Source organism: Spirochaetae bacterium HGW-Spirochaetae-1 (genome assembly GCA_002839375.1).
GTDB lineage: Bacteria > Spirochaetota > UBA4802 > UBA4802 > UBA5550 > PGXY01.
In genome coordinates this window covers 114,834-230,176 of sequence record PGXY01000009.1, presented here as the reverse complement: position 1 = coordinate 230,176, position 115,343 = coordinate 114,834, and the positions used below count along the sequence as shown (strand labels likewise).

Below are 115,343 nucleotides of genomic sequence, written 5' to 3'. Positions count from 1 at the left end.
TTCACCCAACACTGAAAAAAAAATAGAAAACATATTTTACCGCGGAGACTTTCCACGTAAAGAGGCATTTGAAACGGGTCAGGTCATTTATCCCGCGCACCACATCGAATCGTATATCAAAAATGTGAAGAATTATGTTGATGCTGCAGTTCTCAGAAAGAAACGATGGAAAATCATCCTGGACTGTTTTCACGGTACGGCATCACACGTATTCCCCGATTTGCTCGATGACTTCGGATTCGAAACAACATTGATGCGCGGACAGATGAAGAGATTCGCCGGTGAAGAAGATACAAAAACCGCAACCAGGAAAGCGGTAAACAATATTGTCAGAATGGCAAAAATCAACCGGGATATAGGCGTTATGATCGGCCCCCATGGAATAAACGTCAGCATCATCGACGAGCTGGGGAACATCCTCACCGATGACGATGTCAGTCTCATTCTATCACTTTATTATCTTAAATACAAAGACACAGAGACAATCAACGTCCCCGTAACTACATCAAGGACCATAGAGAAAATGATTATTGCCAATAACGGCACAGTCAACCGAATCAGTTCAAAGACAAAGGCACCGCAGAATGTGACTGACATATTCTACGGAGATGAGGACGGCGGCCGGTATCCCTACCTTGAACAGGCTTATGATCCCATGATTACATTTCTCCGGGTTATGAAATTCCTGGCACTCGAGGATAAATCCCTCCATGAAATTAAGGATTCACTTCCAAAAAGCAATCTGGTGAACATAACTATTCCGTGCACCTCCGAGGAAAAAGCCGCGGTCATGAGAATGCTCACGGCCGATACGGATCCATCAAAGATCGAATTGATCGATGGAATAAAAATTTCAGAAGAAGACTCCTGGATACTGGTCCTTCCCGACGCAACACAGCCCATCCTGCATCTCTATGCCGAGGGTGACACCATGGAAAAACGCGATCATCTTATCGACGAGTATTCGGTCAGAATTAAAAAATTCAAGACAAGCCTGTCCTGATACAATAAGGTCATTAATATTTATAAAGGAGATTTTATGCATCCAATTAATAAAGAAAGGCTCATTTCGACATTCATGGAACTGGCTTCCATATCCTCTCCGTCATGGAAGGAGCATGAAGTACTGGATTATATTACGGATCGATTTACCGCCCTGGGAATACCCTATAAAAAGCATGCCTGCAGCGACTCCTTTAATCTGCTGGCTACGGCCCGCGGCACATCCGAAAAGAAACCAATTCTCCTTTCGGCGCACACTGACACAGTGGTTCCCTGTGATTCAATCAAACCAGTCATAAACGGAAATAGAATCATGTCTGATGGAAATTCCATCCTCGGCAGCGATGACAAAGCGGCCATAGCCATGTTCATCGAGGCCCTTGAAATTGCCAGGGAAACCAAACTTCCCCACGGACCGGTGGAAATACTGCTTTCATGCGCTGAAGAGCTGGGCCTCCTCGGCATAAAAAATTTTGATATGAGCCTGATCAAATCAAAACGGGCCTTTGTCTTCGATAGCGGCGGTCGAGTGGGTAAAATTGTGATTAAAGCCCCCTATCATTCGTCAATGGAAATCACCATAGAAGGAAAGGCCGCCCACGCAGGGATGGAGCCGGAAAAAGGTATCAGCGCCATTTCTGTTCTCGCGGCAATTATTGCCGCACTCCCCAATGGAAGAATCGACGATGTCACCACTATGAATGTGGGAATTATTTCCGGCGGAAGAGCAACCAATATCGTGGCAGAGGAAGCATACTGCAAACTTGAAGTCCGCTCCATCGACAAGAAGAAAATGCTCATGGTGGAAAAAACGATACGCGAAACCATCAGCGATTTAACAAAAAAAGCAGGTGCCAGAGCCGTTATTCACCGCGAACTGGAATACCCCGGCTTCTCGATCAGCGAAGAATCAGACATAGCAAAATATACCTGCAAAGCCCTTACGAATATCGGCATCAAGCCGGAATTTGAGATTTCCGGCGGAGGAAGTGACACCAATATACTCAACAGGGCCGGTATAAAGGCCATCAACCTGTCCTGCGGCATGCAGAAGGTCCATACGACAGGAGAATACATTGACATAAAAGATCTGGTAAACGGGACAAGACTGGTCTTATCACTTATAGAAATGGCCTGAACGGGTCTATTCACCGGGCCATTTTTACGATAAAATAGGCTCCGCAAAGAAGCGTAAAGGGCATGCTGAGAAAGTAAAAGGCCATTTCTTTTTTTTCCACAACGGCCTGTTCGTATATCCTTTTACCGAAATAGTTTATATGGTAGTTGGCGGGATTCTTTGCTCTACGGTAAATGTTTATTCCAATCCGCACTTTTACCGCAACCAGGAAAAGAAAAATAAATCCCGACTCCAGGATCAGGATAAAATCCACATTCAGCTGCTTTAATATTCCCGGACTTGAAAGCACGATGACAGCCAGTATCATTGCCGTAAAAATATTAGTAAAGGTCGTAACAATGAAACCCCGGAAGTCATTGTTCGATTTGCTGGAGATGTAACCGATCATATATTTGATATGAACAAGAATGGAGAACTGCGTCAAAAATATGAGGGAAAGCACAAGAAGGACTTTCATACTATTTACTGCTATATCCATTTCTTGGAAAGGACAAAAGCATAGAACCGGAATAATATATCTTTCTATTTCTAAACAACATCAGTTACCCGCAGGTCATAAATAATTGTAGGATTCATATTCCTTCACAACAGGGGGCACAACACCACGAAAGTCCGATATACACTGATTTTATGCCGCCCCGTCGCTGCAGACAATACACATTCAACTTCCTGTTCCGGCTACCGGAGTTGTTCCGGTCTTAATCACTTACCGGAACAAAATTCGCCGCATCCTTGATGAGCTGTTTGGTGACTTCAAGAATAATCGGATCCTTACTGTCCTTACAGTATACCGACTGATTTATAATAGGACTCATCCGCGTCACACCCTGGTTCCTGTAATTAAGCTCAAACACAAGATCAGCACCGCTATTGCTTAATGAAAAGAAAAAATTCATCTGCTCCGAGGTTTCATCGTCGGGATCTAAAAGAAAAACACGGAAACCGTTTTTCCACCTTCTCACCCGGTCAGAGTTCTGCTGGAGGACTTTGATATATTCAATCGCCTCCTTATTGGGATTGACCTCGTCCTGCTTGCCGTTTAAAATATCTTCCTTCATTTTTTTAAATTTTTCTTCGGTAAATTCATTTCGGGGTCTGGCTGAATATTTAAAACTATCCCGATCTACGAAATAACGCACAACAAGGTCAACTTTCCCATCGGAATTACGATCCTGTATGAGTGTTATTTCACGCTGACCTGCCTTGAATTTCCCTATGACAACATTTGTTTCAACATCAATGCTTTGAACAAAGGCATAATCTTCATTGGTTTTAGGAACAGGAAGCTTTTTCAGATCACTTATTTTTAATGGAATTTTTGCTATGTATACGCCCCGTTCTACATTAGCCTGGATAGACCCTCTCCCGCCGGCGGACCAAAGGGCGACACCACCGATTATAACTATGAATCCCGTTATCAGACTAATAATTGATCTTTTCAAAATAATTCCTCCCTTATTGTGAATAATTTCCATACAATTTATAGGTACCTTTGTAAAATCAGGCTTTTCCGCTGATAGCACCTGTACAGGAACATCCATAATTCAGTGAACCGTTCCCTTTCAATTTACACACAAAGCTGCTGCGTGTTTGGCATTAAATTACAGGTGTGTGGGATATTAATCAAGTCAGATTTCACTGTAAATTAAAAAAATAATATTGCAAATGTTGTCACACAAAAAGACCGCCCGGTAAAACCCTGTAATATACTGAAGGCGTCACCCATGCGGTCTCTTGTATATAGACAATTTTACAGAAATATATTGGATTAGAGCTGCTCCCCCGTATCCAGATCAAGATTTTTCGTTCCCTTGGATGTAAAAACTGCCAGCTTATCCTCTTTTAATTCCAGTTTGCCTTCATTTTCAATGTTTTTACGCCACAGGACCGGTCCTTCCGTTGATGCACAGTATACATAATCACCCGAGGCAATGTAAATTTTATCATCTTTCTTTATGGGATTCTCCACAACCTTTCCTTCCCATAAGACCTTGCCGTTTTTGATAAAATATATTTCATAGCGGGTAACCAGAAGCCTTCCATCGGGTTTCGGCATCTCCTTTTCCTGCTTTATGACCGTAGCAATCTCCCTTATGACCTCCACGGGTTTTACTTTCACCTCAATCATCTCTTTATTATCTTTCTGGAAATCCTCGACGGCGAATTTTTCTATCTTTTTATCTGAAATCACCACCTCATTCCTGGCCTGCAGAATAACAGCTGTGATGGCTTCTTCGGGGGCCTTTGCCGTTTCAGCGGCGAGAATTTTTTCAACAGCCGCCTCCGCCTTTGTCACTTCTTTTTCCGTAATGACAATCTTCCTTTCCTTTTCAATGGCAGGCGCCGCTTCTAAAACCCTGTCCATGCTTTCCTCGAGCTGTTTGATACGTCTCGCCACTTTTACTTTGCCATTGAAAACCTTAATTCTCGTTGTCTTCATTGCATCGGCTTCAATAGTGAATGTTGTCCCCCGCACCGCAGCAACGGCCGTGGGTGTTTTTACAATAAATTTTTCAGACTTAAGAAGTTTCTTGGGCTTGCACAACATCTTCCCCACTCCCAGTCCCACGGTCGTATCCTCCATATCTCCTTTTCTCATTAAATTGGAAATAGTTGCATTTGATTTTTCTTTGATCCGGATAATGGAACCGCCGATGCGTACATCACAGAATGAATCTGCTCCGGTTACTATTATATCCTTTTCCTTTATCAAAGAACCTATTTCCACGGCGATATTATTTTTCAAGACATCACCGAGCATGAAGGTAATCATGGCGTATTCATCTACCTGCTCTTTGGAGCAGCTGAAAAAACCGGTCAACAGGGCTATTGAGATGAGAGCAATTGTTCTTTTCAAAGAGAGCCTCCTTAAAGTGGATCACCATGAGTGATGGTTGGTGCACCTGAATAAGTGATTGGCGCACAAACCTTATATCGCATATGTTTGTCTATGATACCATAATAAATTCAAGATAATGACAATTAAATAGTAAAAAAATGTTTTTTTGCATTTATTTTTCTTTACGGCGCCCGGAAAGAGGGTAATTATACACAAAGGAACTACAATTGTCAAGCTGCAGATCGGCGCAGCTAATGGTGAAAAAAAGTAACCCACAGAATTGACAATATTCGCTGCAAACATGAATGAAAAAATTAAGAATGTATTAACCTGGTCAATTATCGGCGATGCCCTGGGAACGACTCTTGACGGGATGGGAAAAGCCCATATACGTGCAGTCTTTGGCGATATTTCCGGCTACATCGATCCATCCCCGGCCCTGAAAGGGAAGATGCAGAAATGGAGAAAGCCGGGCCTTTATTCATCCATCTCACAAATGCAGATACTTATGGCGGCAATCACAAAGGGAAACGCCGTCGATCATAAGGCTTTCATGGAACTGATACGGCAGGCTCCGGAAAATGCTGAAACCGGAACCCGTATTTTTCGCTATCCCGACCCGGCGGAAAGCGGCCTTATCCTCTCTGGCATGGAAACCGGTGACAGGACCGGCAACTCCTTAACCAGTGCAAGGATCATTCCCCTGGTGATCCCTTCCGCATTAAAGACAAAAGACCCCCATACCGCTGCTCTGAACGCAGCCCGTATTATAAAACCGGCAACTGATGATGCCATGACCGTCTCGGGAGGCATGATCATGGCGCTCCTTACGGCAAGCATGGGCAGTAACAGGGCATCATCTCCCGACAATATCCTCCATGACAGTATCACAGTTATAAACGAATGGCTTGCCGCAGTGGAACCATCCCCTCATATTTTCTTTGAGATGGGATTTAATCCCGATTCCCTTTTAACGGCGGCACATCACTACAGGAATGCCATTGATGCCGTTAAAGAAAAAAAGGACACGGGTGATGCGGAAAAGGTTATCGTTGCCGCCGTGAATACCACACTGAAAACCCCTTCCACCAGGGCAACTATCAATCATCCCCTGGCCATCCTTCCCTTCGCTCTTTTCCTGCTGCATAATTTGCACCGGGACCCCGAATCGCTCCTGTTTCGCGTCGTACAGGAAGGAGGGAATTCCGCAGCCCTGGCCGCCATTACCGGTGCGCTGGCAGGCTGTTATTTCGACAGCAGTATCATTCCCGGTATTTTACAGCAGGACATGGTGAATCGAAAAAGAATTCATCTACTTATTGAAGACATATCATCGGGAAAACTGCCGAACGAATTACTCCTGGATTTTCTACAATCCGAGGCGTCACTCACGGCCAAAATGCATCAGGAATTGAAGGCAAAACTGAAACACCAGAAGGAGCCGGTGGAGAAGAAGAAAAAAGCGCCTCACACACGGGAACAGGAACTGGCTAAACATGTAGTGGAAAGCTGGACAAAAATTGACCGTGCCCGTTATAAAAAGGAGCTTCGTAAAAAGCCATAAATTTGTATATTCCGTTGTTTATATGAATAAAACATTTGACAAATTGCCAATAAAATAGTAAATATAGCATAGTAATGCCCGTTGATACAAAAGGATTATTGTGTCTTTTGAACACGCTCAGGGAGGAATTTAATGATACGTAAAATCACCAGATCGCTGGCCGTTTTGTGTACTCTGATTATAATACTACAATTTACCGAAGCACATTCCGGCGATATCCCCTTCAAAATAGTTGAAATTGAAAATATTTCACGGTACAATGAAGACAGAGTTGCCTACCAGCACGTTGAAAAAGACATCTCCATGACTATTGACAATTCCATCACCTGCCTGCTTATAGTTAAAGATAGCAAGATATATCTGTTTCGTGACGGCTATGACAGTCCCGACGATGTGGAGACGCAGCGCCTTATCCTTGAAATGGAAAACCGCCTCATCCCGGATCTCTGGAAAAATAAAATCGATAGCAAACCCGACTATGTACGGATAACGGAACGCCGCGTGGAGATGATGAAAAACGTCACGCAGGAATTTGTTACAAACAATTTTGGTGAATTTTACACCAGTGTACGGTCTAACTTTCTGCAGAAGCATGTTAACATTTTCAGGGCCATGATGATCAACAGAAGGGAGTCGGGCCTGTATGTTGAAAGACATCCATTACCCAAAAAAGTATATGATGACGGCCCCACTAAATATTTCACATCAGTTACGGGAAAGACCATTGATGAAAAAATTTATTATGCCGAAGATGGCGACGGTGATAATATAACCGAAACCTTCACGGTTCATATACCCGATGGATTTAACTGGGGCTTCAAATCAGGGCCTAATATCATATTCATCAACAGCAATAAACAGGAAGATGTTAAAAACATCATAGGAAAACTGGCTTATGAAGCATATTATGGCAGCCCCGAGGAGGGTGAACTGATTAAAAAAGAATTCCCCAATCAGAATCAGGTTAATGACATGATCGACGATATTTACAAAACTGTCGACCCCTATGTGGAACAGATTGAGAAGGGTCAGCACAAATAGCATTCTGTATATTGCCATTATATGAAATAAAAAAGGGCCATCAGGCCCTTTTTTATTTCATATATTATTCACTATTTATACTATCTTATATGCCTGAACATATGAGCCTGGGGGATATCCTCGCGTGGCGGAAGAAAATCCAATGGATTGAGGGGAATATCATTATACCGGATTTCAAAATGAAGATGGTTTCCCGTTGAGTTCCCTGTACTTCCCACAAAACCGATTATCTGCCCTTTCCTGACATAGTCTCCATTTTTAATGAGAATGACCGAATTATGGGAATAGCGGGTAAAAAAATTATTCCTGTGTTCCACATATATTGTCTTGCCATGACCTTCGGCATAGCCGGTATATACGATTTTACCATCCATTGCTGCAACAATTATTGATCCCTTGGTAGCGGGCATATCAGCTCCTGTATGCAGTTGCCCCCAGCGTATACCGAACGGTGAGCTTATTCTCTCCGCTTTTGCCAGCGGCCATATAAATTCATCCTGCTTGCTCGACGACTCTTCTCTGGTTATACCCTTCGCACCGAGCTCCTGAAGATACGTCTCTGAAAAGGGGATGAAGATATAATCGCTGCTCCGATACTTCGCTCCATTCAACTCATCCACATCCTGAATGGATATGCCGTATTTTTCCGTAACTGCCTGCAATTTCTTTCTGGACTCAAACATCACCCAGCATCCCAGCTTTCCCCTGTATTGCTGTATATATTCATTATCAATATATATTTTCTCTCCGGCAAAGACTCCGGAATAAATGTTTATCACAATTAATAATACCAAAAGTATTCGTTGCCTCATTATAAAAAATAGACCCCCATTTTTAAAATAAATAGTATAGTGAGGTGATAAAGAGACTTTATAAATCACCTTGAAGATATATTCTTGCGAGTACAAACAATGTAGAATTCAGATTTCCCATTATTGGAACCGGATATTAAACATCCCCGCAAAGTATAACTGACAAGCACATCAATAATCATTATTCAGATTGAACAAATTGGCAGAGGCGCGTAAAAGAGTTTTTTTATGGCACTACATTCCTCTGTATTTGTCAAGAATATTTATTTTAAATATGCTTACAACTAACGCACTCCTAAAATAATAGATTCCATGTAATCAATAGAATAATCTCTTTTCACATGCTGCCTGTTCAGGCAGTAATTATCCCTGGTGATCACGTTGGATCCGTAATCAGTAGAAAAGACTCTGTCATACCCTGAATTGATGGTCATTTCAACAATCCCGGCATCATACCTTCCATACGGGAAAGCATAATAATCTATCTTTTTATCCAGGTAGAGCTCCATAATTCTTCCTGCCAGATGTATTTCCTCAAAGAGCCTCATTCTTGAATCCAGATCCCCCGCTTCTGAAAATTCCGTCAGATCCTCATGGCTCTGTGAATGACATTGAATGTCTACAAGGGATCTGTCCATTTCCATTAATTTTTTCCAGGAGATCATTTTCTTTGATCGGAAATGAACAAAATCCGTATAAACAAAGAGAGTAACGGGGTAGTTGAATTCCAGGACGAGTGGCCATAATTTTTCATACATGGACAGAAAACCATCATCAAAAGTTAATACTATAACTTTATCATCAAAGGGAACAGGGTTCTCCAGTCGTTCAATCAGTTCACGAAGCGGGATTACCCTGATATTTTTTTCCCTGATAAGCTGAAAATGGGACCGCAAAACATCACTATTCACTGAGAATGGGCCTTTACCGTCTATATTATGGTACAGTAATATAGGTACGGCCAGGAGTCGTGAGCGGATTTCTCGCTCTTTGTGCTTCCATTGTACCGTCTTTTCATCGGTAGTGGACAATATACCGCTGTAAATATACAGGGCCGACGCGAGGGATATAAAAAGAAATATGAATAACACTATATACTTTTTCATGAGGCTCCTTTCAGCCTGTTTGTCTATTGCAGGTACTTTTAAAAACCGGTATTTACAACAACCAAATAATGCCAACTACCTGTTTTATCCGATGTTGCGCTCGGAAAGGGACCACATTTTCATCGTTTCTAGGAGTCCCCTTTTATGTATCGATACATTGTGCTGATAAGTTTACAGGATATTTCCTTTGTTACCTTTGCGTTGAATTATGTTCCGGATCTTATAAACGGTATAGAAAAAATGTAAATGACCACCTGTTCCCCGTAATTCTCTTTACAAAAATAATTGACGCGGATATAGTATCACCGACAATCAACATAAAGAAAGAGGAACCTGCCATGATCACCTTTACGAAAATGCACGGCACCGGCAATGATTATATCTATATAGACAACAGGGACAACCGGATTAAAAAACCGAATGAACTGGCACAGGAAATGAGCGACAGGCATTACGGAATCGGCAGTGATGGGCTCATACTCATTATGAAATCGGCAACGTCTGATTTCAGAATGAGAATGTTCAACGCCGATGGAAGTGAAGCGGAGATGTGCGGCAACGGCATCCGCTGTTTCGCCAAATATGTTTTTGATCATGGACTGACGGACAAGAAAAGCCTGGATATTGAGACCCTGGCCGGCATTAAACATCTGGAGCTTACAATCCACAATAAAAAAGTTACATCGGCCATGGTCGATATGGGAGAACCCATACTGCGTCGTGACAGGATACCCATGTTGGGAAAACCGGGCATGGTGGTCAGCGAAATCCTGCAGCTACCCGACGGTGCCAGTTTTGAAATAACGGCCCTCTCCATGGGAAATCCCCATTCGGTTATATTCGTAGAGGATGTAGAGCGTTTTCCCGTAGAAAAATACGGCCCCATTATCGAGAGCCACGATTTTTTTCCCCAGCGGACCAATGTTGAATTCGTTCAGATAGTCACCAGGGATGAAGTGATTCAGAGAACCTGGGAAAGGGGATCGGGGGAAACCCTCGCCTGTGGTACAGGGGCCTCGGCTGTCACCGTTGCCTCGATTATTACAAAGCAGACGGACCGGCAGCTTACCATACACCTGCGGGGAGGCGATCTCAAGACCGAGTGGCGGGAGGAAACAAACCGCGTATACATGACCGGTCCTGCCGTGGAGGTATTTCAGGGGCAATGGCCGGCCTGATTTTTCCCTCATTTATTATTCAAAATTCTCCACGACGATAACTTCATTAAACCCTTCAGTTTTTGAAGGAAGTTCCTTTTTCAGATTGAGACCGGTGAGGACGTGAGCTGGAACCTGGATGGCATTGTTTTTATTCTTTTCGATACATACCTCCAGGGACGTGTTGAGAAAAACTATACCGATCGATTTTTTCAGTTCTTTCGCAAGGGAAATAAAACGCTTCCTTGATTTTTCATTGGTAAAGGTATTGATAATAACAACCTTTTTCTTGTCATGAAGAAACTGTTCTACAAGCCGGCGCTCCACATGCTTTACCATAAAATCGGTTTCTTCGGAAAAATGCTGAGATTCCCAGGGCATTCCAAAATTCGTCATTTCAAATATCAGCTTCCGCAGTTCCGAACGGCTTACCCTGTACCGGTCCTTGCCCATAAAGTATTTCTTCGTAAATTCTGTTTTTCCTGAACCGTACAGACCGCCCACCAGTACGATATCAAGAGAATGGAAGGGGGTTATATTCATTATTCGATCTCACCTTTTTGCCGGATTCCAGGTCAATAGTACCTGGAAATCAGGACTAAATTTTTGATCACCATACATCTCAGGGAAAGAGTATATATCCTTTTTTAAATATCAATTACATTTTTCCCATAATTCTCCCGATATTTTTAAATCATTACATCAATAAAATGTTGCATTGCCAAAAAAATAATTATATCATGGTCTTGAGTATAAAATTATTTATTCTACCGTAAAGTTACTAATGAGAGTACTTTTATAAGGGAACCTCTAAAAATTGGATTTTGGAAGTTCCCCTGTGGGCACAAACATTGGAAAAATCATCTTTACAAGCTGCCCATAAATAAACAATCCCAGGAAAACGATGGCAAGCCGGGTTAACATCGAGAAGGTCCACCTTATTCCTCATTTCCATTTTGATTTCGAATGGTGGAAAGAGGAGCCCTACCATGAGGATGACGCCGTGCTCATCATGGAAAAAGCTTTTAGCCTGATGCGGGAATTCCCTTCTTTTACCTATGTCATCGACACCATTCTTCCCCTGAAACGATATCTTGAAAAATATCCCCATGGGCTTGAAGAGATACAATCATTCATACGTGAAGGTCGGCTGGAACTGGTAGGAGGCACCATCGTGTCACCCGATGAACACCTTCCCACAACGGAAGGACTCATCCGCCAGTTTTATGAGGGAGAAAAATGGTATCATGAACTTATGGGGATACATGTCTCAACGGCCTGGGAGATAGACGAGTTTTCCCATCCTGCCCAGCTGCCCCAGATACTGGCGCTCAATAATATCCGCGCCGTAGTCTTTTCCAGGGGAGTGAAGCCCTACTACGCACGACACCCTGTTCTTTTCCGATGGAGCGATCCTGCCGGGATCCGTACTATCCTGGCCTACTGGTGGGCAGGTCACTACAGTACATGCCTTCCCACCAAGAAGACTACACTGCTCAATATCATAAAGTTCACCAGGGACATGCGGGCTCGTATTGAATATGAAGGCAGACGCTCTCCCGTCTCAACAATCATGATCCCCCTGGGCGGGGATTTTACCTTCCCCCACGAAGACTGGATAGCCTTCGTCGAGCACTGGAACAAACACGAAAAGGTCAAACTTGAATTCTCCATTCCCTCGCGATACTTTGATATCGTTGAGAGAGAAGAGTTACCGATTCACAGGGGAGGATATGGCCCCGTTTTCAACGGCGTATTCTCTTCACGGGAATTGCTAAAACAACGCTCGCGCTACATGGAAAACCGCATTGTTGCAGAAGAAAAAAAGACTTCGATCTGTTCACTGCAGGGAATGGATTTCCCCGATGAATCATTCCGGGATGCCTGGCGTCTTATCCTGAAAAGCGATTTTCACGATACCCTCTGCGGCACCGGCACAGACCGGGTCTACCGGAAATCCCTGGAACGCTATCGCAATGCCGAATATATACTGAACGCTATCAGGGACAAACGGCGAGGCTTCCTGTCGGGAATCATCGGACAGAAAGGGTGGTATGCCTTTAATCCCCTGAGCTGGTCCAGGGAAGAATCCATCATCATCGACGGCCATCGCAGTCTTGTGAGGATACCGGCTCTGGGCCTCCACCGTCTCGACGAGATCAACCGAGAGGATACACTGCATATAACGCAGAATTCCCTGGAAAACGAATTTGTAAAGGTCCATGTCGATCCCGCAACGGGGTCCATCAATATTTTCGACAAAACACAAAAAATTTTCATCTTCAACCGTCAGGAAAACAACCTGAAGGTCGAGGATGATGTGGGGAACCTATGGGTCACCATACCCACGGGCAGGGAGTACGGTCTTGATCTCAAGGAACTGGAAGTCCAGCGCCTTAAAAAATTCGAGGCCGAAATCTCTATCACCCTCAAGAACGAATTTGTCACTATTGACAAAAAAATACTGCTCCAGGCCGGAAGAAAACGCATCGATGTAATGACGGGTATCACCTTCTCCGGAAAGGACAAGCGAATTGATGAGACCTTCCCCTTTTCCTTTCCCGGAACATGGTATATCGAGGAGCCGGCCTGGGTAACGGAAAAAAGCTCTGGTATATTCCCCGTCCAGAACTTCGTCCTCTACAGCGAAGGTGACTATAACGTTGGCATTATCAATTGCGGCATCCCCGGACATTCTCTCGAGGATAATACCTGCCGCATGATTCTCCTCAGGAGCGTATCCATTTTTTCCTGGGCCTTCTTCAAGTGGCTGGGAAAAAATTTCCGACTCATATTCAAAGTAGCACAGAAATCGCTTACGGCCATGTTCGAAGGACTTAAAACATTTGAATATCCCCTGTATCCCATTCACGGCGTCATACTGCGCGACTGGGCTTCAGAAGGAACCAACACGGGATTCGGCACCCTGGATTTTAAAAGCCATCTGAAGGCTCACCTGACTTTTTACCGAGAGGCTCAGAGCTGGGAGCGCGGTGAACACTTTTTCCGCTACGCCATAGTTCCCGGCGTGAAGGATGTGGAGGAAATAATACGCCTGAGCCTTGAACTGAACAATCCCCTCACCCCCTTCCCCTTACCGGGAGGCGGCAGCGGGGAGAGCCTCTCCCTGATAAAGGGAGATCTTGACGGAATAATGATTGCGGCATTTCATCCGCACAGCGGAGGCTACCTTCTCCGCTGCCGCGATATTACCGGAACAACCCATGAGGCCTCTATCATTCTTAATTTTCCCTGCATGAGCATAAAGCGCCTAGACCATCTTTTCAGCGATGCGGGGGAAGAGATAGGAGCCGGGAGCAATACCATCACGTATACATTCCGCCCCTATGAGCTGGCGCTGTTTCATATCGTCTTTACTCCCGGAGGGAAAAAGGCCTGACCGGTTTACTCAACATGCGTTGCCACATCTCAATAAAAATGCAGGGTGTTTCCCGTTTCACATCACTTAAAAACATTGACAGGGATTCCCCGTGCACATACAAACATAAATATCCGTACACCACAAATACCGGAGACGCGTTATGATATATCCGTGGAAATTTCCAATGTTTTCAGGATTCAAAAAACACAAGCTCACATTCCCGAAAAAGAAAGTACTCATCCTGGAGGGAGGCGGTATGCGGGGGATATTCCCGACCGGTGTACTGCAATGTTTTACTGACAGAAATTACTTCCCCTGGAAGCTCGTCATCGGCTCATCGGCCGGGGCCCTGGCAGGCACTGCCTATATAGCCCGGCAGATATTTATGGCCCGCGACGCATTTTTTTCCAAGCTCCTGAAGGGCAAATTTATTTACCTGGCCAATATCCTCAGCAGTGAAAAACATATACTGGATCTGGACTGGATGATAGACACCATCGTTCGCGGCAGGGAACCCCTTGACGAATGGAGACTTAAGAAAGAATGTCCCGTTCTTATAACGGCAACCCACATCCGGTATGACGGCCCGCCGGAAACAATCTACCTGCACTCAAAAAAAGACGATATCTTCACCGCCCTTAAAGCCACAGCGGCCATCCCCTATCTCTACAAGGGATTTGTCGAATATGGCGGCCACCGCTTCCTGGACGGCGGGCTCCTGGATCCCATTCCTTACATGAAGGCCCTGGAAATGGGCTTCCGTGAAAAAGATATTCTTGTCGTGGTTACCAGGCCACGGGGATACCGGAAGAGATCCGAATCCTTCTGGATACGGACGTTGTATGAAAACTATTATCGCGACCCGAAATACCGGAACCTGGTGAGTTCCATGGAGAACCGGTTTGAAAAATATAACAAGATCCTGGACGACCTGGAAAACCGCTATACCGGCATCGATGTCATCTATCCTCCCCCAAAATTTGACGTGGACCGGCTTACCAAGGATGAAAAGAAAATTCTCATGGGTTTCGAACAGGGAGTACACGAGGCAAACCGATTTCTGCTGCCCCATATATATCCCTAGAACCAGCCCGCTGCACTGCATATCCCGGCAAAGGGAATATGCAGTGCTTCAGCATGTCAGTAATTCCAGCCCAGAAATCCAAAGGCGAGAATGTTCATCGACACGGGGACTGCATAGATGATCCCCACGGTGATCAGTTTATTCCGCATTTCCCTGAGACTGATGACCAGGATAGCAGCACAGAAAAAATGAAAATAGCCGATAAGAAATACGAGCCATATTCCTGCGAAGGAGCGGTACCAGAAGGGATATTCCCATACCAGGTGTCCTCCCTTGTTCAGCAGGGCCTCGACGAAGACACAGAAGGCTGAATAGATCACGGCCCAGAACCACTTTTCAGGAACGCCCAGGATTTTTTCCGTGGTACTTTCCGAGAGTGTATGATAATAAATAATACCGATGATGAGAAACATGAACATAATCTCGATGTTCCATCCCACCATGGTCCTCAAGGCAGTGTCTCCCGGTGTCGTCCAGAAAGCAGACCTGCCGCTGAGATGCATGACCCAGCCATTCCAGGTCTCGTTAAAAAAATCCACTCCGAAGATGGTCAGACCGGCAAGGACAGCGTTCCAGTTCCCTGTTCCACGGGCCAGTTTAATCTCCTTGGTGTACACATAAAAGACCAGCGCAAGAAGGGGAATAACATACCACTTCAGCATGGAAAGATCTCTCAGGCCGTTCAGGGCCTGCAGCGTAGCTTCTGTCATGGGATACCTCCTGTTTTTGACGCCAGGGGTCAGAGCCCCTGTACATTATTAAATGAACATATGAACATTATATTTATTTATTTATTATAGTATAATTATGTCAATTACATTTCAGGACAACAAGTCCTCCCTTAGAACAAAGGTGATCATGCATGCTCATAGGAAGGTTTATAATTTGATAGTTTTCAATTCGCGTTAAAGAAGGTAAAATGGTGAGGGATGTAAGTATTATTGAGAAACGACATCCCAGAGCTTTTTATCGGGGATACCCCTTTCCAGTATTGTTATTTCAGTAATAGAGGGTATGTTGGCCTTTACTGTTTGCCTGAAGGCCTCTTTAAAAAGAAGCTCTGACCCCTGCAGGGGAGTTATATCCTTCTCAATAACGGGAACTTCCACATCCACAACGCAGAGCTTTTCATTCTTCGAAATGTTATCCACGTCCGTAATCCAGATATTACGTATTTGAAGCTCTACGGGCACCATGATCGAGGTATTATCGAATTGCGATCCCTTGCGCACCGTGTTGAAGAGATAGCGGACAAATCTCTCATCACTGGGGAATCCCATGATTTGCCTTTTTTCTTTAAAGATGGTCTCTCCGTCAAGACCGGGCAGATATACCTCAATCTCCCGCTTGTCTTCCATGATAGGAATGGTAGGGAATATACTGAATATATTCTTATCGGTATGATAGCAGAACATAAGATAATCCAGCAGAAGAAGGGACCCGATGCCAATGAGGAGAAAACGATTCCGGTCCTTCACATTGGTCCTGGACCTTTCCATGATCGAATCCCTGAAGGCGATGACCCTTTTCAGTTCCGGGTTTTCCGGCAATGCCCGGAGAATCTGCTTAATTCGATTAAATGATTCGATTATCCTGTTTTTAATGGTTAAAATCATAGTTATTCCCATTTCCCATGAATATCATGCATGTACCAAATCTCACGACAATATGTCAATCCATAAAATCAAACAGCATTATTTTATCATGGCATTATACTGTTGTATAAACTGCACGACACCAAGAGCGATACCCTGGGCAATATCCTGCTGATAGTCATTTTTCAGGAGATACTGCGCTTCTCTGGTATTGGTTATAAATCCCACCTCAACAAGTACTGCCGGCATGAGAGATCCCCGCAGGACATAAAAATCGGCCTTTCGCACACCACGCGATTTAAACAGTTTAATCTTTCCGTCAAGGCCCTTCTGCACCGATGCAGCCAGCATGGAACTCTCCTTTTGTATCTGGGTAGTGATCATCCTTGCCTCTATATATTCGATATCACCGTATTTTTTCTTCCGGAGCGCCTCATCTTCCAGGACAATGACATTATTCTCCAGGGCTGCCGTATTCCGCGCCTCTTCGTTCGTTGGGTTCTGTGAGAGAAAATAGGTTTCAAATCCCGAAATACGGGTAGAAAGGGAAGCATTGACATGAACGCTTATGAAAATGCCGTTAGTGTTTTTTTTCAGCTTGTTATTCCCTATATCGGCACGCTGGGAAAGTTCGATAAAACGGTCATTGTTCCTGCTGAGATGGATTGATATCCCCTTCAGTCTTTTTTTCAGGGATGCCGCCAGGTATCGGGAAATGGACAGGGTGATGTGTTTTTCCTTTATGCCTCCCCTGCCGATTGCGCCTGGATCTTTTCCTCCATGGCCGGGATCAATAATGATAAAGGTTATGCGATCACGTTTCTCCGGTATTTTATCACTGTCGCGTTTAATAGCTGAGCCGCGCAACTCCTGTAATATAAGCGTATTCCCGCGGACTATGGCTTCCCTGTCCTCCAGAAAGGAATCTATTGTGGATTGCGCCAGAGAAAGGGGGAGCAGAACGTCTCCGTCCCTGCGCAAAACGGGGATTGTGTCTTTTTGAAGCCTCCCGTCAATGAGCATGCAGGAATATCCCGTGGTATATACGGCAACATGATTACGATAATAGAGCGTCCCCCTGCCAAGATATATATCGTAGGAATGTTCCGCACCCAACCTGCCGGTAAGATCATAAAGGGAAACATACCTGTCTCCCCCGATTGTTATTATATCCATGTCCCGGCTCCCCGTTGTACCGTGAACAAAAACGACAAGCACCAGGGGAAGCAGGAATTTCATATAAGTCTTATTGATTCTCAAAACATATATCCTTGCACACTGCCTTGCTCTTTCAGTACTCAATAGATTCGGTTACAATGACAATAGCGTCAAGATAAATTCCGGCCGATGAGTAGCTACCCCTAAAATAGCTTGAAAATAACACCACTTTCTATTAATGTTATCGTTACATTCATCCATTTTTGAATTGAACAAAACAGGTAAAAAGCATGGTTCAACCCTCGGGATGAATAGATCTCCCGATTTATTTGCCTGTAGCAGGGATAAGTCTTGACTGAAAAAGCCGTATCTGAAATCTGCTTATACAGGGCGTAAAACGTTGTACCCCTTATAAGCAGGCTGGTATAGAACAATATAAATATCAGAGTATACTGGAAAAGAGCATGAAAAAACATCACAGTAAAAAATTAACGGCAACAACAGTGGGGAGATCCATTCCCTTCATAATACTCATCATTGCATCATTCATTCTGACCCTATGCAGTAAAGATACCGAAGTCAATATAAACGAATCCAGGGACAGCATGACGGCTATCATCACCTCCCACAACACATCGGTAAGAATTGAACCGTATGTTTTTTCCGCACGGGTTACTCTGCTGAGCAAGGGAGATACGGCCGATCTCCTGGATAAATCGGCAGAAAAAACCTGGATCGGCAAGGACTGCAACTACTGGTACCGGGTCCGCCTTAAAGACGGCATGACGGGTTGGGTATTCGGGTCGACACTGAAAATTCTCAAAACCACCGATACAAAAGAAATCAATGATGTGGTAAGCGAATTCTGGGATCAGGAAACGGAAGAACTGACCGGGGAACTGTCGGGCAAGTGGTGGAGCGTAAACCGCTTCGGTGATTTCACCAATCACGGCCTCGATATGGACTCCAATGGGAAATATCGTTCCTATACAAAGGGAAACGAAACGAATGCTATTGAAGGAGAGTTCAACTTCGATCTGGCCAAAAGTGAAGTAATCTTTCTCGGCGGCACATCCTTTAAAACTAACCTTAAATATGTAAAGCGTGGCCAATCATACATCCTCTTTGAAAATGACAACACGGAAAATGAAATCCGCTTCAAGAGAATCCAGGAAGGTGAAAAGATATCGGAAAAGCAGGGCGCCAATGAAAATAAGGATAAATAAATATCTCGCCCAGAGCGGATTCGGTTCCCGGCGAAAGGTGGAAGATCTGATATCGGCAGGACGTATCAGGCTCAACGGTCTTGTCGTTGAAGATTTCGCTACGCAGGTTGATCCCGAAACTGATATGGTTTCCCTTGACGGTAAACAAGTTGCACACAACGAAGAAAAATACTATCTTATAATGAACAAACCCAAGGGCTACATCACTACATTGAGCGATGAAAAGGGAAGACCCATTGTAATGAATCTTGTCCCGGAAAAATATAAACGAGCCGGCGTTTTCCCCATAGGGCGGCTCGATAAGGACACGGAGGGCCTTCTTCTGCTTACTAATGACGGAGACCTGGCCAACAGACTTACCAGCCCCCGCTCCCATATAACAAAGGTATATATGCTTGAACTTGACAAACCTCTGGTGGATCGCGATCAGGGAAAAATTGAAAAGGGAATTTTTCTCCACCAGCTCAGCATAAAGACAAGGCCATCACTCATTGAGAAAATTGAACCAACGGGAAAACGAATTACAATCACCATCATCGAAGGTAAAAAAAGGCAGATACGATACACTTTTAAAAATTTCGGTTACAAGGTATTAAAATTGAGACGCGTAGCCTACGGTCCCCTTACTCTTGAAGGCATTAATAAAGGGGATGTAAGAGCCCTCAAAGCGAAAGAAATAAGGGAACTTAAAAATTTTATCCCAGAGAGTGCTGAACGCATCAGGAAACGTTGAATTAAAAAAGCGGGCTTTTTATCACCCGCTTTCAGTTTATCACTGTGTTTTTATCCAGTATTGACTCCGCCCTATGAGCGAAAATCCGATATATCCACGAACCTCCAGTTTCTTTCCGCCATCCTTAAGCCGGATCAGGCATTTATAGGTCTCTCCGTTATCGGGATCCATTATAAATCCGCCGCTGTATTCATCATCGTCTTTTTTGAGGCCCCACATGATGGTCATTCCCAGCACCGGTTTATTCTTGAATTTCCCCTGACACTTGTCACATAAAGGATTCGGATCTTCACCGGGTTTCAGAATCAGCTTTTCAATTTTACCATAAACGACACCGTTCTCTTCCCATACCTTCATTATGGATTTTGCTTCACCGGTTTTATCATCGATGGTTTTCCACATCCCCGCAGGCGAACCGTTGCCGGCGAGAAGATTCATGGAAACCGCCAAAACCAGCACAAAAAATGAGCCTAGCAATACACATTTTTTCATTAACTGCCCCCTATACTTTAGAATATACCCGTATTTTGTACCGGCCATCAGGCGAAGTCAAGATAAAAACAGAAATTGTTTTCATCCATCATTTATCGAGAAGATGCACCACCAGACCGCTTCTCAATTTAGGTTCAAACCAGGTTGATTTAGGCGGCATTATGCCATCGGTATCGGACACATTCATCAGCTGAATAAGAGTCGTGGGATACAAGGAAAAGGCGACTTTATATTTTCCGCTGTCCACAAGCTTTTCCAGTTCTTCCGTTCCCCGGATGCCCCCTATAAAGCTGATACGATTGTCGGTTCGGGGGTCCCCTATTCCGAGAACAGGCTCCAGGAGATGATCTTGCAGTATTTTCACATCCAGGCCTTCGATAGGATCTCCGGAGACGGTAAAGCGAGGCTTCAGCGTGGACCATGTTCCATCGAGATACATGGAAAACTCACAGGTCCCCAGAGGAACCTTGCGGCTGCTCTTTTCCACCGTGAATTCTTTCATCACTTGCTGCAAAAATGAATCGTTTTCCATGCCATTGAGATCTTTCACTGCCCTATTATAGGCCAGGATGCGGAGCTGGTCATGGGGAAATATGACCGCCAGAAAATGATTGAACTCCTCTTCGCCCGTATAAGCGGGGTTTTCTTTTCTCCTGTTCTGTCCCACGCGCACAGCGGATGCCGCCCGATGATGGCCGTCGGCAATATAGAGATTATCGCGACTGAAGGCCTTTTCAAAACCCGAAATCAGTTCAGGATTTTCAATAACCCGGACTATATGGGTTATGCCGTCTTCTGCGGTAAAATCATAGATCGGCTTTATGGATATAGCCTGGTCGAAAAGTTTCTTCTTGGCTCCATCCTCACGGTATAGAAGAAACACGGGGCCGCAATTGGCATTGAGAATATCCAGATGCCTTGTTCTGTCCTGCTCCTTATCTTCCCGCGTGAGCTCGTGTTTTTTTACCCTGTTTTCAATGTAATCATCAATGCTGACACAGGCGACAAGTCCCGTCTGGGACCGCCCATTCATTATCTGAGTGTAGAGGTACAGCCGGGGTTCCCTGTCCTGGATGAGGATGCCTTCGTGTATGAAGGAATCAAGGTTCCTCTTTCCCGCTGCATATACACTCTCATCATAGATATTGATATCCAGCGACATATCTATTTCAGGCTTTGTCACATGAAAAAAACTGTATTGGTTCCCCTCCGCCACCTGGCGCGCTTCATCGGAACTGAGTACATCGTAGGGAAGTTCGGCGACTTTTTCCGCCAGATCCGGTCTCGGGCGCAGGCCCCTGAATGCTTTAATTGCTGCCATAGTACCTCAATTAAATTAATTGGAAATGATGGTAACCGTTTAATAAATATTCATTTTTTTTGCAAGTATATTACCTTTCATCAAAATTTCAAAATACAACAAAAATCTTATATAGAAAAAGATAAATATATATTTTTTCATTGATTAATAATACACGATGGGTATTGTTTATCCATGAATTATCTTTCTTAATCGCGATATGGGGCATTTATCCTAATCCCTTATATCTTGATAATTATCATGCACTGTACAAATGCTTGGTCTTCTTATAGGAATTAACTACAACTTTATAAAATGCAGCAAGGAGTAAATCTATGTCACGAGTTTACAATTTTTCCGCCGGGCCGGCAATACTACCTGAATCCGTTCTCAAAAAAGCTGCCGTAGAAATGCTTGATTATAATAACACCGGCATGTCCGTCATGGAAATGAGTCATCGGTCAAAACCCTTCGAAGACATCATTAACGGGGCAGAGAATCTACTCCGCGACCTGATGAACATTCCTAAAAACTATCATGTCCTTTTTCTTCAGGGCGGCGCTTCAACACAATTCGCCATGATCCCCTTGAACCTTTTTAAAGGCAGCAAAAAATGCGACCTGATTCATACCGGGGCCTGGACGAAAAGAGCGATTGCCGAGGCAAAAAAATACGGAACGGTTAACATACTTGCCTCGTCAGAGGATAAAAATTTTTCATATATCCCCAAAGTTGATAAAAGCAAATTCAGCGCCGATGCCGATTATTTTTACATCTGCACCAATAATACAATTGAAGGAACAAAGTACTCCGAGTTTCCTGATACGGGGAAAGTACCCCTGATTGCCGACATGTCTTCCAATATCCTCTCGTCTGCAGTTGACGTTTCCCGTTTCGGTATCATCTTCGCCGGTGCCCAGAAAAACATTGGGCCGGCAGGCGTAACCGTTGTCATAATCAGGGAAGACCTGGTGGGAACCCCCATGGACATTACCCCCACGATGCTGAACTATGAAACGCATGCTAAAGAAAAATCTCTGTATAACACACCGCCAACGTATGGCATCTATATCGCCAAACTCGTATTTGAGTGGGTAAAAGAACTGGGCGGAATCACTTCCATGGAGAAGATAAACAGGGATAAGGCGGCAATTCTTTATGATTACCTGGACAATTCCAAGTTATTCAAGGCAACGGTGGCACCGGAAGACAGGTCCATTATGAACGTCCCCTTCATAACGGGATCTGAAGATATTGACAAGCAATTTATAGCCGAGGCCAGGAAAGAAGGCTTAACGGAACTCAAAGGTCACCGTTCCGTGGGAGGAATGAGGGCAAGTATATACAATGCAATGCCCACAGAAGGAGTGAAAAAACTTGTCGAATTTATGAAAAAGTTTGAATTAAAACAGGCGTAAGGAGTTCTCTATGTTTAAGATCCTCACCCTTAACAAAATTTCTCCCCTGGGACTGACATTGCTCCCGCCCGATAGTTATGAACACGCATCGGAAATTCCCCATCCCGACGGCATACTCGTCCGCAGCCAGGACATGCTCAAGATGGATATCCCCAGCACGGTCCAGGCAATCGCCAGAGCCGGTGCCGGTGTAAACAATATCCCTGTTGAACGCTGCTCGGAACAGGGCATCGTCGTTTTTAATACACCGGGTGCCAATGCAAACGCCGTAAAAGAACTGGTTATCCTGGGCCTCCTTCTGGGCTCGCGGAAAGTATATCAGGGAATTGCATGGACTAGAAGTCTGGCAGGAAAAGGATTAGAGGTTAAAAAACTCATTGAAAAAGAAAAGTCAAACTTTACGGGTCCTGAAATAAAAGGGAAGACCCTGGGCATACTTGGCCTGGGAGCCATCGGTGTACTCGTTGCCAATGATGCAGCGGCCCTGGGCATGAAGGTCATTGGCAGGGACCCTTATATTTCCGTAGAATCGGCCTGGGGCCTGTCCCGGGATGTTCAATGCGCTACAAGCCTGGAAAATCTTATCTCGGAGTGCGACTATATAAGCATACATATGCCTCTTACTGATGAAACCAGGGGTTTTCTCAACAGAAATCGTTTCAAGTTCATGAAAAAAGGTGTTGTACTCCTTAACTTTTCCCGGGAAGAGCTTGTCGATGAAGAATCCCTCTTAGAGGCATTACAGGACGGCACCGTGAGCACTTATGTCACTGATTTCCCCGGCGATGTACTCCTTAAACTCGACAATGTCATTCCCATACCGCATCTTGGCGCATCCACCCCTGAAGCCGAAGACAACTGTGCAATAATGGCAGTCAAGCAGATGAAGGAATTTCTTGAAAACGGGAATATAACCAACTCGGTCAACTTTCCCGGATGTTTCATGGAACGCAGCGGAAAAAAAAGAGTGGTTATTGGCAATAAAAATATTCCCAATATGATAGGACAGATAACCCCTATTCTTGCCGCCAACAATACTAATATTTCCGACTTTCTCAATAAAAGCAAGGGCGATTACGCGTATAATATTATTGATATTGACTCTGATATTGATGAAACTACGATCAATGCATTAAAGAAAATAAACGGTGTTGTCATGGTGCGGGTGATTTAATTCACCCCACCTTCTTATTTTCTTCCTATACCTCAGGCGCATCCTCACTTTTTCCTCATGATTAATGTCACTTCCGTCGAAAAATAAAGAGAATATTGTTTTTCATTTTTATTTTCACAAATTGCTAATCAGCATTTATTGAACAGGGGCCATTTTATGCAAAATATCGACTTTTATACTGGTCAGAATTCAAGGCAATTCTCTCACCAGTTTGATTCATCCGATCCTGAATATTTTACCAGAATTTCCGGCTCCCAGAATCACGACCAGGAACATATAAAGAAAAAGACGAGCAGGATGATATTTCTTATATCTGCCCTATGCATCATATCGTTCACCACTGGCCTTGCCATTGGGATTAAATTTGCCGGCGGCGAAGAACGCAAGATTGTCGATGATACTACCTTCAGGGCAGTGACAGACCTGAGGTCTAAAGTTTCCGGCATGATGACCCCTCAGAATGCCAATGCCGAAACAAAAAATAATTTTCCTGTTCAGGATTTCCCCTTTGTGATAAGCATCGGCCGTAGCACCTATTCCCCGGATCAATCACAGGAAATAGCGGCCTACCTCAGTTCGCAGGGACACCGCGTTATTCTTTCAAAAAAACAGAAGGGATACAGGATATATACCGGCCCGTATCAAAATAAACCCGAAGCGGAATCGGGCCTGAAAAAGCTTGACACCTGCACGAAATTTTCTATAGGTACTAACTGCAGAATCATAAAACGCCAGTAAGGATAGACCTATATTAATCGTGGGAAAACACCCGCCATTCATTATCATAAGAAGACCGAATACTGATGAGGCCGAATCGATCAGCGAACTGGTGTCGTCCTATGCCCAAAAGGAAATTGTTCTGCCCAGAACTGTGGATGAGATCCGCAACACCCTGGAAACATGGCTTGTTGCAGAATATGACAATAAACTCGTCGGCGCCGTTTCACGCTATGACTACGGACAGAAACTCCTGGAAATCCGTTCTCTTGTCGTAGACAATGCCTACGCAAAACTTGGGATCGGCTCCATCCTGGTAAAACAGATGATCAGGGAATTGCATCGGGAGGGAAAAGAAAAACTTTTTGTCCTGACCTATTCTCCTGAGTTTTTCAAGAAAAATGGCTTTCTCGAAGTACCCAAAGGTTCGCTGCCGGAAAAAATATGGAAAGACTGCATTAATTGTGCCAACAAGGATTCATGCGGAGAAACAGCCCTGATTTTTGCTCATAGCAGAATTTTGACGCGTCACTGACGAACTTTTACTATACTGCCATCCAGACTCACTACAACAGGCATACTTCCCATCCGTCACAAACCATCAGATGCGGGATATTTGTAATTCAAAGACAGGCTTTTTCAGCAGTTCCGGCAGATCCCTGCGCTCACCGACAGGAGCAATAGTCCTTATGATATAACCCAGTTTATTATTGACATAGATCCCCTCAAAACCAAAATATTTTTGGGGTCCGGTACTTTCATAACTGCTGATAATTCTGTGATCATTCCGCTCAATCGTCTGCCTGATTATTGATTCAAATCCTGTTTTATTGTGCAAGGATTCTTCCATGTCTTCAATTTTTTTAATCGGAACGGCAAATTCTTCCGCATCGACTGCTATCAGCATATCGAATTTTTCACCACCTGCCGCTTCTTTTCCCGTGATGGTCCTGACACCAAAGAGAATACCATTGTATCGGTAGGATACACTTTTCCTCCACCTGTTGTTCAATATAGTGACCTGCCCCGGCACACCAATTGAATAAAACATAATGTCATTTACAACCGAGGTCACTTCTCCCTGTCGATAAAGCAGGGGAGATGCCTTCTCATTGTATGCATCGAAACGCGATCCCTCGAGACGTTTCATCGTATTTAAAAGTGATGAAGCACGCGATTGGGAATCGATTATTCTCTGATCAGAACGTGGCATAGCCAGAATGGTTTTTATTAGAATGAGTCCCTCCACGGGATAGTGACTCTTAAAAAGTTCTTCCGTCTGACGTATATAATAGTCCATACCGCTTACAGTGATTGTCTTATACTGGAATTCCGGTTTCCCCGAAGTCCATATTTTCCCATTTTTATCAAAATAATAGACATTCCCGTCACCATCCCTGAAAAAACTCCAGTCAGGCATCTGGGCAGGAAGAAAATCGTACATCACGAGGAGCAGAAAGAGGATTATATGGAATACTTTATTCCCCATAATTTATAAAAATATGAAAAGAAGAAAACCTGCTATAATTACCAGGAACATAAGAGCAGCCAACACGTACATCAATTTACTATCAGCGATAGACTCACCGTTTTCAGTTTCAGTGCTTTCCATTCTGATCTTAACATTCTCTTCTTCAATCAGTTTTGCCAGGACACCCTTTGCTACGAGGGCATAGACGATGTAACCGCTTTTTTCCATAGGGATCTTGTCTTTAACCCTTCCCTTTATGGGTGAAATTCTTCCATCACCATCAACGGCATTCATGACGGATAATATCTTTTGTGATACGGCATCCTTGTTGGGGAGTAATACCATAATTTTTTCCCCAACAGCTATATCATTGATATATTTCCCTTTCACCGGAGCAACGATAGAGGTGCCTTCTACAACATATCGGGCCTCCGATTCAACAGCTTTCATTCTCTTTTCAAGTTCCGTTTCTTCGACAGGCAATGCCTGTTTCGATTCATCAGCGGGCTCTGACCCCGATGGCGTTGCAAGAAGCACACCACCCAGATCCATGGCCAGCGAACTGGTTGGTTCCAGTTCAATCTGACATTGGACCTGGTCATCAGGAAAAATTCCACGGACAATAAGCTGCATGGATTTAGTCAGGTTATCAAGATTTCCATCCTGGACTTCGGGGAAAATATCCTTTTCGACCATTCCATCGATAAGCCTGTCATTTAAGCCCGGCACCTCGGCCGCATCACCGCCCTGCCTGTAGGCATTAATGTCCTTATATAAAACCTTCCAGTCATCAAAAACGCGTACTTTATCATAGATGGTTGAATTGTTGACAAAAACCGATTCAATGCACGAAATGTATTCATCAATAATATTAAAAAATGCCAAAAATAATCCTGATTTTCTCGATTTTTGAAGAAAAAACTTTGTTTTTACAGCCACATTATCAAGGTATTGCCCTGAAGCCATGGCTTTAGCCTTATCCATACTACCGTTGGTATACTTCAAGGCCAGCTCAATGAGCCTTGTTTTTTCATTTAATGAATCATATTGTCCTGACATATTAATCTTCCTGGTTATCGACGATGCATTTTTCTATTATTTCGTACTTCTTCTGAGGGCTTAGATTTATAATTTTATCAATCCCCTGAAAAATTTTTTTACGGTATTTCGACGGTGTATCAATAATAAAAAATCCTTCATCTCCCAGATGGTTGTCAATTACTACATTCTCCGGGGGAAGCTTGATATTAAGAAGCGGTCCGTAAAACTTCACTATATAATCGGGTTTCATGAATTTGATTGAAAGTTTATCGCTTCCGATTTCAAGCCTTCGCATCACCCGGTACTTTTTATATTTATCCTTCGGAACTTTAGTCCAGTTTGCCGGGTTTTCTGTTATCTGTACAGATATTTTTTTTTCCTCTTCAGAAATGAGTACACGAATATACGTATTAAATGACTTATATAATGATAAAAGACCAAACAGGCTGTCATTACTAATAGGTCTTGTTTTTTTCATAATCTCCTTCATCGGCAGTTGTATGTATTTTTATCAGACAACTGCATAACTGTCAGAATCATTTCCCCGTATGATCCGAAGATTATTAAGTCGCTTCAGAATATTTTCTGTCTCCACCTCGGTAAGTCCGATCAATGACCTGATATCCTGAATGCTGGCGATCCTGTTTACACGGTAATAATTGATGATAACCATCTCGAGGTCAGTAAGTTCGCCTATAAAGAAATTATTATTTAGGCAGATGTCTTCAGTCATGACAACCATTTTTTTGTCATTATAATCCGAATAGGATCTGAGTACCGATGATATATTTATCTCTCCAATTCCTGAAATATTCCGTAGTTTTATATAAAACTTTTCATTTTTACTACCGGCGTCATTCAAAAGCTTTATTATGAACTCATCAATAAATGATGAATCAATTACCCTGATATCCAGAAAGTCAAGAATAACGACCTCTTCATCCTTTATAACAGATAAATCCTTCTTAATCTCCTCATACATGGCCCGTCCAACAGGACGAGTGAGCAGATCAGGAGATTTTATCTTTATTCTCTGTGCTACCTTTTTTATCTGAACTACCATATTTATTTACCCTATAATGATGAAAGCGAAATTGAAATTTGTGTACCGTTGAACTGCCCCAGGTCATTTTTCAAAAACATAAATGGCGAACCCGACTTTTTCTTATTATACAGTGCTGTTACCGATCCCGTATCAGATCGGATATAAATGGCCCCCTTGAGCTTTTCCACTATTGTATTAACCTGACACAGCCCAAATCCAAAATCCCTCTTGCTGGAAATAGGCTTTGTAAGAGCCATTTCAATCAGATCAGCGGTTGAATTGAATGTTATATTCTTTTTATTCTCAAAACTTTCCCGGATTCCAATTCCTGAATCTGATATTACCAATCTGAAAACATTTTCTTTTCCGATGGTATATGTCTGCATAGATATAAAGCCCGAATCCAGACTATGTTCAAAAATATTCTGACAGAGTTCCGAAATTACGGTAACAAAATAATCAATCACTGAATCTGACATCCAGAATTTTAATATGTGTTCCGCCCTTTTTCTGAAAATATCAATAACAGCGGTTATTACCTTAATACTCATCCGTTCCTTATTGGGTATCTCAATTATCTCGATCACCCGTGAACTTAAATTACTTCTCTTAAGAAGATATTTGTCACTCAATGGCTCCGGATCCTCAAATATGCCTGATTTAAAAAAATCCATCCTCACAAGATATTGATGTATATGGACTGGTAAATTTACCAACCTGAGTTTGTTTCCCGTTGCCCGTAAATAATTCCTTCCCATGAGGAGAACGGATATCATTGAATATGGTTCTATAAATGTTATCGCCGACATATCCAAGCCATTGATATCTCCCGTTAAATCTCTCTGAATATGAATAACGTCTTCGAATAAAAATGGATCCCGTAATTTGTTGGGTATCTTTATGGTTTTGCCGTTTTGATTCTCTTTCATATCTAATTGTTTTAATTCGAATATAGGCACGCTTAACTATATCATCGGTACAAGACAAAAGAAATTAACAATAAATATGGTAAAGATCGGGATTGAAGGGCCATAAAAAAAGCTGCCCATGACATGGGCAGCTTTCATTAAATTCTAATTGATAATGGTATGTGTTACATCATACCTGGCATTCCGCCACCCATACCGGGCATTCCCATAGGAGCATTCTCTTCCGGTTTATCCGTAATCAGAACCTCTGTCGTACACATCATACCTGATACTGAAGCCGCATTCTGCAGAGCTGTTCTCACAACCTTGGCAGGATCTATGATGCCGGCCTTGATCATGTCAACCCACTCAAATGTAGATGCGTTAAAGCCGATTCCGGGCTTTTCATTTTTCGCTTTTTCCACGATAACCGATCCTTCAAGACCGGCATTAAAAGCAATCTGTTTCATGGGAGCTTCAATGGACTTAAGGATAATTTCAGCGCCGATTTTCTCGTCGCCAGTCAATTTAGCCATGGCCTCTCTAACAGCCTTCTGAGCCGCGATAAGCGTCAATCCACCGCCGGAAACAATTCCCTCCTCAACGGCCGACCTGGTTGCTGAAAGTGCATCTTCAACACGCGCTTTCTTCTCTTTCAATTCGATTTCAGTAGCTGCGCCGACATTTATTACAGCAACCCCACCGGCAAGCTTGGCTTTCCTTTCCTGCAGCTTTTCGATATCATAATCAGAGGTCGATTCTTCTATCTGCTTCTGTATCTGGGCGATTCTCCCCTGCACTTCCTTCTGGGATCCAGCGCCTTCGATAATCGTGGTGTTTTCCTTGTCGATTATTATCTTTTTGGCTCTTCCGAGCATTTCAACCGTTGTGTTGTCGAGCCTCATGCCCAGATCTTCAGAGATCACCTGGCCACGGGTGAGAACGGCTAAATCTTCCAGCATCGCTTTCCTTCTGTCTCCAAAACCTGGAGCTTTGACAGCGACACAGGAAATCGTTTTGCGAAGAGTGTTAACAACTATCGTTGCCAGCGCCTCGCCTTCCACATCTTCGGCAATAATGAGCAACGGCCGGCCTGCCTGGGCAACCTTTTCCAGAACGGGCAGAAGATCTTTCATGGAAGAAACCTTTTTATCATGGATAAGGATGTAGGCATCTTCGATAATGGCGGACATGGTATCAGGATCAGTAGCCATGTAAGGAGAAATATAACCGCGGTCAAACTGCATCCCCTCGACAACTTCCAGATGGGTCTCGATGGATTTTGCTTCTTCCACGGTGATAACTCCATCCTTACCGACTTTATCCATGGCATCTGCAATCAGTTCGCCGATTTCATCATCATTGTTTGCAGAAATGGAAGCAACCTGGGCAATCTCTTTTTTATCTTTAATCTCGCGTGCAGTGGTTGCTATAAAACTAACTGCCGCCTCAACAGCCTTGTCAATACCCCTCTTCAGGCTCATGGGATTAGCACCGGCTGTTACATTTTTCAGGCTTTCCCTGTAAATCGCCTCGGCAAGAATAGTAGCCGTAGTGGTACCATCACCAGCTATATCGTTGGTTTTGGTTGCCACCTCTTTAACCATCTGGGCGCCCATATTTTCAAAATGATCTTCCAGCTCGATTTCCTTGGCGACAGTAACGCCATCCTTTGTCACCGTCGGTGAGCCGAACTTCTTATCGATCACGACATTTCTTCCTCTGGGTCCCAGAGTTACCTTTACAGCATCGGCGAGTTTAACCACACCCTGTAAAATCGATCGTCGAGCTTCTTCATTATACTGTAAAACTTTTGCCATTTTTCGTCCTCTTATCTTTTTGATTTTTTCTTGTGAAATTTCTCACATCAGTCTACGATTGCCAGCACATCAGTTTCTGAGAGAATCAAATATTCCTTTTCATTATACTTGATCTCTGTGCCTGAATACTTTCCGTAAAGAATAGTATCGCCAACCTTAACTGTCAGTGGTATCAGCTTATCACCATCACGTCGACCTTCGCCAACGGCAACTACCTTTCCTTGCTGGGGTTTTTCCTTAGCTGTATCCGGTACAAAAAGTGATCCCACCTTGGCAATTTCTTCTTCCACGGCTTCAATGAGAATTCTGTCTCCAATTGGTTTAATAGCCACGTACGTCCTCCTTAATTATTTAATATTACTGAATAGTTTATTTACTAACCTGTATAAAAGCAGTAGCGTGAATACATTTAGTTCTTAGTTTCCGAATGAGTATCGAATTGTATTTTTATTACTGTTTCAGTCAGTTCAGAAGATATTTGTTAGCACTCAATAAAATGAGTGCTAACAAGTTATTAATACACAATATTTCTATAGTTCATCAAGTCTAATATAAGGCAAATAAAGGCAATTGTAGCTATTTATTGCAAAATAAATCAATTTTTCTCAAATTTTCAAACATTTCTAATTAATTCAGCGTTTTAACACTTAAACTATGTATATCTCTAATTCTAAAAATCATTATACTCGCTTTTCCCCGGCACTGATGTCTGACTTTCCACCTTTCTTCTCTACTACTTGAATTTCACCAATTACCATACATTTGTCCACTGCCTTGCACATATCATAAATAGTCAAAGCGGCCACAGATACGGCAGTCAATGCCTCCATCTCAGCACCGGTTTTACCATGGAGTCTTATTTCGGAAGTCACTTCAATACCGCCTTTTTCCTTCTTTATTTCAATGCCCAGATCCACATATGATAATGACAGTGGGTGACACATGGGAATAAGCTCAGCAGTTCTTTTTGCTGCCAGAATACCGGCAATACGTGCTACTTCAAACAGATCACCCTTAGGAAGCAGCCTTCTTTCAATCAGTTCCAGTGTTTCAGGTGACATGCTGACAAACCCACAGGCACGGGCTGTTCTCCTGGTTATGTCTTTCTCGGAGACATCCACCATTTTAGATGTCCCGTCACTGGAATAATGAGAAAATTCTTCCATTTCAACTCCGGAAAATAAAATTCTAAACACATAAAAACACTTGAATTCAGGCAAATATTCGTATTAATACAATTAGAAAAGGATTACCAGAAGACATCCGCAACGGTGATAAAAGGGGGGAAGGATGTCAAGCAACAATATCGCTTATAATATTAATAACTCAATTAGCTTTCTTCGGAACATTCCTTTTTCCAGATACAGCGGTATATATAAAATACGATACCTGCCATGATATATAGACTGGTGAAGGCAAAAACAGACCACATATTAAAGTAATAAAGCAGCAGTATATTTATAACCGTGGTTATCATAATGGCTGCTTTCCCCTTGCTGGCTATATCAGAAAAAAGTTTCATATAATCAACTTCTGAAACCATCAATAGTGCTACAATGGCAAAGATCGGAACAAATAATTCAATGGGAAATTGAAAATTAATTTTCCCAATGAAGGGAATTCTTGAAAAAGGCAGAGCCGGTATTGATGCTATAAAAATACCCGCAGCCGGTGAAGGTAGTCCGGTAAACCCCTTCTTGCCTGAGCCTTCAATATTAAACTTTGCCAGCCTGTACGTTGCGCAAATGGGGAAAATCGGTGCAATTATCATACCCCAGTTCAGCCCAAGAAATCCAGCGTCGGGCATCTTTGAAAGATAGGCCTGATAAGCGATAAAACCAGGAGCGATACCGTAAGCAATTTCGTCCGCAAGAGAATCGAGCTGGATGCCAATCGGGCTGGTAACCTTCAAGGCCCTGGCTGTGGCACCATCGATAAAATCAAAAAAAGAAGCGACAAAAACAAGAACACCAGCAATGGCAATAGACTCGGGATTTCCCCTGCTGGCCATTATAATGGCAATAAAACCCAACACCATGTTTGTCATAGTGAATGTGTTTGGTATGATAGCCCTTTTCTCTGTCATGCCGGCTCCTGATACATTAATTTTTACCTAAGATAGTTACAGTAACAGTATCATGTCAATAAAAAAACAATCCCTATAAATACATCAAAAAATGCCGCTGCAAAGCGCGATGATCAGAAAAAATAACATCGGCCTCGCTCAAATATTCCTTCGGCAGGGTCGTTTCCACGGCATAGCATAAAAGACCTGCATTTTTAGCGGCCCTGATCCCCATGGGGGCATTCTCAATTACCAGTGTTGAATCAACTTTCGCCCCAATCTTTTTTAGCGCCTTTATGTATGATTCCGGATGGGGCTTGCCGTGCAAAACATCATCGGAAGTGACGATCACCGACATTGACTGAATTATTCCCGGAGGTACTGTCTCATCCACGGTAGCCCGGTGCGATCCCGTCACCAGTCCCATGCGAATTTTCCTGCTCTTTAAAATATTGATGATATCATCAATTTCTGCAAATAGCCTGATTTCATTTTTTTGAAAGAAAGTATGTTTGCTTTCAATTATTCCAATAAGACTTTCTTCGTCAGGTAGGGGCATTTTTTTTTCAAGGAAAATGTCACGAATAGAAGCGGGGCCTGACATTCCCTCACGCCTGTAAATGTCGATATCTTCAAGGACAATACCCAGTGCGCTGAATGTCTTCTTCCAGGCCCTGGCATGAACCGGCATGGAATTTATCAGTACACCATCGAGATCAAAAAGGATATTAGTAATTTCTTTCATATGACGGGGAGCAATTTTCAATCACAGCGTTCTTCCATTTCGGCCATAGATTTTTCTCCATCCTGAATCTTGGACTGGAGTTTTTTCTCAAGATCCTCATGGGCTTTCCCTATGCTTCTGGAATAATTCAGCAGCGTAACGGCATGCTTGAGATTATGAAGATATTTCTGCTGAGTAATCAAATCCTTGCAATCGCTGTCTCCCGCAACAGTGAACTGGTCTACGTAGCGTGATGATATATCGAAGTATTCATCCTGAATATCCTTTTTTAACTTTTCAAAGAATACCAGATCGAGTATCTGTGATTCATCGATCTTTTCGAGGTATTCCGGCCCATATTGGATAATTATCTTGTAGGCTTTTTTCGACTCCTCATAATTCCGGCTATTTATCCTATCCATGAATACTTTAATGGGATCCTGTTTCACCGTGGCTACGGACATGAGACCAAGCAAAAAGGTTGATATAATTATGCCCACGGCAAATCCCGTCGTGATGGTCTTTTTATAACGATAATATATTACTGCCAGGGGGATAGCGCCCCAGAATAAAATTTTTAGAACTATCTGAAGTATTTTTAACCAATCAAACATGTGCGAGCTCCGTTGATATTCTTTTTCGTTCCGCGTGCCGTTGACGGGCCAGGTCTATCAGCTTATCAAGAAGTCTGGCATAGGAAAGACCCGTGTATTCCCACAGCTTGGGATACATGCTGATGCTTGTAAACCCGGGTAGTGTATTTATCTCATTCAGGTAATAGTTACTGCTGCCTCGCTCAAGGAAAAAATCAACACGCGCCATACCGCTACAATTAAGAATACGGAATGCCTGGACAGCCGCCTCCCTGATATCGGCTGAAAGAAATTCATCAATGTTGGCGGGGATAACCAGCTCAGCGCCCTGGCTGTCTATATATTTCGCCTCGTAAGAATAGAATTCATGCTTCGGAATAATCTCTCCCAGGTATGAGGCTTCGGGATCATCATTGCCCAGAACCGCGCATTCGATCTCCCGCGCTGCAATGCCATCCTCAATCATAATTTTATTGTCAAAACGCAATGCAAAATCAACGGACTCTTCCAGTAAAGCCGGCTCATTCACCTTCTTTACTCCTACTGATGAACCGGCGCTGCATGGTTTAACAAACAGTGGGTAGGCGAAAGCATCATTAATATCAGCCGCTATCTTCTTTCGGTTGCTTGACCAGTCACGGTGAGTTATTATTTTCCAGGGAACAACGGGAATCCCTCCGTCCCTGAGGAGACGTTTGGAAACATCCTTATCCATACCGATCGCCGAACCTGCAACATCAGCCCCCACATAGGGAACCATGGCCAGCTCAAGAAGCCCCTGCAGGGTCCCATCCTCACAAAAGGTCCCGTGTATCACGGGAAAGACCACATCGACAGCAACCTCTTTATCCGAATCGCTGTCACGCAGTACGAGGGCGTTTCCTTTCTCGTAATGATTGACAGTCCAGTTTCCCTTGCGTTCCAGGTTCATTTTTCTGCCGAAATCTTTATCATCTACAATTACCGGCTCATCCTGAACATACCATCGCCCGTCCCGGTCGATGCCTATGGCAACCACTTCATATTTTGAACGGTCCAGGGATGCAACTACCGATGCCGCAGAACAGAGAGACACATCATGTTCCCCTGACCTCCCGCCGTACAGGACTCCAACAGTAATCATCGACTATTGCTCCTCTTCAAGAAATTCTTTATGTATAATTGTCAGAGCCAGTTCCGTATACTTGCTGTCAATAACGCAGGAGATGCCGATTTCCGACGTGGAGATCATATCAATATTGATTCCCTCATCGGCCAGAACTCTGAACATCCTGGCCGCAACACCATAGGAAGAAAGCATGCCCACTCCCACGGCCGATACTATGGCAATATCTTCCTTATAGTCGATTGACGATGCCCCAAGCTTTCCTTTCAGGTCCTCACAGATTTCCCGGGCCCTTTTCAGGTCGCTTTTCAACACCGTAAATGAGATTGAAGCCCGGTTATTGAATCCAGTGGACTGAACAATCATATTGACATATAATTTTTCATCACCCATGGATTTAAAAAGCTCGGCTGCTATGCCCGGCTTATCGTCAAGATCACGTATGCTGATCTTGGCCTCGTTCTTTTTCGATGTGACGCCGCTTATAATAAATTTCTCCATCATCTCCTCCCGGGGCATAACAATGGTTCCTTCCTCAAAGTTATAGCTGGACCTCACGTGGAGGCGCACATTAAATTTTTTTGCGAACTCCACTGACCTGGAATGGAGCACTCCTGCGCCAAGACGGGAGAGCTCCAGCATTTCTTCATAGCTGATTTCCTTCAGTTTCCTGGTCTTTTCAATAATCCGGGGATCGGCCGTATACACGCCGTTCACGTCGGTGTATATCTCGCAGTCCCGCACGCCCAGCACGGCAGCAAGGGCCACTGCCGAGGTGTCGGAACCGCCGCGGCCCAGTGTGGTGATATTCTCCTCGTTGTCGATGCCCTGGAATCCGGCCACGATGACAACATCGTTTTTCTCCAGGGAGCTCTTCATCCGGTCCGCTGAAATGCTTTCAATTTTTGCATCGGTGAAATTGCCGTCGGTCAGCACCTTCACCTGGGCTCCCGTATGGGATACGGCCTGTACGCCCAGTTCATGCATGGCCATGGCAAGGAGTGATATGGATACCTGTTCGCCCGTAGAGAGAAGCATATCCAGCTCGCGCCGGCTCGGGTTCGCCGTAATCTGCGATGCCAGGTCCAGCAGCTCGTCCGTGGTCTGTCCCATGGCCGAGACCACCACCACGACCCGGTAGCCTCGTTCCACATATCCCCTGATGCGGGCAGCTACGGCCTTAATGCGCTCGGCATTCTTTACCGAGGTGCCGCCGTATTTCTGAACGATGATTCTGTCAGTCATTTTTATTAAATCATTCGATTATTCTGAACATCATAAATTTAGTTCAATCGCTGAACCCGCAGCCACATCAACATCCTGAGGGCCTGCCGTGAAATTTGAAAACAGTTCACCGAACGCAGGTGGGGATGCATAATACAAATCATATCTTCCAGGGGAAACATTTTCGATGGCATAGTTACCTCCACTGGCAACTGTTGCAAGAAGAGGCAGCTTGAATGCATCAGCGGCTGTGCTATAAGCGGACCATTCAGTTTCAAAGGTATCTTGATCAACACATGAAATAATAAAAGCATTCATGTCCGCTTTATATTTCTCATATTTCAAATAATAATCCAGCAGGGCCGATATTGATCCTGCTCCCGATGGAGCTTTTGGCGCATCACAATTCCCAACATTAGTACTCCTTAAATCAGCAGCTACAACATAGTCGCTTATCAATTCTCCATCAGGTACCGCTACAATGTAGTCTCCATTGGCAGGAATGCCATCGACAGTTCCATAAATTGAACCAGTCCTACCCGGAACATAAGCCCGTGCCACAGCCAGAATATTCCCCCCTATCGCGGCGCTTCCCGACTGGAGATCCCCGGGCTGCACGTCGCGCAGCCAGTCACTGAGACCGAAGAAATGAGCCACAAAGGGGTTGTCGGCCGTATAATCAAAACGGTCATATTCATATTTCTTAATAAAGTTCTTAACCACAAAGCGCACTTCGAGAACGGTTTTATCCGTGTCATTATCGAAAGTAAGGCCTCCCTCAATAGGGATCGTCACGGGAAAAATTCTGTTCGTTGAATCACTCTCGAGCCGCCAGGTATCGTAGAGATAATTGGTCTGAAGCTGGTTGAAGTCAAAACCCTCGGTTGTATGTTCCCTGAAAATAACCTCGGTCGGTTCACCGGCCGACCAGCCGTCTGCCGACAGTTCATATTTCATCGCCTTGTCGAAAATCATCTTGCGGAAGTATATCTTTATATGCGTATAGGTCCTGTCCGGCTCGGGATCGTCGTTATCAAGGATTATCCCGTCATTAAAAAAAACATCGGTATCATCAATCCCCACAGTGTAGGTCTGCCGGTATATGCTGAACTTCATATCTTTAGAACCGCCACCGGAAAGACGCATCTCGGCGATATCGAACTTAAAAGAATCTGGCAAATCAGCAATAGTAGTAACGTCAGTCGGTGGATAATCATCAATCGAACCATCATTGACATTTACGGGTGCCTGCCATGCTCTTTCATCATTAGATGCATAGGTACCTTTAAGCCGCACCTCGAGCCTGTTAGTGGCCAGCTCAGTAAAGAGCGGCCTGTCCCAGCAACCCGGAACTGCAGCCCCAAGAGCTACGAGTAATAATGTATTTTTTATTATCCTGGTCATCATATTAAACTTTCCGCCATATTGAAATTATTCACTGGAGATCAATCAATTAAAAATATCAAAAATTAACATTGAAAAAAAGTGCTATTCCCGTATTAAGAAAGTGTCCTCCCATTTTCGCCCCGTTGAGATATCCTTCATACACATAAATATAATCTATGCGTGCCCCGATGTTGATGACCCTTCCAGCGGGAAAGGACATCTCTATACCAGTCATGAACAAGGGGTCCCAGCGGCCCCGATCATCGGGAAAAATATGAATATATGCCCCGCCGAAACCGCCCTTGACCTGCAGTTTCACCGGAAGGTTGATCGGTAGAAGATAAATCGCGCTGGCATACAGAGGGATAAAATGCATCCTGTTTACCCCCTTTGAAGGGAAAAACTGGTATGATGAATCAACACCGACCTTTATCGGTCTATAAGGAGTATTGTAACGGAAAAACAATCCGCCGCCGATACTTGCATCCACAAGATCTGCGGTTTTATATATGGGGGTGATAGGTCCGAACCATCCGCCTATTTGCGGTCTCAGAAAATAATCCTTTCTGCTTTCAAAGGCAAAAACCTGTGAGGACATGAACAGCAGACAAAGACCTGCAAAAACAGACAATATTCTATTATAGTTCATAACATTTCTCTTGATTTGTAAATTCATCTCACATCCTGACATTACAGCCATATTTGATTTGCAGTATTTTAAATATCCGGAGCTCAAAGCAGCAACATGCGCATGTGACTCGACAGCATACATTTGGTTTGAGACCCGCATAAGCACTTTGTTACATAATTAAGCGCTAATGATCGGCAACTCACGATATATGTCAAATACATTAATTAACATGACAGGGCACATATTACGGCTGAGAATGACGCATTGTTTTACATCACTTAGAAGATTCCTGAAAATCACCAAATGAAGCTTTTATCGAAGATAGATCCGGATCATACATGACTCTATTCAGATACAATCCATAAGCAGGTGCCGTTACTCCCCCGAGATCCCGATCCTTCTGCGCCAGAATCTTCTTCATTAACGATGGGTTCTTACCTTGCCTGAACATTTCAAGAGAGGTACCGATAATTATCCGTATCATATTATGCAGAAAGGCGTTACCGTTGATGATGATATTAACATAATCCCCATCCCGGTGCACTGATATGCCATTTATCTTTCTTACGGTATTTTCCATGCGTGACTTTTTCTTACAGAAGGAGGCAAAATCATGTTCACCCACAAGATAGGATAACGTTTCAGAAAGATAATCGGTATCAAGGGGATGGTTGACCCACATAGCTCTGTACTGCATGAAAGGACTTCTCTGCGGGTGATTATATATTTTATACATATACTCCCTCTCCCGCGCTGAATATCGTGCATGAAAATTGTGATCTACCTCATATATTTTCCGCACCGACACATCTCTGTCAAGAATTCCATTGAGACCAATACACAGCCTTTCAATCTTCAAATCGCTTTCACAGTCAAAATGGACAACCTGTCCCAGGGCGTGAACACCCGCATCCGTTCTTCCCGATGCATAGATTCGAACATTTTCCTTAGTTAGAATATGCAGAGCATTTTCCAGTTCTCCCTGCACCGTCCTGCCGTTGTTCTGCACCTGTAGTCCGTTGAAGGCGGTTCCATCATACTGAATGACAAGCGCTAGACGTCGCTTTTCCCTATTTCCTGATTCCATTCTTCCAGCATCTCATTAATCTTGTCATAAAGAAGTCTTGTTTTATCCAGCAACTCTCCTGGTTTTGTCTTGGATTGTTTTCCAATGCCAAAGAGCCTGCTTAAATATCTCTTGCTTTTCTCAAAATTTTCAATTCTTTTGGCTATTTCCTTTTCCCTGGCACCGATTTTAACGGTCAGAACCGCGGAAACATAAAGAATACCGTCATATCCCCAGTTTTTATCCGTATCAGGACCCATATTTCCAGCCGCATCCGTAGGCTCTTCACCGGTTTGTATCAGGTCAAGAATGCGCATATAGTACTGATAGGCCTTTTTGTAAAAAAAGAGGGATATCTTTTTAAAATCTTTTTCCGGATTTTCTAGCGCTAAATCATTGAAAAGCCATGCTGCGCGGATTGCTGAAACAGCATTTTTGAACGTCGGGGCCACCTTTTTGTTTCTTACATTATAACAATCCATTGACAACATATACGAGGAAGCTCCAAGGACAAGGTTTCTATCCTGATTGAAGTTTATATTGCCAAAAAATTTAGCCACTGCACTTTTCCTTGCGGGAATCAACTCACGAAGTTTATCAACTTCCTGGATCTCGAGAGTGTTAAAATCCCTGGGGTATGCGGCGTATAAGCAACTCGGACAAACTGTAACCTGGTAAACCATCGGAATGATATTGCCAAATTTTTTATTATCCTCATAGAGTCGTCGAAGCTCATCGGTTAGTTTCCCCGCGATAAGACGCCCTCCCCCCGAAAAAAGCTCTTCACGGTAAAATTCATAGGAACATACAGGGCACATTGTCGAGTTCTTTTGCCTGAAAGATATTTTCTTTTGTGCTTCCATCAGAAATCTCCATTTATTCCCGGGACCCATTAAATCCATGGATCAATTTTAAATACTAAACTTGGATTACTGCCATTCAATTTATCACGAGGGAACAATACATTGTGCAAATTACTTGTTTTTAATATGAATCTCAACTATCAGCATCATTTATATCAAGTATACATTTCACGGAAATATTACAAACAATAAGTTAGTACATTACGATGAATAACCATAAAAAATCAATTATCTTTTTGATATAATCATTTTCAAAGACGCTTTAATATCAAGATATTAAAAACAAATTCCGATAAAATATTGTACACCTGTTTCCACGGTATAAGCATAATAAAGGGAAACATTTTGCATGATTGAGCCATGACCTGTAAGGAGACATCATGAAATTTAAAATAATTTTAATTTCAATTCTTATACCTACCATCTGCTTTATACATCATGATACGCAGGCTATTTCAGCCTCTGTAAAGGCTGCAAAAGATTATAAATTTACTATTGATATTTTACGTAAATTAAGAACCATCGTTGAGAATTTCCCAACCGAGGAAAAAACAAAATCGTATGAAAAAATCAAGGCTCAATTCCAGGCGGCGGGAGAAGATTATTACGGTCAGGACTTCACTTCCTCAGTTCTTAAGTTCAAGGCACTTAAAGCCGATCTGATGGTTTTCATGGAACAGATTGCAAAGGACTATCTTGAAAGAACAAAAAGTATACTCGATTCAACCTCCAAGGAATCATTCGATATTATAATTGATTTCAGCAAGGACAGCAGTTTTGCTAAATATTTTCATAAACCTTTTGATCCTCTCAATGGAGTCCAGCCATATACTGACAAATACACTCATCTTGATTACCACTTCTTCAGAGACCGTGAAACTATTGAGCGATATATAAAAAGCGGATACCAGAATTATCATTATTCAAAACGATTATATGAAGATCCTGAAATTGTCATACTAAAAAATAAGAAAAAAATAACATCTCAAAATATGGATTATATAATAGACCGATATATGGATGTGGTTATCTTCTGCCGCCAGGCAAAGCAGTATGGCATTGAGATACATAAAATTAGAAAGATTAATGAGTTGGGGGACATCGTCAGAAAATATAACCTGACACAGGGACAGCTTACCCCGATTTTTGATGATAGAATACCTAAGGAATTCAAGGTTGATGCTATTGACAATCTCAATCTGCTATACACGGTAGAGCAAAGAAGACTGTCAGAGCACAAATAACAATATATACCAAGGCACAAAAAAAGGTGACCGTTATAGTCACCTTTTTTATTTTATAGTATCAATTTCTATTTGTCTTCTTTGCTCTTCTTTTTCTTTTTCTCTTTCTCTTTCTCTTTCTCTTTCTCTTTCTCTTTCTCTTTCTCTTTCTCTTTTCCTTCGGTTTTTGCTTCTTTTTTCTCGGACTTATGTACTCTCTCAACCAGTTCTACAATGGCCATTTCAGCCGCATCGCCAGGTCTTCTTCCCAGGAGATACATTCTAGTGTATCCTCCGTTGCGAGTTTTAAACCGAGGTGCAATATCTTCAAAGAGTTTTTTAACAATGTCCCTGTTTTTAATGTGCTTCATTATTTCACGCTTGTTATGAAGCTTTTTTTCAGCTTCAGAATCGGTAAGATCAAGATTTCTTTTTGCTTTTGTAATCATTTTTTCAGAAATCTTTTTTAATTCCTTTCCTTTCTGCTTAGTTGTTATAATTCTTTCATGGTTAAACAAAGATGTTACCATATTATTAAACATTGCCTTTCTATGGGAATATGTTTTTCCTAATTGTTTAACACTGTTTCTATTTCTCATTACAAACCTCGTATTAGTCCTTTAATCCAAGACTGAGATGAAGAACCTCAAGTTTTGATTTGATTTCTTTCAAGACTATATCACTATAGTGTTTTGATTTTCTTAATTCATCTTCAGTTTTTCTCACCAGTTGTTCAAGAGTTGAAATATCAAGGCTCTTGAGTGTATTGTACGCCCTGACTGAAAGTTCAACTTCATCAATAGATTTTGCCAGAAGAGATTTCATTTTTTCGATATTTTCATCGATTACTTCAATCTCCTCCTCAACCTCTTCTTCAAAATTTATAAAGATCGTCATGTGATCTTTTATAATCTTTGCCGCATGAGCCAGTGCATCTTCAGGAGAAATTGAGCCGTCGGTCCATATTTCGAGAATCAGTTTATCATAGTCGGTTCTCTGCCCAACCCTGGTATCTTCAACTCGTACATTAACTTTCTTGATGGGCGAAAATATTGAGTCAATTGGGATTACACCAACAGCCTCAGTATTAGACTTATTCATTTCCGCGGGTATATAACCTCTGCCTCGTTCGACCTGTACTTCCATATCGATCTTTGCAGCTTCATTCATCTTGGCTATAACCAGATCCTTATTCATAACCTGTATATCAGGATCAACATCAAAATCAGCTCCCGTTAAATCGCCGGGACCGTCTTTGATTATATGGATAACTTTAGGCATTTCGCTTTCATATTTGAAGCAAAGCTTTTTCAGATTGAGAATTATTCTGGTAACATCTTCGTATACACCCTCAATGGCAAAAAACTCATGAGGAACACCTTCAACTTTTATGGCGGTTATTGCCGCTCCTTCAATAGACGAGAGAAGCACTCTTCTCAGTGAATTACCAATTGTAAGACCGTATCCTTTTTCGAATGGTTCTGCAACAAAACGGCCATAATTAGGCTGTAATTCAGCATGTTCAAACACAATCTTATTAGGTCTTTTAAAGCCCTTTAATAAATTTCTTGGGGCCATCTCTACCTCCGTACTTCATTTAGAACAACAAAAAGCAGAACTGAAATCGTAAAATTAATTTCATTCACAATGATCATTATATAAAAACTGCTTATTACTTGGAATATAATTCAACAACAAGCTGCTCATTAAAATCTGCAACTACATCTGAACGAACAGGAAGTCTGACGATTTTACCAGACTTGACATCAAAATCAACATCAACCCATTCAGGTATTGAATCTACAGCTTTGGCCAGTTTGATTGAATCTTCCAGCAAGACATTGGTTTTGAATTTTTCACGAATCTCAATAACAGAACTTTCTTTAACTGTAAATGATGGTATATTTACAACCCTACCATTAACTGTCACATGATTATGCTGGATAAGTTGTCTGCCCTGGGTTCTTGATGATGCAAAACCCATTCTGAAAACAACATTATCAAGACGTCTTTCCAATAACGACAACATGTTATCGCCGGTTACGCCTTTCATCCTGTTCGCTCTTTCAAAAAGAATACGGAATTGTTTTTCCAACAATCCATAGCTCCTTTTTATTTTTTGTTTTTCCCTGAGCTGAACAGCATAGTCAGTCATTTTTGTTCTGCGTTTTTTGGGTGGTCCTGGAGGATATTTTTTCTTTCCTTTTATAGGACATTTATCCGTAAGACATCGTTGACCTTTAAGCATCAACTGCTGCATTTCTCTTCGACACAATTTACAAACTGGGCCCGTATACTTCGCCATAGTTCATTCTCTCCGTTACACTCTTCTGCGTTTTTTGGGTCGGCATCCATTATGTGGTACCGGTGTTACATCCTTTATCTTGGTTACATTTAATCCGGTCTGATGTAATGATCGTATTGCCGCCTCTCGCCCGATTCCGGGACCTTTAACATATACTTCTACACTTTTCAGGCCTGCTATATCCATAGCCTTCATAGCGGCAGATTTGGCGGCCATCTGTGCGGCGAACGGGGTTGATTTTCGTGAGCCTTTAAATCCCTCTCCACCCGATGTTGCCCAGGCTATTACATTCCCCTGCATATCAGTCAGTGATATTATAGTATTATTATAAGTTGCACGAATAAATGCTTTACCGACTGGTATATTTTTCTTTTCTTTTTTCCTAGTCTTTTTCTGTTTCACAGCTCACTCCTTATTTCTTTTTCTTACCCATGGGCTGTCGTCTATTTCCTTTTCTTGTCTTGGCATTATTTTTAGTATTTTGACCTCTGACAGGTAAGCCTCGTCGATGACGAATCCCTCTATAACATCCAATGTCCATCAGCCTCTTAATATTCATTGCCTGTTCCGTTCTAAGATCACCTTCAACCTTAGTGGTAGTATCAATGGCTTTTCTTAACTGGTTAATCTCTTCATCAGTTAAATCTTTTACTCTACTAGTGGGGTCAACACTGGTTTGTGCTAAAATTTTCTGAGACATTGACACACCAATACCATAAATATAGGTCAATGCCGTTTCAATTTTCTTGTTATTAGGTAAATCAACACCCGAAATCCTAGCCATATGCCCTCTTTATCTTAATGTTTTTTTAAGGTTCTTATTTTCTGACGCTGCTTATGTCGCGGGTTTGTGCATATCACCCTGACAACACCGTGCCGCTTAATAACCTTACAATCACTGCAAATCTTTTTAACCGATACTCTGACCTTCATATATTGCCTCTATCCGTATATTGAAAGTATGGTGATAATGTCAATCCTAATAAAAATGATATATAAATCTGAATTTACTATTTTGACCTGTATGTAATCCTTCCACGACTTAAATCGTAGGGTGAAAGTTCAATGGTAACCCTGTCTCCTGACAGTATTCTGATATAATGCATTCTCATTTTTCCAGAAATATGCGCCAACACCATATGCCCATTGTCAAGTTTTACCCGGAACATTGCGTTTGGAAGTGGTTCTAGTACTGTGCCTTCAACTTCAATGGGTTCTTCTTTCGCCATTTTTTAGTAATCCTTTAAATTTCTATCGTCTGCCCTTGATCTGTTTGTTCTTTATAAATCCACCGTAATGTCTCATCAGTAATTGTGACTCAATCTGCTTCAATGTATCAAGTGCTACACCAACGATAATCAAAAGAGAAGTTCCGCCAAAAAGATATGCCATTTCCGGTGCAACCTGTTCTGGCCATATTCTTATGATAAAATCGGGAACAATAGCGATTAAAGCCAGGAATATTGATCCCGATAGTGTTATCCGGTTCAGTATTCCCATCAGATATTCAGCAGTATTTTGTCCGGGCCTTATCCCGGGAATAAAACCACCATATTTTTTTAAATTATCTGCTATATCAGTCGGATTAAACCTGATTGCTGTATAAAAAAAGCAAAAGAAAATAATAAACCCCGCATACACAAGCATATAAGGAATCTGTCCTGGAGAAAGCCAATATTGTATTTGGTTCAATATTGCGAATTTGCTCCCACCCAGCATATTTATGATCTGAGAAGGAAACATCAATATCGCTGATGCAAAAATAATTGGAATTACACCTGCTGCATTGACCCTCAATGGAATGAACTGGGTCGTTTGCTGGGTCATAGTCCTTCCCACCATTTTCTTCCCATACTGTACGGGTATTCTGCGAGCTCCCAGTGTCAACAAAATTGATGCCGCTACAACCAGTAGAAAAATACCTATGAGTATGATTAAGACTATAGGTTCACCTGTATCATTTATCTTTTTCACGGTCTGCATCATTGCCTGAGGCGCCCTAACTATAATACCAGCCATAATTATAAGAGAGATACCATTTCCGATCCCTCTTTCTGTTATTATCTCACCAAGCCACATAAGTACCATGGTACCGGTCGTAATTGCAATCACTGAAACAATTATAAAGGCTATTCCTGCATCATCGGGAACAACCGATCCTCCCGCTCTGGTTTTCATGGATTTCATCCAGAATGTGAGGCTAAAAGATTGTATTGTACAAAGTAAGACTGTTCCGTATTTTATATATTGACTTAATTTCTTATGTCCCTCTGCTCCTTCCTTCGATAAATTATCGAGATAAGGAAATACAACTTTCAACAAGTCGATGATAATTGAAGCTGATATGTAAGGCATGATCCCAAGAGCAAAAATCGTAAATCTCTTCAATGCTCCGCCTGAAAACAAATCGAAAAAATCTAAAAATCCCGCACTCTGTGCCTCTTCAAAATACGTTTTAAGGGCATCAACATTTATTCCAGGAATCGGTATATGTGCCCCTATCCGGTATATAATTAATACCGTTATTGTAAACAGTATTCTCTTTCTGAGTTCCGGTATCTTAAAAATATTAACAACGACGTTTGACATTCTATTCCCTTTTTAGCCGATTAATGACCAGACGAAACTAATTGAGTTCAACTGTCCTGATCACCGCTTCTCCACCAGCCTTTACAATTTTTTCCTGGGCTGACTTGGAAAACACATCGGCAATAACCTTTACTGACTTAGTTAACTCGCCGTTGCCAAGAATCTTGATCTGAGTCTCACTTTTTTTAATCAATCCTGCTTTCAATAGAGTTTCAGCATCAATTACATTTTCGTTCAGCTTATTAAGCTGTGACACATTGATCAGCTGAAATTCTGCTTTGAAAATATTATTGAATCCTCTTTTAGGAATCCTTCTTTGCAGAGGCATCTGACCGCCCTCAAACCAGGCCCTATGCTTACTGCCGGATCGGCTCATCTGTCCTTTTTGACCACGACAACTGGTTTTACCATGACCGCTTCCAGTACCGCATCCAATTCTTTTTCTTTTTTTGAAGGATTCAGGTCTTTTTATTTCATATTGTTCCATAGAAATTCTCTCTATTCGTTGATTTCTTTGACTTCAACAAGGTGTTTTACTTTTTCAATCATTCCGCGTATTACAGAATTATCATCATGAATTCTTTCTGCGTTCATCTTTCTAAGGCCGAGTGCTCTGACCGTTGCCCTTTGGTTGGGCTTTTCTGTTATGATACTTCGGACTTGTTTTATTAAAAGCTTCTTTGCCATTTCCCTCTCCTGTTATTCCCAGAGTTTTGATATGGAAATATCTCTTGCACGAGCAGCTTCTTCCAGACTTCTTAATTGCAGCAATCCATCAAGAGTTGCTTTAACAAGATTAACAGGATTCCTTGAGCCCTGTGCTTTCGTAAGTATATCTGATATGCCTACCCGTTCGATTACTGCCCTTACCGAGGCGCCGGCAATGATCCCTGTTCCAGGTGCTGCAGGTTTCAAAATAACTTTTGCTGATTTATATTTTCCTACAACTTCATGAGGGATCGTATGTTTTCGAACGTTAACTTTATACACATTCTTTTTTGCATCTTCCTTGCTTTTGTCGATGGCATCGGGAACTTCGTTAGCTTTTCCAAAACCAACGCCAACATGTCCATGCCCGTCACCTATAACTGCCAAAGCATTAAATGAAAATCGTCTACCACCCTTTACTACTTTTGCAACCCTATTTATTGTGACGATTTTTTCACTTAATTCAAGGCCTTCAGTGTTCATTTTCTTTCTTTTTATTTTCATACTAAAACGCTCCTAAAATTCCAATCCATTTTCACGGGCAGCATCAGCAAATGCTTTGATTTTACCATGATAGAGATTTCCATTTCTATCGAACACAACATTTTTAATTCCCAGGGCAACCGCTTTTTCGGCTATTGCCTTTCCAAGTGCCTTTGCTGCTTCCTTATTTCCCGTGTTTTTTTGGCTTTTGAATTCAGGCGCCAGTGTTGAAAGACCTAATAATGTTTTACTCTGTTCATCATCTATTATTTGGGCATAAAAGTTCTTGTTGCTCCTGGAAATACATAGTCTCAGTTTTCCCTTATGAGCTCGAATTTTTTTCTTTATCCTGAATTTTCTTCGAATAACGGTTTTTTTATTTGCAGTAAGCTTATCCATGTTTATTTACCTGCTTTCCCGGCTTTTTTCCTAATTTGTTCATTCTTGTATCGTATTCCTTTGCCTTTATATGGTTCAGGTGGTCTTAATTTTCTGATATTCGCAGCAACTTGTCCGACTCGCTGTTTATTAATACCTTTGATTTTTATTTTTGTGGGATCAACCACTTCCAGCTTTATTCCGTCAGGCGCTTCAAAAATTATGTGATGTGAATATCCAAGCTGGAATTGAATATTAGCTCCTTGCTGAGTTGCCCGATAACCTACACCAACTATTTCCAGGTCCTTTTCAAAACCTTGAGAGGTACCCACAACCATGTTACTAATCAGAGATCTATATAGTCCTTGAAACGCAACTTGCTGTTTTTCTTCTTTCTCAAGCTGTATCAGGACAACATTATTTTCCTGTTTGATAATTATCCCTTCAAGAACTTCCAGGTTATCTTCCCCGAGCGGGCCTTTGACATTTACGACCCGGTCCTTAACATCAACGGTGACGTTGCTGGGTAATTGAATTGGTTTTTTTCCTATCCTTGACATGATTACTCACTTCATCCACTATATTCTGCTATGAAATTTCGCAAATTACTTCACCGCCTACATTCAGCTTTTTGGCGGCTTTATTTGTTATAACTCCCTTGGAAGTCGATAATATCCAGATCCCAATATTATTATATACAGGTTTTAGATCTTCTGCACTTACATATACCCTTCGTCCGGGTTTGCTTATCCGGGTAAGACTTACGATAGACGATTCATTTACTGAAGGATATTTTAAATAAATACGCAAAATCTTCTGTTTATTAGGGGAATCCAGAAGTTTATAATTCTTTATAAATCCTTCATCTTTTAAAATTCTAGTAATTGCAACTTTAAGTTTCGATGAAGGGACATCTACTTTCAAGTGACCTGCCTTAAGGGCATTTCTTATTCTTGTCAGCATGTCAGCAATTGGATCTGTAATGCCACTCATTGTATTTTTCCTGCTCCAGTATATTTATGCAAAATTACCAAGAAGATTTAGTTACACCAGGGATTTGCCCTTCGCTAGCAAGCTTCCTGAAACATATTCTGCACATTTCAAATCTTCTCAAATACCCTCTGGGTCTGCCACATATTTTACACCGATTGTGTTGTCTAACGTGAAACTTCCTCGGTATGATTTGTTTAGCAATAATACTCTTTTTAGCCACAATGATACCTCTACTATTCTCTAAAAGGCATATTAAAGTTTTTCAATAAAGCATAAGCTTCATCTTTGTTGTCCGTTGTTGTTACTATGGTAATATTGATACCATGTATTTTATCTACTTTATCAAAATCAATCTCTGGGAATATTATCTGTTCTTTAACAGAAAAATTATAATTGCCGAAATTGTCGAATGATTTTGGAGATAACCCACGGAAGTCACGAACCCTCGGTAATGCAATATTAATAAGTCTGTCGAGAAATTCGTACATCCTTTCACCACGAAGAGTAACACGGCATCCTACATCATATCCATCTCGTATTTTGAAGTTAGCAATTGATTTCCTAGCAGTTGTTTTTATAGCCTTCTGCCCGGTAATCATTGTAAGTTCATCAATCACTGCATTGAGGCCTGCTGTATTTGCATGTGCATCCCCCATCCCGACGTTTAAAACTATTTTTTCAAGCTTCGGAACTTGCATGATTGACTTAAAATTAAATTCCTTAAACAATTTTTGTTTAATATTATTTGAAAAATCTTCTTTTAATCGTGCAGCCATTTCACATTACCTACTTATCTAAACTCTTTCCGCATTTCGAACATACTCTGCTTTTATCTTTATCAGTAACAGCAATACTTAACCTAACACCTTTTTTGCATTTGTCGCAAAAATACATAACATTAGATAAGTGAATCGGGAATTCCTTTGTAGTAGATCCACCTTTAGGATTTTCCTGAGAAGGTCTTACAAATTTTTGTCGTTTATTAACACCTTCAACAATAACTCTATTCTTATCTCTGTTGAGGTGTAATATTTTACCTCTTCTGCCCTGCTCTGATCCCGATATAACCACAACATTATCATTAACTTTCAGTTTGGTATTCATATCTATTCACCTATTATAATACTTCAGGAGCTAATGATACAATTTTAAGAAAATTTTTATCCCGCAGTTCTCGTGCAACAGGTCCAAAAATACGTGAACCTTTTGGTTCGCCTTTTGCATCAATTATAGCCACTGCGTTATCATCAAACTTTATATATGTACCATCTTTCCTTCTTACCGGTTTTTTTGTCCGTACAATAACGGCTTTGAGAACAGCCTTGCCATGAACTTTTTTACCGGTCGAATCTTTAAGGCCATATGATGGCTGTGAGTCTTTAACAGCAACCACGATAATATCACCAACCGAGGCATATCGTCTTCTAGTCCCTCCAAGTATCTTAATACATTGGACTTTTTTAACACCACTATTATCAGCTACATCAAGCATTGTTTCTACTTGTATCATTGGTGACCCTCTACTTCACTTTTTCTATGATCTCAACCATTCTATAACGTTTCTCTCTCGATAATGGCCGCGTTTCCTCAACACGTACTATATCACCAACCTGGCATTCATTTTTTTCATCATGACTTTTTATTTTTTTAGTCCTGCGAACCGACTTTTTATATAATGGGTGCATAACCAGGTTTTCTATCTCGACAACAATAGTTTTATCCATTTTATCACTAACGACTTTCCCTATTATCTGTTTCCTGTTAGATTTCATTTTACAGTCAGTTCTCCAATTATTCTAAATTGCATTTGTTACTTCGTTCGCAATCCAAGATCGTATTCCCGCTTAATAGTTTTAATACGTGCTACATGCTTTTTAAGCTCACGAATTTTTTTAGGATTATCTACTTTACTGGTCACTGCTTTAAATCTTTCTTTTCTGAGCTCTTCTTTTGATTCAAGAAGGCTTTTATCCAGATCATCAATTGATAATTCCTCTAATCTACCTTTCATTTCCCGATCCTCTATTTACTACTGGTTTATTGAAATAAATTTGCATTTCACTGGAAGTTTGTTCATGGCACTTTCAAATGCCTTCCTTGCAAGATCTTCGTCAACACCATCGATTTCAAACAAAACACGGCCTGGATAAACTCTTGCTATAAAACCTTCAGGATTTCCTTTTCCTTTTCCCATTCGGGTTTCAGCAGGTTTTTTTGTAAATGCAAAATCAGGGAATATTCTTATCCAGAGTTTCCCGCCTCTTTTTACCTTTCTAGTGATAGCAACCCTTGCTGCTTCAATTTGCCTGCTCGTAATTTTACCGGCTTCAAGAGTTTTTAATCCATAGCTGCCGAAAGCAATAGTTGCTCCTCTGTTTGCTACACCATTCATTCTACCGCGTTGTACTTTTCTATATTTAGTCCGTTTTGGCATTAACATGGCAGTTGTCCTTCACCTTTTCTTCTTATTAATTACTTTGTTTTTCTTTTGACGGTATATTTATCTTCTTCATTTTCCTGAGCATTTGACATGATGTTTCCGTTGTAAATCCAAACTTTTACACCTATCATTCCAAATGTTGTCAATGCCTCTCCAAATCCATAGTCTATGTCAGCTCTAAGAGTATGTAGTGGAATTCTGCCTTCTTTATAGACTTCGGTCCTTGCCATTTCTGCGTTATTAAGTCGTCCTGACACCATAACCTTAATTCCCAGTGAACCACTTCTTATTGCATTGGTAATAGCCTGTTTGACAGCTCTTCTATAAGGGAACCTGTTTTCCAGCTGTCCGGCAATTTGTTCGGCGATCAGTTTTGAGTTTTTCTCAGGTTTTTTTACTTCTATTATGTTAATGTAAACATTCTTTGAAGCGATCTTCTGTAACTCATTTTTCAGTGCTTCAATATCAACACCTTTCTTCCCGATAAGAACACCGGGACGTGCTGCATGTATATTCACATTAACCCTGTCTGGAAATCTTTCAATAGCTATTCGTGCTATACCTGCACTTTTTCTGGTTTTACTGATATACTTTTTCAGCTTTAAATCTTCATGTAAATTGTTGGCATAATTCTTCTTATCTTCATACCAAATTGAATCCCATGTTCTGGTTATGCCAAGTCTAATACCTATTGGATTTACCTTCTGACCCATGAATATATCCTTTATTTAATTTTCGTCTGATAATACGATTAAAATACTGCTCGTTCTCTTTCTGATACGAGTAGCCCTGCCACGAGCACGAGGACTAAAACGCCTGATAGTAGGACCGCCGTCAATCGTAATTTTTTTTATATATAATTTATCTTCGTTTATATTAGGGTTTTTATATTTTGCATTAGCGCCAGCTGAATAGAGAGTTTTCAAAATAAGGGACGCTGATTTTTGAGGCATTGCTTTTAAAACATCTATTGCCTCGGGCAATGAAAACCCTCGTATCTCATTGGCAACAAGCCGCGCTTTTGAAGCGGATATTCGATTTTGTTTGGAAAATGCCAGTGATTCCATCATTTCTTCCTCTTTGCAATTTTGTCATCCTTACTTGTATGCCCTCTGTACGTTCTGGTAGGTGCAAATTCACCAAGTTTATGACCCACCATATTTTCTGATACATATACCGGTATAAAATTTTTACCGTTATGAACCATTATTGTATGCCCAATCATTTCAGGAAATATGGTTGACCTTCTCGACCAGGTTTTAATTGTCTTTTTCTCATTACCTGCATTCATCTCTTCAATTTTTTTGAAGAGCTTTATATCAATAAAAGGACCTTTTTTAACCGATCTAGCCATAAATTTACTTCCTTCTCTTCACGATATATTTGTCACTATACTTGTGTTTCTTCCTTGTTTTATATCCTTTAGTCGGCAAACCCGTGGGTGATACGGGATGCCGTCCACCTGAAGATTTTCCTTCACCACCACCCATGGGGTGATCAACAGGGTTCATGGCAACGCCTCTCACTTTAGGTCTTTTATGCATCCATCGAGAACGTCCAGCCTTTCCGATCGTTATATTCCCGTGATCCTTATTACCAACTTCTCCCAGGGTAGCAAAACATTCTTTATGAATTTTTCTTATTTCTCCGGAAGGTAGTTTAATAAGACAGTAGCTCGCTTCCTTTGCTGCCAAAACAGCCGACGTTCCTGCCGATCTAACCAGCTGACCGCCTTTACCTCTTGTGAGTTCGATATTGTATATGCTTGCACCCAGAGGAATATTTTTAAGCGGCATTGCATTGCCAGGTTTTATTTCGACAGATTCACCGGACTCTATCGTATCACCCACTGCAAGTCCTTGCGGTGCGATAATATATCTTTTCTCGCCATCCATATAGCTGATTAAAGCAATAAAAGAGGAACGATTCGGATCATATTCAACTGTTACAACTTTACCGGTAATCCCAAATTTATTTCTTTTAAAGTCAATGATTCTGTATTTTCTTTTGTGTCCACCACCCTTACGACGTACACAAACCTGTCCTTTATAACCACGACCCGCGAAATCCTTTTTGCCGACTGTTAACGGTTTGTACGGCTTATCGGTAGTAATTTCATTAAAGTCAAGTACGGTTCTGTACCGGGCTGTCGGTGTTACTGGTCTAAATTTTTTGATTCCCATTTCAGTACCTTCTTTATACTCTTCATCTTCTGCAAAATTAACAAAATCTATTGTGCTTCAAAAATATCTATTTTTTCGCCATCTTTTAAAGTAACAACAGCCTTTTTCCATGCAGAGGTATATCCGTATTTATATCGTATTCTTCGAATCTTTCCACGCACTCTTATGATATTGATTTTTTCAGGCTGCACACCAAACAGTGCCTTTATCGCTTGTTTGACCATAACTTTATTAGCCTTCATTGGAACTTCAAAGACATATTTATTCAGTTCCATAAGCCCTGTTGACTTTTCTGAAATAATCGGCCTTAGTATAATATCATTAGGATTCATCACTGTCCCACCTTGGATAATCTTTCATTAAGTACTTTAACCGCACTCTCTGTAATGATTATATCTTTTGAATAAAAAATATCTCTACTGGAAATTCTTAACACATTATTGTATACAAACCATGGTAAATTTCTGATTGCAAGCTTCAGATTGATACTATCATTTTGCGTTACAAGTACGCCTTTCTTTACCGCTAACGCTTTACCAACTTTAGCGACTTCCTTTGTTTTCCCCGTTGCCTCAAAATCCTCGATTACTTTAATGCTTCCTTCTTTTGCTTTTAATGAAAAAAGTGACCTATATGCCGCTTTTTTTATTTTTTTAGGAAGCTCAATTCTATAATCACGAGGACGAGGACCAAAAATCGTTCCACCACCGACCCACACTGGTGAACGCGAGGAACCAGCTCTGGCCCTACCTGTACCTTTTTGTCTCCATGGCTTTATACCGCCACCTCTGACCTCAGCTCTTTCCTTGGTCTTGTGTGTACCCTGCCTTTTGTTTGCATTGGCCGCTTTTATTAATTCGTATATCAGTACATCATTGATTTCCGATGCAAACACTTCATCAGCCAGATCAACCTGACCAACCACTTTGCCTTCTATGTTATATTTATCAACTTTCATGCTCGGTACCTGTTTAACTTATTTTTCACTGACCGTTATTAACGAATTTTTTCTTCCGGGAACAGCACCTAAAATTAAAACTAAATTTTTCTCTTTAAAAATCTTCACTATTTTAAGATTCTTAATCGTAGTTTTTTTAGATCCATGTCTTCCAGGCATTTTTTTACCTTTCCATATCTCGCTTGGATAGGCGCATGCTCCAACTGAACCTGGCGCACGATGAAAGTGAGAACCGTGTGTCATTCGACCACCACTGAATCCATGTCTCTTTACAACACCAGCAAAACCTTTTCCTTTTGATGTGCCGATTATATTAACAACCTGATTCTCAGCGAAAATTGAACAATCAACAATAGTTCCAACATCAAGTGCTTCATCAAAAAGATTAACTTCACGGAATATTCTTTTAGGTGCGATTCCTCGTTTCTTCAGATCTTTAGCAATGGGCATCGTCAACTTGCTTTCTTTTACATCCTGATACCCCAGTTTCAATGCACTATATCCGTCTTTTTCCACTGATTTTTTCTGCACCACTACACAGGGGCCCAATTCACAAACAGTTACCGGCACCATAGTTCCGTTTTCATCAATATATTGCGTCATTCCTATTTTTTTTCCAATCAGTGCTTTTTTCATTCCGCTCACCTGTATATACCAATAATATCACTCTCTACTTTATTGCGAAAGTAGTTAATCTTCATATATTTTGTATAATAATTGATCAGTTACTTATACGTTATGATTTAATGTCAACAGAAACACCAGCTGGAAGTTCAAGCTTCATTAAAGCTTCAACTGTATCAGAATTTGGGTCAATAATATCAATCAATCTCTTATGTGTCCTGATCTCGAACTGTTCGCGAGATTTCTTGTTTACGTGAGGAGATCTCAATACACAAAACTTTTCTATTTTTGTGGGTAGCGGCACAGGACCAGCAACTTTGGCGCCGCTTCTGTTTGTTGTGGCGACAATTTTTTCTGCCGACTGATCCAATAGTTTTGCATCAAAAGATCTCAGTTTTACTCGAATTCTTTGTCCTGTTAGCTTTGACACTGTTTTATTCCCATTCCTATTTTATGCTATATTGGTGATTCAGGCCATCATAACAGATGGCCTGAATCACACTATATTTTTTAATAATTTGCTTACGAGCAATAAAAACTATTCATTTATTTTAACAACAACACCAGCTCCAACCGTACGACCACCTTCACGGATAGCGAATCGGAGTTCTTCTTCCATTGCTATAGGAGTGATCAGTTCGACCTTCATATCAATGTCATCACCTGGCATAACCATTTCAACTCCCGCAGGAAGTTCAATAATACCCGTAACGTCAGTTGTTCGGAAGTAAAACTGAGGTCTGTAATTTGAAAAGAAAGGAGTATGTCGTCCGCCTTCTTCTTTCTTGAGAATATACACACGACCGTCGAATTTTCTATGGGGAGTGATCGAACCCGGTTTTGCGAGAACCTGTCCACGCATTACATCATCTTTGCCAACACCCCTCAGAAGACATCCGACATTATCACCGGCCCTACCTTCATCAAGAATCTTCCTGAACATCTCTACGCCGGTACAAACACTCTTTTTGGTTTCAGCGAAACCAATAATTTCAACCTCTTCACCTGTTTTAACCACACCACGCTCGATCCTTCCGGTTACAACAGTACCACGGCCGGTAATTGAAAAAACGTCCTCAATCGGCATAAGGAAGGGCTTGTCTACTTCACGTTGTGGTTCCGGAACATATGAATCGAGGGCTTCACCCAGCTTCAGAACAGTCTGAAACCACTCATCATCCGTTTTACCTGCATCAGCAGCTTCAAGAGCTTTCAGAGCGGATCCGGAAATTATTGGTACTTCGTCACCAGGGAAATCGTTTTTGGAAAGAAGCTCCCTGATCTCCATTTCTACCAGTTCAACCATTTCATCCCTGTCAGAGGGATCCAGCATGTCGACTTTATTGAGATACACGATCATAAATGGTACGTTTACCTGTTTTGCAAGAAGAACGTGTTCCCTGGTCTGAGGCATTGCACCGTCAGTAGCGGCAACAACAAGGATCGCCGCATCCATCTGAGCAGCACCAGTGATCATGTTTTTTATATAGTCTGCGTGCCCCGGGCAGTCCACATGAGCATAATGTCTGTTAGGAGTTTCGTACTCCTGGTGGGAAGTGGCAATCGTTATACCACGAGCCTTTTCTTCCGGAGCGTTGTCGATCTGATCAAAACTGACTGCCTTACCCGTTCCATATTTCAGGTGGAAACATTTGGTAATAGCGGAGGTTAAGGTAGTCTTACCATGGTCAATATGTCCGATGGTACCAACGTTTACATGCGGTTTCGCCCTATTAAATTTTTCCTTTGCCATTTGGATAACTCCTTAATTGATTTTCCTTATTAAACAAAAATATCCTTTTTATTCTTTATTATTCCAAAATAGAAATAGTTAGTAAAATTGTATGTAATTCACAAAAAAAATGAGATATAATTTGTCAGAACACAGGCATATTACACGCAAGCATTGTTCCTGCGGGTCTATGAATAAAAAAAAAAACTGCCTATTCTGTCAAGTAATTAATACAAAAATATTTTAAATAGAATATTAATTCAAAAAAAAATGATCCAGACTGGCATAAACATTATAAAATAATTGAAAATGAATTAAAATATAATAATTTTCATAACTAATTATAAATCGACCCGCGCATCCGCGCAATTATGTTTTCTGTCACATTCTGGGGCACAATCTCATACTGTGAAAACTGCAGCGTATGTGAGGCTCTACCCTGGCTCATGGAACGTATACTGGTTGCATAGCCAAAGACTTCAGACAACGGTACAACACCATCAATTATTTTTAATTGTCCGCGCATATCAATATTCTCAATTTTCCCCCTACGGCTGTTGAGATCATTAATAATGTCGCCGGTATATTCATCGGGAGTAACAACTTCCAGTTTCATAAGTGGTTCCATAAGCAATGGGGATGCATTCCTAACCGCTTCTCGGAAAGCCTGATTCGCCGCGATCCTATATGCCACATCAACTGACTTATTCTCATTGAAAGAGCCCCCAATCAAAACAGCCTTTATGTCTTCCATCTTATAGCCGGCGATAACTCCCGCTTCCATAGAATCACGTATTCCCGATTCAATGTCACCAATAAATTGAGCGGGAATAACACTGTCTGCAACCTTATTTTCAAAAATAAACCCGGCGCCTCTTTCAGAAGGTTCTAAAAATAATTTAACATGCCCAAATTGATCCTTCCCCGCAATCTGACGCTCATAAACCTGCTCCGCTTGTGCACTGGCAGTAATTGTCTCCTTATAGGTGACCTGAGGTCTTCCCACGTTGGCCTTAACGTTAAATTCTCTTGTAAGCCGATCTATAATAATATCAAGATGGAGTTCGCCCATACCGGATACAAGCGTCTGGCCCGTATCGGGATTAGTTGATAACTTAAATGTCGGATCCTCGTCTTCCAGTCTGTGCAGTGTAGTAATTAATTTTTCCTGGTCAGCCTTAGTCTTCGGTTCTATGGCAACAGATATTACCGGATCCGGGAATACCATTCTTTCAAGCAGAATAGGTTGTTTTTCGTCGGCCAGAGTATCCCCGGTCCTTGCGTTTTTGAGTCCCACTACCGCCACGATGTCTCCTGTATAGACCTCAGCAACATCTTCGCGATCATTTGCATGCATTCGGAGAAACCGATTTATACGCTCTTTTTTATTTGTTGCAACATTGAGAATCGAATCGCCCGATTTCATGTGACCCGAGTACAGTCGAATATATGTCAATTTCCCCACATAGGGATCTGACATGATTTTAAACACCAGGCAGCTCATAGGTTCCTTGTCGCTTGCTTCACGAGACAGTATTATATCATGATTGTTCACATCGTGACCAGATACGGGTTTTACATCACGGGGAGAAGGAAGATATTCAATAATTGCATTCAGAATCGGTTGCACTCCCTTATTTTTCAAGGCCGATCCGCAAAATACAGGGAAAAGATCCGTCTTGATAGTCGAACGGCGGATTGCCTCTTTGATTTCCTCAATCCCGGGATTTATTCCCTCGAGATATTTTTCCATAATCGAATCATCATGTTCAGCCAGCAGTTCTATCATTTCACTCCTGGCACGTTCGGCTTTATCCTTGATTGTTTCCGGAATATCCCGCTCCTGCATTTCGCGCCCTTCCAGATCCATCCAGTATAGAGCCTTCATGGTTACAAGATCGATAACACCTTCAAAGGTATCCTCTACGCCAATAGGCAGTTGCACGGGAAGCGGTATTGCAAAAAGCTTTGTTCTGATCATTAAAAGACACCTGTCAAAATCAGCGCCGATCCTATCCATCTTATTGACAAAACATATGCGGGGGATATGATATCTATCGGCCTGCCTCCAAACGGTCTCTGACTGGGGTTCAACACCTGCTACGCCGTCAAAAACCGCAATAGATGAATCAAGGACACGGAGACTTCTTTCTACCTCCATGGTAAAATCAACATGACCGGGAGTATCGATAATATTTATTCTGGTATGTTTCCATGAGCAGGTAGTGGCGGCTGCCGTAATGGTTATGCCCCTCTCTTTTTCCTGGACCATCCAGTCCATTTCCGTATTTCCATCATGGACTTCTCCCAATTTATGGGTTTTACCAGTATAAAACAGAATACGTTCTGTTAAAGTTGTCTTCCCGGCATCGATATGAGCCATTATGCCGATATTTCTTGTTCTATTAAGCGGTAATTCTCTGCCCATGACCAGACCTTTGACTGTTGATAAATGTATTTATAGCTGCAGATTCATTATAAACTGATTTCAAAAAAAATGGCGCGAAAAAAATCCGTTGAACAGATATTATCAAAAACCCCTTAAAATCAGCGACGGAACACAGGGGTTTTCAAGTATAAAGAGTTATTTTAAGGAGTTCTTTAGATACATTGCGCAATAAACACCAAATACCAGGTAAGATACCTGGTATTTGCAGACCATTTCTTTAAAGAAAGATGTTCTCGTGTTAAAATTTATAATGGGCAAAAGCCTTATTTGCTTCAGCCATTTTATGAGTATCTTCTTTTTTCTTGATTGAGGTGCCGGTGTTGTTGAATGAATCCATTAACTCGCCAGCAAGACGTTCAAACATGGTTTTTTCAGAACGTCCTCTGGAGTGTATAATAATCCAGCGGATCCCCAATGCCTGGCGTCGCTCCGGTCTTATCTCAACCGGTACCTGATAAGTTGCACCGCCTACTCTCCGTGATTTAACCTCAACAAGCGGTTTCACATTTTCAAGGGCCTGCACAAAAACTTCAACAGGGTCCTTTTTCGCTTTATTTTCCAATATTTCCATGGCTTTATAGAAAGTTGTTTCAGAGACTCCCTTTTTGCCATCAAACATCATGCAATTAATAAATTTGGTTACCAGTTTGCTTCCAAATTTTGGATCTGGCAATATTTCCCGTTTTGGCGGTCTCCTTCTTCGCATAATTCATTTCCTCTTTAATATCGTATGTTATATCTTAAGCTTTCGGTCTTTTTGCACCGTACTTCGATCTGCTTTTCCTTCGATCCTCAACACCAAGAGAATCAAGCGTACCACGAATGATGTGATATCTTACACCGGGAAGGTCTTTTACCCTGCCACCCCTTATAAGCACCGCAGAGTGCTCCTGCAGGTTGTGTCCAATCCCGGGAATGTACGCAGTAACTTCTATACCATTGGTCAGTCGCACCCTGGCAACTTTCCTCAACGCAGAGTTAGGCTTTTTAGGAGTAAAAGTCATGACACGGGTGCATACACCTCGTCTCTGGGGGCATTGTTGTAAAGCCGGAGATTTAGATTTTTTCTTCTTTGCTTCCCGCCCATTGCGGATTAGTTGATTGATTGTTGGCATTTCCTTTCCTGCACCTTATCAAAAATATTTTATCGATACTTGTCTTGTCTCAATTTAGTCATATCTGATTCCCAAAAATACTTTTCATGATATGCTTAATTTGATCACTTTTTTGTCAAGTAATTTTGCTGTAACCGGATAATTGACTCCGATTAATCTAATTTCTAATCAAAATCTTCGTCATCATCCTCATCTTTCATATCGTCTACGGAATCCGTATCACTTTTAATCGGCTTTTTTACTACCGGGGCTTCTTCCATGGGCAGAGCTTCTTCAATTTCAGCCTGTCCTTCTTCATCTTCAAATGACCCTTCCAGGTCGCCCGGAGTCTTTTGATATACCTCAACACGATTATAATCTCTTACACCGGTTCCTGCCGGGATAAGATGCCCGATGATGACATTTTCTTTTAATCCCCGCAGCTGATCAACTTTACCTTTAATTGCCGCATCTGTGAGTACGCGTGTTGTTTCCTGGAACGATGCGGCTGATATGAATGATTCAGTATTGAGTGCCGCTTTCGTTATACCCATGAGAACAGGAATGGCCGTGGCAGGTTTTCCTCCCTCGCTGAGAACACGATTATTCTCTTCAATAAAATCAAACTTGTCTACTATCTGCTCTATTACAAACTGTGAATCGCCCTGATCGGCAAGTTTAACTTTTCGAAGCATCTGGCGTACTATTATCTCAATATGCTTGTCATTGATTACAACACCCTGCAAGCGATATACTTCCTGTATTTCATTTACAAGGAATTTCTGCAGATCCCTGGGTCCCTTGATCCTGAGTATTTCATGGGGATCTACCGGGCCATCATCTATTTTTTCACCTTTTACTATCCAGTCACCATCCTGAACCCGGAGAAATTTTGATACGGGAATGGAATATTCCTTCTGAGTTCCATCCGAACCCTCGACAATGATCTTACGCTTATTCTTTACTGTATCGCCGATGGTAACCGTACCATCGATGGCCGTAAGTGTTGCCGCATCCTTCGGTGTCCGGGCCTCAAAGAGTTCTGCTACCCGTGGAAGACCCCCGGTGATGTCCTTGGTTTTAGCAGCACCGCGTGGAATTTTCGCCAATACGGTACCTGCTGCGACCTTGATCTTATCATCCAGCATGATGTGTGCCCCTTTTGGCAGCAAGTAAGTAAGGGGTTCACCTGAAGTACCGGTGATATTTATTCGGGGTTGCAGTTTTTCAGTCTTATACTCAACAATTACCCTTTTGGTAACATTCGATTGAGGATCAATTTCCTCACGAAGACTCTTATTCAGTTCTATATCAACATATTCAACCTGGCCGCTGATTTCCGTAAGAATCGGCTCAAACCATGGATCAAAGGAGGCTATGATTTCTCCCCGTTCATGGAACTTGTCGGTTTTGGTCTGCATCTCGGCTCCCACATTGATGGGTATGGAGTGCGGATCGCCCAGGATATAAAATGTCTTTTTAACAATTTTCAGGATACCGGAGTTTTTGGCAATGATATCCTTGTCTTCAGACTTTGCTATGACAGTTCCGGCATAAACTTTTTCACCGTCATTGTGATTGAATTCTATCTCACCCTTAACGGTCTGTTTGTAAATTACGCGTTGTACAATCAGATATCCACGACGAACTGAAATGGTCTTCTTATCATCAGTTTTAATTGTTTTGGAAGTAAGTTCCTTTATGTACACCGGATAGTTCAGTTTAATTTCACTTTCTTCAACGGAACGTGATGCGATACCGCCGATATGGAATGTTCTCATGGTCAGCTGGGTTCCCGGCTGGCCGATCGATTGAGCAGCTATTATACCAACTGCCTCACCCAGTTCAACATGTCGCGATGTTCCCAGGTTTCTTCCATAACATTTGGCACACACACCATGCCTTGCATCACAGGTGAGTACCGAACGTATTTCTATTGCATCTATGTTTAACTGATCAATCAACTCAGCGACTTCTTCATCGACAATATCATCGGATTTACGGAGAACTTCACCGGTAACGGGATGAATAAGATCGTACAAAAGCGTTCTTCCCAGAGCTCGTGCGCCCAGTGATTCTATAACATCATCACCTTCTTTAATTGCGTGTATATCGATACCGACGGATGTACCGCAATCCTCAATGTTAATGACGACGTCCTGAGCTATATCAACAAGCCGCCTGGTCAGGTACCCTGCATCGGCTGTTTTCAGGGCAGTGTCAGCAAGACCCTTCCGTGCTCCGTTTGTTGAAATAAAATATTCCAGTACCGTCAAACCCTCTTTAAAGTTGGCCCTGATGGGGACCTCAATGATCTCACCGGTAGGTTTTGCCATAAGACCGCGCATACCCGCCAGCTGCCTAATCTGCTGCTTGCTTCCCCTGGCACCCGACTGGGCCATGGCAAATATCGGATTCATGCCACCCCTGCTTCTGGAGAATTGCTCGAACATTTTATTCGCGATCATTTCATTGGCATTTGTCCATAGATTGATAACCCGGTTATAGCGCTCTTCATCGGTGATAAAACCGTTTCGATACTCATTTTCGATTGCCTCAACCTTCTTATCTTCTGCCTCGATGATTCCTCTTTTTTCCTCAGGAACTATTATATCTGACATGGAGATAGTGGGACCAAAATGTGTCGCATAATGATAACCGGTTTCCTTGATATCATCGAGCATCTTTACTGTTACATTGGGGCCATACTGCCTCAAAACACTTGCTATTATCCGTGAAATATCCTTATCAGTGATAGCTTTGTTTTCAAAAGGGAAGTCAACGGGAAGCAGCTTGTTAAAAATCAATCGTCCCGGAGTGGTCTCTATAAATTCATCGCCCTGCAAAAACTTTATTTTAGTTCTGAGTCTTATTCCGCTATATTCAAGTATCCTCAGTACATCCTCATATTCGTCAAAAAACTTGTCTTCTCCGGTGCTGCCCTCAACCATCGCGGTGAGATAGTATATACCGAGTACTATGTCCTGGCTTGGTGTTACAACAGGATGTCCGTTGGCCGGAGAAAGAAGATTATGTGAAGACAACATCAACGTCCAGCATTCCAACTGCGCCCTGGGTGAGAGCGGTACGTGGACGGCCATCTGGTCACCATCGAAGTCAGCGTTATACGCATGACAGACCAGCGGGTGAAGTTTAATGGCTTTTCCCTCAACAAGAATCGGTTCAAAAGCCTGGATACCCAGACGGTGAAGGGTCGGAGCACGGTTAAGAAGAACAGGGTGTTCTGCGATAACCTCCTCCAGAACTTCCCATACTTCCGGTCTTTCGTTCTCCACCATTTTTTTAGCGGATTTAATATTCTGTACATAATCCTTGTCGACAAGCCGCTTCATGATAAAGGGTTTAAACAATTCAATGGCCATCTTCTTGGGAAGACCGCACTGATACAGCTTGAGTTCAGGACCGACGACAATTACTGAACGGCCTGAATAATCAACCCGTTTTCCCAGAAGATTTTGTCTGAAGCGACCCTGTTTTCCCTTGAGCATATCGCTGAGAGATTTGAGAGGTCTGTTTCCTTTCCCCTTTACGGCCCGTTTTCTCCTGCTGTTATCGAAAAGCGCATCAACCGCTTCCTGGAGCATCCTCTTTTCATTGCGCACGATAATTTCCGGAGCTCTGAGCATCAAGAGACGTTTTAATCGATTATTCCTGTTTATCACCCTCCGATACAGATCATTAAGGTCCGATGTGGCAAATCTGCCGCCATCGAGCTGTACCATGGGTCGCAATTCCGGCGGTATAACAGGGACAACATCGAGAATCATCCATTCGGGGCGATTTCCCGATTCTTTAAAAGCCTCTATTATTTCGAGACGTTTGATAAGTTTTTTATCTATTTTAACTTCTTTTGCCGATTTGGCATGAATTTCCATCCTGAGAATTCTTGATTCTTCATCAAGATCAATGCTGATAAGAAGTTCCTTTATCGCTTCCGCCCCCATGCTGGCTATGAAGGTATCACCATACTTTTCATAATAATTGTAGAATGCATCTTCGTCGAGTATATCACCGCGTTTAACATCTTCCTCGGCGGCATCACCCGGTTCGATGACAATGAATTTTTCATAATACAAAACAGATTTCAACGAATTCACCGTCAAATCGAGAAGGAGTCCCATTCTTGACGGAACTGATCTGTAATACCAGATATGCGCTACCGGCGTTGCGAGCTCGATATGACCGCCCCGCTCGCGGCGGACTTTATAGTGCGTAACCTCAACACCGCAACGATCGCACACAACACCTTTATATCGGATGGACTTGAATTTACCGCAGTAACATTCCCATTCCTTGGTCGTTCCAAAGATCCTTTCGCAAAACAGACCGTCACGCTCGGGTTTCAGCGTTCTATAATTAATGGTTTCCGGTTTCTTAACCTCACCATAGGACCATTCTCTGATCAGATCAGGAGAAGCCAGTTTGATTTGCATAGAACTGAAATCGTTAAAGTCCCTCATGTTTTTCCCTTTGTATTACCTAAAATTATTTTTTACTCAGTACTAATACTGATACCTAAAGGAACATATTTGAATCATATTTGAGAGAACTAGACATTCTCAAGGCTATCAATCTTAATCCGTCTCTTCGATTTACTGAATCCTTCACTCCATTCCGAAAGGCTGATTTCATCACCCTTATCATCAAAGATACGAACATCCAGCGCAAGACCCCGTAGTTCCTGAATTAAGACGTTGAACGATTCAGGTATACCAGGAGATGTTGTATTGATACCTTTTACAATAGCTTCATAAATACGCGCTCTGCCGAGCATATCATCGGACTTGACAGTGAGTAATTCCTGAAGCGTATATGCAGCTCCATAAGCCTCCAGGGCCCATACTTCCATCTCTCCAAGCCGCTGACCGCCGAACTGGGCCTTACCACCCAGAGGCTGCTGAGTTACCAGCGAGTATGGACCGGTTGAACGGGCATGTATCTTATCATCAACCATGTGGGCCAGTTTCAACATGTAAACCTGCCCAACCATTACCGTATCTTCAAAAGGCTCCCCCGATCTTCCGTCATAAAGTACTGACTTTGAATCTTCAGGCAGACCGGCCTTTCTAAGACAATCCCTGATATCCGATTCTTTGGCACCATCAAATATAGGTGTTTCTGCAAGATAATTCAATTCTCCTGCAGCCCAACCAAGCTCTGTTTCCAAAAGCTGTCCCAGGTTCATTCGAGAAGGAACCGACAGCGGATTAAGCACTATATCAACAGGAGTCCCGTCGGGCAAATAGGGAAGATCATATCGGGGAACAATTTTTGATATAACGCCTTTGTTCCCGTGACGTCCAGCCATCTTATCACCGACAGAAATCTTACGTTTATCGGCAATATATACCTTCACCAGTTCTTCTACTCCTGGTGCGAGTTCATCACCGTTTTCACGGCTGAATCTTTTAACATCAACAACTATACCTTCAACACCATTGGGAACCCGCAGAGATGTATCTCTCACCTCACGAGCCTTTTCACCGAAAATTGAATGAAGCAGTTTATATTCCGGAGTCAGGTCCTGTTCGCCCTTGGGAGTAACCTTCCCTACCAGAATATCATCGGGTAGAACATATGCACCGACACGAACAACACCATCAGCATCAAGATCCCGGAAGGCTTTTTCGCTCAGGTTAGGAATATCCCTTGTGATTACCTCGCGTCCGAGTTTTGTTTCCCGCGCTTCAACCTCAAACTGCTCGATATGAATTGAAGTATAAACATCTTCTTCTATAAGACGTTCTGATATAAGAATAGCATCCTCAAAGTTATATCCCATCCAGGGCATAAATGCAACGAGTATGTTTTTGCCCAATGCAAGTCTGCCGCTGTCCGTAGCGGGACCATCGGCAAGAACATCACCGGTCTTTATTTTCTGTCCTGCTTTAACAACGGGTTTCTGATTAAAACATGTTCCCTGGTTTGTTCGTTTGAACTTCATCAACTTGTATTCATCTATCGCATCACTGGAGGTTTTCACCTTTACCGTATCGGCATCGACATAAACGACTTCTCCACCGCGATCAGAGATGAGAAGAACTCCCGAATCATAGGCAGCATATTTTTCCATGCCCGTCCCTACCAGCGGAGCCTCTTCAACCATGAGCGGTACGGCCTGACGCTGCATGTTTGATCCCATGAGAGCACGGTTTGCATCATCGTGCTCAAGAAACGGGATAAGTCCCGTGGAAACAGAGAATACCTGGTTTGGGGAAACATCCATGTACTGGATTTCCTTCGGTTTCTTGTAAGGGAAGTTACCTCTGTTACGACATGGGATCAAGGTTCCTTTAAAATTACCATTTTCATCAAGCAGAGCGTTTGCCTGAGCGATAAAATAATCATCTTCTATATCAGCGGTAAGATATTGTATTTTGTCCGTTACACGACCATTTTCAACAACGCGGTATGGCGTTTCTAAAAATCCGAATTCATTTATTCTTCCAAAGGTACTCAATGAAACGATGAGACCGATATTGGGACCTTCGGGCGTTTCAATGGGGCACATCCTTCCATAGTGAGAGGGATGAACGTCACGCACCTCAAACCCTGCCCTCTCTCGGGAGAGACCACCGGGACCAAGGGCATTCAGTCTTCGTTTGTGCGTTAACTCGGCCAGAGGATTGGTCTGATCCATGAACTGGGAAAGCTGACTCGAACCGAAAAATTCATTAATAACAGCGGATATAGGTTTAATACTGATAAGGGCCTGCGGTGTAATTACATCGAGATCCTGAATAGTCATTCTCTCTTTTATAACCCGCTCCATTCGCTGAAATCCCACTTTAATCTGATTCATGATCAGCTCGCCAACGGATCTGACCCTCCTGTTGCCAAGATGGTCAATATCATCGACGATAGTAGTGACAAATTTCTTTTTCTTATTTCCTTCAGAATCAGTAACCTCACATTCATAGCCTTCAGCTTCTGCTATGAGGTAAAGAATATATCTTACAGTGGCAATTATATCATCTTTGGTAAGAACCTCTGATTTTTCAAGGAAACCAAATTTATTATTTATTTTGTAACGCCCAACGGAACTCAACGAATATGTCCTGGGATTAAAGAACAGTCTTTCTAGTTCAGCTTTAGCATTTTCCAGATTTGTCGGTTCACCGGGACGCATTATGGCGTGGATGGTAAGCAGAGCAAGCTCTGAATTACTGAACTCATGACCTGCTTCAATTTTCAGGTTCTTTTTAATGAAATCATTTTCGAACTCCATGGTTGAACTGAGAAAAGAATCTTCTTTGTTATTGGGAAAATTAATGACCTCAACTTCCTTGACTTTTTCTTCCTTCAACCTGTCGATACTGTCGATATTGATTCTATCGCCTACCTCAATTACGATTTCACCGGTCTCTTTGCTGACAACATCCCGTGCCACTCTTTTGCCATTAAGTGCATCGAAATCTTCTTCTGTCTTCAGCTTGATAATATGTGTATCATAAAACAGTTTTGTAATTTCCTCATTAGATTCAAATCCAAGCGCCTTTACAAGCAGGGTTGCAGGAAATTTTTTCTTCCTGTCTATCCTGGCTATGATATGCCCCTTTGAATCCATTTCAAATTCCAGCCATGAGCCACGGTCAGGAATAACCCTCGCGTTATATATCCTCTCAACATCTTCAAAGAAAAAGAAAATACCTGGCGAACGATGAAGCTGGTTGACAACAACCCGCTCGGCGCCATTGATAATGAAAGTTCCTCTTCTTGTCATAAGAGGAACGTCACCCATGTATACTGTCTGCTCACGGACTTCCATTGTATCCTTTCGGATCAGTCGTATAGTCGCTTTTAAAGGAGCTGCGTAGGTAACATCCCGCTCCTTGCATTCCAACTCGGAATATTTTGGTTTTCCTATATCATAATTAATAAATTCAAGGACCACATCTTCATGGGGGCTTTCAATGGGGAAAATTTCTTCAAATACGGCCTGCAACCCTTCATTCTTTCTCTTTGTTCCATTCTGCTGTAAAAACCATTCATAGGATTTGAGCTGAATCTCTATCAGATTGGGCAGGTCAATATTCGAGTTAATTTTACCAAAATTAACGACTTTTTTTCCTTCTTGCATGGACTTTCAAACCTTAAATGAGATTTTATTTAAAGGGAATTTTGGTCAAAGAAACTGCTTTTGTATTATTTCTAGTCAGATATTGCTGCATTCAATAAGGTACAAATTATTTTAGAAAATATCTACATATTTTAAATACAAAAATCAATAGTTTTGACTGTACCAGCCAAAACTATTGATTTCGTGGTTAAGTAGGACAATTTAAAAACTGTATGTTTTATTTCAAACAAACTACTTAATCTCAACAGTAGCTCCGGCAGCTTCAAGCTGCTTCTTGATTTCCTCAGCTTCTGCTTTTGATACTTTTTCTTTTACTGGACTGTTTCCGGCTTCAACAAGCTCTTTTGCTTCTTTAAGACCGAGATTGGTAATCGCCCTAACTTCTTTGATTACAGCAACCTTAGCATCACCGAAACCTTTGAGAATTACATCGAATTCGGTTTTTTCTTCTTCTGCTTCAGCAGCAGCAGGTGCGCCTGCAGCGACTGCGACGGGAGCGGCAGCGGAAATGCCGAACTTGTCTTCCATCGCTTTTACGAGCTCAGCAGCTTCAACAAGAGTTAAACTGCCAATCGCATCCAACAGTTCTTCGATAGAAAGTTTTGCCATTTTTTTACTCCTTTATACTTAGTGAATTTCTTCAAGTTAATACAGTCTTAGCTGTAAAAACCTATAAAGGGATCGAAAGTTACTTATTCCATTGTGAAAATTACATCGTTTCTGGAAAAGATACCTTTAATACACCCTTATATTGTTAATTATATAAACAAGCCTTAGCTGTTTTTTTCTGAAACTGCTTTAATTCCCCTGGCCAACGAGGCAATTATCTGATTCATGCCCATGGCTATGTAAGAAGCAGGAGCATTTATCATTGACATAGTCTGTGAAAGCAGCACCTCTTTTGAAGGAAGTGACGCAATTTTCTTAACCTGGTCCGTACCGTACACAACGTTATCAATGACACCGGCTGTATATGAGAACTTTTCGTGTTCATCGCCGAATTCCTTGAGAATCTTGGCTATTTCTCCCACATCGCCCGAAACAAAGGCAACACCGATGGGGCCCTTTAAAAAATCATCTACTCCCGAATAACCGACATCGGTAAGTGCGCGCTTAAAAAGACTGTTTTTCACAACCTTATAGTCTGCATTTTTTTCACGAAGTTTCCTGCGAAGAACGCCGAGATCCTTCACTTTTATTCCCGAATAATTAGTAAGGAAAATGTCTTTTTTATTCTTCAGTTGAGAAACAAGGACACCAACTTCATCTATTTTATATTGCTTAACCATTATCGTTCAATCCCCTTATGATTGATTTTTATACCAGGACCCATGGTGGAACTGATATGCACCGATTTAACATAGCTTCCCTTCGCATCGGAAGGCTTATCCTTTACTATCTGATTAAAAATTGCCTTAACATTGTCCATGATGGAATTATCCTCAAATGAAACCTTGCCGACAATCATATGAACTACACCGGTTTTATCGGCCCGGTATTCAACCCGGCCACCTTTCAGTTCCTTTACGATACCTTTTACATCATCCGTTACCGTGCCAGCCTTGGGTTTCGGCATAAGTCCTTTACGACCCAGTACTTGTCCCAATTTTCCCACAAGCTTCATCATGTCGGGAGTTGCAACGACTGCCTGATAGTCGACCCATCCGCCCTGGATTTTTTCAATTATTTCTTCACCGCCGACAAAATCAGCTCCTGCTTCAAGAGCTTCCTTTTGTTTGTCACCCTTGCATATTACCAGAACCTTTTTTTCTTTACCTGTTCCCGCAGGAAGTACGGCGGAACCACGAACATTCTGATAGCTTTTATGAACGAGTTTTACAGCAACATCGATTGATTCGTCAAATTTAGCGAATTTCAGTTCCTTCATCAGGACAACGGCCTCATCAAGGTTGTAGAGCTTTGTTTTATCAACGTGTGTCCTTGCTTCCTTAATTCTTTTCCCGCGTTTCATTTTAATAACCTCTTCTCAATAAGTCGGAACGTATTTATAATATCAAGCTTACTCAGCCACATCCACGCCCATGGAATGAGCGGTACCGGCAATAATGGCAACTGCGGCATCCAGATCATTGGCGTTCAAATCGGGCATTTTTGTTTTAGCAATTTCCTCAAGCTGCGCTCTGGTGATTTTACCCACCTTATCCTTATGCGGCTCACTGGATCCCTTCTCCAGCTTCAGAGACGTCTTTATCAATACCGACGCCGGAGGTGTTTTAATAATAAAAGTATATGTTCTATCCTCGTATACGCTGATAACAACGGGAAGAATGGTCCCCTGCTGATCCTTCGTTCTGTCATTAAAAGCCTTACAGAAATCCATTATATTAAGACCATGCTGTCCAAGGGCAGGACCAACCGGGGGAGCAGGGTTTGCCTGTGCACCGGGTATTTGCAGTTTAATCTCTGTTACTATCTTTTTTTTCTTTTTCTTGGGTGCCATAATAATCCTCAATTTAAAAATTCACGTTATATCTTACCGACCTGTACGAAATCAAGCTCAACAGGAGTTCCTCTCCCGAATATTTCAACCTTTACCCGCAACCGACCCTTCTCGGGAAATACTTCCTCAACGATGCCGCTGAAATTGTTGAATGGACCGTCAATTACTTTTATATGCTCTCCCACATTGAAATCCATAACAAGGGAGGCCTTTTCTTTTGTTTTCTGTTCTCCCATCTGATCGAAGAGGGAATTTACCTCTTCCCGCGTGAGCGATTTCGGCAAGGTGCTTTTCAATTCAGTTCCGTATGTTCCTACAAATCCCGTGGCACCCTGAATTTTTTTTATCTTGCTCCAGACAAGAACCCATGATTCATTATCAATCAGGTCAATCTCAAGGAGGATATAGCCAGGCAAAAACTTCTTGGATTTTACCTTTCTTTTACCATCTTTTACTTCAGGCACATCAATAGTCGGTATTCTTCCCTGAAACAGGATGTCATGCAAAAAATGGCTGCTCTTGTCTCTGTAATTCTCGCCGGAATACTGCCCTCCCGATGATTCAATTTGCTGCTGATTTCTGGAAGCCTCGAGCATTTTTTCAAGAGCAAGTTTTACCTTGTTCTCGTAACCGGAAAACGTATGCAGAACATACCATTCTTTTGCCATATTTATTTCATCACCGTTTTAATCAGTACCATCAAGGCAGAATCTACAAACCACAAAAAAAGCGAAATAGCGACAACTGTGACAACTACAACACCGGTAAAACTGGTCACCTCATCCCTTTCAGGCCAGGTTACTTTTTTTAATTCATCTTTTGCTTCTTTAACAAACTGTATTGCTTTTTTCACCAGATTTTACCCGTATATTAGTAGAATGGAGTGCTTTTATGCCTTCGTTTCCTTATGATTTGTATGTTTGTTGCAAAACTTACAGTATTTTTTCACTTCAAGTTTACCGGTCTGGTTCTTTTTATTCTTTGTAACAGAATAATTCCTTCTCTTGCAGTCCTGACAGGCCAATAATATTATGTCACGCATACCGTTCCCTACCTTATACCATTATAAAGCTAGTGCAAACTATAACCTGCTTGATTTCAGTCAAGCATTTTTGCTAAAAATAATATCTACAAACCATATTAATCATATGGCTGCCGTTATATCAGATCTTTCATTTCTAGAATAATGGGAAAATCTGATTTTATCCTCTTCATGCCCACCAGGGAATATCTAAAATGTAATTTATAGCGGCTCCCTTATATTACAAAAACAATACAAGGATGAGCCCACGACCAGAATCGAACTGGTGACCTTTTGCTTACCATGCAAATGCTCTACCGACTGAGCTACGTGGGCCTGTGTGGGAAAAGCAGGGTGAAGTATTTGAAACAACCCTTTTTTTGTCAATGAAATTTTCAGCTATTGACAAATTAATACGGCCCACCTTTTTAATAGCGGTTAAACACGGGGAAATAACATCTCATCATGTCATTCCCCCGATATTTCGATGATAGTTTATTGAGATAATTCCTTTTTTTTGAATCACTCAATTATAAAGGAAGGAATATTCTCGTTGGCAAGTATTTTTTTCAATTTATTGGCTTCTCTTCTATCCAAAACACCATTAATTCGAACTTTATGCATATCGCCATCGGATTCGACAATAACGGACAGATTAGTCAGTGACTCGATCTTTTCTTTTAATTTATCAGCATTTCTTCTGGAATAAAAAGCACCGGCCTGAAGTGACAGATTTCCACTACCGGTTCCTGAATACTGGTCCCTTCCGGACTTATCATTGTCATAATATTCATCGACAACGGGTTCAACATTGGAATTTGCTTTCTGATCCTGGATATACGCATTATCCCTGGGATTTTCCATACCTTTTTTAAGTATGGTTATTTCCACCATGCCCTGGCCCTGTCTGACTATCTCTAAACTTCTTGCGGCATTGTAGGAAAGATCAATAATTCGGTTTCCCTTGTAGGGACCACGGTCATTGATTTTTACTTTTACTGTTTTACCGTTTTCCAGATTTTTTACCTGAACAATGGTTCCGAAGGGAAGTGTTCTGTGCGCAGCGGTATATTCATTCATATTGAACCGCTCACCTGAAGCGGTTATTTTCCCATGGAATTCCCTGCCATACCATGAAGCAAGTCCCTTTTGGAAATATTTTTCCGAATCCTGCCTGCTCCGCGCTGAAGCATCAGGATCGTCATAGTCATTGTTTTTCCCTTTATCAACACTGGATTCATTTACCACGGGCATATCATCTCCGAAGGAAGAATTCTCTTCGTCAAAGCCCAACTCATCCACCTTAGCGTATTCCCGCTGCTGATTATTATTATTAACAGTTTTCTTTAACTGTGTTTTTCCCGGCGTGCATCCCGTAAGGATCACCATGGCAAAAACGATCATTATTACTGTTGCCATTCCTTTCAGCATTTTATTCATCTGAGTAACCTCCAACCGATTTCTATATGTTTGTTATCGGATATATTTTCATGAGACTTTAATACTAAATTAATGTATAGCTAATAAATCAGATCAATGGAAATCGCAAATAAATACCCGGGGTCGATCAAAAATTGTTGACCTCACGCGAGAAGAATTGAGAATTCAGAATTCAGATTCCAGGAAGGGGACAGAGTTAAAAAACATGAAGATAGTATCAAACAAACCGACTATTACGCGCCGTGAGCTTGAAGGCGTTCTCGACTGCCTTATTCATGACGAGTTAAACACGGGAGGGCCGGTAAAAACATTTGAACAGACCATGAGTGAAATGACAGGCCTTAAATTTGCCTTGGCCACCAGTTCCGTGACAGCAGCATATCACCTCATTTTTCAGGCCCTCCAGATAGATGCAAACAGTGAGGTCATCATGCCTTCCTTTTCTTACATGGCACCTTACAATGCTCTGTCCATCCTGGGCGGTAAACCGGTTCTGGTGGACAACGACGAAAATTCCCTATTCCCCTCTTCCGCACAAATCAAAGCCTGTATAACTGAAAACACAAAGGCAATAATTGTAGGGCATACCTTCGGATTCCATTTCCCCCTTGACGAGCTGGCAGATCTGACCATCCCCATCATTGAGGACATTTCCCATGCCATAGGCACGGAAAACAATGAACACCCCGCAGGATCGACCCCTTCTTTCGCGGTTATTTCTTTTGCACCTTCCATGATAATAACGACGGGAAACGGTGGTATGATCCTCACCAATAACACCAAGTATTTTTCAACCATGAGAGATTTCAGAGGTAACAATGAAACCACCGTCAACTATGAATATGCCATGACGGATATCCAGGGAGCCATGGGCATATCTCAGATGATGAAACTAAAAGAGTTCCTTAAAAGAAGAAGAGAAATTGCCCGAAAATACAGTGATGCATTACGCATCACATCCCACAAGGCACCAATGCCCTTCAATGAAGGATTTGCGTACCAGTCCTTCCCGGTCTTGTTTGACTCCTCGGGTGAGAAAGTTGTCAAATACTGGAAAAAAAACGGCATCGAAACCATACGCCCCATTGAAACGCCCCTCCACGCTCTCATGGGATACCGGGGACTCGATTATCCCAACAGTGACCGTTTATCAAAAAAATTGTATACTATCCCCCTCTATCCTACACTAACAAAAAAAGAGATAGAAAGAATAGCCCGGCTGTTAGCGAGTTTCATATAACATCTGCAGACAGGCTTGTGATAAGGAGAAATCAATGTACCTCTTAACCATTGAAGACAGTTTCGCATCGGCGCATCAGCTTCGGGGATACCGGGGAAAGTGTGAAAATCTTCACGGCCATAACTGGAAGGTTGAACTGACGGTGAAGGGTGAAACGCTCAACGGTATAGGACTTCTCATTGATTTTCATGATCTGAAAAAAATGCTGAAAGAAATACTCTCCATCCTGGATCACAAAAATATAAATGATGTGCCTCCCTTTGACAAAGAAAATCCCAGTTCGGAGAATCTTGCAGAATTTATTGCGGGATTGATCTTGGAAAAACTTGCGGAAATATCACCGCCGATCCAGCTTCATTCCCTGACGGTCTGGGAATCAGATACGTCACGTTGCACCTATATCCCATGATGCTTCGTCTAACCAGTCAGGTTATAAAATGATTCATTCTTCCGAATTCGTCACGCTGAACGTGTTGATAATATCTCGCGGATCTTGTCTTTCAGCTCATCAAGGTTGGATGATTTTGTGATATAGGCATCGGCTGTCCAGGTCATGAAATTGCTTTTATAATTTGAATAGGCGGTATAAATAATAATGGGGATTTTTTTATCGCGCGATAATATCTTCCCCAGGGCCTCAATACCATCCATTTCGGGCATTCTGATATCCATTATAACCAGATCATATTTATTGGATTTTACTTTCTCCACGCCCTCCTTACCGTTAGAAGCCTGTTCCACCTCATAACCCTCATCCTGCAACTCCATGGCATAGAGTTCTCTCTGATGCTGTTCATCTTCGACTATCAATATTTTACTCATTGCCGACACACCTCCCTGGTGATTTGACCGGGACATTTTCATATGATTCGTTTTATTTCATTCCCGAGAATTTATGCCTTAAAACCACAAAAGGGTTCAGTCCCGTTTTTAGTAATTTTAAAATTTCACAATACCGGTATAGATAAAAATTGTGACATAAAAGTTTGATTATTTCAACACTTTTTTTGAAAATACATGAAGAACCGCTCCCCTGATTACAAGGGAATGGGCAGCTTCACGATAAATTCGGCACCGGAATTTTCACGGTTACTCACCTCGATGGAGCCGTTATGGTCCTTAATGATTTTTTTCACATTGGCAAGTCCCAGTCCCACGCCGGTGACCTTCGTTGTATAGAAGGGTTCGAAGACTATGTCGGGATCCTCCTGGTCGATCCCGATGCCCGTATCCTGAACTCTGATAGCGACAAACTGTGAATCATTCTCGGTGATGATGTTTATACTGCCCCCTGCCGGCGTGGCATCAATGGCATTCTGGATCAGGTTGAGCATGACCTGTTTCATCTGGTTGAAATCGGATTTAACCAGGGGAATATTCTCTTGCATATCAATATCAATTATGATTTTCTTTTCAAGAAAGAGGTTGCGCAGCAGTTCCACCGTATCCACCACCACCTCGTTGACATTATTGAACTCCTTGATATACTTTGACGGCCTGGTAAAGTCCATTACATTGGAAAGAATTTTTTCCAGCCGTTCAGATTCCTTTATTATTATATGGGCTGCCTTTTTAATATTGTCCCCGGTTTTCACGCCATCCTTGGGGATATCCCTGGTCTGTTGGGATATCCGCCTGGCATAACCGCCCATGGTGACCAGGGGGTTCCGAATCTCGTGGGCGATATGTGCTGCGATACGGCCAACGGCTGCCATTTTTTCCGATTCAACAATTGCATCCTGGCGGCGTGAAATCTTCTGCATCTCCTTCTTGACCGAAACAAGATTATTATAACTTTCAATAGAGAGCGCCGCCTGTGACGCGAATATGCTCAGCAGCTCGATACTGTCGTTTCCTATTGGCACCTGGTTGAACTTATTATCCACAATGATTATGCCTATGGCCCTGTTAACGGCAATGATGGGGACCACGACGAATTCCTTCACATCCATCATCTTTCTGATTCCATCATCCACGCCGGGATCGGTGAAGGCATCATAGATATGCACAAACTCCTTTTTCATCAGTGTGCGTATAAATATATTATTCTCATTGAGCAATATTTTTGATTTCAAAACAGAATCCATGAGACTTTTCCCGCTCTCGATGTTGAGGATATCATCTTTGACCGGAAGCACACCGGCAGCCGGCGTGGTGCTCCATATCTGTATTGCCTCCTCAAAGGAATCGGGACCTACGGCCATTTTCCCCACCAGGGCCTTCTCATCCTCATCGACAAGAAAAAGCATGGCTCGGTTGAATCCCAGGCCGGAGCCTGAGGTTACGCCGGTAAGAATGGTATAGAGGACCCGTTCTATTTCCACATCACTCTGTATTGATTCGGAAATCTGGCTCATGAGCGAAATCTGGTAATCCTTGCGGAGCTTATTGGTCACATCATCTATGATGAGCATGATCTGATTCCTGCCCTGGATATAGATGTTGGAAATTTTTATATCGGCAATAATTGACACCTTATTCACCGAGAGTAGATGCGTTTTTTCCAGTATCACCGACGTACCGTCGGTCTTTGCTTTTACGATTCCGCCCTTAAGCCGTGCGTTTACGAAATAGAAAATATCCTCGATGCTCTTCCCCGCCATTTCATCCACATCGAGCTGAAATTTTTTACAAAAACCCTCGTTGGCGAAAATGATGGTATTGTCGTCATCCATGACAATGAAGTAAGAACTGATAGAGAAAACAATATTGTTGTACAGCTCATGAAATTTATCTATCTCATCGCGCTGGGACGTAACGATATTATCCAGATGCTTCCCCACCATGACCAGTTCTTTCAGGGCCAGGGCGAACTCATCATCACCGGCTATTTCCTTGTATTTATCCTGCGAAACAAACCGTCCCTTTTTGAATTCATTTATTATATCTTTTATAATGCCGACCCGGCTGGAATAAAAATATCTCCCTGTGGCAACGATTATCAGCATACGGAGAATTACGAAAAATATAATACCACCCAGAATATAGGGAAACATGCTGACAATGTAGACATGCCAGTGGAAGAGCAGATAAAAAAACAGGAACATGAGAAGAAGATCCGGTATGTGAAAAATAATGATTCCGCTGAGAGCCGATTTGCTTATTTTCATTGTTTTAACTTCATGGACCGGTAAATTTTCATCGCTTCAGTCAGTCAAATGAGCAAGTGATTATACAATCAATATACTCATAATTTCCGTTTCTGCCTTGCTACGCAACACTACCGATCAATTAAAATAATTATTGCCATATTCAGTAATAATTTTCAATTTGTTTTTATATATTTACGAAAAAATCATGGGGCGGCAACTTTCCCATCTACCTTGCTCCCCGGGAGATAATGGCATGAAACTTGTTCTGGCCACACATAATAAAAACAAAATCAGGGAGATAAAGGAAAAATTCTCCCATATTGAAAATTTGGAGCTTTTGACTTTGAACCAGTTTCAGTCCCCTCCCGAAGTGGATGAGGATGGGAGCACCTTTGAAGAAAATGCAGAAAAAAAAGCCAGGGCAATAGCCGAATTTACAGGCCTCCCCGCCATGTCCGATGACTCGGGTCTCTGTGTCGATGCACTGGATGGAAGACCCGGAGTGTTGTCGGCCCGGTACGGCGGAGATAACACCACGGACAAAGATCGCTATATGAAACTCCTGCATGAAATGGAATCTTCGGGAGATGACAGAAATGCACAGTTCGTCTGCGCCATAGCAATTGCCATCCCCCATGGGACATGTCACACGACGAGGGGTATCTGCCGCGGCATTATAGCCCAAGAGCCATCGGGGGACCAGGGATTCGGTTATGACCCGGTATTTTATCTCCCGCAGTATGGTAAAACCATGGCCGAGATCCCCCTGTCGGAGAAAAATAAAATCAGTCACAGGGCCCTGGCCCTGGAAAAGGCCGCGGAAATCCTGGCAAATCTCACTGAAGAGCAGTAAGATCTGCCACCTATGGACAGAAAAAAATCAAATCTTATTCAGAAAAGACTTCGTGCATGGTATGGTGAGGTCACACCGGACCTGCACTTTGGCAATCTCTACCAGTTGACCATCGCCGTTGTCCTTTCAGCCCAGACCACGGATAAGCAGGTCAATGCCGTAACGCCAGTGCTCTTCGACAGATATGCTGATTTCAGCAGCCTGGCCGGTGCCAGGCTGCCCGACGTGGAAACAATCATTAAAAGTACGGGGTTTTACAGGAATAAGGCAAAAAACATCATCACCCTTTCGCGGGCCGTCATGGAGCGGTTCCACGGTACCCTCCCGGCCGAAAGAGATGCTCTCGAGTCTCTGCCGGGAGTAGGACGAAAATCAGCCAACGTAATTCTTTCCATGGGTTTTGATATCCCCGCCCTGGCCGTGGATACGCATGTGATGAGAATTGCCAACAGGCTCGCATATATTAGATCGGAAGATCCTTTCAGGGTGGAAGAATCACTTACGGCCCTCATACCGGAAAAATGCTGGAAAATAACCCATTTGATCCTGATTGCTCACGGAAGAAGAACGTGTACCGCAAGGAATCCCCGGTGTTCCGTGTGCCCTATTGAAGACCTTTGCGGTAGTCCAGATAAAACTGTCTGAATCTCCCGATTACGGCCGGGATATTGGCATGAAAATTTTCCTTTTGCGCAGGATCTATGCCCGTAATCTCAGTAAGCGTCCTGTATGCGGCAACAGAAATCTCGGTGTTCATATCCGTAAGGCAGTTTATAAGGAAGGGCATGGACTCTCTACTCCTGGCTTCTCCAAGAACCTGTATACCCCAGAGCATGAGAACTATATTTCCCCTGCTGATTCTGTTTTGAAAGTCCTCCCTTTTATCGGGCACATACAGAGCCATATATTTCACAAAATGCTCCGATATTGCCAGCTGCTTGTCATGAATGCTGGATTTTTTTTCCGCATATGCCATCAGTACCTCATAGGACAGGAGTTTATTCATGTCCATGAGATAAGTGCAGATTAATTCTACCGTTGCCAGGGAAGATTCACTTATTATATTTTCCCATTCGCCATCACTCATGTTTATTTTTAGTTTATAGAGCTCCGAGTAGGTAATGACATCCCTTACGACATAGGGGGCTTTTTGTTTTCTTGCCTCATCAACCATCGTGGTAAAGGGAAAGGAAAAACCTGAATGAAGAAGAAGCCGCGCTGATTTTAACTGCGCATGAGATCCGGCCGGTGAAAAAATATAAAATAGATATATCAGCACAGTAACAATGCAATGGATTAATATACCGAAAATAGTACCGACAATAGCGGGAATCTTTATCTTCTTTTTCTCAAAAAAAAATTCAAATATGAGAAGGAACACGAACATAATATATTTGACTATTTTTATTATAGAGATGGCTATTCCTTCGGAAGAATAATTGTATATCATCTTGTCCAGGACCAACAGGTAAAACATGGACGCCGCCAGGAACAGGGGTATGGTTATCAAGGGGTCCCGTCGTATCTTCAAAATGATAAGCAGGATCAATGAATAAATGACCATGTTGGCGTACTTGCCTTTTAGAAGATCGATGATTGAATTTATAAACCAGCCGGGGCGGCCTATATAATCAATGAGGGTGAATATGACCGTTATGGCATAGATGATAACAAAGGGAACAAGCCTGGCTGCGACAAACAGATAGTAGGCCCCCAGGCGGCCATATTTTTCACGATACTCCTTCTTTTTTTCTTCAATTTCGATGAGGGAAAAATTGTATATCATGAAAAAGGAAAATAGAAAAATATAAACACGAACAATGAGCGATATACCGCTCCATTTAAAATTGACATTAAACAGGATATTGACAAAAAAAAGAATCGCCAATAAAAAGGCAAAAGTGGAGATTTTCTTAAGCTGGTCGAGTAAAATGGTCATCCATTCCTCCCGGTATTTTACTGCAGTACGGCAACACGGGGCATTCCGCCATAATCATTGAGAACCGAAACGGCAAAGCCCTTTTTCCGGCCTTCTTTTATGACAAAGTCTTTCATCTCTGATCCAATCTCAAGAAGCAGTTTTCCGCCCGCGGATAGGAATGGCCTGCTATTATGAATGATGCCCGTAATGGCCGCCCTCCCACTGTCTTCACTGAAAAGAGCTATCTCGGGCTCATAAGCAAGATCCTTCTGCAGCGCATTCCTCATTCCCGGATCGACATAGGGAGGATTGGAAACGATGAGATCGAACGTCATTCCCTGTACAGGAGTGAAAATATCGCCCTGGCAAAAACGGGGAAGATCCCTGCCCAGTATGGCCTTGGCATTTTTTCTGGCCACGGAGATGGCGTCTTTTGAAATGTCCGTCGCGAACACAGTCAGATCTCTCCTGCAGTATTTCAGGGATACGGCAATAATACCTGAACCCGTACCAATGTCAAGCACCACACCCTGCTGGGGAGCGTAATATATGGCCAGATCCACGAGCAGTTCGGTTTCGGGGCGTGGTATCAATACACCGGGATTTACCTTGAATTCCAGAGAATAGAATTCCTTAACACCGGTGATATAGGCAACGGGTTCATATTGCATTCTTCGGTTAACGGCAGACCTGATTTTTTTGATATCCAGGGGGGACAATTCTTCTTTATTGTTAATTGTGAGTTTGAATCTTTCTGTTTTGAGAACGTACGCCATGAGCACCTCGGCGTCAACAACAGGATTTTCCAGTCCGGCTGATTTCAGCCTTTCAATTGATTCCCTGAGCACATCGGCAAGTATCAAGAGTAAGCCCTCAATTGTTCACGTCTTTCAGGAGTAATTCGATTTCATGCTTCTGCAGAGCATCCACAACCTCATCGATCTCTCCGGCGAGAAAGCTTTCAAGAGAATGCAGCGTAAGCCCGATCCGATGGTCGGTGACCCGCGACTGCGGGAAATTATATGTGCGAATGCGCTCGCTTCTGTCCCCGGATCCTATTTGTGATTTCCTTATGTCCGATTCCTTTTTCATCCGCTCAGACATTTCCTTCTCATACAGGCGCGCCCTGAGCACACGCAATGCTTTGGTTTTGTTTTTAAGCTGCGATTTTTCATCCTGACATGTCACAACCATACCCGTAGGGATATGTGTTATCCGCACAGCCGAGTCCGTAGTATTAACACTCTGCCCGCCATGGCCGGAGGCACGATAGACATCGACTCTTATTTCGTTGGGATCAATGGTTATCTCACCCTCTTCGGCCTCGGGCATTACGGCCACGGTTACCGCCGAGGTGTGTATCCGCCCTCCCGATTCAGTGGTGGGAACACGCTGGACCCGGTGGGTCCCCGACTCGAATTTGAGTCTTCCATGGGCTTCTTCACTGCGGACCGAAAAAATGACCTCCTTGTAACCGCCGATCTCCGTGGAATTGCCCTCGATAAACTCTACCTTCCATCCCTTCGCGTCAGCATACCGGTTGTACATTCGGAACAGATCGGATACAAAAAGTGCAGCTTCCTCGCCGCCGGTGCCGGCCCTGATTTCCATGATCACATCCTTTCCATCATTAGGGTCCCTGGGAAGGAGCTGGAGAATCAGCTCTTCTTTCATTTTTTCAATGCGCTCTTTCAACCCGATTATTTCATCCTCAAGCATGGATGCCATTTCGCCGTCTTCCTCTATCTTGAGAAGTTCCGACGAATCAGCCAATTCCTTTTTTGCCTTCAGATATTCTTCGTAGGTATTGATGATAGGGGCAAGGTGCGATCGTTCTTTGTTCAGATCTCTGAATTTTTTCTGATCCCCGATAGTTTCGGGTCTTACCAGTTCTTCATCGAGATTTTTGAAGCGTTCATGCAATCGACGCAGTTTGTCTTCCATACACCATGCTCCGGATAAAAAAAATAGCGGTGATTACCGCTTATTTACTGTCATAAATCCCTTGTTATAAATATACACCGAAAATGAGCAAAGAAAACCGTTCACCGGTTATTTTAAAAAAATGCGCTCCCGGGAGGACTCGAACCACCGACACATGGTTTAGGAAACCACTGCTCTATCCACCTGAGCTACGGGAGCGTAAGTATGGACGGCAACTATTCCGTCCGAGGATCAAACTAAGTTTTGCGTGTATTTTAGCAAGAAAAAAATGAGAACAGGTGCATTATGAATACATATTTTTACGTCTTGAGGTCACCATGCGCTGAAAATCCCGTATGTTTCGCACCACTATCCTGTCTGCATAGAGAACTATCTTATCGATCTGGTTCAGATGGTTCAACTGTTTCTGAACTTCCGTATCAGCCATACCGGCCCAACTGGCAACCTGCTGGGCGGTTACAGGCAGGGAAATCTCGTTTTGCACATCCAGATGCGGATCCTGTTCCGCCAGCATAATAAGCACATCCATGACTTTCAGCTGCGGTTCCTCGAGGAGGAGTATCATGAGCCTTCTCTTGGCATCATAGATCCTCTTGGAGAATATGAGGAGCAGTTTATAGGCAAGCTGCGGATTGCCCTGTAAAAGCGTATCAAAATTATCCCGATGAAACTTCAGGAGCTTTACCCTATCCATGGCGATGGCTGTAGCGGAGCGGGGCTCCTCTTCAAGAATAGACATCTCTCCGAAGACATCTCCGGTTCCAAGGACATCCAGGGTTTTTTCCCGATTATTGATAACTTTGACGATTTTCACCCGTCCGGCCTGGACAAAATAGAATTCATTTCCTGGTTCGAACTCACAGAAAATGATCTCGTTAGGGGCGTATTCCACACCGAATTTCTCGAAAAAATTATCATCCAGTATCATGTAGGATCCACCTGCCCTATTGTAGTTGCTTGACTTTCATCATGGCTTGTTCACTCACAGCGTCCCTGGGTGACATTGATGCCGCTTTTTTATAATACATGACCGCCTTGTCCTTCTGACGAGCCGATTCAAACATTGCCGCTATTTCAAAAAAAGCGTTTTTCACATATGGGGAGCTGCCATATTGTTTTATGATAGTGCTGTAATTTTCCATGGCGGCCTTCTGCTGCCCCAGCCTGCCGTGACATTTTCCCATCCCCAGGTAGACACGCCCCAGAATGTTGTCATCAGTTGCCTGCCCTGAATTGAGAACATCCTCGTACAGTTGCAGGGCTTCAGCCAGTTTATTGTTCTTGAAAAGCGAATCCGCTTCTGCGAACTTCTGCTCTGCGCTCTTAGCCCCTTTTTTACCCGCTGGTTCATCAAATGAAAAATCATCGAGATCACCCAGGCCTGCGTCATCGGAAAGGAAGTCGTCCATCTCATCGGAGATGGACGCTTTGCCGTCTTCCACGTCGCCATTAAAATCAGGAGCCTCTTCGTGCTCCGATTCCAGGGTAAAATCACTCATATCATGCGAGTCGCTTTTAGCGGAAACAGCAGTTTCGGAAAAATCCATATTAACACTGCCCGGGGAAACCTGTCCCGAACTGATCTCCTTTATACGCTGCATTGCCTGGGCCGCATATTCTGTGTCGGGATAGTGCTCCATATATTTCTTGTACGCATACATTGCCTGCTTGTACACACCGGCATGGTAATAATATTCGCCGATTCTGAAAAGCTCCTGGGCGGGACTGACGTTATCTCCCTCGCCAAGTGCAGACCGCACCATCTTGTGTATCTTCCGGAGTTGATTGCTGAAGACCCGGAGCATTTTCCTTACTACATTAACATTTTTTAAGATCAGCCTTTCGAAATCGGCAAGTCTGAGCACCAGGACCGTTGTCTCTCCGATGGTCTGGGCAGTTTCCTCCCGTGGATAGCGCCCCAGGGCGGATTTCACGCCGAAGAATTCACCGTGCCGCACATCCTCCTTCACCTCTTCACCCGTGTCGAGCTTGATGGAAGTGAGAATGACCCTGCCTGCTTTCAGGATATAGATATATTCGCTCTTATCATTTTCGAAATATATGATTGAACCGGATTTATATTGCCGGGTAACGATACCACTCTGATTTGCTGAACCATTTGCCATTAAAAATCCCCCAACAGCTTAAAAGTCGAATTCCACCGGCAGGAATGGATATGTCTTTTTAAATCCCACGGCGCGGCTGATACGTTTCAACAGCCCGATAAGATCGCCGATGATGATCTTATCCTCCCCGTCCAAATTTATATGCTGATATAGTATCCCCAGTTCATCAAACGTCTCGGCATACCGGGCCGAACCGTACACGGGAAGTCCGTCTATCACAATGAGAAGAACATCTTTCAGCTCCGCGTTTACAACCGAACTCTCGGGTTTGCCTCCCTTGTTTCTGAAAACAACCATGTCTGCGATACAGCCCTTCTGCACCCTGCCATTGTTCTTCAGCCAGAAGGCCCTTGCAGGATTGGTCGTCACCATCTTCAGTATTGTTGCGTCAGAGAGATCCTTGCTGTAAAGTTTTTTATACAGATCCCTGTCAAACCTCATTTCACTTAGGAGGTTCAAACCTCCTGACATGGGCGAATCGGTACCGATGCATACATTGATTCCCTTGTCCAAAAGCATCTTGATATTGGTCGTTTTGTCGAACATAAAGGTATTGGAATCACCGCACCAGACCACCGATGCACCGGCCTTTTTTATTTTATCCATATCGGAGTCGCTGAAGGCTATGCCATGGACCAGGACTGAATGATCACCCAGACCTCCCCGGGAGATCAGTGTCTCCAGGTCCCTTCGCGTTTCAGAGTCAAAGCCTTCGGCTATATGTGTAATAAAAGGAAGCCCTTCTTCAACGGCTTTCTTGTACTCGTCGGATATCTCACCACCCCAGGCCAGGGCAAAGCTGGCAATGGAATGCGCCAACGAATACTCACGTATGGCCTTAACCGGAAGCATATCATAATATGGCTGAGCTACAAAATGCGGAATGTGGTCTGAAACGGTGGTAACGCCCGAAACCAGGTTCCGGTAGGCTCCCAGGAGATAAAGGTCGCGGTTTTCAATCTGCTGGCGCTCCTGATATAATGGAGAACTTTTCAGATCGTTATCCCAGGGAAGCCAGTTTTCATAGGGACCGTTACCCACCTTGGGATAGTACGTACCAAGAAGATGATCATGGGAGTTGATAAGGCCCGGTATAAGTATCCCTCCCTCAATTTCCATAGCAATATCAGCGGTCGGGGACTTGCGGGCCACATTGGCAATCAGGTCCCTTTCCATGGTAACCGCAGCATCCTTTAAATGTTCATCCGGTGTTAAAACTTCGACTCCCTTAATGGACCAATTGCTCATCATATATATCCCGTATTATTATAAAGATTCATTGTGTCAGCGTTCAATCCCTGCCCATCGAAATATTATTCCCTATGGCTGTCTGCAGAGACCGGATTTTAACCGCCATTACCTAATAAACAAAGCGTTCTTACCTTAGTATTTTAAATATGGCGCGTCAAGTAAATTAATACACCTGATTTCTTTGATTATCGGGAGGCTTTAAGTAAAAATTCACAATGTTTTGGTATAATGCGGGGGAATTATAGTCCCGGAAAAGGATAAATAAAGAGTCATGTAGCCCTGACAGAGATGCCCTTCTCATAGAAACCGGCTTCGGGATGCGTTCCTGAAGCCGGTTTTAATTGGAATTACTCCTTGCTTTTATCACTTTTTGTTTTTTTCTTTGTTGTTTTTTCTTTCACATTTTTCCCCTTATCGGATTTTTCCTTCACAGACTTTTTATTTTCCGGCTTTTTCTTACCCTGTTTTTCCTTTGCCGGCTTTTTCTCTTTACCTTCTTCTTTTCTTTTCTTGTCCTTTTGCTTTACTGCATTTTCGTCTTTATTTGCTTTTTTTGACCTTTGATCTTTCTTAATTTTTTCTCCCGGAGATTTTTTATGGGAAGTATCTTCTTTATCGACTTTTTTCTTTGCATGTTTCTCTTTCACCGGTTTATCTCCGGCAGTTTCATCCCTGTCTGACTTTTTCCTGCGCTTAACTGCATCTTCATCCCTGTCGGCTTTTCCCTTTCGCTTAACAGCATTTTCATCCTTCCGGGATTTTTCCGGTCTCTCTGCCTTCCTCATATTTTCACCCGAAGGCCTGGACCTGCAATAGGCCTTTACCTCAGTACCATCCTGTTTAGTATATCCCGATACCCAGACACAATCGGCTTTAGCCCCGCAAGCACCCCTGCCAAGACCCTGGCAATCCGAATCGGCCATAGCCCGGGAAGCGCCAGGTGACAGTAAAAACATCAACGTAACAACCAGGCTGATTATTCTCATCAACATAAGAGGATTCCTCCATATTTTGTAGTGGGGAAATACAATTATACCATTGTTTATTCACCCTGTCAAACGCTGTATCACTCACTCATCATTATTTTACATTTCCTGCACCTGACGCTTCAGAAATTTCTCCATTGTCAGCTCAAAAAGAAACCCCACACCGGGATAGCTACTGCCGCCGATATCAAGTTCCTTATTTTCCCTGACAATACCGCCATGATGGGCATAGAAGGCATTGTTTTTCGCACCATTCAGGGTCCAGACAACCATGCGTCGACACCGGTGCTCCCGGAAAAAGTTCAGCATGGTCCCCATAAGTTCACCACCCATACCTCTTCCCTGGAAATCAGGATCGACATAGAGTCCCTTTATTTCACAGTCATACCAGTCTTTTCGAAAATGACCGGAGACAAAACCACGCACCTTGCCGTCCTGCATGTACACAAAAATCATTTCGGTACCATGCTCAATATTGTATTTGAAGATATCACCATATCTGCCCCTCTCCATGGTTTCAGGATACCGGGAGTCGATGAGCCCCGCGTAGGCGGTACACCATGCCCTCACCAGTATGTCCGCCATGAATTCCGAGTCGGGCAGTATTGCTTCACGAATCATGTATTGCTCCAGCCCTGCCAGGCAGTTTCACTGCATTTTATACGGCCCGTGCATATTTAAATGCACTGAATAAGATGATGCCCTTTTATATAAAGCTGTCAACGAGGAATTGGAGGTGCAGAAAGACCTTGTTCTGTTAACGTACACTCATCCTGTATTATCAGGACAATGGTGGTTACAGGGTTAAAAATCATTATCCCAGATTTTATTTATTTTCAGCATTTCAGCGGAAGAAATCCTCTCACCGTGCTGTGAGTGCTTCAGGCTGTCAAAAACCCGGATTGTGAAAGAAACCTCACGCATGATGTCTTCTGCGGTGCATTCATCGGGCATACGCTTTATCGTGACAATGGCGGCTTCTTTTAAAGGACTCATTTTGCTCCCTCCCCCCATGTTTCAAGATACTATAATAGTATCACTGTCCTGAATCAATTTCAAGGAAATTAATTTATAATCCTGCATTCACAACAATTTTACGCAGAATAAAGACATCGATGAAAAGGGAATAATGATCGATCAATGCTTTTTCTTCAATGGAAACGCTGTACAAGGCGGCGAGAAAATTCAGTAAAAGTAAAAAAAATAGGCAAACAATATTTAAAAGCATTGCAAGCGACATTTCTCTGATGGGCCCGGATGCGGAAGGATCGAAAATAAATTTCAGATTAGAATCTGCAGGCATTAAGCAGTGCCCCCCGCCATTATGCAGTTTACGCGTTTTTAGAAGAACCCATGGACTTCGCCGCACGATATGCCGCTCTTTTCAGAGCTGGTATACCGAAGGTGAAGGAGGACAGCAGGGAATACACATCCTTGATGCCGTCATGAGCGGTGATCTCAATGGCCTTGACGTTTTCAGGCAGACCATATTTTGAGGGTGCGTCTCTCAGTATGGTCAGGACCTTCAGTCCGCCGAATTCGTTGAGTCCGTATACGCTTGCACGGGGAAATTCTTTTTTTATCTCGGCAAGACGCCTCATGGCATGCTTTACCATCTCCTCGTGATCGCCGAAAATAAGCGCCTGCGAAGGACAGGTGTTTACACAGGCCGGAACATCTCTTTCGTTGAGCGTACAGGCGTTGCATTTGTGAGACTTATCCTTCACGACAATATGCTGTCCCACATCGTTAGTGTGGTTTACATTGCTTACGTGCGGAACATGGTATATGCATTCGTTCTCACAGGCACCGCATCCGATGCACTTGCTCTGATCGATAATCGTCCATCCGTCCACCTTGCTGATGGCCTTTTGAGGACAGACCCTTATACAGTTCGCGTCCTTGCAATGATAGCACTTTTTATGCATGATCGTCCATATTGGACGTTCTGCGTTTGCCCTATCAAGAGGGAAAAACTTAACGTAGTTCCAGGTAATGGCTGAAAGCTCGGCCGGATTGGTGAGTTCCGGGCCGGCGAAGAAATCGGTCTTTTCTCCGGGAAGGCCATTCCATTGTTTACAGGCAACCTGACAGGCCCTGCAACCCTGACATTTTGTTGTATCAACGATAAATGCTTTTGACATGTTATGACCTCCTTACGCCTTTTCAATGTCCACCAGGAATGCTTTAAATTCCGGGATCATTGTATTTGCGTCACCTATATGCGGTGTAAGATTGTTGCAGGAATCACCGCTAACCGCACAACCTTGACCGAAATGCCAGACCATACCTACCATTTCAATCTCTTTACCCTGTACCTTCCACGCCTGAACACGTTCAGTTACCAGGGCACGAGCTTCAATTTTACCACGTTTTGATCTGATAAAAACCTTATCGCCGTTTTTAATGCCCTTCTTCTTGGCAAGAGTCGGGCTTATTTCACAGAACATATCGGGAACGAGCTCTGTAAGCCACGGCAGATTTCGCGTCATAGCACCAGCCTGCCAGTGTTCTGTTACCCGGTATGATGTTGCCACATAGGGATATTGTGAGCTGTCGCCGAATTCTCCCAATGTTGAACCGAGAATCACCGTTGCCGGATTCACCTTCTGTGAATTGAATATATTTTTTACGGGACTTTCCATGGGCTCATAGTGCTCAGGAAAGGGACCATCGGCCATACCGGAGGCGAATACCCTTGCATAGCCTTCACTGTTCATAATGAAGGGGTGCTTTGATCCGGGAGGCCACGCGCCGTCGGGAACATCACCAACCCACTTACTGCCGGTCCATTTAATAACTGCCTTCGCGGGATTCCAGGGAACACCCTTGGTATCCACACTTGCTCTGTTATAAATGATCCGTCTGTTAACCGGCCAGCACCATGCCCATTCGGGATACATGCCCAGTTTATTGGAGGCGTCCTTCTGTCCGCGACGCGCCATATTATTTCCTTTTCCATTATAGCTGCCACTGTAAAGCCAGTTACCGCAGGCCGTGGTACCATCGGCAGCCAGTTTGGTGAAGTTTTCCATAAGGCTTCCCATCTTGCCATTGCCTTTCCAGGCATATCCGTTGATTTCCTGAGCGACCAGATGAGGATCGCATTCATGCTCATCGGGATTATGCTTGTAATTCCAGTTGGCTTTGAGAATTGGCTCGGGAAGTTTGCCACCCTCTTTTTTATAGAGCGCCCTGATTTCAGTAAAGAGCTTGTCAATGAGATCAAGGTCCGTAATAGCCTGTCCCGGAGGATTTTGCGCTTTATACCGCCACTGGGCCCATCGCCCTGAATTGGAAACACTGCCTTCCTTTTCAACCGACGCTGCCATAGGGAGGAGAAATACCTCTGTCTGGATGCTTCCGGGATTCGCTCCCTCACGTTTCCAGAAAATGGAAGTATCGGTTTCCCACAGGTCTGCGCATACGAGCCACTTGAGTCTCTCAAGGGCTTTCGCTTCCTTCGTTGAGTTGGGACCGCCAACAACGGGGTTGGTACCCATAAGAATTGCTCCCTCGTGCATTCCCGCATACATGTCCTCAAATAATACGATATGAGGATAGGGCTTCGTTGCCTTGGGTATCCAGTCGTAACCGAAATCATTTTCCTTTGTGGCGGCATCGCCGTACCAGGCCTTGAGCATGCTGACCAGATACTTGGGTTTGTTCTGCCACCAGTTGGCACTCATGGGATCGTTGCTCTTGGGAGTATTGTTCTTAATATACGCCTCAAGATTCACATCCTTGTCTGTCTTGGGTATGCCGAGATATCCGGGAAGAATATGCCAGAGAATGCAATGGTCCGTTGAACCCTGCACGTTAGACTCACCTCTAAGAGCGTTAATTCCTCCGCCGGCCATTCCAATGTTGCCCATAAGAAGCTGAAGCATGGCGTAGGACCTGACGTTCTGGGAACCCACTGTATGCTGGGTCGTTCCCATGGCATACATGATAGTGGCTACACGGTCATTTTTGAATGTACTCGTGTAAAGCTCGGCTACCTTTAAGAAAGAGTCTACAGGACATCCTGTCACCGATGATACAAGCTCAGGAGTATACCGTGACACGTGCTTTTTGAGAAGCTGATAGACGCAGTTGGGATCTTTGAGGGTTTTATCCCTTTTGGGTATCCCTTTTTCATTTACCTGATACTTCCATGCGCCTTTGTCATATTTGCGTTTTCCCACATCATATCCGGAAAAGAGCCCATCATTAAAAGTATATTTGGGATCGATAAGAAGTGACGCATTAGTATACTCAACAACATATTCTTTCTGAATTCTGTCATTCTGTAATGCGTAGTTCATGATACCGTTTATGAAAGCGATATCTGTTCCGGGACGGATGGGTGCATAAAGATCCGCCAAAGAAGCTGAACGGGTGAAACGGGGATCCACGACAATGAGTTTGCCCCCCTTGTCACGGGACTTCTGAACATATTTAAAAGAAATTGGATGGTTTTCTGCGGCATTACTTCCAATTATAAAAATAACGTCCGCATGCTGGATATCTATCCAGTGATTTGTCATTGCACCACGACCGAATGAAGCCGCCAGACCGGCGACCGTTGCGCTGTGTCATATTCGCGCCTGGTGTTCAAGATATGAAATGCCCATAATACGGGCGAACTTTGACCAGACATAGCACTCTTCGTTATCAAGAGCCGCACCGCCGAGTCCAACTAACCCCTGAGCCCTGTTGACTGTATAGGCTCCTTCTTTTTCTACAAAAGTTTTGTCCCTGGTATCTTTTACTCTTCTGGCAATCATTTTGACTGCCTGATCCCAGGATATTTCCTCCCACTGGGTTCCCCCGGGGCGGCGATACTGTACTTTATCCAGCCTTCGCTGAATGGGATTGGCTGCTATCTGATAGATGGCATTACCCTTTGAGCACAGTGCCCCTTTGTTGATTGGATGATCGGGATCTCCTTCAACGTTTACTATCTTGCCATTTCTGGCCGCTACAACGAGTCCACACCCAACACCGCAATAAGGACAGATTGTTGTGGTTTCTTTTGTTCCCTGAAGTTTGTCCTGGGACTTACACCCGGTGAGAAACGCCGTTCCGCCAAAAAAGGCGCCGGCAGCCGTTGTCCCCGACATTTTCAGGAAGTTTCTTCTGGTAACAGGCATATACATCCTCCCTGTGCTGTGTATTAAGCTATGTTAAAGAGCTTTTTTTTGTATAAATACGCCGAATCTTTATCGGAATTTAATGTATTCATACCGGCAACGATATGTATTTTTTTATGCTTAATCTAACATTTGAGATCAGCAAGACTATTTGTCAAATATAATAATTAAAAATAATCGGGCAGTAAAGGCTGAATAAAAAGAAGAAACGCCAGACGGTAAAGTTTTAAAGTACCTTTTTAATTTCTTTACAGCTCACATTACAGATGCACCACTACTTGATTATAATTCCTGGTCCGACTCCTATTCCCTGTTCCTCCTGTCCATGTCATACACATCAAAAAGCTTATATATCTCCCACAAAGAGTAAAAAAGAGTAAGAAGAAGGGGACCGATGATAACTCCTGCGAGGCCAAAGGCCTGGATACTACCCAACAGTAAAAAGAAAAAAATGACGGGATGAAAATTCAGCTTTTCCCCAAAGATGAGAGGCTTCAGCAAATTTTCCAACACGAGATACCAGAAGAGAGACCAGAGCCCCAGGAACACAGCCATGAGATATGCTTTTGTCGCAACCATATAGATAACGGCGGGAAGCCATATAAAGGTGGTCCCCACCACGGGAATAAGAGACAGAATTCCGGCAATGGTCCCCCACAGGAGAGGAGCGCTGAATCCTGCAATAAAAAGCCCGAGCCCCACCATGAATCCCTGGAGCAGCATAATGAGCAGGTTCCCGGCCAGAAGCACCTTGATGACCTGTTTCAGTCGTTCTATAACATCTTTCTCTATTTCATCGGGGAAGGGCAATATCTTATAAATAGTAGAGCCCAGGTTGCCGCCATCCTTTAAAAGAAAGAATAACATGAGAAGCATGAAAAAAAATTTAATTATAAAGGTTACGGGAAAAGTCAGCAGCAATGTGATCCCTGAAAATGTCGAGAGAGCCGTCTCCTTTACGAGAACAACCATCTCACGGAGCAGATCGGCCTGCTCCATATCCATGATCTTCAGCAGTCCTTTTAGGGCATGACTGTTCTGCAGGTCACTCAGAGCACCTGAACTGATCCTGTCCTGAACAAAAATATAGAAATGGAACGATTGATCTACGAGAGCAAGAAGCACAAAAAAGAGGGGGATCAGTATCACCAGGAAAAGCGTAATCATGACTATCGTAGCACTGAGAAAGTCCTTTTTTACAATTTTTTTCAACCTGTCATTGACCGGTTTCAAGGCCATGTAGAAAAAGAGGGCAAAAAGGAATGTCCACAGATAAAACCGGAATATAAAAAGGAGGCCGATGAAAACCATGCCGAACAGAAGAAAAAAAAGATATCTTTGAGATCGGCTCTCCTTCATGCGGATAAATAAATCATTTCGTATCATATATTGTAATCCTAGCAGCGGAATTGGTTTGCGGTCAAGTGAAAATCAGTCCCTCCCCGCTTCCGGGCAGGGACTGATTCACTTGTTTGGAGATTCTCTGCTGTGATTACCGCATCACAGCTGTCATTGCCTCCCGAAAAGGACTGTTATATCCTCCCGGGCAGCCAGAGCTAGAGGTCTACCGGGTCAGATAATGAGATAAATCTGTTGCGATTTTGTTAATTGCGTGATCCAGATATGCTTCATCGGAAATTCGTTCACGATATTCGCGAATTTTGTTGGAATTTCCTTTGAGTTGAGCAGGTCTTATCTCACGATCCTCCATTTTCATGAGATTATCCATAAAAAACCTCCGTGTGGTCTCCCATTCCTCCTTGAACAGGATTTCTTGACCTATTTTTTAAGTCGGCATTACCCTGGAAAATATTGAATATCTTTTACATACTCCTGAGAAAATCCTCATAGAAATCCTTGATTGCCTCGATTTTACCGTCCAGACGTTTTAACACTTTTATACAGGAATCCACGCATTCAGGCTGAAATTTCAATCCCCGGTTGTTGACTATCTCAGCCAGGGCCACTTCGATACCCATGGCCGGCCGGTAAGGCCTGTGCGATGACATGGCCTCAACCACATCGGCCGTCGCTATTATCTTGGATTCGATCAGGATATCGTCTCCTTTCAGGCCGCGGGGATATCCGCTCCCGTCAAGGCGCTCATGATGCTGCAGGGCGATTTCCGCGATGGGCCAGGGAAATGAAATGTTTTTCATTATTTCATATCCTACCTCGCTGTGCTTCTTCACCACCTCCATTTCATGGGGCTCTAAACGCGTCGGCTTGGAAAGAAATTCCTGGGGTACATATATCTTCCCCACGTCGTGCAGAAGACCGGCAATACGGATGGCGCTGATCTGTTCGCGGTCCAGTCCCATCTCCGTGGCTATTGCGGCAGCGAGCAGGGAAACCCTCTCCTGGTGCCCCGCCGTGTATGGATCGCGCTTCTCCGTGGCAATTGAAAGGGAATGGACGATTTCCTGCAAAATATTGACAAGGCGTGTATTGGCCACCTTGAGTTCCGTGGTACGCCGCCCCACCAGTTCTTCCAGGTCCTGTTTATAGCGACGGTTCTCTTCAATCATCCTGAGACGGTCCAGGGCCTTCTGCACGGCATAATCAATAATGGCCATGTCCTCCACGGGTTTCGTGATATAATCCCAGGCGCCCAGGTGCAGGGTTTCGATCACATCCTTGATATAGCCCGTTCCGGAAATGACGATAACCGGTATCTCATTGGATACCTTGCGTATCTCGGCCAGAACTTCCTTGCCATCCATTTCAGGCATCCGCAGATCAAGAAGAATCAGGTCGGGTTTCCACTCATGGAATATCTGCAATGCCTCTCTCCCGTTGGCCGCGCGCTCCACCTGGTATCCCGCGTCTTCGAGATAATCACCCACAACCTGGCGTATGAGTTCCTCATCGTCGACACAGAGTATTTTTTTCATAGTTTCATTCATAATATTCAAACAGCACCTGCCTGCATTCACCCTTATTGATAAGATAAAGCCCTTGTCATGTTTTGACAAGGGTCCTTACCGTATTTATTCTCTTTTCTCCGGAACTTTTTCCCCGTGAATGGTGAAATAAAAAGTGGCTCCCTGCCCCAACCCCATGGAATCAAGCCAGATTTTTCCACCATGAACCTCGATGATACGTTTAACCAGGGCCAGACCCACTCCGGTGCCTTCGGCTTTCTGATCCAGCTTGTTAAAAAGTCCGAAAATCTTCTCATGATACTCGCCCTGGATGCCCACTCCATTGTCTCTGACGAAAATGACGGGCTGGCCGTCCTTCATGACAGCGCCCACCTGGATCAGCGGATCTTCCCGGTCCCCCATAAACTTGACGGCGTTCTCCAGCAGGTTCTGGAAAATTTCCCGGAGGCGCGGGATATCTCCAGTCAGGTCCGGCATGTTATCATCAATGATCAGCCTGACTCCCCTCTCCTGGAGTCTGCCATGGAGAAGCTCTGCCGCTTCCCCGGCCAGTTTCGCCGAGGAAATGGTTTCCCTGACGCCCACCACCCTGCCGATGCGTGAAAGCTCCAGCAGATCGCTGAGAAGGATATTCATCTTATCCGCGGCGCCCGATATGCGGCCAATATCGGCCTCCACATTATCGAAATGGCCGGTTTTTATATCTTCGTTCAGCATACCGATGAATCCCTTAATGGTAACAAGGGGACTGCGCAGGTCATGTGAAACCGTATAGGTGAAACGTTCCAGCTCGGCATTCTTATTCTCCAGGTCCCGGATAAGCTCTTCCCGAATGGTCTCGGCGTTTTTGCGTTCGCTGATATCGCTGGCAATGCATTCCAGGGCGAGGGGGATGCCGGCATCGTCCTTGAGGAGGACGTTTCTCTGATATATCCACCGGGACGTTCCCGATGAGTGAAGGACCTGGTATTCTATAACGGGCGGAATCAATCCCTTCTGCACGCCGGACCAAAGTTCCTGCATGAGTTCCTTTGATTCTTCCGAGACTATTCTTATAAAAAGAGAGGCATCCTCGTAAAAATCATTCGGATCATATCCGAAGATAGCCGACACAGCGGGACTGATATATTCAAACCGTGTATCGGGGATGGACAGGCGTGCAATGATATCCCTGGCGTTCTCGGCGATACGCCGGAACCGTTCCTCGCTTTCCCGGAGCTCCCGGGTCCGTTTAAGCACAAGTTCTTCCAGGTTCTCCCGGTACAAGCGGTTTTCCCTGATGAGTCGCGAGCGTTCCAGGGATTTTTCCACTGCCAGGGCCAGCATCCTCATGTCCTCAATGGGTTTCATGATGTAGTCCCATGCTCCGGTCCTCAGGGCTTCAATGACATCACGGATATTCCCCGTGCCGGACACGACCACCACGGGCGTTTCCGGTGACAGCTCCGTTACGCGGGCAAGGACCTCCAGCCCGTCAACCTGGGGCATACGGAGATCCACAAGCACGGCATGGGGATGATGCTCGCGAAACAGTGCAAGGCCTTCACGACCGTTCGCGGCCTTCAGCACATTATAGCCCATATCGGAAAGATAATCGGAGATGATTTCCAGGATCAGCAGTTCGTCGTCGATGCAGAGTATGGTGAAAGTCTTCTTTTCCATGGCGCCGTCATCACCGCAGGAGATTCACCACGCCGGCCTTGATAATATCCATGTCCTGTACCGGTTTATACAGAATGCTTGCCGGGCAGATACCCAGCATTTTCAGTTCTTCAGGAAGGGTATAATCGGCAGAACCGGTATGGATGAGATATTTCAGGGCCGGCTGCACGGCGCAGGCCTTCAGGATAAAGGTATTGCCGTCGATGCCCGGCAGCCTCATATCCACGATGGCCACATTATAGGCTTGTTTCTTTATCAACTCCAGGCCTTCCTCACCGCTCTTCACATGGGATACGACATAGCCCTCATCCTCGAGAAAATCGGCAAGATTGATACGAACCATATCCTCGTCATCAATGATGATAACATGAACAGTCTCATTACCCATGCGAAACACCTCACAAAGAGCAAACGGTACAGAGAAAAAGCTGAATACCGCCAATGCCATAAACAGCAGCATCTATAGTCTATGACAAAAACGCCCATAGAGCAAGAATATTTCCTGATTTTTTTCTTAAAATGTCACCCTGCCCGGCCAAAGGGCGCCTTAATGCCAGTCGAGGAACCGAAAGGGAACAATTGCAGCAGCATGGATTTGGACCATCGAGAAGGAGGCCCCGGCCACATCATATCCCAGGAAGGTAGAATTACCTGTATCCGTGTCCACCCTGGTGCTCTGACCCTTGAATATGGGTATATACTCATACTGTACGGCCATGGACAGAGACAAATATGCGTTCAACTTCCAGGTTATGCCTGCCTGAACTGATAGGTATTGCCCCCAGTTCATGGAATCATAATAATCATCATCGAGCAGAAGATGGTTGTCCAGAGCCCGGCAGAATACGGCTGGGCTGTAGGCAAGAGAGACAAACAGGCTCCACCCGTCGAAGAGATTTACTTTTCCGTCCAGGGACATATAAGGTATGTGCCAGGCCTGCCGGTACCGCATCACCATGCCATACATGGGCACCTTGCTTCCGGTTGTATATGGCGCATCATAGGGCAAGGGATCATACTGCAGGTATCCGTTCCGGGCCACCATCTGAAAATATTTAAACTGGTAGCCCGTATGGAATGAAAGAAAAAATATATCATCAATTTTAAAAACAACTCCGGCGTTCAGATCGGTCTCGTGGAACGCATCAGTGAAAGCTTCGGACCGTGAATAGTTGGTCTTAATAGAGGGATCACTGGCCTGCCAGTCTGAATCCTCCATGATACCGGAATTACGCGTATACCCGCTCTGCCAGGCGAATCCCAGGGTAAACCGGTCTTTATAAACAGCACCAAGAGACAACCCGGCGGTAAATACGGGCTTTACATCCCAGTTGAGCTCACTCAGTTTTTTTGTCGAAGTAAATACATACTCTCCCAGCTCACCGTATGACATACCGGTCATTACAGCGATTTCAACGGAAAGGTCTCCCTTTGTATCGTTATCCCCGGCAGTATTCATCGGAGATTGATGCAGAGCAAACAGGGCGACAGGTGAAGACAGGACCATGACCACGATCCATATAATCGTTGTTTTTCTGATATAAAAAAATAGTTTCATACTTCCAACAATATTCCTCATCAGGGGCTGCTGCAAAAAGCGAAACAGGAATCCTCCTGCCGACAAGTCCTGAACATGTATAGCATGATGTATGATATGGCAAGAAAAAATTTCATTGTCCCGACGAGGCAATCCCGGTGGATGTAAGAAATTATACAAATAAGGCTTTTACACCAAAAAAAACTGACCATTTACTTTCTTTCTGACGAAAATATGAAACAGAAGTACACAATACAAAAAAATACATTTACAAACAATGACAACTGATAAAAGAGACGATAACGGCCTGCTGAATGATTTTCAATTGAGAAACGTGGCAATTCTCACGCACCTCCTGGTGCATGATGCTGTCACCGATGAAATCGTGGAAAATCTCCGGAAATCCGAGCTGGATTATTTTTCCCTGCTCAACAAGTATAAGCTCCTGGAACAGAAGATCAATATTGACGAAAAGACCAATCTTCTTAAATACCGCCAGGATTACCTCACCGATATTATTAAGACGGCATCGAGGATATATTACGGGACCGATTCGATTGATTATAATGTATCGCTGGTCCGCTTTGATATCGACGATTTCTCGCTTTTCAACAATAAATACGGCCATGAAGTGGGAGACCAGGTCCTCATTGCCATAGCGGATATTATAAGGAACAATTCGCGGCCTACAGATTATGTCATCAGGTTCGGCGGTGAAGAATTTGATGTTATCCTGCCTTCGACCTCCATGGACGGCACCCTGCTCTATCTTGAAAGGGTATTCAGGGAAATCAGGAACGCCACAGTGGAGTACAATGCAGAATCCCTGGGTGTCACGGTAAGTGCCGGCATATCCAGCGCCGTTTACAACTTTACCGGATCCAAGGTCATCGAATCAACAGGAACCGTCGCTCTTTTTAAAAAAATGCAGCAAGAGGCCGATGATGCCCTGTATGAAGCTAAATACCTCGGCAAAAACCGGTACTGCCTGCATGATCCGTCCCGGGAAAAAGAATATGCGGCGATCCGGGATCAATACTCCCGAAAATAACAAATTATGATATCGGCTTTTCCCGCAATCCATCCGGCTCTGATTAACAAAGAGTATTAAAAAGTGCTTTTCATATCCGTTCCGCCGGAGAATATGGATATTTGCCGGAATTTTATTTGCATTCCGGTAATTTTATAAAAATATTACTTGCATTTTGGAAATAATATCATTACTTTATCAACAGGAGACAACAATGCTTCAGGACATCCCGAGAGAAAAAATTGATCGTGTTCTTTTCGATTCACTGAGAGCCATCTACCAGTTTGAGATGGCAAAAGAACGTATATTCGGCCTTTCCTTCATGGATATCTATCTTCTCCAGTATCTCCGTACCCATTCCCCGTGCCGAATGGGTGACATTGCCATGGAAATGAATATCCCCATCAGCACGGCCACGAGGGTCATCGACCGCCTGGAAAAAAAGAGCTACCTGGGCCGGAAAAAAGACCCCGAGGACAAACGAAATATCCGCGTCCTCCTTAAGGCAAAGGGGGAAAAAATCGTAAAGGAAGTGGAAGATCACACTTACAGAGTCATCATGGAAAACCTGGAAAAGACAAAGCTGAGCGATATCCGCGCCTTTGTTAAAACAGCCGCATCCATGCCGGAAATACTGAAGACGCCGACCGAATAAAACCCCGGAGACGACGGAACTTTTAAGTCCTGCCTAACCGGGAACAAATATAAGGAGGAGTTATATGAAGGACTTGAAAGGAAAAACTGCCGTTGTTACGGGAGCCGCCATGGGGATGGGTAAAAGTCTTGCCACATCCCTTCTCAAAGAAGGATGCACCGTGGCCCTCGTTGACGTCAACGAGAAAGCGTTGAACGAGACCGCCGCCGAATTGAACAAACTGGGACCATGCAGCGCATTTGTATGCGACATATCGGACCGAAAAGCCGTATACGCCCTGGCAGCCAGGATAGAAAAGGCCCTTGGCGCGCCCGCCATCCTGGTAAATAATGCCGGCATCGTCCGCGCCGGTTCCGTTGAAGAAATGGATGACGAAACCGTTGAAAAAATTATTAACATCAACCTCACCTCGCAATTCTGGACCACCAAGGCATTTCTTCCGGCGATAAAAAAACACAGTGAAGGACATATCGTCAATTTTGCCTCAGCCGGCGGGATACTGGCCATTCCATGGATATCGGCCTACTGTGCCAGCAAGTTCGGTGTCATCGGATTTACCGACGCCCTGCGCCAGGAGATGAAAAAATTGAAGTATAATATCGGCGTTACCGTGGTGTGCCCCAATACAGTCAACACGGGCATGTTCCAGGGATCGCAGATGGTAACAGGAACCTCCATGCTAACAACTGAAGGCGTGACCAAAAAAGTACTCAAGGCCATTAAAAAGAACAAGGCCATGGTGGCAGTGCCGGCCATTCCCGTAGGCATCGTCACTCCCCTGACCAAGGTGCTCCTGCCCATCAAAGCCATGGACTGGCTGAACAAGACCCTGGGCATGTGGGATGCCAATGACACCTGGACGGGAAGAAAATAAATAAAGGAGAAATTCAAAATGAGTAAACTTAAAAAAATACTTATAGTAATCGGCGTCATTGTGGGATTGAACGTGCTCGTTACGGGCGTAAACATTCTTCAGAACGGAATTGGCGGATGGGATGGTCGCACTGTTGATCAGATACTGGGCGTTTCGGCTGAAAAGGCCACACCGGCCGATATCGAAAAACTTTCCAAATCGGAAGTCATGCAGCTCTTCTACGCGGCCCCGGCTCCGGCCTTCGGCACGATGAAGGGAGAATATAAAGCAAAAACCATTTCTGTCGGCGTCATGGCAGCCAGTGCCGACTACTTCACCCATCATTTTTTCGGCCCCGGACACTGGGAAGGTAAGGCCTTCTTTCCTTTTGAAAAAGACAAAGGATGGGGATACAATCTTTTTACAGTAAAAAACAGCGACGGCACCACACGGATCGCCCGCACGCGAAAGATGAACAACTGGGTAGGCAAATCCACCATGGACGACCGCGATTCCTTTCACCTGGATTACAGCCCCTATAACGGCGGCCTGGTAAAATCCATGCACGACGAAGTGCGGAAGATAAATGACCGGCTTTTTATCTGCATGGGCCATATGGCCGCCGGTGGCGGCGCCATCAACCCGGCACCCTTCATTCTCTATGGTGACACAACACCATGGGTAGGACCGGATAAGGAATAATTTTTACTACATATTCAGGAAATAGGCGGCTGGTTGTGTTGTTGGGTCGGGTTTGAAACCCGACCCAACAACAACCGCCCGACCCTATATGACTTTCCCCGCCGCACACATTCGATCTACTAAAACGAGTACTCACTCATTTTCCTGAACAAATATACTATATTGTCGTTTTATATCCCGAAAATGCGCGCATAATTTGATTATGCTGAATATTAATCTTGACACTCCACCGTCTGGACGGTATTTAGTATAATAAACATAGTTAAATACGTCCAGACGGTTTTTATTATCAATATATAAGAATTTTCAGGAGGTTCCATGAAAAAGATATGGTGTATCATGACATTCCTCTTCCTGGCCGGCGCGCTTCAGGCCCAGGAAACGGATCTGTTGAAAAAGAAAGGGGAAAAAGAAAAAAGCGGCATTTCAAGAAATCTATCCATAGGTTTTTCCTTCAACCTGGCCCCGGACCTGGCAGGCCTTGGTGAGACGATCATTGACGACGGCGTGCTCGATCTTAACGAGGATAGCCTGGCAGCAAATACCAACACCTCGTATCTGATTGTCAGCGACAAGGACAATGCCATATATTACAATGCATCGGATGGAACATCGCAGGACCTGTTCAAATTCGTCGGCGGTTATAGCGAAGGCGGTCCCATGATCGGCGTGGGCCTTTCAGGCACTCTCATCTGGGACATGAATAACGCGACAGGCCTTCCCCTTTTCATCAGGGGCGGCTTTGACTACATCATCCAGTTCATGGGCGGCCATCAGAAGCGCATTCTCGGTCCCGGTGTTGATTCATTTCTCACCTACTATAACGGCACCAATGACGAACAGTTTCCCCACGATGGCAATCTTGCCGGAGGAACTCTTGATACAACCTTCACATCTTCATGGTACGAAATTCCCGTCACCTTCGGGTTCATGACTACCCTCTACGACAAGGCAAAGATATACGGCGGCATGGGTGTCGGCTACATCAGCGGCGGATGGTCACTGCGCATGAAGGCCGACGACAGGTATGTGCAATATATCACCTCTTATGCAGGCCAGGATGCCCTCCTGTGCAGGGGAGCTATCGATGAGACCGTGAAGTTCCGGCTCAGGGCCATGTCCTTCAACTTCGTCATCGGCTTCGAGTTTTTTCTCACGGACCGCATGGTGGGTTCATTCGAGTTCATGGGAACGGGGACAGCCGGAACCGTCTATGCCGAGGCTGAATTTTCCGAGCGCGGTGCCCAGATACTCACCACGGCCCTGGGCGGGGCCAGCGTGGCAACCCTGGACAACCAATACCTGAAACGCTTCGCCTATCCGGTTCTCCTGGGAACTTCGGCCTTCCGCATGGGCATGCGATACTATATATTCTAGAGGAGATACATACCATGAAAAATAAATATCTTATCAGTTCGATAGTATCACTATCAGTTGCACTGCTGACGGCCTTTACGGCCTGCAGCCCCGCGCTATCAGACCGCGACCCCTATGCCGACGACGAAAAAACCGGCGTAGTCACCTCGGCAGCTGACCTGGTCAGTGTCCTTAACGGCCAGATGCGCGGCATCGTGGCCTTTCCCCAGGAAATCGCCGGCAGCGATTGCGATGGTTTCTGCGGCGCCATCAACAGCGTTTCCGATATTTACGGTACTAAATATACGGACCAGCAGGGAAGCTCTTTCAGCATCAACGAAGATCACTATGTTGAAGCGCCAAAAGATGAAGACGGATATTATTACTACAACAGCGAAGAAAACATGCTGGTGTGGTTCATGATAAACAACAACAACGCGGGGCGGAACGAGAATGAACTCTGGTATTCGTTCCCAATGACCATGACAGGCAGATTCATCCTTACGGAAACCGCTACTGTAACCAGTAATTTCATTTACACATTAGGAATATTTACCGGTCATGAATTTAAATTAACCGGCCAATATGCCGGACTCACCATGGGATTCGTAGACAAAGTAGAAGATGGGCATGAAACTCAGCAGAACGGTGGTATCCTTGTAAAAGCAGTAAAAACAGGAAGCGCAGACTATCTGATCTTACAGCTTCCCGATGTCACTACCGCACTGGCAGATGAGCTTGGATTTATCAACATCCCTCATGTCATGCCGGACAACTCAGAATTCATAAATCTCGAGGAGCCTTTTACCGTTGAAATGAAAATTCTGGGCTGGAACGATCCTACAGTTAACCAGGGACCGATAATTGAGCTGTATTGTAACGGAGTACGTCTAATGCCCCTCCTGCGTAACGGTAGCATTGCCAGCACACCCTTTAATGGGAGCATCTATAACCAGTATGTTTCCAGTGCTGCAATATGGACATTGATGGGAACATCGAGCCTTAATGTATGGAAAATGCTCTGGTCCGGCGGAACAATCCTGGGGAATGAAGTGCCTGGCTGTATCAGCGCTATTTCCGGCAACATCGTTCTGGCCTGCGACATCGGCCTGGGTGGCACAGCCGGGACATCGAGCGCATCCTCCTCTCAGCTCCTGGGTATGTCCATCAACTACCAGGGGCCTATTGCCTCGGATTATTAAAAATTCCTGTGTTGGTGCAAATCATGATTTGCACCAACACAAACCGCAAATTCCCCTTTTCACATTGACTTTTCCCCGGCATTTATATATCATATACGAGATAAACTCTTCATATCAAACCGGTTTGTACCGAAAATCATATGATACACGGGACAAAATCATTGGGGTTTACAGAAAAAACCATGCTAAACAGACTATTTCCTTTTATAATATCCCTACTGTTGATCGCTATACCGGATGGCGGGGCAAATGCCCAGGGGTCTTTCTCACAGAAAGGCAGTTTTGAACTAGGCGGCGTAGCCGGCATGCCCTCGGGTCTTAACACGCGATACTGGTTCACGGACTACCTGGGCATAGACAGTGCCCTGGGCGCAACGATCAGTAAAGATTTCGCCTTTACCACGGACCTGCTCTACGAACCCTTTAATCTGTATGGTGATTCTTCGATGAGTCTGCTCTTCTTCTTCGGCGGCGGTTTCCTCCTGGGAACCGATGAGGGTGATTTTCGCGCGGCCCTTCGTCTGCCCGTGGGCCTGGATCTGCCTTTGCGCAATTATCCCGTGAATTTCTCTCTATACGCTGCTCCGGTGATGATAATGACGCCCCATACCGCTTTCGATATAAACTTCGGCCTGGCGGCGCGGTTCAATTTCGGAACCTATTCTACTATACGGCAAAGCCAGGCATCAACGAGCCGCGAGCTCATGGCGGTGCGCCGGGGTCTCGGCGAGACCAGGGATAAACTCGACCAGGCAATTGAAGCCCTGGGCAAGGCCCGTGAAGAGCTGGGCAGCACCAAAGGCGACCTGGATGGTACCCGCGAGATGCTGAAAAAAACCGAGGGGGATCTCTCATCGGCAAAAAACCGCCTGGACCAGACTGAAGATGAACTGGGATCGGTGAAGACCCGCCTCTCCGACACGAAGGATGCCCTGGACACCACAAGGGGACAGCTCGTCTCCATGCAGAAGGAACTGGATGACACCAAGGTCCAGCTCGATGTGACGAAAAAAGACCTGGACAATGCGAAAAAGAATCTCGATGACCGTGAAAGCGACATGGCGCGCAAACAGGCCGAGCTGGACATCATGAAGACCATTTCACGCAACGCCTACAGCGGAGAAAACAAAAAAGTCCATGATGAAAAACTGGAAAAGGAACAAAAAAACCTGGACCGGGAAATGGAAGAGTTCAAAAAAGAGAAAGAAGGCTGGGAAGAAAAGAAAAAGAACCAGCAGGCTAAATTCATAAAATTCAAAGAGCGCTGCGAGGCGCGCCGGGGATTTATAAATGAAGACGGTTACTGCACCTGCCGCGCCCATGAGACCTGGAACAGCGACCAGAGCACGTGCGTGTGCGTGAAGGGATACAGGCTCAACACAAAAACTGACCGGTGCGATCCCTGTGAAATCATTGGATTCGACGGGGCCTGCACGGCGGGATGCCGCAATGATGAAGCCATGGTGCCCATGAAGAGCGGACCCCATAAATTTGTCTGTGTCAAACGCTGCCGCAGCGAACATGAAACCTGGTCAAAGCGTAAGGGAACCTGTGTCTGCGAGGACGGCTATTACCGGGACAATACGGGTAAATGCGTACCGCGGCGGTAGTCCCGTGCCGTTCAATAGTACAGGAACTAAATATGTTATCACATCCGATAAATTCAACAGGGGATATCACATGATAAGCACGATAAACAGAAACTGGGTTGCCATGGGTATTTCAGTCCTTGTGACCATTGTTATTATTTCTATCCTCACCGTTGTTATCGGCGGAAAGGCCGCCGGAGACATGCTCATCGGCGAGACGAGCTCATCGGTCTACCCGTTCACACTGCAAAACCTCATGCACCTGTTTTTCTTCATTGGCCTGGCCCAGCTCTGGGTCCGATGGATTGCCACACACGAAGAAAATGTTTTTCTCCGCATGTCGGGTTTCCTTCCCGAGACTGAAGGATCGCTCCTTAAAACCGACCAGGAGATCGAAATCATACGTATAAACGCGGCCAATGCTTCAATGCGCGGCGAGGCATACCTGCCGGACCTCATCAATACCTGCATTCTACAGTATGTCAAATCCCATTCCGTCAGCGATACCATCGCCGTCCTCAACAGCACCCTTGAACTGAACATACACCGCCTTGATCTGCGCTACGCCATGACCCGGTATATCGTATGGGCCATCCCCACCCTGGGATTCATCGGGACCGTTGTGGGAATCTCCCTGGCCCTGGGACACCTGGACATAAACAAGTTCATGGGCGCCCAGGCCGACAAGATACTTCAGTTCAAGACCCTCACCTCGGACCTGGGTTTCGCTTTCGGCACCACCATCGTTGCCCTGACGCTCAGCGCAATTCTTGTTTTTCTTCTCAACGTGATTCAGAAGGGGGAAGAGGAGGCGCTCAACAGGGACGGGAAATACGTGCTGACAAACCTGATCAACCGACTGGCCGTGGATGACCGCAAGTGACACGACACGGATATATATCGAGGTCATAATCCATGAGACGCCTGAACAGGGAAATAAATATTTTCAATCTTTCCATGCTGGACGTCATGACCGGGGCCTTGGGCGCCGTCATGATCATCATGATAGTCCTTCTCACGCAGAAAATCGGCATTGAGTCCATGACATGCCAGGACGTGAAAGAGGAACTCATGGCCACCACGGACACGCTGTCAAAGACTACGGAAGAACTGACAGAGACGCGGAAAGAGCTCCAGACAGTCAGGGAAAATTTTCCTGAAAAAGCAGATACTATATCGGCCCTCACAAAAGCCCTGAACGCCACGGCGGATAAATTCAGCGAAGTCATAAAAAAGGTCACTGACATTGACAGGAATTTCTTCAAGACTCCCGAAGATGCCGATAAACTCATGGCCTTTCAGATCCCCCATAAAATCGTCATGGTAGTGGACCTCTCGGGCAGCATGGCCCCGGAAAATAACCGTTATAAAGAGGACCGCCTTTCCCAGGTGAAGGCAGCCCTTAAAATGTTTATCGCCGCCATGGACGAGAAATACCAGATCGATATAGTTTTTTTCCCGGCCTTCGCTGAAAATATAAGCCGCGAACAGTGCCCCGGATTCACCATCAAACCGGATATTGACAGCCGATGCCGGAAATTCGAACGGCGGGATGAAGCCTATGACAGCATGGACCTTCCCTGCTACAAGTACGGCTACTTCGAGGGTTCTCTCACAACCGTATCATCGGAAAAAGAAAAATATGATTTTTATAAAAAAATAGCCTGCCTGAAACCATACCATGACACGCCCACGGAATACGCCCTTGAATTCATTCTCGCCAGGGACACGTATCGCAGCGCCGAGGGCATCATACTCTTCAGTGACGGACAGCCCGACTCGCTGCGGAAAAAAACCACTACCAAAAATGAGCTCCTGAAAAAAATTAAATCCATGAACAGGCGTAACATGAAAATTTTTACCATGGGTATCGGCACTGAATTCAGAAACCAGGAAGACACTGAAGCCGTTGATTTCCTGCGCCAGCTTGCCTCACAGAACAATGGATTTTACATCGGCTTTTAATTCAGAAAACGCACGATGATATATTTATTCCTGAACAGTTCTTCTTTTTCGTATTTTTTTCAGCAACCATTCATTCATCATACGCAACATCTTTGAATTATGACCAAGAATAAATTAATTCCCCCGGCATAAATTATCATTATTGACTCAATCGCCGATACATGCTATACCGTATGCAGGAGTCATGATAAAATCAATCCTGACAGTACGATATTTCCAAGAGCGATAATGATGCAGTTCAATGAAAGCAATATCCTGAAGGCCATTTTCTGTTCTTTTCCGGGCTATATTTATATATCCTCCCGGGACTACCGGATTCAGTACATGAATCAACGCCTCATCGAAAGAACAGGATACGATGCCACGGGCGAACTTTGTTACAGGGCACTCCACGGCCTTGACAATGAATGTGCCCATTGTATGAACGACCGTGTTTTCCATGGAGAGACGGTTGAATATGAAACCACGAGCCCCCGCGACAGCCGTATGTTCCGCATGACCAGTACCCCGGTAAACAATATGGATGGAACCATTTCAAAACTTACCCTGATTATCGATATGACGGAATATCACGATGCCCTGGAAGAGCTTTACCGTGAACGCGAACGGTCCCGGGCAATAGCAGAAGGACAGACCGAACTCCGGGAAGAGCATCATCAGCTGGAACTCCAGGTTGAAGAAAAAACCGCCGGGCTTTCCCAGGTCATTCAATGGCTCGATGAAAACATACGCCAGAAAGAGGCAGCATCAAGCAGAGTCGAAGTTCTTTCTCAGGTCCTGGACGCCAGTCCTGCCGCCATAGTGATTATCAACGCGGGAGGCATCATCGAATATGTCAATGAACAGTACAGCAGGATCACTGGATTCATGAAAAACGTCATTATCGCGCAAACGCTGATGGATTGCATTGAAACGACGATGGGTGAACTCCAGGGAGTACGGGAACGGCTGGTATCGGACAAGCAGTGGGATGGTGTGCTGAAATTCCGGTCAAGCGAGGGTCCGGGTTTTGAGATGAGAGCCCGCGTCAACACAGTTACGGTAAAAAACCAGAATGAACCGGAGACCTACTACATTATAACTTCAGCATAACAATTGATTTATGTTTACCGGGAAGACCGATTTACGGTTGATAGTTTTTTTCTTCCCCTCCCTTCAGAGAGAGGAAGAAAAATAATCACGCCAGCGGATTGCCTTTTCAGGTAAAAGACCTATTTCGAAAGAAGCCCGCCGTCAACGGGAATTACGGCCCCGGTGAGGTAATCCGACGCCTTTGAGGCAAGGAATACAGCTACTCCCTTAATGTCGTCCTCGAGACCGACTCTCGTAAGCGGAATAAAGCCCAGTGTGGCGTCCAGTATTGGTTTCATCTCCGGTTTAAAAATATAATCCATCATGTCGGTGTGGAAAAAACCGGGTGCAATGCAGTTTACATGGATCTTGTGCTGGGCAAGCTTCACGGCGAGATTCTTGGTGAGGACCTCTATTGCCGCTTTTGAGGAATTATACGCAACGGCGGGATGGGCGATTTCAAGCGAACCTCGCGATCCGTAAACCGAAGAAATATTGATGATCTTGCCGCCGCCTTTCTCCTTCATCACATTCGCGATCTTCTGCGAGAGTATCCATACCCCCCGCACATTCACGTTGAATATCCTGTCCCATTTATCCAGGGGATAATCCAGCGTGGGAGCGCCCCAGGTCACGCCGGCGTTATTGACCAGTATATCGACGGTACCGAACTCCTTCACGGCGATATCGGCCAGTGCCTCGATATCCTCCTTGACCCCCATGTCGCATTTGACGGCCATTGCTTTTACTCCCAGGGATTCCAGTTCCTTTGCCGTCTCCTCCAGTTTTTCCATTTTTCGTGAGGCTATCACTACGTTTGCTCCCGCTTCCGCCAGGCCGGTAGCGATAAACTGGCCAATACCGCGTCCGCCGCCCGTGACGATTGCCACCTTTCCCTTTAGACTGAACAATTCATTAATTTTCATAAAATACCTTCCTGTTTAAAATAAGGGAACTTCTAATAATCACTGCTATAACGTCCTCTTCCATCTCACTCAAGACGATATAGTAATTATTACAAGAACTTTTTGAGATTTGCTATCGGGTTTACAGGTACAGTTTCTTAAAAAAATACAGGATGCCCAGAGCGAACAGGATGAAAAGCATGACACGCATAATACCCGTATCGGTCACCTTTTGTCCTCGGCAAAGTAACACATATACCGCCGCCGATAGTGTAGCAGTGAAAGACATCATGACCGAGAAAAACATTACAGTCAGACCTGAAAAAATAAGGCCCATGATGAGTCCGGCGATTTTATGGTAGACATAAAGTTCTTTCAGTAAAGTACCTGCCAGGTCCATATTCCTGGCCAGGAGGGACAAATCGGTCACGACACTTAAAACGGGTGGTATGGCATTAAGAGTTTTCACCGCCTCCGAACCCGGCACAAGCCTGACAATGGCTGCCATGACGGACAAAGCCCCGTAGTGCAATGAAAAGACGGCAGAAAATATAATGGCACAGACAATGATCATTATGGGGACAAGATACAGGAGTGCCATAAAGTGGCGCAGTAAAAAATGCAGAAATGTTTTTTCTTTGTTTTCCTCATTCTCACGGGAACAGGCCAGGAACGGGGGATAAAACCAGAATCCCGTTATCATCATCATGATGATGATAACGGTTATAACGTAGAGAGGGAAGAAAGACAATGCAAAAAAGAACGGGCCTACGACGGGAATCATGCCGAAAAGGGTGAAAGCACCGAAGAGAAGACCGCATAAAAGAAAATTGACCATCGACACGAGTCCTGCTTTTCTCAAGGCGAACATTCCCGCTTTCCGTATGCCCATCGCGCGGCCATGGAGCATATCCTCAACGGTCACCCTGGCTATGGCCGTGGCAGTAATTACATATAACACCAGGATTGATACCATGACCGGGATATTCAGAAATGAGTCAACGGCTCCCCGCCTCACAAAAACCGGAGCCCTGCCCCGCAGGTACGTTAAGGCCAGAAGAATAATGATTACAACTGGGATGGCCAATGCAATTTTTGCCGGCGAAAACGTTTTTCCAATAACGGAAAGTAACGAGCCGAATACCCCGTCATTTTCATCGACTCCACACGGTGCAGCCTCATGGGCGGTTTCTCTCCTCTCGCCGGAATGCCTACGGCCATACACCGGCACCCTGTTTACCGCATCGCGGACACTGTTCTCCATCCGGAACATCATGCTATTCCCGGTTGTATCATGAATTATTGTTTTATCAGTTTTTATTACCTGTCCCTGCATTACAGGAAAGGTCACCGTGAAGGATGCCGAACATTTTTTACACACCATCATGTATCGCTGATAGGGAACCAGCTGATAAGTCAGAGAATAGAAAGATTCGCAACCGGGACACAGTATTATCTTGATATTTCGCCGGCATTTTTCACACACCATCACTGATGCATGCAAATCATTTATATCGATCCGGGTCATGGCATACCTGGTGTGGCAATTACTGCATACGATGTTTATCAATTCACTCATGTTCTCCCGTCCGGGCCTTTTCAGAAATAATGCTCTTCAATTTCGATCCCCTGCTTTTCCACGACCCGCCTGTCTCTTTTTTCACGTTCCCTGTTCAGGAGAATCTCTTTCTCCTGCTTTGCCTGTTTCAAGAGGCCGGTAATTTCACTGTGGTCTCCACGGCATTTCTCCATTGGTTCCGTGCCCCTGATAAACACCTCGCTCCGCACCGGACAATCAGCCCCGGGTAGATTTCCCGTTTTGGAACAAATATCGAGAGCAATCACACCCTCGGGCCTGTCGGGAAAGCGGCCCTTTGTCCGGGAGGAATAAACCTCGCGCATGAACCGACCCCACACCGGAGCGGCCACCTCGGCGCCACCCTGTCCGGAACCGAGACTGAAAAGCTGCGAATCGCAGCCGAACCAGACGCCCGCAACAAGGTCCGGCGTATAGCCGATAAACCATGCGTCGCGGTAGCTGGTATTGGTTCCGGTTTTCCCCGCAGCAGGAAGGGAAAACCCTGATTTGTTCCGTATCGCCCCCCGTGCCGTGCCCCGATCCACCACGTCACGCAACAGGCTTGTCATTATATAGGCAGTTTCACCGCTCACAACACGCCTGTTCTTTTCCGGAATTCGTTCATATATTTTCCTGCCCCTGCTGTCGGTTATATTCACGATGGCATGGGGGGTCACATCGGTGCCGCTTCGGGCATAGGCGGCAAAACCGCGCACCATCTCCATGAGCGACACTTCCGTGGTTCCCAGGGCGAGCGTGGGATCTACGGCAAAACGCTCCCGGGGAATTCCCATAATTCCCGAGGCAAAATGAGCTATACTGTCACCACCGGTCTTTTCATAGACCATGACCGATGCGACATTGAGCGAAGCCGCCAGGGCATTCCTGGCCAGAACTCTGCCCTGGAAGGATTTTTCATAATTCGAAGGCGACCATGTTTTTTTTCCTTCCCTGAACACCAGGGGCAGATCGAGGAAGGCCGTGGCCGGTGATATTTTTTTCAGTTCAATTCCTGCACCATATACGAAGGCCTTGAACGCCGAACCGGGCTGACGATAGGTCTGCATGGCCCGGTTAAGCTGGTTACCGTTATAGACATCCCCGCCTCCCACCATAGCTGTGATGCCGCCGCTCTTCACATCCAGTGCGATAAAGGCTCCTTCAACTGCCGATTCCCGAACCAGTGATTCGTAACGACGCGAAAATCTCTCCAGCATCCCGCTCTCCCCATCGGCATTCAACAGGTCGGTCAGCAACTCCAGTTCATCAAGACCCGCCAGTCGCAATTCCCGGTACAGCAACGCAAGAATTGCCGCTTCTTTTCCAGTCGTTCGCCGCCGGGCCGATTCCCCGGCCAGGGTCCTGTCCATGTCGTTCAGTGCACCACGATTATACAGGCGGGCCGTCATTCTCTGATCCTTCACCTTTTCCGCCACAACCCTCTGGGCAATATCCTGCTGCCGAAGGTCCAGGGTCGTATACACACGCAGGCCGCCGGAATAAACCCGGTCTTCACCGTATTTTTTAATCAGCACCCGTCTCATGTAATCGGTAAAATGAGGCGCCCGATCGTGTGGCGTACTGTTGACGCTTTCCCATGATCCCCTTATTGCCAGCTCTCCGGCATAGGAATGCCAGAAAGCTGAAAATTCCTCCAGGGCTTTTTCCCTGTCCAGCAGGCCGGCGCCTGTCACATCATCGATTATCTGTCTGCTGCGAAGCATGGAGTCCCGCGGATTTTTCAGCGGCGAATAGCGGTTGGGAGCGGCAGGTATGGCAGCCAGCACAGCTGCCTCGGCAGCCCCCGATTCTCCTGCATTCTTCCGGAAAAAAAAGCGGCATGCCGAATCAACCCCGTACACGCCGTGACCGAAATATATCTGGTTCAGGTACATCTCCAGAATCCGGTCCTTGTCATACTGCCGTTCCAGTTCCCGGGCGATAAAGATTTCCTGTATTTTGCGGCGTATAGTCCGCTCCTGGCCGGTATAAAGCTGCTTGGCCAACTGCTGGGTGATGGTGGACCCTCCCTGCCGGATCTCACCGCTCGCCAGGTCTATAATCAGGGCCCGGGCCATGGAGATAAAATCATATCCGCTGTGCCGGTAAAAATCCCTGTCTTCGGCGACCAGGAAGGCCTTGATGATCTCAGGAGAGATATCTCCCAGTGCAGCATACCTCCTGTTTTCATTGAAAAGCTCGGCAACGAGCTCTCCGTTCGCATCATAGATGCAGGTGGACAGTTTCGGCCTGAATATGAGTTCCTGTTTAATTACATCAAAGCTTTCATGGTATACCAGGACGATATATACAAAAGGAACAAATAACATGAAACAGATAAACACGGCCAGGGCCCGGGGAAGCAATATCTTTATATTCATATCCTGCCGACTCTATTCACCAATTGCGGTAGTTGCCATAAAAATTGCTTGAAATGTGATCGTCGTAGTATAGCATCATATACTATTGATATCGGTTTATTTGGAATTCATGGATATGAACTTTTCAGGCATATACAGCATCATAATGATTTTACTACTCATTCCCGTGACACTGCCGGCAAAGATTGCCGAGAAGGAACTGGAACGGCATAATGAGCTCTTCATGGAGACCCTTATTCGGGAAACGCCCCATCTGAGGAAAGAAATAACCACGTGTCTGAATACCAGCCTGCCTGACCGCCATTCAGGTTCACGGCTTCTCGACCGCTTCGGAATTTTCATGAATGATTGTCAAACCGACAATATGGCGGTTACGAAAACGCGCTTTTTCTATTGGGGAACGGGCTTTGCTCTCTTCATCGTTCTTGCCGACTCAAGCGACGGCCAGGTTTACACCCTGTATCTCGAGTATCTCCTCGACAGGGAAGAAAAATCAAGCCTGCTCCGGGAACTGTATTTTTCCCCCGTTTTCACTGAAAAAGTAGCAGCGATGAAACTGCTCTTCGGCAACGGAGAAATACAGCCCTGACCGCTCCTTCCTTTTCAATACTCTTCTATACTATTTCCAATCTCTCTTCTTTCGAAGAGTCTCCTGTCAAATATTCTGCGGTCAAAGGTGGGCCTGTTCCGTTCTCTTCTTTCAATTGCACGCCGGAAATGGCTCCTCTGCTCCGTCTTTCTCCTGTCCCTGTAGCAATTATTCATCTTCATGATAACATCCATATTGTATTAATAGTAAATCTATCGATACATGTCAAATTTATGCATAACTGGTCTTTTACCATTCAAACGGTTTTATTGGGCACCATTCGGCTATTGTATATTCTCTGCTTTACCGATACCGATATATCCGACATTAATATGGATATGAAAGATTACATAGTTGATCTCCTCGATCCCACGGTTTGACTGGCGAGCTATTTTGAGACTCCCTTCAATGAAGTACTCTATGCCGATCCAATACATTTTTCCTGAATTAATTACTTGTATACCACTTCATAAGAGTGTATACTTCAGGCAGGTCTCCATAAGATTTGAAGAATAAGCAATCCTTGCCATAAACGAAGGTATTAGCAGAGGAACTAACAGGATACGGGAAACCGCGCATGAACAGCATAAGCCCAACAATCCTCGTCATCGACGATGAATATATCCTCCGCCAGACCATGACCGACTTTCTGGAGGATCATGGCTACTCGGTCATCGAGGCTGAAAACGGCAGGAAAGGAATCGAGATGATAAGGACAGCAGCTCCCGACGTGGTGCTGTGTGATCTCATGATGCCGGAGATGAACGGCCTG

General features: G+C 43.9%; 123 protein-coding genes and 2 tRNA genes (2 of these 125 cut by a window edge). 30 read left to right on the top strand and 95 right to left on the bottom strand.

What is annotated here, in order from left to right:
• Together CVV44_18390 and CVV44_18385 are read left to right on the top strand one after the other, a co-directional pair.
• Positions 1-1,003, top strand: the final stretch of a protein-coding gene (locus CVV44_18390; GenBank protein PKL36187.1) for a hypothetical protein. The gene continues 1,493 nt to the left of window position 1, outside the view; 1,003 of the gene's 2,496 nt are visible here — the last part of the coding sequence; its start codon lies beyond the left edge, outside the window; the stop codon is at positions 1,001-1,003.
• Positions 1,004-1,039: 36 nt separating this feature from the next.
• Positions 1,040-2,140 (top strand): peptidase M20, encoded by a 1,101-nt coding sequence (locus CVV44_18385; protein ID PKL36186.1) that lies wholly within the window; start codon positions 1,040-1,042, stop codon positions 2,138-2,140.
• Between the two features lie 10 nt (positions 2,141-2,150).
• Here CVV44_18385 and CVV44_18380 read toward each other — a convergent pair whose 3' ends face one another.
• The 3 genes from CVV44_18380 to CVV44_18370 form a co-directional block, all read right to left on the bottom strand.
• Positions 2,151-2,597 carry a hypothetical protein gene (locus CVV44_18380; GenBank protein PKL36185.1) on the bottom strand — a complete coding sequence of 149 codons (447 nt, stop codon included), beginning with the start codon at positions 2,595-2,597 and terminating at the stop codon, positions 2,151-2,153.
• Positions 2,598-2,838: 241 nt separating this feature from the next.
• Positions 2,839-3,615: a hypothetical protein gene (locus CVV44_18375; GenBank protein PKL36184.1), complete on the bottom strand. Its 777-nt coding sequence runs from the start codon at positions 3,613-3,615 to the stop codon at positions 2,839-2,841.
• 293 nt (positions 3,616-3,908) lie between these two features.
• Positions 3,909-4,997 carry a hypothetical protein gene (locus CVV44_18370; protein PKL36183.1) on the bottom strand — a complete coding sequence of 363 codons (1,089 nt, stop codon included), beginning with the start codon at positions 4,995-4,997 and terminating at the stop codon, positions 3,909-3,911.
• Between the two features lie 283 nt (positions 4,998-5,280).
• On the opposite strand from CVV44_18370, the gene CVV44_18365 reads away from it, so the two are divergent.
• Both CVV44_18365 and CVV44_18360 read left to right on the top strand, forming a co-directional pair.
• Positions 5,281-6,543 carry a hypothetical protein gene (locus CVV44_18365; protein ID PKL36182.1) on the top strand — a complete coding sequence of 421 codons (1,263 nt, stop codon included), beginning with the start codon at positions 5,281-5,283 and terminating at the stop codon, positions 6,541-6,543.
• A gap of 132 nt (positions 6,544-6,675) precedes the next feature.
• Complete coding sequence (locus tag CVV44_18360) at positions 6,676-7,584, top strand: hypothetical protein (protein ID PKL36181.1); 909 nt, start codon at positions 6,676-6,678, stop codon at positions 7,582-7,584.
• A gap of 80 nt (positions 7,585-7,664) precedes the next feature.
• Here CVV44_18360 and CVV44_18355 read toward each other — a convergent pair whose 3' ends face one another.
• Both CVV44_18355 and CVV44_18350 read right to left on the bottom strand, forming a co-directional pair.
• A complete protein-coding gene (locus CVV44_18355) occupies positions 7,665-8,396 on the bottom strand; it encodes a M23 family peptidase (GenBank protein ID PKL36180.1) in 732 nt (243 codons plus the stop codon).
• Between the two features lie 284 nt (positions 8,397-8,680).
• On the bottom strand, positions 8,681-9,502 hold the full coding sequence (locus CVV44_18350) for a hypothetical protein (protein ID PKL36179.1): 822 nt from the start codon (positions 9,500-9,502) through the stop codon (positions 8,681-8,683).
• Between the two features lie 341 nt (positions 9,503-9,843).
• Here CVV44_18350 and CVV44_18345 point away from each other — a divergent pair, with 341 nt between their 5' ends.
• Positions 9,844-10,680 (top strand): diaminopimelate epimerase, encoded by an 837-nt coding sequence (locus CVV44_18345; protein PKL36274.1) that lies wholly within the window; start codon positions 9,844-9,846, stop codon positions 10,678-10,680.
• A 15-nt stretch (positions 10,681-10,695) separates the two neighbouring features.
• Here the strand turns inward: CVV44_18345 and CVV44_18340 are convergent, their stop codons facing one another.
• On the bottom strand, positions 10,696-11,202 hold the full coding sequence (locus tag CVV44_18340) for a hypothetical protein (protein PKL36178.1): 507 nt from the start codon (positions 11,200-11,202) through the stop codon (positions 10,696-10,698).
• 361 nt (positions 11,203-11,563) lie between these two features.
• On the opposite strand from CVV44_18340, the gene CVV44_18335 reads away from it, so the two are divergent.
• Together CVV44_18335 and CVV44_18330 are read left to right on the top strand one after the other, a co-directional pair.
• A complete protein-coding gene (locus tag CVV44_18335) occupies positions 11,564-14,059 on the top strand; it encodes a hypothetical protein (protein ID PKL36177.1) in 2,496 nt (831 codons plus the stop codon).
• A 142-nt stretch (positions 14,060-14,201) separates the two neighbouring features.
• The gene (locus CVV44_18330; GenBank protein ID PKL36176.1) at positions 14,202-15,125 is read left to right on the top strand and encodes a hypothetical protein; all 924 of its coding nucleotides are present in this window, start codon (positions 14,202-14,204) and stop codon (positions 15,123-15,125) included.
• Between the two features lie 56 nt (positions 15,126-15,181).
• On the opposite strand, the gene CVV44_18325 is transcribed toward CVV44_18330, so the two are convergent.
• From CVV44_18325 to CVV44_18315, 3 genes are all read right to left on the bottom strand, one after another.
• Positions 15,182-15,835, bottom strand: a complete 654-nt coding sequence (locus CVV44_18325) for a hypothetical protein (GenBank protein PKL36175.1) — start codon at positions 15,833-15,835, stop codon at positions 15,182-15,184.
• A gap of 228 nt (positions 15,836-16,063) precedes the next feature.
• On the bottom strand, positions 16,064-16,741 hold the full coding sequence (locus CVV44_18320; GenBank protein PKL36174.1) for a hypothetical protein: 678 nt from the start codon (positions 16,739-16,741) through the stop codon (positions 16,064-16,066).
• Positions 16,742-16,819: 78 nt separating this feature from the next.
• Positions 16,820-17,959: a hypothetical protein gene (locus CVV44_18315; protein PKL36173.1), complete on the bottom strand. Its 1,140-nt coding sequence runs from the start codon at positions 17,957-17,959 to the stop codon at positions 16,820-16,822.
• Between the two features lie 383 nt (positions 17,960-18,342).
• On the opposite strand from CVV44_18315, the gene CVV44_18310 reads away from it, so the two are divergent.
• Both CVV44_18310 and CVV44_18305 read left to right on the top strand, forming a co-directional pair.
• Positions 18,343-19,104 carry a hypothetical protein gene (locus CVV44_18310; GenBank protein PKL36172.1) on the top strand — a complete coding sequence of 254 codons (762 nt, stop codon included), beginning with the start codon at positions 18,343-18,345 and terminating at the stop codon, positions 19,102-19,104.
• A complete protein-coding gene (locus CVV44_18305; protein ID PKL36171.1) occupies positions 19,010-19,837 on the top strand; it encodes a hypothetical protein in 828 nt (275 codons plus the stop codon). The genes CVV44_18310 and CVV44_18305 overlap by 95 nt, the downstream gene beginning before the upstream one ends.
• A 39-nt stretch (positions 19,838-19,876) precedes the next feature.
• Here the strand turns inward: CVV44_18305 and CVV44_18300 are convergent, their stop codons facing one another.
• Both CVV44_18300 and CVV44_18295 read right to left on the bottom strand, forming a co-directional pair.
• Positions 19,877-20,329 (bottom strand): DUF2147 domain-containing protein, encoded by a 453-nt coding sequence (locus tag CVV44_18300; GenBank protein PKL36170.1) that lies wholly within the window; start codon positions 20,327-20,329, stop codon positions 19,877-19,879.
• An 88-nt stretch (positions 20,330-20,417) separates the two neighbouring features.
• The gene (locus CVV44_18295; GenBank protein PKL36169.1) at positions 20,418-21,650 is read right to left on the bottom strand and encodes a DUF1015 domain-containing protein; all 1,233 of its coding nucleotides are present in this window, start codon (positions 21,648-21,650) and stop codon (positions 20,418-20,420) included.
• A gap of 314 nt (positions 21,651-21,964) precedes the next feature.
• Here CVV44_18295 and CVV44_18290 point away from each other — a divergent pair, with 314 nt between their 5' ends.
• The 4 genes from CVV44_18290 (at position 21,965) to CVV44_18275 (ending at position 25,473) form a co-directional block, all read left to right on the top strand.
• Positions 21,965-23,047 carry a 3-phosphoserine/phosphohydroxythreonine aminotransferase gene (locus tag CVV44_18290; GenBank protein PKL36168.1) on the top strand — a complete coding sequence of 361 codons (1,083 nt, stop codon included), beginning with the start codon at positions 21,965-21,967 and terminating at the stop codon, positions 23,045-23,047.
• A gap of 10 nt (positions 23,048-23,057) precedes the next feature.
• A complete protein-coding gene (locus CVV44_18285; protein ID PKL36167.1) occupies positions 23,058-24,221 on the top strand; it encodes a 3-phosphoglycerate dehydrogenase in 1,164 nt (387 codons plus the stop codon).
• Positions 24,222-24,377: 156 nt separating this feature from the next.
• Complete coding sequence (locus CVV44_18280; protein PKL36166.1) at positions 24,378-24,959, top strand: hypothetical protein; 582 nt, start codon at positions 24,378-24,380, stop codon at positions 24,957-24,959.
• Positions 24,960-24,969: 10 nt separating this feature from the next.
• Positions 24,970-25,473 (top strand): GNAT family N-acetyltransferase, encoded by a 504-nt coding sequence (locus CVV44_18275; protein ID PKL36165.1) that lies wholly within the window; start codon positions 24,970-24,972, stop codon positions 25,471-25,473.
• 66 nt (positions 25,474-25,539) lie between these two features.
• Here CVV44_18275 and CVV44_18270 read toward each other — a convergent pair whose 3' ends face one another.
• The 17 genes from CVV44_18270 to CVV44_18190 form a co-directional block, all read right to left on the bottom strand.
• Positions 25,540-26,427, bottom strand: coding sequence for a hypothetical protein (locus CVV44_18270; protein ID PKL36164.1), 888 nt, complete (start codon positions 26,425-26,427; stop codon positions 25,540-25,542).
• Positions 26,428-26,430: 3 nt separating this feature from the next.
• Positions 26,431-27,468 (bottom strand): hypothetical protein, encoded by a 1,038-nt coding sequence (locus CVV44_18265; GenBank protein PKL36163.1) that lies wholly within the window; start codon positions 27,466-27,468, stop codon positions 26,431-26,433.
• 1 nt (position 27,469) lies between these two features.
• Positions 27,470-27,928, bottom strand: coding sequence for a hypothetical protein (locus CVV44_18260; protein PKL36162.1), 459 nt, complete (start codon positions 27,926-27,928; stop codon positions 27,470-27,472).
• Between the two features lie 33 nt (positions 27,929-27,961).
• Positions 27,962-28,513 carry a hypothetical protein gene (locus CVV44_18255; protein ID PKL36161.1) on the bottom strand — a complete coding sequence of 184 codons (552 nt, stop codon included), beginning with the start codon at positions 28,511-28,513 and terminating at the stop codon, positions 27,962-27,964.
• A gap of 11 nt (positions 28,514-28,524) precedes the next feature.
• Positions 28,525-29,424 (bottom strand): hypothetical protein, encoded by a 900-nt coding sequence (locus tag CVV44_18250; protein PKL36160.1) that lies wholly within the window; start codon positions 29,422-29,424, stop codon positions 28,525-28,527.
• A 164-nt stretch (positions 29,425-29,588) separates the two neighbouring features.
• A complete protein-coding gene (groL, locus tag CVV44_18245) occupies positions 29,589-31,223 on the bottom strand; it encodes a chaperonin GroEL (GenBank protein ID PKL36159.1) in 1,635 nt (544 codons plus the stop codon).
• 47 nt (positions 31,224-31,270) lie between these two features.
• Positions 31,271-31,555 carry a co-chaperone GroES gene (locus CVV44_18240; GenBank protein ID PKL36158.1) on the bottom strand — a complete coding sequence of 95 codons (285 nt, stop codon included), beginning with the start codon at positions 31,553-31,555 and terminating at the stop codon, positions 31,271-31,273.
• A gap of 348 nt (positions 31,556-31,903) precedes the next feature.
• Positions 31,904-32,389 carry a cyclic pyranopterin monophosphate synthase MoaC gene (gene moaC, locus CVV44_18235; GenBank protein PKL36157.1) on the bottom strand — a complete coding sequence of 162 codons (486 nt, stop codon included), beginning with the start codon at positions 32,387-32,389 and terminating at the stop codon, positions 31,904-31,906.
• A 164-nt stretch (positions 32,390-32,553) separates the two neighbouring features.
• Positions 32,554-33,309 carry a CDP-diacylglycerol--serine O-phosphatidyltransferase gene (locus CVV44_18230; GenBank protein PKL36156.1) on the bottom strand — a complete coding sequence of 252 codons (756 nt, stop codon included), beginning with the start codon at positions 33,307-33,309 and terminating at the stop codon, positions 32,554-32,556.
• Positions 33,310-33,382: 73 nt separating this feature from the next.
• Positions 33,383-34,054 (bottom strand): HAD family phosphatase, encoded by a 672-nt coding sequence (locus CVV44_18225; GenBank protein ID PKL36155.1) that lies wholly within the window; start codon positions 34,052-34,054, stop codon positions 33,383-33,385.
• Complete coding sequence (locus CVV44_18220) at positions 34,051-34,626, bottom strand: hypothetical protein (GenBank protein ID PKL36154.1); 576 nt, start codon at positions 34,624-34,626, stop codon at positions 34,051-34,053. Before CVV44_18220 ends, CVV44_18225 begins: the two co-directional genes overlap by 4 nt.
• Complete coding sequence (locus CVV44_18215) at positions 34,619-35,728, bottom strand: D-alanine--D-alanine ligase A (protein ID PKL36153.1); 1,110 nt, start codon at positions 35,726-35,728, stop codon at positions 34,619-34,621. Before CVV44_18215 ends, CVV44_18220 begins: the two co-directional genes overlap by 8 nt.
• 3 nt (positions 35,729-35,731) lie before the next feature.
• Complete coding sequence (locus CVV44_18210; GenBank protein ID PKL36152.1) at positions 35,732-36,955, bottom strand: aspartate kinase; 1,224 nt, start codon at positions 36,953-36,955, stop codon at positions 35,732-35,734.
• Between the two features lie 30 nt (positions 36,956-36,985).
• On the bottom strand, positions 36,986-38,341 hold the full coding sequence (locus CVV44_18205) for a hypothetical protein (GenBank protein ID PKL36151.1): 1,356 nt from the start codon (positions 38,339-38,341) through the stop codon (positions 36,986-36,988).
• 55 nt (positions 38,342-38,396) lie between these two features.
• Positions 38,397-38,918 carry a hypothetical protein gene (locus CVV44_18200; protein PKL36150.1) on the bottom strand — a complete coding sequence of 174 codons (522 nt, stop codon included), beginning with the start codon at positions 38,916-38,918 and terminating at the stop codon, positions 38,397-38,399.
• Between the two features lie 307 nt (positions 38,919-39,225).
• Entirely contained in the window at positions 39,226-40,038 is an 813-nt protein-coding gene (locus CVV44_18195) for a tRNA pseudouridine(38-40) synthase TruA (protein PKL36273.1), read from the bottom strand.
• A complete protein-coding gene (locus CVV44_18190) occupies positions 40,005-40,880 on the bottom strand; it encodes a DUF2225 domain-containing protein (protein ID PKL36272.1) in 876 nt (291 codons plus the stop codon). The genes CVV44_18195 and CVV44_18190 overlap by 34 nt, the downstream gene beginning before the upstream one ends.
• A 380-nt stretch (positions 40,881-41,260) precedes the next feature.
• On the opposite strand from CVV44_18190, the gene CVV44_18185 reads away from it, so the two are divergent.
• On the top strand, positions 41,261-42,124 hold the full coding sequence (locus CVV44_18185) for a hypothetical protein (protein ID PKL36149.1): 864 nt from the start codon (positions 41,261-41,263) through the stop codon (positions 42,122-42,124).
• Between the two features lie 68 nt (positions 42,125-42,192).
• Here CVV44_18185 and CVV44_18180 read toward each other — a convergent pair whose 3' ends face one another.
• From CVV44_18180 to CVV44_17965, 44 genes are all read right to left on the bottom strand, one after another.
• Complete coding sequence (locus tag CVV44_18180; protein PKL36148.1) at positions 42,193-42,702, bottom strand: 50S ribosomal protein L17; 510 nt, start codon at positions 42,700-42,702, stop codon at positions 42,193-42,195.
• Between the two features lie 13 nt (positions 42,703-42,715).
• A complete protein-coding gene (locus CVV44_18175; protein PKL36147.1) occupies positions 42,716-43,681 on the bottom strand; it encodes a DNA-directed RNA polymerase subunit alpha in 966 nt (321 codons plus the stop codon).
• Between the two features lie 94 nt (positions 43,682-43,775).
• Positions 43,776-44,408 (bottom strand): 30S ribosomal protein S4, encoded by a 633-nt coding sequence (locus CVV44_18170; GenBank protein PKL36146.1) that lies wholly within the window; start codon positions 44,406-44,408, stop codon positions 43,776-43,778.
• Between the two features lie 15 nt (positions 44,409-44,423).
• The gene (locus CVV44_18165) at positions 44,424-44,810 is read right to left on the bottom strand and encodes a 30S ribosomal protein S11 (GenBank protein PKL36145.1); all 387 of its coding nucleotides are present in this window, start codon (positions 44,808-44,810) and stop codon (positions 44,424-44,426) included.
• Positions 44,811-44,820: 10 nt separating this feature from the next.
• Positions 44,821-45,192, bottom strand: coding sequence for a 30S ribosomal protein S13 (locus CVV44_18160; GenBank protein ID PKL36144.1), 372 nt, complete (start codon positions 45,190-45,192; stop codon positions 44,821-44,823).
• Between the two features lie 14 nt (positions 45,193-45,206).
• On the bottom strand, positions 45,207-45,341 hold the full coding sequence (locus CVV44_18155; GenBank protein PKL36143.1) for a 50S ribosomal protein L36: 135 nt from the start codon (positions 45,339-45,341) through the stop codon (positions 45,207-45,209).
• 77 nt (positions 45,342-45,418) lie between these two features.
• Positions 45,419-45,637, bottom strand: coding sequence for a translation initiation factor IF-1 (locus CVV44_18150; protein ID PKL36142.1), 219 nt, complete (start codon positions 45,635-45,637; stop codon positions 45,419-45,421).
• A gap of 22 nt (positions 45,638-45,659) precedes the next feature.
• The gene (locus tag CVV44_18145; GenBank protein ID PKL36141.1) at positions 45,660-46,997 is read right to left on the bottom strand and encodes a preprotein translocase subunit SecY; all 1,338 of its coding nucleotides are present in this window, start codon (positions 46,995-46,997) and stop codon (positions 45,660-45,662) included.
• Between the two features lie 37 nt (positions 46,998-47,034).
• Positions 47,035-47,484, bottom strand: a complete 450-nt coding sequence (locus CVV44_18140; protein ID PKL36140.1) for a 50S ribosomal protein L15 — start codon at positions 47,482-47,484, stop codon at positions 47,035-47,037.
• Between the two features lie 11 nt (positions 47,485-47,495).
• Positions 47,496-47,684 carry a 50S ribosomal protein L30 gene (locus tag CVV44_18135; GenBank protein PKL36139.1) on the bottom strand — a complete coding sequence of 63 codons (189 nt, stop codon included), beginning with the start codon at positions 47,682-47,684 and terminating at the stop codon, positions 47,496-47,498.
• Between the two features lie 12 nt (positions 47,685-47,696).
• Positions 47,697-48,209, bottom strand: coding sequence for a 30S ribosomal protein S5 (locus CVV44_18130; protein ID PKL36138.1), 513 nt, complete (start codon positions 48,207-48,209; stop codon positions 47,697-47,699).
• 12 nt (positions 48,210-48,221) lie between these two features.
• Positions 48,222-48,587 (bottom strand): 50S ribosomal protein L18, encoded by a 366-nt coding sequence (locus tag CVV44_18125; protein PKL36137.1) that lies wholly within the window; start codon positions 48,585-48,587, stop codon positions 48,222-48,224.
• 2 nt (positions 48,588-48,589) lie between these two features.
• Positions 48,590-49,126 (bottom strand): 50S ribosomal protein L6, encoded by a 537-nt coding sequence (locus CVV44_18120; protein PKL36136.1) that lies wholly within the window; start codon positions 49,124-49,126, stop codon positions 48,590-48,592.
• Positions 49,127-49,154: 28 nt separating this feature from the next.
• Positions 49,155-49,559 carry a 30S ribosomal protein S8 gene (locus CVV44_18115; GenBank protein PKL36135.1) on the bottom strand — a complete coding sequence of 135 codons (405 nt, stop codon included), beginning with the start codon at positions 49,557-49,559 and terminating at the stop codon, positions 49,155-49,157.
• Positions 49,560-49,593: 34 nt separating this feature from the next.
• Positions 49,594-49,779, bottom strand: coding sequence for a type Z 30S ribosomal protein S14 (locus CVV44_18110; GenBank protein ID PKL36134.1), 186 nt, complete (start codon positions 49,777-49,779; stop codon positions 49,594-49,596).
• 13 nt (positions 49,780-49,792) lie between these two features.
• On the bottom strand, positions 49,793-50,335 hold the full coding sequence (locus CVV44_18105) for a 50S ribosomal protein L5 (protein PKL36133.1): 543 nt from the start codon (positions 50,333-50,335) through the stop codon (positions 49,793-49,795).
• A gap of 10 nt (positions 50,336-50,345) precedes the next feature.
• Positions 50,346-50,663 (bottom strand): 50S ribosomal protein L24, encoded by a 318-nt coding sequence (locus CVV44_18100; protein ID PKL36132.1) that lies wholly within the window; start codon positions 50,661-50,663, stop codon positions 50,346-50,348.
• Positions 50,664-50,676: 13 nt separating this feature from the next.
• Complete coding sequence (locus tag CVV44_18095) at positions 50,677-51,069, bottom strand: 50S ribosomal protein L14 (GenBank protein ID PKL36131.1); 393 nt, start codon at positions 51,067-51,069, stop codon at positions 50,677-50,679.
• 10 nt (positions 51,070-51,079) lie between these two features.
• Entirely contained in the window at positions 51,080-51,331 is a 252-nt protein-coding gene (locus tag CVV44_18090) for a 30S ribosomal protein S17 (GenBank protein PKL36130.1), read from the bottom strand.
• Between the two features lie 38 nt (positions 51,332-51,369).
• Positions 51,370-51,570, bottom strand: a complete 201-nt coding sequence (rpmC, locus tag CVV44_18085; protein PKL36129.1) for a 50S ribosomal protein L29 — start codon at positions 51,568-51,570, stop codon at positions 51,370-51,372.
• 18 nt (positions 51,571-51,588) lie between these two features.
• Positions 51,589-51,999 carry a 50S ribosomal protein L16 gene (locus CVV44_18080; GenBank protein ID PKL36128.1) on the bottom strand — a complete coding sequence of 137 codons (411 nt, stop codon included), beginning with the start codon at positions 51,997-51,999 and terminating at the stop codon, positions 51,589-51,591.
• A gap of 32 nt (positions 52,000-52,031) precedes the next feature.
• The gene (locus CVV44_18075) at positions 52,032-52,712 is read right to left on the bottom strand and encodes a 30S ribosomal protein S3 (protein ID PKL36127.1); all 681 of its coding nucleotides are present in this window, start codon (positions 52,710-52,712) and stop codon (positions 52,032-52,034) included.
• 15 nt (positions 52,713-52,727) lie between these two features.
• Positions 52,728-53,066, bottom strand: a complete 339-nt coding sequence (locus CVV44_18070; GenBank protein PKL36126.1) for a 50S ribosomal protein L22 — start codon at positions 53,064-53,066, stop codon at positions 52,728-52,730.
• Positions 53,066-53,353: a 30S ribosomal protein S19 gene (locus CVV44_18065; GenBank protein PKL36125.1), complete on the bottom strand. Its 288-nt coding sequence runs from the start codon at positions 53,351-53,353 to the stop codon at positions 53,066-53,068. Before CVV44_18065 ends, CVV44_18070 begins: the two co-directional genes overlap by 1 nt.
• Positions 53,354-53,357: 4 nt before the next feature.
• The gene (locus CVV44_18060; protein ID PKL36124.1) at positions 53,358-54,182 is read right to left on the bottom strand and encodes a 50S ribosomal protein L2; all 825 of its coding nucleotides are present in this window, start codon (positions 54,180-54,182) and stop codon (positions 53,358-53,360) included.
• Between the two features lie 47 nt (positions 54,183-54,229).
• A complete protein-coding gene (locus CVV44_18055) occupies positions 54,230-54,517 on the bottom strand; it encodes a 50S ribosomal protein L23 (GenBank protein PKL36123.1) in 288 nt (95 codons plus the stop codon).
• The gene (locus tag CVV44_18050; protein ID PKL36122.1) at positions 54,514-55,140 is read right to left on the bottom strand and encodes a 50S ribosomal protein L4; all 627 of its coding nucleotides are present in this window, start codon (positions 55,138-55,140) and stop codon (positions 54,514-54,516) included. The genes CVV44_18055 and CVV44_18050 overlap by 4 nt, the downstream gene beginning before the upstream one ends.
• An 18-nt stretch (positions 55,141-55,158) precedes the next feature.
• Positions 55,159-55,776: a 50S ribosomal protein L3 gene (locus CVV44_18045; protein ID PKL36121.1), complete on the bottom strand. Its 618-nt coding sequence runs from the start codon at positions 55,774-55,776 to the stop codon at positions 55,159-55,161.
• Between the two features lie 100 nt (positions 55,777-55,876).
• Positions 55,877-56,194 carry a 30S ribosomal protein S10 gene (locus tag CVV44_18040; protein PKL36120.1) on the bottom strand — a complete coding sequence of 106 codons (318 nt, stop codon included), beginning with the start codon at positions 56,192-56,194 and terminating at the stop codon, positions 55,877-55,879.
• A 108-nt stretch (positions 56,195-56,302) separates the two neighbouring features.
• On the bottom strand, positions 56,303-57,517 hold the full coding sequence (gene tuf, locus CVV44_18035) for an elongation factor Tu (protein PKL36119.1): 1,215 nt from the start codon (positions 57,515-57,517) through the stop codon (positions 56,303-56,305).
• A gap of 316 nt (positions 57,518-57,833) precedes the next feature.
• The gene (fusA, locus tag CVV44_18030) at positions 57,834-59,924 is read right to left on the bottom strand and encodes an elongation factor G (protein PKL36118.1); all 2,091 of its coding nucleotides are present in this window, start codon (positions 59,922-59,924) and stop codon (positions 57,834-57,836) included.
• 259 nt (positions 59,925-60,183) lie between these two features.
• Complete coding sequence (locus tag CVV44_18025; GenBank protein ID PKL36117.1) at positions 60,184-60,651, bottom strand: 30S ribosomal protein S7; 468 nt, start codon at positions 60,649-60,651, stop codon at positions 60,184-60,186.
• A 34-nt stretch (positions 60,652-60,685) separates the two neighbouring features.
• Complete coding sequence (locus CVV44_18020) at positions 60,686-61,060, bottom strand: 30S ribosomal protein S12 (GenBank protein PKL36116.1); 375 nt, start codon at positions 61,058-61,060, stop codon at positions 60,686-60,688.
• A gap of 164 nt (positions 61,061-61,224) precedes the next feature.
• Positions 61,225-65,520, bottom strand: coding sequence for a DNA-directed RNA polymerase subunit beta' (gene rpoC / locus CVV44_18015; protein ID PKL36115.1), 4,296 nt, complete (start codon positions 65,518-65,520; stop codon positions 61,225-61,227).
• Positions 65,521-65,609: 89 nt separating this feature from the next.
• Entirely contained in the window at positions 65,610-69,140 is a 3,531-nt protein-coding gene (gene rpoB, locus CVV44_18010; protein PKL36114.1) for a DNA-directed RNA polymerase subunit beta, read from the bottom strand.
• Between the two features lie 231 nt (positions 69,141-69,371).
• A complete protein-coding gene (locus CVV44_18005) occupies positions 69,372-69,749 on the bottom strand; it encodes a 50S ribosomal protein L7/L12 (GenBank protein PKL36113.1) in 378 nt (125 codons plus the stop codon).
• A gap of 164 nt (positions 69,750-69,913) precedes the next feature.
• Positions 69,914-70,429 (bottom strand): 50S ribosomal protein L10, encoded by a 516-nt coding sequence (rplJ, locus tag CVV44_18000; GenBank protein PKL36112.1) that lies wholly within the window; start codon positions 70,427-70,429, stop codon positions 69,914-69,916.
• Positions 70,429-71,112, bottom strand: a complete 684-nt coding sequence (locus CVV44_17995; GenBank protein PKL36111.1) for a 50S ribosomal protein L1 — start codon at positions 71,110-71,112, stop codon at positions 70,429-70,431. Before CVV44_17995 ends, rplJ begins: the two co-directional genes overlap by 1 nt.
• Before the next feature lie 48 nt (positions 71,113-71,160).
• Positions 71,161-71,601: a 50S ribosomal protein L11 gene (gene rplK / locus CVV44_17990; protein ID PKL36110.1), complete on the bottom strand. Its 441-nt coding sequence runs from the start codon at positions 71,599-71,601 to the stop codon at positions 71,161-71,163.
• 26 nt (positions 71,602-71,627) lie between these two features.
• Positions 71,628-72,269 (bottom strand): transcription termination/antitermination factor NusG, encoded by a 642-nt coding sequence (nusG, locus tag CVV44_17985; protein PKL36109.1) that lies wholly within the window; start codon positions 72,267-72,269, stop codon positions 71,628-71,630.
• A 2-nt stretch (positions 72,270-72,271) separates the two neighbouring features.
• Positions 72,272-72,457 carry a preprotein translocase subunit SecE gene (locus CVV44_17980; GenBank protein ID PKL36108.1) on the bottom strand — a complete coding sequence of 62 codons (186 nt, stop codon included), beginning with the start codon at positions 72,455-72,457 and terminating at the stop codon, positions 72,272-72,274.
• A gap of 33 nt (positions 72,458-72,490) precedes the next feature.
• Complete coding sequence (gene rpmG, locus CVV44_17975; protein PKL36107.1) at positions 72,491-72,643, bottom strand: 50S ribosomal protein L33; 153 nt, start codon at positions 72,641-72,643, stop codon at positions 72,491-72,493.
• A gap of 242 nt (positions 72,644-72,885) precedes the next feature.
• Positions 72,886-72,958 (bottom strand) — tRNA-Thr (locus tag CVV44_17970).
• Positions 72,959-73,144: 186 nt separating this feature from the next.
• Positions 73,145-74,062 (bottom strand): hypothetical protein, encoded by a 918-nt coding sequence (locus CVV44_17965; GenBank protein PKL36106.1) that lies wholly within the window; start codon positions 74,060-74,062, stop codon positions 73,145-73,147.
• Between the two features lie 205 nt (positions 74,063-74,267).
• Between CVV44_17965 and CVV44_17960 the strand changes: the two genes are divergently transcribed.
• Together CVV44_17960 and queD are read left to right on the top strand one after the other, a co-directional pair.
• Positions 74,268-75,302: a hypothetical protein gene (locus CVV44_17960; protein PKL36105.1), complete on the top strand. Its 1,035-nt coding sequence runs from the start codon at positions 74,268-74,270 to the stop codon at positions 75,300-75,302.
• Positions 75,303-75,336: 34 nt separating this feature from the next.
• On the top strand, positions 75,337-75,711 hold the full coding sequence (gene queD, locus CVV44_17955; GenBank protein ID PKL36104.1) for a 6-carboxytetrahydropterin synthase QueD: 375 nt from the start codon (positions 75,337-75,339) through the stop codon (positions 75,709-75,711).
• A 50-nt stretch (positions 75,712-75,761) separates the two neighbouring features.
• Here queD and CVV44_17950 read toward each other — a convergent pair whose 3' ends face one another.
• Positions 75,762-76,124 (bottom strand): two-component system response regulator, encoded by a 363-nt coding sequence (locus tag CVV44_17950; protein PKL36271.1) that lies wholly within the window; start codon positions 76,122-76,124, stop codon positions 75,762-75,764.
• A gap of 215 nt (positions 76,125-76,339) precedes the next feature.
• On the bottom strand, positions 76,340-78,412 hold the full coding sequence (locus CVV44_17945; protein ID PKL36103.1) for a hypothetical protein: 2,073 nt from the start codon (positions 78,410-78,412) through the stop codon (positions 76,340-76,342).
• A gap of 235 nt (positions 78,413-78,647) precedes the next feature.
• On the opposite strand from CVV44_17945, the gene CVV44_17940 reads away from it, so the two are divergent.
• Positions 78,648-79,247 (top strand): non-canonical purine NTP pyrophosphatase, encoded by a 600-nt coding sequence (locus CVV44_17940; GenBank protein PKL36102.1) that lies wholly within the window; start codon positions 78,648-78,650, stop codon positions 79,245-79,247.
• A 12-nt stretch (positions 79,248-79,259) separates the two neighbouring features.
• Positions 79,260-79,892 (top strand): endonuclease III, encoded by a 633-nt coding sequence (gene nth, locus CVV44_17935; protein PKL36101.1) that lies wholly within the window; start codon positions 79,260-79,262, stop codon positions 79,890-79,892.
• On the opposite strand, the gene CVV44_17930 is transcribed toward nth, so the two are convergent.
• From CVV44_17930 to CVV44_17845, 18 genes are all read right to left on the bottom strand, one after another.
• Positions 79,852-81,186: a hypothetical protein gene (locus CVV44_17930; GenBank protein ID PKL36100.1), complete on the bottom strand. Its 1,335-nt coding sequence runs from the start codon at positions 81,184-81,186 to the stop codon at positions 79,852-79,854. The two genes, nth and CVV44_17930, sit on opposite strands and share 41 nt — an antisense overlap.
• Positions 81,187-81,203: 17 nt before the next feature.
• Entirely contained in the window at positions 81,204-82,046 is an 843-nt protein-coding gene (gene prmC / locus CVV44_17925) for a peptide chain release factor N(5)-glutamine methyltransferase (GenBank protein ID PKL36099.1), read from the bottom strand.
• The gene (locus tag CVV44_17920) at positions 82,042-83,112 is read right to left on the bottom strand and encodes a peptide chain release factor 1 (protein ID PKL36098.1); all 1,071 of its coding nucleotides are present in this window, start codon (positions 83,110-83,112) and stop codon (positions 82,042-82,044) included. The genes prmC and CVV44_17920 overlap by 5 nt, the downstream gene beginning before the upstream one ends.
• A 124-nt stretch (positions 83,113-83,236) precedes the next feature.
• Positions 83,237-83,310 (bottom strand) — tRNA-Arg (locus CVV44_17915).
• An 85-nt stretch (positions 83,311-83,395) separates the two neighbouring features.
• Entirely contained in the window at positions 83,396-84,040 is a 645-nt protein-coding gene (locus CVV44_17910; GenBank protein ID PKL36097.1) for a Crp/Fnr family transcriptional regulator, read from the bottom strand.
• A 16-nt stretch (positions 84,041-84,056) separates the two neighbouring features.
• On the bottom strand, positions 84,057-85,238 hold the full coding sequence (locus CVV44_17905) for a hypothetical protein (protein PKL36096.1): 1,182 nt from the start codon (positions 85,236-85,238) through the stop codon (positions 84,057-84,059).
• An 18-nt stretch (positions 85,239-85,256) separates the two neighbouring features.
• Entirely contained in the window at positions 85,257-86,489 is a 1,233-nt protein-coding gene (locus CVV44_17900) for a hydrolase (GenBank protein ID PKL36095.1), read from the bottom strand.
• Positions 86,490-86,836: 347 nt separating this feature from the next.
• Complete coding sequence (locus CVV44_17895; protein PKL36094.1) at positions 86,837-87,481, bottom strand: hypothetical protein; 645 nt, start codon at positions 87,479-87,481, stop codon at positions 86,837-86,839.
• Positions 87,482-87,574: 93 nt separating this feature from the next.
• On the bottom strand, positions 87,575-88,096 hold the full coding sequence (locus CVV44_17890; protein ID PKL36093.1) for a GNAT family N-acetyltransferase: 522 nt from the start codon (positions 88,094-88,096) through the stop codon (positions 87,575-87,577).
• A gap of 183 nt (positions 88,097-88,279) precedes the next feature.
• Positions 88,280-88,471, bottom strand: a complete 192-nt coding sequence (locus CVV44_17885) for a hypothetical protein (protein PKL36092.1) — start codon at positions 88,469-88,471, stop codon at positions 88,280-88,282.
• Between the two features lie 73 nt (positions 88,472-88,544).
• Positions 88,545-88,778, bottom strand: a complete 234-nt coding sequence (locus CVV44_17880) for a hypothetical protein (protein PKL36091.1) — start codon at positions 88,776-88,778, stop codon at positions 88,545-88,547.
• Positions 88,779-88,806: 28 nt separating this feature from the next.
• On the bottom strand, positions 88,807-89,619 hold the full coding sequence (locus tag CVV44_17875) for a hypothetical protein (protein ID PKL36090.1): 813 nt from the start codon (positions 89,617-89,619) through the stop codon (positions 88,807-88,809).
• 12 nt (positions 89,620-89,631) lie between these two features.
• Complete coding sequence (gene fdnG, locus CVV44_17870) at positions 89,632-92,610, bottom strand: formate dehydrogenase-N subunit alpha (GenBank protein ID PKL36089.1); 2,979 nt, start codon at positions 92,608-92,610, stop codon at positions 89,632-89,634.
• A 303-nt stretch (positions 92,611-92,913) separates the two neighbouring features.
• Positions 92,914-93,996 carry a hypothetical protein gene (locus tag CVV44_17865; GenBank protein PKL36088.1) on the bottom strand — a complete coding sequence of 361 codons (1,083 nt, stop codon included), beginning with the start codon at positions 93,994-93,996 and terminating at the stop codon, positions 92,914-92,916.
• Between the two features lie 437 nt (positions 93,997-94,433).
• Positions 94,434-95,516, bottom strand: coding sequence for a two-component system response regulator (locus tag CVV44_17860; GenBank protein ID PKL36087.1), 1,083 nt, complete (start codon positions 95,514-95,516; stop codon positions 94,434-94,436).
• A gap of 84 nt (positions 95,517-95,600) precedes the next feature.
• Positions 95,601-97,157 (bottom strand): hypothetical protein, encoded by a 1,557-nt coding sequence (locus CVV44_17855; GenBank protein ID PKL36086.1) that lies wholly within the window; start codon positions 97,155-97,157, stop codon positions 95,601-95,603.
• Between the two features lie 10 nt (positions 97,158-97,167).
• On the bottom strand, positions 97,168-97,545 hold the full coding sequence (locus tag CVV44_17850; protein PKL36085.1) for a two-component system response regulator: 378 nt from the start codon (positions 97,543-97,545) through the stop codon (positions 97,168-97,170).
• A 159-nt stretch (positions 97,546-97,704) separates the two neighbouring features.
• Positions 97,705-98,736, bottom strand: coding sequence for a hypothetical protein (locus CVV44_17845; GenBank protein PKL36084.1), 1,032 nt, complete (start codon positions 98,734-98,736; stop codon positions 97,705-97,707).
• Between the two features lie 235 nt (positions 98,737-98,971).
• On the opposite strand from CVV44_17845, the gene CVV44_17840 reads away from it, so the two are divergent.
• The 10 genes from CVV44_17840 to CVV44_17795 all read left to right on the top strand — a co-directional run bounded on the left by CVV44_17840 (position 98,972) and on the right by CVV44_17795 (position 109,138).
• A complete protein-coding gene (locus tag CVV44_17840) occupies positions 98,972-99,745 on the top strand; it encodes a hypothetical protein (GenBank protein ID PKL36083.1) in 774 nt (257 codons plus the stop codon).
• Between the two features lie 193 nt (positions 99,746-99,938).
• Positions 99,939-100,379 (top strand): hypothetical protein, encoded by a 441-nt coding sequence (locus tag CVV44_17835; GenBank protein PKL36082.1) that lies wholly within the window; start codon positions 99,939-99,941, stop codon positions 100,377-100,379.
• A gap of 64 nt (positions 100,380-100,443) precedes the next feature.
• Positions 100,444-101,253, top strand: coding sequence for a hypothetical protein (locus tag CVV44_17830; GenBank protein ID PKL36081.1), 810 nt, complete (start codon positions 100,444-100,446; stop codon positions 101,251-101,253).
• A gap of 18 nt (positions 101,254-101,271) precedes the next feature.
• A complete protein-coding gene (locus tag CVV44_17825; protein ID PKL36080.1) occupies positions 101,272-101,934 on the top strand; it encodes a hypothetical protein in 663 nt (220 codons plus the stop codon).
• A gap of 318 nt (positions 101,935-102,252) precedes the next feature.
• The gene (locus CVV44_17820; GenBank protein PKL36079.1) at positions 102,253-103,311 is read left to right on the top strand and encodes a hypothetical protein; all 1,059 of its coding nucleotides are present in this window, start codon (positions 102,253-102,255) and stop codon (positions 103,309-103,311) included.
• A 14-nt stretch (positions 103,312-103,325) separates the two neighbouring features.
• Positions 103,326-104,492: a hypothetical protein gene (locus CVV44_17815; protein ID PKL36078.1), complete on the top strand. Its 1,167-nt coding sequence runs from the start codon at positions 103,326-103,328 to the stop codon at positions 104,490-104,492.
• Between the two features lie 140 nt (positions 104,493-104,632).
• Positions 104,633-106,102: a hypothetical protein gene (locus CVV44_17810; GenBank protein ID PKL36077.1), complete on the top strand. Its 1,470-nt coding sequence runs from the start codon at positions 104,633-104,635 to the stop codon at positions 106,100-106,102.
• Positions 106,014-106,964, top strand: a complete 951-nt coding sequence (locus tag CVV44_17805; GenBank protein PKL36076.1) for a flagellar motor protein — start codon at positions 106,014-106,016, stop codon at positions 106,962-106,964. The genes CVV44_17810 and CVV44_17805 overlap by 89 nt, the downstream gene beginning before the upstream one ends.
• A gap of 32 nt (positions 106,965-106,996) precedes the next feature.
• Positions 106,997-108,046, top strand: coding sequence for a hypothetical protein (locus CVV44_17800; protein PKL36075.1), 1,050 nt, complete (start codon positions 106,997-106,999; stop codon positions 108,044-108,046).
• A gap of 228 nt (positions 108,047-108,274) precedes the next feature.
• Complete coding sequence (locus tag CVV44_17795) at positions 108,275-109,138, top strand: hypothetical protein (GenBank protein PKL36074.1); 864 nt, start codon at positions 108,275-108,277, stop codon at positions 109,136-109,138.
• A 119-nt stretch (positions 109,139-109,257) separates the two neighbouring features.
• Here CVV44_17795 and CVV44_17790 read toward each other — a convergent pair whose 3' ends face one another.
• From CVV44_17790 to CVV44_17780, 3 genes are all read right to left on the bottom strand, one after another.
• The gene (locus tag CVV44_17790; GenBank protein PKL36073.1) at positions 109,258-110,043 is read right to left on the bottom strand and encodes a gluconate 5-dehydrogenase; all 786 of its coding nucleotides are present in this window, start codon (positions 110,041-110,043) and stop codon (positions 109,258-109,260) included.
• Positions 110,044-110,164: 121 nt separating this feature from the next.
• Complete coding sequence (locus tag CVV44_17785) at positions 110,165-111,550, bottom strand: hypothetical protein (GenBank protein PKL36072.1); 1,386 nt, start codon at positions 111,548-111,550, stop codon at positions 110,165-110,167.
• Positions 111,551-111,621: 71 nt separating this feature from the next.
• Positions 111,622-113,982, bottom strand: coding sequence for a hypothetical protein (locus CVV44_17780; protein PKL36071.1), 2,361 nt, complete (start codon positions 113,980-113,982; stop codon positions 111,622-111,624).
• A gap of 85 nt (positions 113,983-114,067) precedes the next feature.
• Between CVV44_17780 and CVV44_17775 the strand changes: the two genes are divergently transcribed.
• Both CVV44_17775 and CVV44_17770 read left to right on the top strand, forming a co-directional pair.
• Positions 114,068-114,571, top strand: coding sequence for a hypothetical protein (locus CVV44_17775; protein ID PKL36070.1), 504 nt, complete (start codon positions 114,068-114,070; stop codon positions 114,569-114,571).
• 577 nt (positions 114,572-115,148) lie between these two features.
• A protein-coding gene (locus CVV44_17770) for a two-component system response regulator (GenBank protein PKL36069.1) crosses the window boundary here: on the top strand, positions 115,149-115,343 show its 5' end (the start). It continues 888 nt past the right edge of the window; the window shows 195 of its 1,083 coding nt (coding positions 1-195); its start codon is at positions 115,149-115,151; its stop codon lies off the right edge, out of view.

What these genes read in the sequence shown, in the direction of transcription:
- CVV44_18385 (PKL36186.1), top strand. Translation starts at nt 1,040, where the DNA reads ATGCATCCAATTAATAAAGAAAGGCTCATTTCGACATTCATGGAACTG.
- CVV44_18380 (PKL36185.1), bottom strand. Translation starts at nt 2,597, where the DNA reads ATGAAAGTCCTTCTTGTGCTTTCCCTCATATTTTTGACGCAGTTCTCC.
- CVV44_18375 (PKL36184.1), bottom strand. Translation starts at nt 3,615, where the DNA reads ATGGAAATTATTCACAATAAGGGAGGAATTATTTTGAAAAGATCAATT.
- CVV44_18365 (PKL36182.1), top strand. Translation starts at nt 5,281, where the DNA reads ATGAATGAAAAAATTAAGAATGTATTAACCTGGTCAATTATCGGCGAT.
- CVV44_18360 (PKL36181.1), top strand. Translation starts at nt 6,676, where the DNA reads ATGATACGTAAAATCACCAGATCGCTGGCCGTTTTGTGTACTCTGATT.
- CVV44_18355 (PKL36180.1), bottom strand. Translation starts at nt 8,396, where the DNA reads ATGAGGCAACGAATACTTTTGGTATTATTAATTGTGATAAACATTTAT.
- CVV44_18350 (PKL36179.1), bottom strand. Translation starts at nt 9,502, where the DNA reads ATGAAAAAGTATATAGTGTTATTCATATTTCTTTTTATATCCCTCGCG.
- CVV44_18340 (PKL36178.1), bottom strand. Translation starts at nt 11,202, where the DNA reads ATGAATATAACCCCCTTCCATTCTCTTGATATCGTACTGGTGGGCGGT.
- CVV44_18335 (PKL36177.1), top strand. Translation starts at nt 11,564, where the DNA reads ATGGCAAGCCGGGTTAACATCGAGAAGGTCCACCTTATTCCTCATTTC.
- CVV44_18330 (PKL36176.1), top strand. Translation starts at nt 14,202, where the DNA reads ATGATATATCCGTGGAAATTTCCAATGTTTTCAGGATTCAAAAAACAC.
- CVV44_18325 (PKL36175.1), bottom strand. Translation starts at nt 15,835, where the DNA reads ATGACAGAAGCTACGCTGCAGGCCCTGAACGGCCTGAGAGATCTTTCC.
- CVV44_18320 (PKL36174.1), bottom strand. Translation starts at nt 16,741, where the DNA reads ATGATTTTAACCATTAAAAACAGGATAATCGAATCATTTAATCGAATT.
- CVV44_18315 (PKL36173.1), bottom strand. Translation starts at nt 17,959, where the DNA reads ATGAAATTCCTGCTTCCCCTGGTGCTTGTCGTTTTTGTTCACGGTACA.
- CVV44_18310 (PKL36172.1), top strand. Translation starts at nt 18,343, where the DNA reads ATGAAAAAACATCACAGTAAAAAATTAACGGCAACAACAGTGGGGAGA.
- CVV44_18305 (PKL36171.1), top strand. Translation starts at nt 19,010, where the DNA reads ATGACAACACGGAAAATGAAATCCGCTTCAAGAGAATCCAGGAAGGTG.
- CVV44_18300 (PKL36170.1), bottom strand. Translation starts at nt 20,329, where the DNA reads ATGAAAAAATGTGTATTGCTAGGCTCATTTTTTGTGCTGGTTTTGGCG.
- CVV44_18295 (PKL36169.1), bottom strand. Translation starts at nt 21,650, where the DNA reads ATGGCAGCAATTAAAGCATTCAGGGGCCTGCGCCCGAGACCGGATCTG.
- CVV44_18290 (PKL36168.1), top strand. Translation starts at nt 21,965, where the DNA reads ATGTCACGAGTTTACAATTTTTCCGCCGGGCCGGCAATACTACCTGAA.
- CVV44_18285 (PKL36167.1), top strand. Translation starts at nt 23,058, where the DNA reads ATGTTTAAGATCCTCACCCTTAACAAAATTTCTCCCCTGGGACTGACA.
- CVV44_18280 (PKL36166.1), top strand. Translation starts at nt 24,378, where the DNA reads ATGCAAAATATCGACTTTTATACTGGTCAGAATTCAAGGCAATTCTCT.
- CVV44_18270 (PKL36164.1), bottom strand. Translation starts at nt 26,427, where the DNA reads ATGGGGAATAAAGTATTCCATATAATCCTCTTTCTGCTCCTCGTGATG.
- CVV44_18265 (PKL36163.1), bottom strand. Translation starts at nt 27,468, where the DNA reads ATGTCAGGACAATATGATTCATTAAATGAAAAAACAAGGCTCATTGAG.
- CVV44_18260 (PKL36162.1), bottom strand. Translation starts at nt 27,928, where the DNA reads ATGAAAAAAACAAGACCTATTAGTAATGACAGCCTGTTTGGTCTTTTA.
- CVV44_18255 (PKL36161.1), bottom strand. Translation starts at nt 28,513, where the DNA reads ATGGTAGTTCAGATAAAAAAGGTAGCACAGAGAATAAAGATAAAATCT.
- CVV44_18250 (PKL36160.1), bottom strand. Translation starts at nt 29,424, where the DNA reads ATGAAAGAGAATCAAAACGGCAAAACCATAAAGATACCCAACAAATTA.
- groL (PKL36159.1), bottom strand. Translation starts at nt 31,223, where the DNA reads ATGGCAAAAGTTTTACAGTATAATGAAGAAGCTCGACGATCGATTTTA.
- moaC (PKL36157.1), bottom strand. Translation starts at nt 32,389, where the DNA reads ATGGAAGAATTTTCTCATTATTCCAGTGACGGGACATCTAAAATGGTG.
- CVV44_18230 (PKL36156.1), bottom strand. Translation starts at nt 33,309, where the DNA reads ATGACAGAGAAAAGGGCTATCATACCAAACACATTCACTATGACAAAC.
- CVV44_18220 (PKL36154.1), bottom strand. Translation starts at nt 34,626, where the DNA reads ATGTTTGATTGGTTAAAAATACTTCAGATAGTTCTAAAAATTTTATTC.
- CVV44_18215 (PKL36153.1), bottom strand. Translation starts at nt 35,728, where the DNA reads ATGATTACTGTTGGAGTCCTGTACGGCGGGAGGTCAGGGGAACATGAT.
- CVV44_18210 (PKL36152.1), bottom strand. Translation starts at nt 36,955, where the DNA reads ATGACTGACAGAATCATCGTTCAGAAATACGGCGGCACCTCGGTAAAG.
- CVV44_18205 (PKL36151.1), bottom strand. Translation starts at nt 38,341, where the DNA reads ATGATGACCAGGATAATAAAAAATACATTATTACTCGTAGCTCTTGGG.
- CVV44_18200 (PKL36150.1), bottom strand. Translation starts at nt 38,918, where the DNA reads ATGTCCTCACAGGTTTTTGCCTTTGAAAGCAGAAAGGATTATTTTCTG.
- CVV44_18195 (PKL36273.1), bottom strand. Translation starts at nt 40,038, where the DNA reads ATGGAATCAGGAAATAGGGAAAAGCGACGTCTAGCGCTTGTCATTCAG.
- CVV44_18190 (PKL36272.1), bottom strand. Translation starts at nt 40,880, where the DNA reads ATGGAAGCACAAAAGAAAATATCTTTCAGGCAAAAGAACTCGACAATG.
- CVV44_18185 (PKL36149.1), top strand. Translation starts at nt 41,261, where the DNA reads ATGAAATTTAAAATAATTTTAATTTCAATTCTTATACCTACCATCTGC.
- CVV44_18180 (PKL36148.1), bottom strand. Translation starts at nt 42,702, where the DNA reads ATGAGAAATAGAAACAGTGTTAAACAATTAGGAAAAACATATTCCCAT.
- CVV44_18175 (PKL36147.1), bottom strand. Translation starts at nt 43,681, where the DNA reads ATGGCCCCAAGAAATTTATTAAAGGGCTTTAAAAGACCTAATAAGATT.
- CVV44_18170 (PKL36146.1), bottom strand. Translation starts at nt 44,408, where the DNA reads ATGGCGAAGTATACGGGCCCAGTTTGTAAATTGTGTCGAAGAGAAATG.
- CVV44_18160 (PKL36144.1), bottom strand. Translation starts at nt 45,192, where the DNA reads ATGGCTAGGATTTCGGGTGTTGATTTACCTAATAACAAGAAAATTGAA.
- CVV44_18155 (PKL36143.1), bottom strand. Translation starts at nt 45,341, where the DNA reads ATGAAGGTCAGAGTATCGGTTAAAAAGATTTGCAGTGATTGTAAGGTT.
- CVV44_18150 (PKL36142.1), bottom strand. Translation starts at nt 45,637, where the DNA reads ATGGCGAAAGAAGAACCCATTGAAGTTGAAGGCACAGTACTAGAACCA.
- CVV44_18145 (PKL36141.1), bottom strand. Translation starts at nt 46,997, where the DNA reads ATGTCAAACGTCGTTGTTAATATTTTTAAGATACCGGAACTCAGAAAG.
- CVV44_18140 (PKL36140.1), bottom strand. Translation starts at nt 47,484, where the DNA reads ATGGAACAATATGAAATAAAAAGACCTGAATCCTTCAAAAAAAGAAAA.
- CVV44_18135 (PKL36139.1), bottom strand. Translation starts at nt 47,684, where the DNA reads ATGGCAAAGAAGCTTTTAATAAAACAAGTCCGAAGTATCATAACAGAA.
- CVV44_18130 (PKL36138.1), bottom strand. Translation starts at nt 48,209, where the DNA reads ATGAAAATAAAAAGAAAGAAAATGAACACTGAAGGCCTTGAATTAAGT.
- CVV44_18125 (PKL36137.1), bottom strand. Translation starts at nt 48,587, where the DNA reads ATGGATAAGCTTACTGCAAATAAAAAAACCGTTATTCGAAGAAAATTC.
- CVV44_18120 (PKL36136.1), bottom strand. Translation starts at nt 49,126, where the DNA reads ATGTCAAGGATAGGAAAAAAACCAATTCAATTACCCAGCAACGTCACC.
- CVV44_18115 (PKL36135.1), bottom strand. Translation starts at nt 49,559, where the DNA reads ATGAGTGGCATTACAGATCCAATTGCTGACATGCTGACAAGAATAAGA.
- CVV44_18105 (PKL36133.1), bottom strand. Translation starts at nt 50,335, where the DNA reads ATGGCTGCACGATTAAAAGAAGATTTTTCAAATAATATTAAACAAAAA.
- CVV44_18100 (PKL36132.1), bottom strand. Translation starts at nt 50,663, where the DNA reads ATGAATACCAAACTGAAAGTTAATGATAATGTTGTGGTTATATCGGGA.
- CVV44_18095 (PKL36131.1), bottom strand. Translation starts at nt 51,069, where the DNA reads ATGATACAAGTAGAAACAATGCTTGATGTAGCTGATAATAGTGGTGTT.
- CVV44_18090 (PKL36130.1), bottom strand. Translation starts at nt 51,331, where the DNA reads ATGAAATCTAACAGGAAACAGATAATAGGGAAAGTCGTTAGTGATAAA.
- rpmC (PKL36129.1), bottom strand. Translation starts at nt 51,570, where the DNA reads ATGAAAGGTAGATTAGAGGAATTATCAATTGATGATCTGGATAAAAGC.
- CVV44_18080 (PKL36128.1), bottom strand. Translation starts at nt 51,999, where the DNA reads ATGTTAATGCCAAAACGGACTAAATATAGAAAAGTACAACGCGGTAGA.
- CVV44_18075 (PKL36127.1), bottom strand. Translation starts at nt 52,712, where the DNA reads ATGGGTCAGAAGGTAAATCCAATAGGTATTAGACTTGGCATAACCAGA.
- CVV44_18070 (PKL36126.1), bottom strand. Translation starts at nt 53,066, where the DNA reads ATGGAATCACTGGCATTTTCCAAACAAAATCGAATATCCGCTTCAAAA.
- CVV44_18065 (PKL36125.1), bottom strand. Translation starts at nt 53,353, where the DNA reads ATGGCTAGATCGGTTAAAAAAGGTCCTTTTATTGATATAAAGCTCTTC.
- CVV44_18060 (PKL36124.1), bottom strand. Translation starts at nt 54,182, where the DNA reads ATGGGAATCAAAAAATTTAGACCAGTAACACCGACAGCCCGGTACAGA.
- CVV44_18050 (PKL36122.1), bottom strand. Translation starts at nt 55,140, where the DNA reads ATGAAAGTTGATAAATATAACATAGAAGGCAAAGTGGTTGGTCAGGTT.
- CVV44_18045 (PKL36121.1), bottom strand. Translation starts at nt 55,776, where the DNA reads ATGAAAAAAGCACTGATTGGAAAAAAAATAGGAATGACGCAATATATT.
- tuf (PKL36119.1), bottom strand. Translation starts at nt 57,517, where the DNA reads ATGGCAAAGGAAAAATTTAATAGGGCGAAACCGCATGTAAACGTTGGT.
- fusA (PKL36118.1), bottom strand. Translation starts at nt 59,924, where the DNA reads ATGGGCAGAGAATTACCGCTTAATAGAACAAGAAATATCGGCATAATG.
- CVV44_18025 (PKL36117.1), bottom strand. Translation starts at nt 60,651, where the DNA reads ATGCGAAGAAGGAGACCGCCAAAACGGGAAATATTGCCAGATCCAAAA.
- CVV44_18020 (PKL36116.1), bottom strand. Translation starts at nt 61,060, where the DNA reads ATGCCAACAATCAATCAACTAATCCGCAATGGGCGGGAAGCAAAGAAG.
- rpoC (PKL36115.1), bottom strand. Translation starts at nt 65,520, where the DNA reads ATGAGGGACTTTAACGATTTCAGTTCTATGCAAATCAAACTGGCTTCT.
- rpoB (PKL36114.1), bottom strand. Translation starts at nt 69,140, where the DNA reads ATGCAAGAAGGAAAAAAAGTCGTTAATTTTGGTAAAATTAACTCGAAT.
- CVV44_18005 (PKL36113.1), bottom strand. Translation starts at nt 69,749, where the DNA reads ATGGCAAAACTTTCTATCGAAGAACTGTTGGATGCGATTGGCAGTTTA.
- rplJ (PKL36112.1), bottom strand. Translation starts at nt 70,429, where the DNA reads ATGGTTAAGCAATATAAAATAGATGAAGTTGGTGTCCTTGTTTCTCAA.
- CVV44_17995 (PKL36111.1), bottom strand. Translation starts at nt 71,112, where the DNA reads ATGAAACGCGGGAAAAGAATTAAGGAAGCAAGGACACACGTTGATAAA.
- rplK (PKL36110.1), bottom strand. Translation starts at nt 71,601, where the DNA reads ATGGCACCCAAGAAAAAGAAAAAAAAGATAGTAACAGAGATTAAACTG.
- nusG (PKL36109.1), bottom strand. Translation starts at nt 72,269, where the DNA reads ATGGCAAAAGAATGGTATGTTCTGCATACGTTTTCCGGTTACGAGAAC.
- rpmG (PKL36107.1), bottom strand. Translation starts at nt 72,643, where the DNA reads ATGCGTGACATAATATTATTGGCCTGTCAGGACTGCAAGAGAAGGAAT.
- CVV44_17965 (PKL36106.1), bottom strand. Translation starts at nt 74,062, where the DNA reads ATGAATAAAATGCTGAAAGGAATGGCAACAGTAATAATGATCGTTTTT.
- CVV44_17960 (PKL36105.1), top strand. Translation starts at nt 74,268, where the DNA reads ATGAAGATAGTATCAAACAAACCGACTATTACGCGCCGTGAGCTTGAA.
- queD (PKL36104.1), top strand. Translation starts at nt 75,337, where the DNA reads ATGTACCTCTTAACCATTGAAGACAGTTTCGCATCGGCGCATCAGCTT.
- CVV44_17950 (PKL36271.1), bottom strand. Translation starts at nt 76,124, where the DNA reads ATGAGTAAAATATTGATAGTCGAAGATGAACAGCATCAGAGAGAACTC.
- CVV44_17945 (PKL36103.1), bottom strand. Translation starts at nt 78,412, where the DNA reads ATGAAAATAAGCAAATCGGCTCTCAGCGGAATCATTATTTTTCACATA.
- CVV44_17940 (PKL36102.1), top strand. Translation starts at nt 78,648, where the DNA reads ATGAAACTTGTTCTGGCCACACATAATAAAAACAAAATCAGGGAGATA.
- nth (PKL36101.1), top strand. Translation starts at nt 79,260, where the DNA reads ATGGACAGAAAAAAATCAAATCTTATTCAGAAAAGACTTCGTGCATGG.
- CVV44_17930 (PKL36100.1), bottom strand. Translation starts at nt 81,186, where the DNA reads ATGACCATTTTACTCGACCAGCTTAAGAAAATCTCCACTTTTGCCTTT.
- CVV44_17920 (PKL36098.1), bottom strand. Translation starts at nt 83,112, where the DNA reads ATGGAAGACAAACTGCGTCGATTGCATGAACGCTTCAAAAATCTCGAT.
- CVV44_17910 (PKL36097.1), bottom strand. Translation starts at nt 84,040, where the DNA reads ATGATACTGGATGATAATTTTTTCGAGAAATTCGGTGTGGAATACGCC.
- CVV44_17905 (PKL36096.1), bottom strand. Translation starts at nt 85,238, where the DNA reads ATGGCAAATGGTTCAGCAAATCAGAGTGGTATCGTTACCCGGCAATAT.
- CVV44_17900 (PKL36095.1), bottom strand. Translation starts at nt 86,489, where the DNA reads ATGATGAGCAATTGGTCCATTAAGGGAGTCGAAGTTTTAACACCGGAT.
- CVV44_17895 (PKL36094.1), bottom strand. Translation starts at nt 87,481, where the DNA reads ATGTTGATGAGAATAATCAGCCTGGTTGTTACGTTGATGTTTTTACTG.
- CVV44_17890 (PKL36093.1), bottom strand. Translation starts at nt 88,096, where the DNA reads ATGATTCGTGAAGCAATACTGCCCGACTCGGAATTCATGGCGGACATA.
- CVV44_17885 (PKL36092.1), bottom strand. Translation starts at nt 88,471, where the DNA reads ATGAGTCCTTTAAAAGAAGCCGCCATTGTCACGATAAAGCGTATGCCC.
- CVV44_17880 (PKL36091.1), bottom strand. Translation starts at nt 88,778, where the DNA reads ATGCCTGCAGATTCTAATCTGAAATTTATTTTCGATCCTTCCGCATCC.
- CVV44_17875 (PKL36090.1), bottom strand. Translation starts at nt 89,619, where the DNA reads ATGTCAAAAGCATTTATCGTTGATACAACAAAATGTCAGGGTTGCAGG.
- CVV44_17865 (PKL36088.1), bottom strand. Translation starts at nt 93,996, where the DNA reads ATGATACGAAATGATTTATTTATCCGCATGAAGGAGAGCCGATCTCAA.
- CVV44_17860 (PKL36087.1), bottom strand. Translation starts at nt 95,516, where the DNA reads ATGAATGAAACTATGAAAAAAATACTCTGTGTCGACGATGAGGAACTC.
- CVV44_17855 (PKL36086.1), bottom strand. Translation starts at nt 97,157, where the DNA reads ATGGAAAAGAAGACTTTCACCATACTCTGCATCGACGACGAACTGCTG.
- CVV44_17850 (PKL36085.1), bottom strand. Translation starts at nt 97,545, where the DNA reads ATGGGTAATGAGACTGTTCATGTTATCATCATTGATGACGAGGATATG.
- CVV44_17845 (PKL36084.1), bottom strand. Translation starts at nt 98,736, where the DNA reads ATGAGGAATATTGTTGGAAGTATGAAACTATTTTTTTATATCAGAAAA.
- CVV44_17840 (PKL36083.1), top strand. Translation starts at nt 98,972, where the DNA reads ATGACAACTGATAAAAGAGACGATAACGGCCTGCTGAATGATTTTCAA.
- CVV44_17835 (PKL36082.1), top strand. Translation starts at nt 99,939, where the DNA reads ATGCTTCAGGACATCCCGAGAGAAAAAATTGATCGTGTTCTTTTCGAT.
- CVV44_17830 (PKL36081.1), top strand. Translation starts at nt 100,444, where the DNA reads ATGAAGGACTTGAAAGGAAAAACTGCCGTTGTTACGGGAGCCGCCATG.
- CVV44_17825 (PKL36080.1), top strand. Translation starts at nt 101,272, where the DNA reads ATGAGTAAACTTAAAAAAATACTTATAGTAATCGGCGTCATTGTGGGA.
- CVV44_17820 (PKL36079.1), top strand. Translation starts at nt 102,253, where the DNA reads ATGAAAAAGATATGGTGTATCATGACATTCCTCTTCCTGGCCGGCGCG.
- CVV44_17815 (PKL36078.1), top strand. Translation starts at nt 103,326, where the DNA reads ATGAAAAATAAATATCTTATCAGTTCGATAGTATCACTATCAGTTGCA.
- CVV44_17810 (PKL36077.1), top strand. Translation starts at nt 104,633, where the DNA reads ATGATACACGGGACAAAATCATTGGGGTTTACAGAAAAAACCATGCTA.
- CVV44_17805 (PKL36076.1), top strand. Translation starts at nt 106,014, where the DNA reads ATGAAACCTGGTCAAAGCGTAAGGGAACCTGTGTCTGCGAGGACGGCT.
- CVV44_17800 (PKL36075.1), top strand. Translation starts at nt 106,997, where the DNA reads ATGAGACGCCTGAACAGGGAAATAAATATTTTCAATCTTTCCATGCTG.
- CVV44_17795 (PKL36074.1), top strand. Translation starts at nt 108,275, where the DNA reads ATGATGCAGTTCAATGAAAGCAATATCCTGAAGGCCATTTTCTGTTCT.
- CVV44_17790 (PKL36073.1), bottom strand. Translation starts at nt 110,043, where the DNA reads ATGAAAATTAATGAATTGTTCAGTCTAAAGGGAAAGGTGGCAATCGTC.
- CVV44_17785 (PKL36072.1), bottom strand. Translation starts at nt 111,550, where the DNA reads ATGACCCGGATCGATATAAATGATTTGCATGCATCAGTGATGGTGTGT.
- CVV44_17780 (PKL36071.1), bottom strand. Translation starts at nt 113,982, where the DNA reads ATGAATATAAAGATATTGCTTCCCCGGGCCCTGGCCGTGTTTATCTGT.